The 86,843-nt window shown below is 40.7% G+C and carries 75 protein-coding genes and 2 pseudogenes (1 of these 77 running past the window's edge); 60 read left to right on the forward strand and 17 right to left on the reverse strand.

Annotated features, from left to right (window positions below):
* Nucleotides 1–4,096: the 3' portion of an SGO_0316/SGO_0317 family LPXTG-anchored serine peptidase gene (locus HMPREF2780_RS03920; protein ID WP_105026200.1), read on the forward strand. The gene continues 389 nt to the left of window position 1, outside the view; 4,096 of the gene's 4,485 nt are visible here — the last part of the coding sequence; its start codon lies beyond the left edge, outside the window; it ends in the stop codon at nucleotides 4,094–4,096.
* A gap of 91 nt (nucleotides 4,097–4,187) precedes the next feature.
* On the opposite strand, the gene HMPREF2780_RS03925 is transcribed toward HMPREF2780_RS03920, so the two are convergent.
* From HMPREF2780_RS03925 to def, 4 genes are all read right to left on the reverse strand, one after another.
* The gene (locus HMPREF2780_RS03925) at nucleotides 4,188–4,604 is read right to left on the reverse strand and encodes a hypothetical protein (RefSeq protein ID WP_045634367.1); all 417 of its coding nucleotides are present in this window, start codon (nucleotides 4,602–4,604) and stop codon (nucleotides 4,188–4,190) included.
* Nucleotides 4,585–5,484, reverse strand: coding sequence for a phosphodiester glycosidase family protein (locus HMPREF2780_RS03930; RefSeq protein WP_045634366.1), 900 nt, complete (start codon nucleotides 5,482–5,484; stop codon nucleotides 4,585–4,587). Before HMPREF2780_RS03930 ends, HMPREF2780_RS03925 begins: the two co-directional genes overlap by 20 nt.
* The gene (locus HMPREF2780_RS03935; RefSeq protein ID WP_045634365.1) at nucleotides 5,481–6,524 is read right to left on the reverse strand and encodes a bifunctional glycosyltransferase family 2/GtrA family protein; all 1,044 of its coding nucleotides are present in this window, start codon (nucleotides 6,522–6,524) and stop codon (nucleotides 5,481–5,483) included. Before HMPREF2780_RS03935 ends, HMPREF2780_RS03930 begins: the two co-directional genes overlap by 4 nt.
* A gap of 229 nt (nucleotides 6,525–6,753) precedes the next feature.
* Complete coding sequence (def, locus tag HMPREF2780_RS03940; RefSeq protein ID WP_045634364.1) at nucleotides 6,754–7,368, reverse strand: peptide deformylase; 615 nt, start codon at nucleotides 7,366–7,368, stop codon at nucleotides 6,754–6,756.
* A gap of 155 nt (nucleotides 7,369–7,523) precedes the next feature.
* Between def and HMPREF2780_RS03945 the strand changes: the two genes are divergently transcribed.
* From HMPREF2780_RS03945 to rpsO, 12 genes are all read left to right on the forward strand, one after another.
* Nucleotides 7,524–8,666 carry an MFS transporter gene (locus HMPREF2780_RS03945; protein ID WP_053794176.1) on the forward strand — a complete coding sequence of 381 codons (1,143 nt, stop codon included), beginning with the start codon at nucleotides 7,524–7,526 and terminating at the stop codon, nucleotides 8,664–8,666.
* Between the two features lies 1 nt (nucleotide 8,667).
* On the forward strand, nucleotides 8,668–9,396 hold the full coding sequence (locus tag HMPREF2780_RS03950; protein WP_061593480.1) for a pseudouridine synthase: 729 nt from the start codon (nucleotides 8,668–8,670) through the stop codon (nucleotides 9,394–9,396).
* A 475-nt stretch (nucleotides 9,397–9,871) separates the two neighbouring features.
* Nucleotides 9,872–11,653: a Rossmann-fold NAD(P)-binding domain-containing protein gene (locus HMPREF2780_RS03955; protein WP_061593481.1), complete on the forward strand. Its 1,782-nt coding sequence runs from the start codon at nucleotides 9,872–9,874 to the stop codon at nucleotides 11,651–11,653.
* Between the two features lies 1 nt (nucleotide 11,654).
* Entirely contained in the window at nucleotides 11,655–12,554 is a 900-nt protein-coding gene (locus tag HMPREF2780_RS03960; RefSeq protein ID WP_048774749.1) for a hypothetical protein, read from the forward strand.
* Nucleotides 12,555–12,563: 9 nt separating this feature from the next.
* Entirely contained in the window at nucleotides 12,564–14,393 is a 1,830-nt protein-coding gene (locus HMPREF2780_RS03965; protein WP_105026201.1) for a DUF2194 domain-containing protein, read from the forward strand.
* A 20-nt stretch (nucleotides 14,394–14,413) separates the two neighbouring features.
* The gene (gene pelF, locus HMPREF2780_RS03970) at nucleotides 14,414–15,814 is read left to right on the forward strand and encodes a GT4 family glycosyltransferase PelF (RefSeq protein ID WP_048774753.1); all 1,401 of its coding nucleotides are present in this window, start codon (nucleotides 14,414–14,416) and stop codon (nucleotides 15,812–15,814) included.
* On the forward strand, nucleotides 15,814–17,259 hold the full coding sequence (gene pelG, locus HMPREF2780_RS03975; protein ID WP_061595675.1) for an exopolysaccharide Pel transporter PelG: 1,446 nt from the start codon (nucleotides 15,814–15,816) through the stop codon (nucleotides 17,257–17,259). The genes pelF and pelG overlap by 1 nt, the downstream gene beginning before the upstream one ends.
* The gene (locus tag HMPREF2780_RS03980) at nucleotides 17,252–19,027 is read left to right on the forward strand and encodes a CotH kinase family protein (protein WP_105026202.1); all 1,776 of its coding nucleotides are present in this window, start codon (nucleotides 17,252–17,254) and stop codon (nucleotides 19,025–19,027) included. Before pelG ends, HMPREF2780_RS03980 begins: the two co-directional genes overlap by 8 nt.
* A complete protein-coding gene (locus HMPREF2780_RS03985; protein WP_020992807.1) occupies nucleotides 19,014–19,748 on the forward strand; it encodes a polyphosphate polymerase domain-containing protein in 735 nt (244 codons plus the stop codon). Before HMPREF2780_RS03980 ends, HMPREF2780_RS03985 begins: the two co-directional genes overlap by 14 nt.
* Nucleotides 19,749–19,766: 18 nt before the next feature.
* Complete coding sequence (locus tag HMPREF2780_RS03990) at nucleotides 19,767–20,438, forward strand: DUF4956 domain-containing protein (protein WP_008808350.1); 672 nt, start codon at nucleotides 19,767–19,769, stop codon at nucleotides 20,436–20,438.
* Nucleotides 20,439–20,454: 16 nt separating this feature from the next.
* Nucleotides 20,455–21,840, forward strand: coding sequence for a DUF4832 domain-containing protein (locus HMPREF2780_RS03995; protein ID WP_061583281.1), 1,386 nt, complete (start codon nucleotides 20,455–20,457; stop codon nucleotides 21,838–21,840).
* A 227-nt stretch (nucleotides 21,841–22,067) separates the two neighbouring features.
* Nucleotides 22,068–22,337, forward strand: coding sequence for a 30S ribosomal protein S15 (gene rpsO / locus HMPREF2780_RS04000; protein WP_001018251.1), 270 nt, complete (start codon nucleotides 22,068–22,070; stop codon nucleotides 22,335–22,337).
* A 496-nt stretch (nucleotides 22,338–22,833) separates the two neighbouring features.
* Here the strand turns inward: rpsO and HMPREF2780_RS04005 are convergent, their stop codons facing one another.
* Nucleotides 22,834–23,760 carry an alpha/beta hydrolase family protein gene (locus HMPREF2780_RS04005; RefSeq protein WP_105026203.1) on the reverse strand — a complete coding sequence of 309 codons (927 nt, stop codon included), beginning with the start codon at nucleotides 23,758–23,760 and terminating at the stop codon, nucleotides 22,834–22,836.
* Nucleotides 23,761–24,047: 287 nt separating this feature from the next.
* Between HMPREF2780_RS04005 and HMPREF2780_RS04010 the strand changes: the two genes are divergently transcribed.
* The 3 genes from HMPREF2780_RS04010 to trxA all read left to right on the forward strand — a co-directional run bounded on the left by HMPREF2780_RS04010 (nucleotide 24,048) and on the right by trxA (nucleotide 25,202).
* Nucleotides 24,048–24,461 (forward strand): YjdF family protein, encoded by a 414-nt coding sequence (locus HMPREF2780_RS04010; protein WP_105026204.1) that lies wholly within the window; start codon nucleotides 24,048–24,050, stop codon nucleotides 24,459–24,461.
* Between the two features lie 189 nt (nucleotides 24,462–24,650).
* A complete protein-coding gene (locus HMPREF2780_RS04015; protein ID WP_008808355.1) occupies nucleotides 24,651–24,872 on the forward strand; it encodes a DUF4649 family protein in 222 nt (73 codons plus the stop codon).
* A 15-nt stretch (nucleotides 24,873–24,887) separates the two neighbouring features.
* Nucleotides 24,888–25,202: a thioredoxin gene (trxA, locus tag HMPREF2780_RS04020; protein WP_105026205.1), complete on the forward strand. Its 315-nt coding sequence runs from the start codon at nucleotides 24,888–24,890 to the stop codon at nucleotides 25,200–25,202.
* A gap of 99 nt (nucleotides 25,203–25,301) precedes the next feature.
* Here the strand turns inward: trxA and HMPREF2780_RS04025 are convergent, their stop codons facing one another.
* The 4 genes and pseudogenes from HMPREF2780_RS04025 to HMPREF2780_RS04040 form a co-directional block, all read right to left on the reverse strand.
* Nucleotides 25,302–25,970 carry an MIP/aquaporin family protein gene (locus HMPREF2780_RS04025; protein WP_105026206.1) on the reverse strand — a complete coding sequence of 223 codons (669 nt, stop codon included), beginning with the start codon at nucleotides 25,968–25,970 and terminating at the stop codon, nucleotides 25,302–25,304.
* A 110-nt stretch (nucleotides 25,971–26,080) separates the two neighbouring features.
* The gene (locus HMPREF2780_RS04030) at nucleotides 26,081–26,872 is read right to left on the reverse strand and encodes a DUF2785 domain-containing protein (protein ID WP_048774761.1); all 792 of its coding nucleotides are present in this window, start codon (nucleotides 26,870–26,872) and stop codon (nucleotides 26,081–26,083) included.
* Between the two features lie 217 nt (nucleotides 26,873–27,089).
* Nucleotides 27,090–28,886 (reverse strand): oligoendopeptidase F, encoded by a 1,797-nt coding sequence (gene pepF, locus HMPREF2780_RS04035; protein WP_048774763.1) that lies wholly within the window; start codon nucleotides 28,884–28,886, stop codon nucleotides 27,090–27,092.
* Nucleotides 28,887–29,001: 115 nt separating this feature from the next.
* Nucleotides 29,002–30,362, reverse strand: a pseudogene (locus HMPREF2780_RS04040) (MFS transporter).
* 522 nt (nucleotides 30,363–30,884) lie between these two features.
* Between HMPREF2780_RS04040 and pnp the strand changes: the two are divergent.
* From pnp to HMPREF2780_RS04090, 10 genes are all read left to right on the forward strand, one after another.
* A complete protein-coding gene (gene pnp, locus HMPREF2780_RS04045) occupies nucleotides 30,885–33,083 on the forward strand; it encodes a polyribonucleotide nucleotidyltransferase (protein ID WP_048774766.1) in 2,199 nt (732 codons plus the stop codon).
* Nucleotides 33,084–33,169: 86 nt separating this feature from the next.
* A complete protein-coding gene (gene cysE / locus HMPREF2780_RS04050; protein ID WP_061596147.1) occupies nucleotides 33,170–33,787 on the forward strand; it encodes a serine O-acetyltransferase in 618 nt (205 codons plus the stop codon).
* A gap of 30 nt (nucleotides 33,788–33,817) precedes the next feature.
* Nucleotides 33,818–34,036 (forward strand): YdeI/OmpD-associated family protein, encoded by a 219-nt coding sequence (locus HMPREF2780_RS04055; RefSeq protein ID WP_060976207.1) that lies wholly within the window; start codon nucleotides 33,818–33,820, stop codon nucleotides 34,034–34,036.
* Nucleotides 34,037–34,049: 13 nt separating this feature from the next.
* Nucleotides 34,050–34,814, forward strand: coding sequence for a nucleoside phosphorylase (locus tag HMPREF2780_RS04060; RefSeq protein ID WP_105026207.1), 765 nt, complete (start codon nucleotides 34,050–34,052; stop codon nucleotides 34,812–34,814).
* A gap of 8 nt (nucleotides 34,815–34,822) precedes the next feature.
* Nucleotides 34,823–35,344, forward strand: a complete 522-nt coding sequence (locus HMPREF2780_RS04065) for a dihydrofolate reductase family protein (protein WP_105026208.1) — start codon at nucleotides 34,823–34,825, stop codon at nucleotides 35,342–35,344.
* Between the two features lie 17 nt (nucleotides 35,345–35,361).
* Nucleotides 35,362–36,705: a cysteine--tRNA ligase gene (gene cysS / locus HMPREF2780_RS04070; protein ID WP_105026209.1), complete on the forward strand. Its 1,344-nt coding sequence runs from the start codon at nucleotides 35,362–35,364 to the stop codon at nucleotides 36,703–36,705.
* Nucleotides 36,698–37,102: a Mini-ribonuclease 3 gene (locus tag HMPREF2780_RS04075; protein WP_061594938.1), complete on the forward strand. Its 405-nt coding sequence runs from the start codon at nucleotides 36,698–36,700 to the stop codon at nucleotides 37,100–37,102. Before cysS ends, HMPREF2780_RS04075 begins: the two co-directional genes overlap by 8 nt.
* Nucleotides 37,089–37,964: a helix-turn-helix domain-containing protein gene (locus HMPREF2780_RS04080; RefSeq protein ID WP_105026210.1), complete on the forward strand. Its 876-nt coding sequence runs from the start codon at nucleotides 37,089–37,091 to the stop codon at nucleotides 37,962–37,964. Before HMPREF2780_RS04075 ends, HMPREF2780_RS04080 begins: the two co-directional genes overlap by 14 nt.
* Nucleotides 37,965–38,072: 108 nt before the next feature.
* A complete protein-coding gene (locus HMPREF2780_RS04085) occupies nucleotides 38,073–39,203 on the forward strand; it encodes an ABC transporter ATP-binding protein (protein WP_008808371.1) in 1,131 nt (376 codons plus the stop codon).
* Between the two features lie 354 nt (nucleotides 39,204–39,557).
* On the forward strand, nucleotides 39,558–41,405 hold the full coding sequence (locus HMPREF2780_RS04090; RefSeq protein WP_096754772.1) for an APC family permease: 1,848 nt from the start codon (nucleotides 39,558–39,560) through the stop codon (nucleotides 41,403–41,405).
* Nucleotides 41,406–41,472: 67 nt separating this feature from the next.
* Here the strand turns inward: HMPREF2780_RS04090 and HMPREF2780_RS04095 are convergent, their stop codons facing one another.
* Nucleotides 41,473–42,435, reverse strand: a complete 963-nt coding sequence (locus HMPREF2780_RS04095) for an aromatic acid exporter family protein (RefSeq protein WP_105026211.1) — start codon at nucleotides 42,433–42,435, stop codon at nucleotides 41,473–41,475.
* Nucleotides 42,436–42,582: 147 nt separating this feature from the next.
* Here HMPREF2780_RS04095 and rlmB point away from each other — a divergent pair, with 147 nt between their 5' ends.
* From rlmB to rpsI, 5 genes are all read left to right on the forward strand, one after another.
* Nucleotides 42,583–43,314: a 23S rRNA (guanosine(2251)-2'-O)-methyltransferase RlmB gene (gene rlmB, locus HMPREF2780_RS04100; RefSeq protein WP_048774785.1), complete on the forward strand. Its 732-nt coding sequence runs from the start codon at nucleotides 42,583–42,585 to the stop codon at nucleotides 43,312–43,314.
* Entirely contained in the window at nucleotides 43,314–43,958 is a 645-nt protein-coding gene (locus HMPREF2780_RS04105) for a hypothetical protein (protein ID WP_060553077.1), read from the forward strand. The genes rlmB and HMPREF2780_RS04105 overlap by 1 nt, the downstream gene beginning before the upstream one ends.
* Before the next feature lie 141 nt (nucleotides 43,959–44,099).
* Nucleotides 44,100–44,963, forward strand: coding sequence for a DegV family protein (locus HMPREF2780_RS04110; RefSeq protein ID WP_105026212.1), 864 nt, complete (start codon nucleotides 44,100–44,102; stop codon nucleotides 44,961–44,963).
* A 195-nt stretch (nucleotides 44,964–45,158) separates the two neighbouring features.
* The gene (rplM, locus tag HMPREF2780_RS04115) at nucleotides 45,159–45,605 is read left to right on the forward strand and encodes a 50S ribosomal protein L13 (protein ID WP_003026230.1); all 447 of its coding nucleotides are present in this window, start codon (nucleotides 45,159–45,161) and stop codon (nucleotides 45,603–45,605) included.
* 19 nt (nucleotides 45,606–45,624) lie between these two features.
* Nucleotides 45,625–46,017: a 30S ribosomal protein S9 gene (gene rpsI / locus HMPREF2780_RS04120; protein WP_008808378.1), complete on the forward strand. Its 393-nt coding sequence runs from the start codon at nucleotides 45,625–45,627 to the stop codon at nucleotides 46,015–46,017.
* A gap of 241 nt (nucleotides 46,018–46,258) precedes the next feature.
* Here the strand turns inward: rpsI and HMPREF2780_RS04125 are convergent.
* A pseudogene (locus tag HMPREF2780_RS04125) lies at nucleotides 46,259–46,384 on the reverse strand (tyrosine-type recombinase/integrase); the annotation flags it as partial.
* Between the two features lie 673 nt (nucleotides 46,385–47,057).
* Between HMPREF2780_RS04125 and HMPREF2780_RS04135 the strand changes: the two are divergent.
* The 4 genes from HMPREF2780_RS04135 (at nucleotide 47,058) to HMPREF2780_RS04150 (ending at nucleotide 50,809) form a co-directional block, all read left to right on the forward strand.
* Entirely contained in the window at nucleotides 47,058–47,792 is a 735-nt protein-coding gene (locus tag HMPREF2780_RS04135) for a response regulator transcription factor (RefSeq protein ID WP_105026213.1), read from the forward strand.
* 12 nt (nucleotides 47,793–47,804) lie between these two features.
* Nucleotides 47,805–49,133 carry a sensor histidine kinase gene (locus HMPREF2780_RS04140; protein WP_053794150.1) on the forward strand — a complete coding sequence of 443 codons (1,329 nt, stop codon included), beginning with the start codon at nucleotides 47,805–47,807 and terminating at the stop codon, nucleotides 49,131–49,133.
* A gap of 283 nt (nucleotides 49,134–49,416) precedes the next feature.
* Entirely contained in the window at nucleotides 49,417–50,097 is a 681-nt protein-coding gene (locus tag HMPREF2780_RS04145) for an ATP-binding cassette domain-containing protein (RefSeq protein WP_008808391.1), read from the forward strand.
* Nucleotides 50,090–50,809, forward strand: a complete 720-nt coding sequence (locus HMPREF2780_RS04150) for an ABC transporter (RefSeq protein WP_105026214.1) — start codon at nucleotides 50,090–50,092, stop codon at nucleotides 50,807–50,809. Before HMPREF2780_RS04145 ends, HMPREF2780_RS04150 begins: the two co-directional genes overlap by 8 nt.
* 351 nt (nucleotides 50,810–51,160) lie before the next feature.
* Here HMPREF2780_RS04150 and HMPREF2780_RS04155 read toward each other — a convergent pair whose 3' ends face one another.
* From HMPREF2780_RS04155 to HMPREF2780_RS04165, 3 genes are all read right to left on the reverse strand, one after another.
* Entirely contained in the window at nucleotides 51,161–51,364 is a 204-nt protein-coding gene (locus tag HMPREF2780_RS04155; RefSeq protein ID WP_048778149.1) for a CsbD family protein, read from the reverse strand.
* 117 nt (nucleotides 51,365–51,481) lie between these two features.
* Nucleotides 51,482–52,114 (reverse strand): DUF421 domain-containing protein, encoded by a 633-nt coding sequence (locus HMPREF2780_RS04160; RefSeq protein ID WP_004253997.1) that lies wholly within the window; start codon nucleotides 52,112–52,114, stop codon nucleotides 51,482–51,484.
* Entirely contained in the window at nucleotides 52,111–52,563 is a 453-nt protein-coding gene (locus HMPREF2780_RS04165) for a DUF3290 family protein (RefSeq protein ID WP_008808395.1), read from the reverse strand. The genes HMPREF2780_RS04160 and HMPREF2780_RS04165 overlap by 4 nt, the downstream gene beginning before the upstream one ends.
* A gap of 288 nt (nucleotides 52,564–52,851) precedes the next feature.
* Here HMPREF2780_RS04165 and HMPREF2780_RS04170 point away from each other — a divergent pair, with 288 nt between their 5' ends.
* From HMPREF2780_RS04170 to HMPREF2780_RS04190, 5 genes are all read left to right on the forward strand, one after another.
* Nucleotides 52,852–53,400, forward strand: a complete 549-nt coding sequence (locus tag HMPREF2780_RS04170) for a DUF6609 family protein (protein ID WP_048778155.1) — start codon at nucleotides 52,852–52,854, stop codon at nucleotides 53,398–53,400.
* 128 nt (nucleotides 53,401–53,528) lie between these two features.
* Nucleotides 53,529–54,041 carry a GNAT family N-acetyltransferase gene (locus HMPREF2780_RS04175; protein WP_048778308.1) on the forward strand — a complete coding sequence of 171 codons (513 nt, stop codon included), beginning with the start codon at nucleotides 53,529–53,531 and terminating at the stop codon, nucleotides 54,039–54,041.
* 201 nt (nucleotides 54,042–54,242) lie between these two features.
* On the forward strand, nucleotides 54,243–55,493 hold the full coding sequence (locus HMPREF2780_RS04180) for a dicarboxylate/amino acid:cation symporter (RefSeq protein WP_105026215.1): 1,251 nt from the start codon (nucleotides 54,243–54,245) through the stop codon (nucleotides 55,491–55,493).
* Between the two features lie 14 nt (nucleotides 55,494–55,507).
* On the forward strand, nucleotides 55,508–56,446 hold the full coding sequence (locus HMPREF2780_RS04185; protein WP_105026216.1) for an ATP-grasp domain-containing protein: 939 nt from the start codon (nucleotides 55,508–55,510) through the stop codon (nucleotides 56,444–56,446).
* A 278-nt stretch (nucleotides 56,447–56,724) separates the two neighbouring features.
* Nucleotides 56,725–60,945, forward strand: coding sequence for a GH32 C-terminal domain-containing protein (locus HMPREF2780_RS04190; RefSeq protein ID WP_105026217.1), 4,221 nt, complete (start codon nucleotides 56,725–56,727; stop codon nucleotides 60,943–60,945).
* A 149-nt stretch (nucleotides 60,946–61,094) separates the two neighbouring features.
* Here the strand turns inward: HMPREF2780_RS04190 and HMPREF2780_RS04195 are convergent, their stop codons facing one another.
* Nucleotides 61,095–61,931: a MerR family transcriptional regulator gene (locus HMPREF2780_RS04195; protein ID WP_105026218.1), complete on the reverse strand. Its 837-nt coding sequence runs from the start codon at nucleotides 61,929–61,931 to the stop codon at nucleotides 61,095–61,097.
* 86 nt (nucleotides 61,932–62,017) lie between these two features.
* On the opposite strand from HMPREF2780_RS04195, the gene HMPREF2780_RS04200 reads away from it, so the two are divergent.
* Nucleotides 62,018–63,052 carry an NAD(P)H-dependent amine dehydrogenase family protein gene (locus HMPREF2780_RS04200; protein ID WP_105026219.1) on the forward strand — a complete coding sequence of 345 codons (1,035 nt, stop codon included), beginning with the start codon at nucleotides 62,018–62,020 and terminating at the stop codon, nucleotides 63,050–63,052.
* 58 nt (nucleotides 63,053–63,110) lie between these two features.
* On the opposite strand, the gene HMPREF2780_RS04205 is transcribed toward HMPREF2780_RS04200, so the two are convergent.
* Nucleotides 63,111–66,368: an LPXTG-anchored zinc carboxypeptidase gene (locus tag HMPREF2780_RS04205; protein ID WP_105026220.1), complete on the reverse strand. Its 3,258-nt coding sequence runs from the start codon at nucleotides 66,366–66,368 to the stop codon at nucleotides 63,111–63,113.
* Nucleotides 66,369–66,682: 314 nt separating this feature from the next.
* Here HMPREF2780_RS04205 and HMPREF2780_RS04210 point away from each other — a divergent pair, with 314 nt between their 5' ends.
* The 17 genes from HMPREF2780_RS04210 (at nucleotide 66,683) to strH (ending at nucleotide 83,723) form a co-directional block, all read left to right on the forward strand.
* Complete coding sequence (locus HMPREF2780_RS04210; protein WP_011999901.1) at nucleotides 66,683–66,949, forward strand: ACT domain-containing protein; 267 nt, start codon at nucleotides 66,683–66,685, stop codon at nucleotides 66,947–66,949.
* A 10-nt stretch (nucleotides 66,950–66,959) separates the two neighbouring features.
* The gene (locus HMPREF2780_RS04215) at nucleotides 66,960–68,297 is read left to right on the forward strand and encodes a PFL family protein (RefSeq protein ID WP_053794142.1); all 1,338 of its coding nucleotides are present in this window, start codon (nucleotides 66,960–66,962) and stop codon (nucleotides 68,295–68,297) included.
* A gap of 53 nt (nucleotides 68,298–68,350) precedes the next feature.
* Nucleotides 68,351–69,043 carry a histidine phosphatase family protein gene (locus tag HMPREF2780_RS04220; protein ID WP_082307196.1) on the forward strand — a complete coding sequence of 231 codons (693 nt, stop codon included), beginning with the start codon at nucleotides 68,351–68,353 and terminating at the stop codon, nucleotides 69,041–69,043.
* 64 nt (nucleotides 69,044–69,107) lie between these two features.
* The gene (locus HMPREF2780_RS04225) at nucleotides 69,108–69,794 is read left to right on the forward strand and encodes a histidine phosphatase family protein (protein WP_061597237.1); all 687 of its coding nucleotides are present in this window, start codon (nucleotides 69,108–69,110) and stop codon (nucleotides 69,792–69,794) included.
* 4 nt (nucleotides 69,795–69,798) lie between these two features.
* Nucleotides 69,799–70,596: a M15 family metallopeptidase gene (locus tag HMPREF2780_RS04230; RefSeq protein WP_105026221.1), complete on the forward strand. Its 798-nt coding sequence runs from the start codon at nucleotides 69,799–69,801 to the stop codon at nucleotides 70,594–70,596.
* Nucleotides 70,597–70,714: 118 nt separating this feature from the next.
* A complete protein-coding gene (locus HMPREF2780_RS04235; RefSeq protein ID WP_045772842.1) occupies nucleotides 70,715–71,299 on the forward strand; it encodes a DUF3796 domain-containing protein in 585 nt (194 codons plus the stop codon).
* Nucleotides 71,299–71,511 carry a helix-turn-helix transcriptional regulator gene (locus HMPREF2780_RS04240; RefSeq protein ID WP_041789527.1) on the forward strand — a complete coding sequence of 71 codons (213 nt, stop codon included), beginning with the start codon at nucleotides 71,299–71,301 and terminating at the stop codon, nucleotides 71,509–71,511. The genes HMPREF2780_RS04235 and HMPREF2780_RS04240 overlap by 1 nt, the downstream gene beginning before the upstream one ends.
* 101 nt (nucleotides 71,512–71,612) lie before the next feature.
* Entirely contained in the window at nucleotides 71,613–71,936 is a 324-nt protein-coding gene (locus HMPREF2780_RS04245; protein ID WP_008808411.1) for a PadR family transcriptional regulator, read from the forward strand.
* Nucleotides 71,936–72,508, forward strand: coding sequence for a DUF2812 domain-containing protein (locus HMPREF2780_RS04250; RefSeq protein WP_105026222.1), 573 nt, complete (start codon nucleotides 71,936–71,938; stop codon nucleotides 72,506–72,508). Before HMPREF2780_RS04245 ends, HMPREF2780_RS04250 begins: the two co-directional genes overlap by 1 nt.
* 23 nt (nucleotides 72,509–72,531) lie before the next feature.
* Nucleotides 72,532–73,389 carry an ABC transporter ATP-binding protein gene (locus tag HMPREF2780_RS04255; RefSeq protein WP_045772844.1) on the forward strand — a complete coding sequence of 286 codons (858 nt, stop codon included), beginning with the start codon at nucleotides 72,532–72,534 and terminating at the stop codon, nucleotides 73,387–73,389.
* On the forward strand, nucleotides 73,382–74,110 hold the full coding sequence (locus HMPREF2780_RS04260; protein WP_045772845.1) for an ABC transporter permease: 729 nt from the start codon (nucleotides 73,382–73,384) through the stop codon (nucleotides 74,108–74,110). The genes HMPREF2780_RS04255 and HMPREF2780_RS04260 overlap by 8 nt, the downstream gene beginning before the upstream one ends.
* 163 nt (nucleotides 74,111–74,273) lie before the next feature.
* Nucleotides 74,274–75,308 (forward strand): heat-inducible transcriptional repressor HrcA, encoded by a 1,035-nt coding sequence (hrcA, locus tag HMPREF2780_RS04265; protein ID WP_105026306.1) that lies wholly within the window; start codon nucleotides 74,274–74,276, stop codon nucleotides 75,306–75,308.
* Between the two features lie 35 nt (nucleotides 75,309–75,343).
* Nucleotides 75,344–75,880, forward strand: a complete 537-nt coding sequence (gene grpE / locus HMPREF2780_RS04270; protein ID WP_045772846.1) for a nucleotide exchange factor GrpE — start codon at nucleotides 75,344–75,346, stop codon at nucleotides 75,878–75,880.
* Nucleotides 75,881–76,131: 251 nt separating this feature from the next.
* On the forward strand, nucleotides 76,132–77,955 hold the full coding sequence (gene dnaK / locus HMPREF2780_RS04275) for a molecular chaperone DnaK (protein ID WP_045505634.1): 1,824 nt from the start codon (nucleotides 76,132–76,134) through the stop codon (nucleotides 77,953–77,955).
* A 215-nt stretch (nucleotides 77,956–78,170) separates the two neighbouring features.
* Nucleotides 78,171–78,500, forward strand: coding sequence for a hypothetical protein (locus HMPREF2780_RS04280; RefSeq protein WP_125365686.1), 330 nt, complete (start codon nucleotides 78,171–78,173; stop codon nucleotides 78,498–78,500).
* A 283-nt stretch (nucleotides 78,501–78,783) separates the two neighbouring features.
* The gene (gene dnaJ, locus HMPREF2780_RS04285; protein ID WP_096754757.1) at nucleotides 78,784–79,917 is read left to right on the forward strand and encodes a molecular chaperone DnaJ; all 1,134 of its coding nucleotides are present in this window, start codon (nucleotides 78,784–78,786) and stop codon (nucleotides 79,915–79,917) included.
* A 230-nt stretch (nucleotides 79,918–80,147) separates the two neighbouring features.
* Complete coding sequence (strH, locus tag HMPREF2780_RS04295; RefSeq protein ID WP_045772993.1) at nucleotides 80,148–83,723, forward strand: LPXTG-anchored beta-N-acetylhexosaminidase StrH; 3,576 nt, start codon at nucleotides 80,148–80,150, stop codon at nucleotides 83,721–83,723.
* Nucleotides 83,724–83,882: 159 nt separating this feature from the next.
* Here strH and HMPREF2780_RS04300 read toward each other — a convergent pair whose 3' ends face one another.
* Nucleotides 83,883–84,356, reverse strand: a complete 474-nt coding sequence (locus HMPREF2780_RS04300; protein WP_045772849.1) for an NUDIX hydrolase — start codon at nucleotides 84,354–84,356, stop codon at nucleotides 83,883–83,885.
* Between the two features lie 99 nt (nucleotides 84,357–84,455).
* On the opposite strand from HMPREF2780_RS04300, the gene truA reads away from it, so the two are divergent.
* Both truA and HMPREF2780_RS04310 read left to right on the forward strand, forming a co-directional pair.
* On the forward strand, nucleotides 84,456–85,211 hold the full coding sequence (gene truA / locus HMPREF2780_RS04305; RefSeq protein WP_045772850.1) for a tRNA pseudouridine(38-40) synthase TruA: 756 nt from the start codon (nucleotides 84,456–84,458) through the stop codon (nucleotides 85,209–85,211).
* Nucleotides 85,212–85,579: 368 nt separating this feature from the next.
* On the forward strand, nucleotides 85,580–86,843 hold a 1,264-nt coding region (locus HMPREF2780_RS04310), incomplete at its 3' end, for a YSIRK-type signal peptide-containing protein (protein WP_158672292.1).

Below are 86,843 nucleotides of genomic sequence, written 5' to 3' on the forward strand. Positions count from 1 at the left end.
GCCTGTCCTTGATACCTCAAAGAAAGTAGCTCAGGAAAATATAGAAGAAAAATCCTACAAAGAAGTAGCTGAAGCTCCAAAAAATGAACTGGATGAAGCGACTCCTGTAGAAGCTCTTGTTCGCCTAAAGGAAGAAAAAACACCTGGTGAAAGTCCTCTTACATCTGCTGCAGAAAAGGCTAGACGGATTGAGAAGACAAATCGGGAACACGAGGAATTTTTAAAAGAATTAGAAAAACAGTCTATTCGCTTTAAGAAACTCTATGATATTAATCTTTTGTTTAGTGGACTTGCTTTAGAAACGACTTACGGTGATGCGAAGAAAATTCGAGGTTTGGCGCGTGTCGATGCTGTGGACTACGCTCCGCTTCGTCGGACCAGAGTGGAAGAACCACAACCAGCTGTCGCTTCCCCAACTTCAAGTCCTGCCAAAGTTAGCGAAGAAAACAGTTTAATCAATTTACAACCTCTCTGGGATAAAGGGATTAAAGGTCAGGGTCAGGTTGTAGCTGTGATTGATTCAGGAGTTGATCCTGCCCACGATGCTTTTCGGCTGACGGACATCAGCAAGGCAAAATTCAAAAGTGAAGCTGATATCGAAGCAGCCAAGAAAAAGGCTGGTATTACCTATGGTAAGTGGTACAACAACAAAGTCGTCTATGTTCATAACTATAGTGATATGGATGATAATGTAAAAGAAGAAGATCCGATTTCACATGGTGCCCATGTGGCTGGGACTGCCGTAGGAAATGCTTCTCAACCATCTCCAAACGGGGAAATTTTCCGCGGGGTAGCTCCAGAAGCTCAGCTCATGTTTTTGCGCGTCTTTTCAGATACGAAAGGTGGACAAGTCCAAAACTTTATTTATACCAAGGCTGTGGAAGACGCTGTGAAGCTTGGGGCTGATACTATTAATATGAGTTTAGGAACTGCCTCAGGCTCCATCTATGATGTTGGTGAAATCACCCGTCAAGCCTTCGATGAAGCTCGCAAGGCGGGAGTGACCATTACTGTTGCTTCTACCAATATGGCAACCAATGGTTTTTGGCATAGTAAGCCACTTGCTACAACACCTGATTACGGGATGACAGGGACACCGTCAGTCAATCCAAATGTCATTTCTGTTGCTTCAATCAATAGCTTGACTAAACACGTTTCAACGGAAGCAAGCTTAACCGTTAAGGAGCTAGTCGGTTCTACAGAATTTCCTGATGGTAAAATTCCAATGCATTCTTTTGTTGAACGAGATGGTTTCCGGACGACCATTCCACAAAGTTATATCCATGTGGAAAATGGTGGGCTGGAAAACTATCAAGGAGATCAGATTAATGGCCGTTTGGTTTTGACTGAAAGAGGCGGTCAGGTCTCAGACGTTGAAAAAGTCAAACAGCTGAAAGCAGCTGGAGCGACTGGAGTGGTCTTCTATCAGACAAAAGAGCAAGGAGAAAGGCCTACTCCATTTGATTTAGAAGGTTTAGGGGAGCGTTTCCCTGTTGGTGTAATCGGCCACCGAGCAGGAGAACTTTTATCCCAACACGCCAGTGATTATCAACTGAACATTGCCAACAAGTTTAAGCGTGTACCGTATGAAGCAGCTAAACAGATGTCAGACTTTTCATCCTGGGGCTTATCAGTTGATGGTGACTTGAAGCCAGATGTGACCTTGCCAGGTGGAATGATTTATTCATCTGTTAATAACGGTGAATACTATATGGACAGAGGGACAAGTATGGCATCTCCTCATGCTGCAGGGGTAACAGCTTTGGTCAAGCAGTCTTTGAAAGAGCGCTTCCCTCATCTGACACCTGAACAACTCCAAATCCTCGTCAAGCAAATGACGATGAGTACAGCAGTTCCCCATGTGGATGAAGAAACAAAGGCTTATTCTTCTGTCCGTCAACAGGGGGCTGGAGTCATGGATGTGACAGCGGCTGCTCTAGGTGATTTATATGTCACTGCAAAAGGCGAAAAGAGTAGCTTGACCTTGGGAAATGTCAAGGACACTTTCGAGTTTGATGTGACAGTTCATAATTTATCTGATCAGGAAAAGACGGTCACCTACGAAACAACTCTTCAGACGGACCAAGTTGAAGATGGGAAATTTACGCTCCACCCGCGTCTTTTAGAGACCTTGACTGGTAAAGAAACCGTCACTGTTCCAGCTCATGGTCAACGGACTATTCGTGTCTCAGTTGATGCCAGCAAATATCAATCCGAGCTGAGCAAACAAATGCCAAATGGTTATTTCCTAGAAGGATTTTTCCTTGTTAAAGATGCTAAGAGCAACCAGCATTTGGTCAGTCTTCCTTATGTAGGTTTCCGAGGGGAATACCAAAATCTACGAGGAATTGAAAAACCGATTTATGAATATACTGGCTCTGACAAACCTTTCTATTACTATAAGGACAAAACAGACTATCCAGATGGCAAGATTCCTGATGTGGAAGAGCGACATCCAGATAATCATTTTACATCCTTGATCAGCTATGTGTACGAAAACGGCGAATCTGTAGCTAAAACACTGGGACAGGATGGCGAAAAGTTTGATGGGGATCAACTCTACTTTTCACCAAATAACGATTCTAGTTTTGATAGTGTGAAGGTAAAAGCTGTTATGCTCCGCAATGTCGAAAATGTTCATCTGACAGTTTACAAGAAAGAAGACACAGAGAGAAAACAACCCATTTATGAGATCGGAAATGAAGTTCATAGAAAAACGGACTGGAGCTACCGAAGCGGAAACAGAAGTGAAGAATTCTATGAAATTTCTTGGGAAGGTTTGGATAATGATGGGAATCGGCTTCCAGATGGAGAATATCAATTTGTCATTTCCTACCGTCCATCAGCCTCAGGTGCTAAGAAGCAGGAGTTGAATTTCAAAGTTAAAATTGATAATACAGCTCCAAGCATCGAGACGGGTAGCGCCCACTATGATCCTAAGACAAGAGTTTTCCGTCCTGGAAAGATTATCGAAACAGGAAGTGGAGTCGCAGGTACCTATCTGTCATACACTAAAGATGGAGAAACGCACGCCTTGACTCCAGAAGAAGATGGAAGTTATGTCATTCCTGAGGGAGTGGATCTTTCAACGATTCGTTATTCAGTTTGGGATAAGGTATACAATACAGCTGAACTAGACTTGCAAGGAAATAAAGTAGAGACTAGCGAAGACCTAACAGCTCAGGCAGCGTCGGTCGCTGAAGAGCCAACATCAAGTCCAGAAAACAAAGAGACTCCTGACAAGGGGACCTTGGAGCTTGTCTTTACAGACAGTAGTGGAGAGGTAATTAATTATTATCCATCAATTGTGCGTTACCAAGTCTTTGATGATCAGGGGCGTGCTGTAACTGGTGAGTTTAATTCGTCCTATAATGGTGGCAGCTTCCCAGAGCTTCCATTCGGCACTTATACAGTCAAGATTACCCTTTCTGATTACCATTATGATTGGGGAACTGATCTAGTGAAAAAAGTGACAGTTTCTCCTGAGGATCCTCATCCAAAAGTCACCTTTGCTTCGCGCTACTTATCTGAGAATAAGTTGACAATAGGGTTTGACAAGCCAGTGCCAGAAGGAACTGTTGTGAAGACTATTGATGAGAAAGGGGTTATCCGTACACTTGCTCATAGTATTTATGATCTTCTGAGTTTTGAAAGCATGCTGATGAATGGAAACTATCGTATTCATGTTGAGCTTCCAGCAGGATATCGTGCAACTGAAAATGACTTTATCTATGAAGTCACAAATAAGATTAATCGTTATGTTTTATCCTATCTGAAGGAGATGGTGATTCCGACGCCTGATCCAGATCAAGATAGTGGAATAATTGTAAAACCAGATAGGAAACCAGGAGTCCCGGCTCCTACAAATCCGGATAGTCGTCCTACTTTTGAAACAAATAAAGCTAGTGAAAAAGTTGCAACAGCTATGCCACTAACGATTAACTATAAAACAGCTTCTAGTAAGCAAGAAGAATCTGGTGTCCTTCCGAAGACAGGACAAGAGGACCAAACTTCTCTAGCACTCAGTCTCTTTGGAATAACTTCGCTAGCATTGGCCGGAATGGTCATTCACAAAAAGCGTGAAGAAAGCGAATAATCTATAGGAGAATTAAAAATATTTTAAGTTAGCTTACCTACATAAGAAACAACCGGAGTCATTTTAGACTCCGGTTGTTTTTGTTATATATTTAATCAATAAGATTATTTTCTTCTGTCCAGACGCTTCTAGTAAATAATATTGAGAGTACAGCTAATACAAGAAAGGCGATGCTAGTATAGATATAGGGCTGATCCAGCTTCGTGGAACGTCCAGATAGATTAACAATGCCTCGGAAAAGGACACCCGCCGTGAGAGTAGCAACTGCTGAGTTCCAGAGGTTGAGGCTGAGCCTTGAGAGGTTGGGAATAATCTTGAATAGGATTAATAAGAGGATGCCTCCAACTAAAGGAACTGCATAGAGATAGTGCATATAGGTAGATGTTTCGCCAAAGCTGAAAGATTCATAGATACGGCTAAAGGCAAAGAAGAAAATACTTAAGAGAGTATAGACAAGAGCTGTCTTCTTGAAACGTTTTTTGCTTGGATTAGTAACCGATGTAGACAATGTCGCTCACCGCCCTTTCTGAAATATTTCCATTGGTCGTTGGTTTATTGATTACTTGACCGTTAAAGTAGAGTGTAGAAGATCCGCCACCGTCAAGGTTATAAGCAGTCTTGACGCCATAAGATTTCATAACTTCAGCTAACTCATAGAGGGATAGTCCCTGACTTTCTGAGGTCCGGCCATCTGACACGATAATAATATAGTGGTTTTCGTCGATAATACCGATGGCTGTACGTGGGTTAGAAGACATGGATTGACCAACTTCAGAATTAGTGTCAACAACAATCTCACCGTTTTCTACCAAGGATGGACCAAAGGCTAGGAGGTTAACAACTCCGTCTTTCACCAGTTGTTCTGCAGATGTTTCGTCCTCATAAATGATCTTAAATGAGCCGTCCTTGTAAATCGCCAAATCACCATTGCTGGAGTCTTCTCGGACAGTATCACGGTAGACAACTCCGTTTCGGATTACATAGCCAGTAGAGTTAGCTCCGTAGTAGTCACCGTTGACAGCTAAAATAGCATTGTTGTTGGCAGCAGTGATTGAGGTTTTGGCAGTGACATTGGTTCCATAAGTATTTTGAGCCAAAGCAGTTTTCAGATATTCAGCAGAGCTGACCGTTATATCAGCAATATAAACCTGAGTATTGCTGACTGTTTTTTCCGTCAGTGTAATGGAGATATTGTCATCACTATAGCTAGTATCAGACGTGCTAACATTGGTTGCCGTTGTACTGGCGCTACTACTTGTAGTATTGGCTTTAACAGTTGTGATGGACTCTGATAAGACAAAGGTTTTGAGCATAGAGTAGCTGAAGGATGCAGTCAACAATAAGCCAAAAAGACTAGCATAAACATAAGATTTTTTAAATAATTTCATGATACGGTGTGGGTCCTTTCTTTAAAAATAAACTTCTTTTGGATAAGCCAAGAGAGAGAAAATAGCAGAATGCCGACCAAAATCTTAACGAGTAGAAGGTTGACTCCAAAGACAGCGTAGAAGAGTCTGATTAGAAGGGTGTCTAATATAAACAAACCTAGAGCCAGGCCAAAATAGCCACTTCCTGTTTTTGCAATGCTATCCTCATTTTTAAAGACGAGCTTTTTATTGGCGGAGTAATTAAAAATAGAGCTGGTAACGCGGGCAATCCCATTGGCAAGTAGAATACGCAGAGTTGTCGGCACAGCTACCAGAAAGAGTAGGGCGACAGCGTAGACTAGATAGTCCACAATGAAGCTACTTAGTGAGGATAGAGCAAACTTAAACATATCTTTGTAAATCATTAAGCCATCTTGAATGGGTCTAAAATGGGAAGTTTTATTATCATTGATGTAGACGGTCTCGATCGGAACTTCCACGATTGGATAAGCCTTGCAGGCTTGCAGAAGCATATTCATTTCGTATTCATAGCGTTGACCTTCAATGGAAAGCATAAAAGGAAGCATATTGCTAGTGAAGGCACGAAGGCCAGTCTGAGTATCCGAAACAGCAACGCCAGTTTGTTGCTTAAATAACAGACGGGTCAGACTATTTCCAAATCGACTTCGTAGAGGGACCTTTCCGGTAAATGAGCGTGCCCCTAAGATTAATTTTTGAGGTTGCTCATGGGCGGCATTGGCAACACGCAGGATGTCCCAGAGCTTATGCTGCCCATCTGCATCTGCTGTGACAATGACACCGTAGTGACCTTGAGACTGAATATAGCGAAAAGCTGTTTTCAGAGCTTGTCCCTTGCCTTGGTTAAGAGAATGATGCAGGACCGTAGCATACGTTGCTGCTTGTTCAAAGACACGATTACATGAGGCAGAACTGCCGTCATTGATTACGATTACTTCAAAGTCACTCTTTTCACGAACTTTTTTTATTAAGCGAATGAGATTGTAATCTGGCTCATAAGCTGGAATAACGAGATAATCCATAAGCTGTACCTCTTTCTTAGATGTTTGATAGATAAGATACAGAACAGTATAAAGAGCAGCCCTTAAAGCTAACTGATATCAGTTTTCTTTAAGTTTGGCTTAATATTTGTTTAAGGAAAAATGGTCGAGAGGCAAGAAAAAAGAGGGAGGCCAGACTACTTGTTTAAACAGTTAGTCTGGTCTCACCTCGTTAAGAGACAGAAGTCAGAAATTTTGTACTTTTGATCCATTATTCCAAAATTAACATGCCTTCTTTAATAGCAAATGGATCTGTCTCGTTAATCCGATCGTAGAACATGATACCGTTGATATGGTCAATTTCATGTTGGACAACGATAGCCTTGTAGCCCTTGAGTTTGACCCGATGCTTCTCACCATTTTTATCGAAGTAATCTACAGTGATACGCGCATGTCGAACTACATAGCCAGGGACGTCGCGGTCGACTGATAGGCAACCCTCTCCATCAGCCAAGGCCGCATCTTGGACAGAATGGGCTACGATTTTAGGATTGTACATAACCTCTTTCAGAGCATAAGCTTCTTGGGGTGAATTGCCGTTTTCATCCTCAGGGTTAGGTAAGAGAACAGCGATGATCCGGCGGGAAATATCAAGCTGTGGAGCAGCCAGTCCCACACCACCACGCAATCCAAGTTTTTCAGCCATGACTGGATCTTGTGAGTTGTGTAGAAACTGCATCATTTTTTCACCCAAAAGAATATCTTCGTCCGCTAAGGGAAAAGAAACTTCCTCAGCAACAGCACGTAAGGTTGGATTTCCTTCGCGGATAATATCCCTCATATCAATCAAATGAGCTGGTTTAATAAGTTTTTCAATAACAGACATCTTCTCTTTCCTCGTTCTTTCTATAAGATACTATATCACAAAACAGACTAGAAATAAAGAAGACGACTTGATGATGAATTTTTCTAAATAAACAGATTGCGTCTTTGTGCAAAAAACTGTATGATACTAATAGTGTGTTATTGAAGGGAAAGAAAATGAAAAGAACAATGGAAAAAATCAGTATCTTGAGTCTATCTTTGGTACTGACAACCTCTTTTTCAATCTCCAGTGCCTTGCCGGCCATGTTTGATTTTTATAAGGACTACCCAGCTGATAAGGTTGAGCTTTTGGTGTCCCTGCCCTCTATAGGGATTATGGTCATGCTCTTGTTGAATGGACTGATTGAGCGTTTCTTATCTGAGAGGATCATGATTGTGACTGGCTTGCTGATTATGTCTGCTTGCGCCTTTGTCCCCATTCTGAATCCATCCTATAATCTAGTCTTTCTTTCCCGTTTAATTTTTGGCTTGGGGACAGGCTTGATCAATGCTAAGGCTATTTCAATTATTAGCGAGCGTTACCAAGGTCATGAGCGCATACAGCTCTTAGGCTACAGAGGATCAGCAGAAGTAGTGGGGACAGCCCTTCTGACCCTGGCAGTCGGCCAACTTTTGCGCTTTGGCTGGACAGCAACCTTCCTTGTTTATACCTTCTGCTTTTTGGTTTTGGGACTTTTTCTCCTCTTTGTTCCTTATGAAAAAGGGGAAGTTCATCAACATAAGCAGGCCAAGAAAGAAAAAATGACAGCTGGTCAGTTCCGCTTTACCTTATTATCAGCTTTGGTGGCTGGGGTAATTGTACTCAGTAATACAGCCATCAACTTGCGCGTGCCTAGTCTAGTGTTGTACCATCAAATAGGGACAGCGCAAACAGCCAGTTTGATTTTGAGTGCTATGCAGTTAATTGGAATTGTGGCTGGTGTTAGCTTTGCTCCGATGGTTGGGATTTTTAAGGACCGTTTACTGACGATTATTGGAATTTGTTTTGGCTTGAGCTTGATTTTGATTGGTCTTTCCAGCAATATATGGCTGTTAGCTTTTAGTGCCCTTTTTGCAGGCTTTACCTACAGCATCACTTTGACGACCGTTTTTCATACAGTGTCAGAAAAGATCCCCCCTCATCTAATTAATCAGGCTGTTTCAATTACTGTTTTAGGTTGCAGTGGTGGTGCCTCTGTGACGACATTTATCCTTTCTTTGATTGGTCATCTATCTCAAGCTCCGCTTTTCATTTTCTCTGCTCTAGGGGTCATCATGATGGTCATAGCAATGCTAAGTTACAATATCACAAAGGAATAATATGCGCCTAGATAAATTTTTGGTAGAAAACGGTCTTGGTTCTCGAAGCCAAGTGAAGGAAGTTTTGAAAAAAGGTTTGGTTTTGGTCAATGGCAGAGAGGAAAAATCTCCCAAAACTCAGATTAACGAGATGGCAGATGAGGTTGTTGTTTCTGGTCAAAAGTTGACCTATGAAAAATTTGTTTACTATCTTCTTAACAAACCCAAGGGCTATATCTCAGCAACAGAGGACGAACGGCATAAAACTGTTCTGAATTTGTTGGATGAGACTGCCCGTCAGAAGGAAGTCTTCCCTGTCGGGCGCTTGGATATTGATACCCATGGTCTGCTCCTTCTGACCAATAACGGTAAGCTAGCTCATGCTATGCTGTCACCCAAAAAACACGTAGAGAAAATCTATCGAGCTCAAGTAGTTGGCTTGATGAATCAATCAGATGTGGAGAGGTTTGCTAGAGGGATAGAGTTGAAAGACTTTACCTGTCAACCGGCTCAACTCAAGATTGTAGAGCTGGATGAAGAAAAAGAGACCTCTCTCGTAGAAATTACCCTAGCTGAAGGTAAGTTCCACCAAGTCAAGCGCATGGTGGCTGCCTGTGGAAAAGAAGTTACGGATCTTCAGCGCCTCTCGATGGGACCCCTGCAATTGGATCCTGAGCTTGCCCTCGGAGAATGGCGTCGTTTAACGGAGGAAGAGCTAAAATCTTTGGAGAGATTTCAGCTAGAGCTATAATGAATTTAATTTTATAATATTGTCGCACCTTCGAGGTTGGAATGAAAATCTGACTTCGAGGGTGCTTTTGATTTTTGCAAAATTTTTGCAAAATAGTGGGAAGTTTCCAATTATTTGAAGATGAGAATTTTTTGTAAGATTAAGTCTGGATTTGAGACAGGTGAATAGTGTTCATTGATCGCCTTTTGTGGTATAATGAGGGTGAATCTTTGAGCCCTTCTAATGTTTTTTTATGTTGCATTATAATCCTCGAAGATGTTTTTTTGTATATAGCAAATGTTTGATCTGATTCTTAAATTTATAAAGTCATTGTTCTTTCTATATTTTATGTAAATTATGGGGTGATATACTTGATATTTTTACCAAAAAATTATATGATTTTAAACTGAGTGTGAAATAATACGATATATGAAAGTATTTTCGACCTAGATTTTGTTCTTAAGGAGAACAAAGGATATAAAAAAAGGAGAGAAATGTGAAGACTTTACTATTCGGAAACACAGGTTACATAACTAAAGAGTTCATTGAGGAGGCTTTCCCCAATAGCGACGTCTATATTTTTGGAGAGACCAACTTAACTGGCTTAAAGAGAGTAACAGTTTTTAAGAAGACAGAGGCAATAGGGATTGCTGAAATCCTAAAAAATTATCGCTTCGATCAGATTTTGTATCTTTCAAATTTCTTGACCTATAAAAATCAACAGATTGGGGAATTGGAAAGACTACAGGATTTCTTAAAAAACACTTCTAAATTGACCTGGTCTAAGATTATCTATCTGACCGGACCAGAAATCATCAATCTGCCTCAGGATTTAGAAAGAGCAGCAGAAAATCTTTGCTTGCATTGGGCTCATACCTACAGTGGCTCTCTTAAGATTATTAGAAGTCCTTATGTTTATTCTGCAACACAGCCAGAGGACTACTTCTACGGTTTAATGTCTAACATCCGCCGCAATCAGCCAATTCGTTTCGATGAGCAGCCTGATGAAGTAGCAAACTTTATTAATTCAGAAGACCTAGCAGAACTTGTTTATAAGGTGTTTAATAGTTGGACAGATGAGATTGAAGTTTTAACAATTCCTAGTCCGTTTCAGGATACCTTCCAGCAGTTGGCGACCAAGCTACAAAACTTAGAGCTTTCACACAGTACGATTGGCTTCCAATCATCCAATAAGCTATCGCCTCTCTACCAAACAATGGACAAGAATAATCTGCGTGGTCGGTATGGTTGGTTTATCCATTATTCTATTTTGGATGATTTGTCAGATCTTTATTGCCAATTTGCTTCTGAAAGTAAGCCTTTAAGACGGCTTGAATTCCGCGGTTTGAAGAAAAATATCTATAGACTGCGGGGCCATAATGATTTCCAAAAAACAGCAGAGATTTTACTGGCCTTTCTCTTGTCAGAAGTCCTCAGCTTTGTCGTCGCAAGATTTAATCAGCTGGGAATGATTGATGTGCGCCTCTTGTTTGTAACCTTAATTAGTACTATTTTTGGGACAGTATATGGCGTATTTGCTGGTGTTCTGTCTGTTTTAGGCTTATTTGTAACAAGCATAGCAGCAGGTAATAAGTGGCAATCAATTGTATATAACACTGATAGATGGCTCCCATTTGCCGCCTATATCTTCGTGGCTCTGATTTGTGGTATTATCCAGATGAAATACCAAGATGAGAAGGAATTGCTGGAAAAAGAAAACCAGTTGTTGAATGAGCAAAATGACTTTTTGACTCTTTCATATGAAGACGCGGCTCATGATCGAGATGCACTAGTTCAAAAAGTAGTGAGCAGTAGCAATGGCAACAGTCAACTATATGCTGTTCACAAACGTTTAAATAAGAAAACAGTTGAAGAAGTGATTGCTGAAGCTGAAAAAATCATTGGAGAAGAATTTTCAACTGATGAAGTTCATTTTTATCCTTTGTCTCCTTTTTCTAGCTTTAAGATAGAGCTCTATCCTCAGTTGAAAGAAGGTTTGGAAAAAGAAGCGGTTTGGATTAACAAAAAAATGCTTCCAGACTATCCTGTTTTTGCAGTAGAAATGAAGAGTGCTTCTGGACTTCATTATTTGATATGGGTCGACGAAGTTTCTTATGATCAATTGACTTTTTCAAAACTTCATTTCCTACAGATGGTAAGTGAACTGACAGCGTCTATGGTTGACAAGGCCGGTTACTATCAAGTCTTCTCTAGCATGAATAAAGATTCTGGTCTGACAGCGCATAGCAGTCCCGGCGAAATGAGGCAAGGAAACTAAAATGGAATGGATGATTACTAGTTTTTGTGTCTTTTTAGACCTAGCTTTATGCCTGCATTCGTTTATCTTATTAAAAACAAAACGGATGCAGCTGCCTTTCTTTTACATAGTCTTTCCTATTGCTCTACCCTTTTTAGGTTATATCTTACTTTGGGGCTTGAATCGTTCTATTCGAAAGGATGAATCTGACCTTTCGCTGGTTCAAGGCGATTTCGAAGAATGGTTTGACGTAGATGACACTCAGAAAATGAGTAGGGTTGAAAGTGCCTATGATCACGTTGAAGAAATTATCCCTCTAGAAGAAGCTCTTGTCTTACAAGACAAAGAAGTTTCACGGTGGATGTTGATGGAGATAGTCAGTCGGGCTCCTGCTAAGTTCATTGACTTATTGTTCCTGGCTCGTCAAGATGAGGATACGGAGGTTGTGCATTATGCAACGACCTTGATTGCGGAAATATCTCGACAATATGATATCCGTCTACAGACACTGGATAAAAAGCATCAGGAAAATCCGTCGGACTACCGGACTCTAGCAGAATACTGTGCAGTTTTAGCAGCATACCTGCAAAAGAATCTGGTGACTAAGCGGATGGAAGAGGTCTTGCGGAAAGATTATTCCCATCTCTTAGAAAAGAAACTTCAACAAAAAGAGCAACTTTCTGATTATGTGAAATTGATAGAGAATGAACTCTTGTTGAAGCGATATGAAAGTGTTGAAAAATACTTGAATACTATTTCTCAAAAATGGCCTCAACAAGAAGAGATTTATATGCTCTATCTCAGATATTATTTTGAAACGAGACAGGGAGAAAGGTTAGAAGAATTGGTAGAAGCTATCAAAAATGGTTCTATTTATATTTCTAAAGCGAATCGAGAACGCCTAGCTTTCTGGCAATCGTAGGTTTTTAAGATGACAAAGAAAAAAAGAAAAATCTTATATTCAAAAGAATCCATTATTGTAATTGTAATCTTTCTTTTGTTATCTGCAGTTTTGTGGATTCAAAAGAGTGGCGAACAATATACAGTTAATCCTGAAAAAAACATTTATCTAAAAAATGCTCCTTCGTCTAATGCTGTATTTAACAGCTTAGCTCAGGATAATCTGGTTCTTTATGATGAAAACAATGATACAAGTCGAAGGGCAAAAGAGCAATTTACTCAGATTCTCAAAGATATGAGAATGGGGTACCGCTTGGTTGATATTTCAAAAGAGACGATTCCTAGTTTTTCTGATTATAAAAAAGTCGTTGTGCTTCTGAGCGATTTGGAAGGCTTGGGAGACAAGGCGCTTGAAATGGTGGATTGGGTTGAGCAAGGAGGAAATGTTCTCTTTGCTGTAACCCTCTCCAAGGACAGCAAATTAACAGAAATCGAACAAAAATTAGGCGTTTCAAGTTCTAGTTTTGAAAATGCCTATGTTAAGAAAATTTATATTGATAAAGACTTTATGATTGGTGGTGGGAAAAGCTATGCCATCGACGGCGCTTTCCATTCTGCTTGGTCAGTTACACTATCATCCGATGCCAAAGTTCACGCCTGGACAGATGATGAGGCAAAAACTCCTTTGGTCTGGGAAAAGAAACATGGTCAAGGAAAGTTTGTAGTTGATAATTTTGGCATTTATGAAAGAGCAGTACGTGGCCTCTATGCAGCTTCCTATAGCTTGATGACGTCCGCAACAGCTTATCCAGTTATTAATGGGACAACTTTTTACCTAGATGACTTCCCATCTCCAGTCCCTGCAGGAGATGCGACTTATATTAAACGTGACTATAATATGAGCATCTCGGACTTTTATACCAATATCTGGTGGCCAGATTTGCTGAAGCTGGCTGAAACTTATGGAATTAAGTATACAGGTGGGGTTATCGAAAATTATGAGGATGACACGTCAGGAAATGTTCATAGCCAAAAAGACGTAGACCGATTTAAATATTTTGGTAAATCACTTTTGGCTAATGGAGGCGAGATCAGCTACCATGGTTATAATCACCAGCCTTTAACGCCTAAGGGAGTTGACTATGGCGATGAATTCCCAACCTATAAAACTTGGAAAGATAAGAAAGCTATGGCTTCTGCAATCAGTGAACTGCTTCGCTTTACAAAAGAACTCTTTCCAAAGGGAGAAAAGTCGATTTATATCCCGCCTTCAAACGTTCTATCTAAAGAAGGAAGGGAAGTTCTACGAGAAAAATTCCCAGAAATCAAGAGTATTGCTAGTAATTATTTCCCAGGCAAATTCACCTATTCACAGGAATTTGAAGTGGCAGATGATGGCATGATTGAACAACCCCGGATTGTTTCGGGTGCTTCATGGGATGCCTATTCAAAATTGACCGTATTTTCTGAGTTAAACATGCACTATGTCACTACTCATTTCCTTCATCCTGACGATGTCATGGATGAAGATCGAGGTGCGAAACTAGGCTGGTCCAAACTCTATAAAGATTTCCAAAATGAAATTGAGAGCCTATATAAAGTTGTTCCAAATATTCGACGCCTGACGGGTTCTGAAATGGCTGGAGCAGTCCAACGCTATGCCATCTTAACCATTAATCAGAATCGAACAGATACAGGCCTAGAGCTAGAACTTGGAAACTTCCATAATCAAGCTTACGTAATGATTCGATTAAACGAGGGCGAGCCTGGAAAAGTCAAGGGTGGCAAACTAGAACATTTAACAGGTAATCTCTACCTGCTGGAAGCAACATCAACCAAAGTATCTATTGAGGTCAAATAAACATAGAAGAGAAAAGAAAAATGAGAATTTGTTTGGTTTTAGAAGGTTCTTATCCCTATGTTCACGGAGGTGTATCTACTTGGATGCATCAGTATATCACCGAGATGAAAGAACACGAGTTTATCGTGTGGGTGATAGGGGCGAACGAGGAAAAGAAAGGCCAATTCGTCTACGAATTTCCTCCTAATGTAGTAGAAGTTCGAGAGGTTTTCCTAGATAGTCTAGCCTGTTCAGAAGCGGGAAATAAGGTATCTGAAGAATTAACAGATGCTGAATACGAAGCCCTAAAACAATTAGTTTTTTGCGCAAAACCGGATTGGTCTTTGATTTTTAACTTGCTTCAAGATGGAAAAATCCAGCGGGATAGCTTCTTAGCTAGCGAAGAATTTTTCCAAATGATCCAGCAATTGTGTACGGAAAGATACGCCATGCAGCCAATGTCGGATGTGTTTCATACCATCCGCTCCATGCTTTTTCCGCTTTTGACCCTTTTATCTAGTGATATTCCGATTGCAGATGCATATCATGCAATTTCGACAGGATATGGTGGCATCTTGGCCACACTAGCGAGCGTTCGGACAAAGAAACCCCTTCTTTTGACTGAGCACGGGATTTATACACGGGAGCGTGAGGAAGAGATCATCCGAGCAGATTGGATTTTGCCGTCCATGCGAAAACAATGGATTGATTTTTTCTATACTCTTTCAGATGCTGTCTATTCAAAAGCAGACTGTATTACCAGCCTATTTTCAAAAGCTAGAGAAATTCAGATAGAAATGGGTTGTGATCCAGAAAAGTGTCGAGTCATTTCAAATGGAATTGATTACGAAGCTTTTTCAACAATTCCTCATGAGGGGGATGGCTTTATCAACATTGGTGCAGCGGTCCGAATGGCTCCAATAAAGGATATTAAAACCATGATTTATGCCTTTTATGAAGTGTCTGCCCAAATGCCTAATGTGCGTCTCTATGTTATGGGAGGTGTAGATGATAAAGCGTATGCTAATGAATGTTATGATCTAGTTCGAAAATTGAAGCTAGATAACCTGATTTTTACCGGCCGGGTTGACATCAAAGAATACCTCAAAAGAATGGATTTTATGATTTTAACCAGTATTTCTGAGGGACAACCTCTTTCTGTCCTAGAAGCAATGGCAGCTGGAAAAGCGTGTGTAACGACAGACGTTGGTTGCTGCAGAGAATTGCTGGAGGGAAGAGAAGACGATAATTTGGGACCAGCAGGGTATTGTGTCCCCCCTACTGATCTAAGTGGCCTAGCTGATGCTATGCTACGGATGGCTTCTGTGGAAGAAGAAAGGCTGGTGATGGGGAAAACTGCTAAAAAACGAGCCGAGCTATATTACCAATATGATCAAATGATTGACCAATATAGACAAATGTATAAGGAGTATGTGAAGTAATGGCAGGATTGGGATTTGAACTAAGAAAGGTATATAATAAGGGAAGCTTCCTGGCCAAGCAAAAAGCATATGGCTATGCAGGCATTATTTATGTTGGACCGATGATTCTTGGGATTTTACTGATTCTTGCAGTTGTTTATCTCAGTGTTTTTGGTCGTTTTGGCAACAGCGAACGCGACCATCTGTTGGGGTTGATTTCCTACTCAATCTTAGCTTCCTTAGCCATTACCAATATTTTTTCTATGGTTGTGACCCGCTATGTCTCCGATATGCTCTATGAAGAAAAGTTTGAAAGGGTTCTGCCCTCATACTTTTCTTCTGGTGCCATGATGTTGGGGATTGGCTTTGTGTCTTACGGCTTGTTCTTATTCTTATCAGGCATTCCCTTGCTGGAGATTGTTTTAAATTTGCTACTGTTTAGTGAATTATGCTTGATTTGGCATGCTGTCAATTACCTAACAGCTGTTAAAGACTATCGCAGTATCTTAAAAACATTTGCAATGGCGATCCTGATTACGCTTGGAGCAGGATTCCTCGCTTTATCCTTGTCGATCCCTTATGGTTTGCTTCTGAGTACCTGTATCGCTTATGCATATATCCTAATTCAAATGATTCGCATAATGTATCGGTATTTTCCGAAAAGCTATGAGGCCAATTTCGAGTTTCTGATCTGGTTTGATGAATATTTCAATCTTTTTAAGGTTGGAATCTATCTTTTTATTGGGCTCTTTGCCCATATTGTGATTAACTGGTTCGGACCATTGAGCAAAGGGATTGGAGGGCTTTTTCGTACGGCTCCTGTCTATGATGTGTCAGCTATGTTAGCCTATCTCGTAACCTTGGTGTCAACAGTGAGCTTTGTGGTTTCGGTAGAAGTTGTATTTTATCCGAAATTTAGGAAATATTACCAGCTGTACGATGGGGTCGGAAGTGTTGATAAAATCAACCAGACGGAAGTGGATATGCTTCGGACTCTCCGAAATGAATTGAAATATTTATCTTGGAAGCAACTCTTAGCAACCTTGCTAGCGATGTTTGTGGGGATAGTTTTGTTGGGGGTTCTACCCCTAGGCTTTAATAGTCAGATGAAAGGCTATTTTCAGACCCTTTGTTTGGGCTACGGGCTTTATGCTGTAGGAAATGTTAACTTACTCTTACTTCTTTATTTTGTAGACTATGAGGGTGCTAAGGATTGTGCCAAGTGGTTTGCAGGAATTTCAGTTATCTTTAGTATTCTGACTCAGTTTATGGATACATCTTTTATCGGTTATGGCTTTTTATTAGCTTCATTAATACTTTACTTAACAACAAGTGCTCGTTTGACTGAATATACCAAAGATCTTCCTTATCGTGTTTTAGGAAGTCAGGATGTCGTTTCACGTGAAGAAGTAGGATTCTTTACTAAGCTGTATAATACGTTGGAAGCGAGGAGAAATGATGAATAATAAGTGGGGTAAATTTCTACTAGTCTTTGGATTGATGTCCCTCGCCTTTATTCTTTTAGCAGTTTTTGATAACACAGGAAATACTGGAAAAGACAAAGTGACCCAAAAGGTGAAGAAGGAAAAGGTGCAAAATATTAATGACTTGCATCTTTATGACAAAGAAACCTTGTATAACCAAGGGGATCCGGATGTGATTACCATGTATTTGACTGTTAGACGGGGGAATACAGTCGAAAACACCAATCATTCTTGGAGTGAAGTCAACCAATATTCAGCTTATGACTATGAAAAAATGGGTGTGAAACGCTATCAAGTCGAAGGTCTCCTTCAAGTGGGCAATGAAAAAGGACCTGAGTCAGGACAGTTCGGTTTTGGAGAAGAAGTTCCCAATGCTACGGTTCAGATCCGTGGGCAGAGCTCTAGTAGAGCCAGTCAAAAGAATTATAAGGTTGAGATAAAAAGGAGCAAGGGAAGATGGGAAGGCCAACGGACTATTAACCTGAATAAGCATCCCTATGACTATCTGCGTTTCCGTAATAAGCTGGCTTTTAAGCTAATAGAAGGAATTCCGCAAATTGTAGGACTACGAACCCAATTTATCCATCTCTATGTCAAAGATGAGACTGGAGAAGAATCGAAGGGGTTTGAAGATTATGGAATCTACACGCAAGTTGAACAGTTAAACAAGACGGCTCTTGAAGCTCATGGTCTTGACCAAAGCGGTCACCTTTATAAGATTAATAATTTCGAATTCTACAGAGAGCCTGATGCTATTCGAAAAGAAGATGATCCTAAATTTGATAAGAAAAAATTCGAGTCTCGTTTAGAGGTTAAAGGAGACAAGGACCATACCAAACTGATTGACATGTTGGATAAACTAAACGATGAGTCAGTCTCAAGTGATGAGTTCCTAGAAAAATATTTTGATGCGCAAAATGTCCAGTACTGGATGGCCTTTCAGATCTTGATGGGCAATATTGACAGTCAAAACCGGAATATGTTCCTCTACAGTCCAAAGAATGGAACACGTTGGTATATCTTACCTTGGGACTTGGACGATTCCCTACACAAAAGTGAGTATGCAATTCGTAAGCCAGATGCATTGGGAGAAAATAGTTGGCAATACGGAGTCAGTAACTACTGGGGAAATCACTTATTCCAACGCTTGCTCAAATCAGAAAGATTCAGAACTGGTTTGGAAAGAACAGTTGATGAGTTATATAAAAATCAGCTGAAACCAGAAAATATTGGCGATTTGAGTAAGAATTATGCTAAAATAGTAAAACCATATCTGTCTCGTATGCCAGATTTGGGCCATTTGTATTTTAATGAAGACCAGTATAATCAAGTTTTGGATGCTCTACCAAAAGAAGTAGAGGAAAATTATCATGGTTATAAGAAGAGTCTGCAATCGCCTCAGCCATTCTACATTGACCAACCTAAAGTAGAAGGAAAGAAACTTGTCTTAAGATGGCTACCATCTTATGATTTTAATAATCAAGAGATTACCTATCACGTAGAACTTGCCAAGGATCCAAGCTTCAAAGAAAAAATACTAGATAAGAAGGGGATCAAGGAACTCAGCATTAAGACAGACCGTTTACCTAAGGGGCAATACTTTATCCGAATTTTTGCTACAAATGAAACAGGCAATTCACAAGCGGCCTTTGACTACTATCGGACAGACACTACCAAACAATTTGGTGTCTCAGGCTTCTATGTAATGGAAGATGGGGGAATCAAGGTTGACACTTATGAAAACAGATAAAAAGGAGCAGTTTCGCCATGAAGCGAAATATCTCATCGGTTTAAAAGAAAAAGCCTTACTGACCCAACGGTTTGAGTCTATTCTGAATTTGGATAGACACGCTCAAAACGGAGGGTACACCATTCGCAGTCTTTATTTTGACGATTACTGGAATAGTAGTTATGAGGAAAAGGCTGCAGGGATTTTGATGCGAAAGAAATATCGAATTAGGATTTATAATTTTAGCGATCGTAGCATCAAGTTGGAAAGAAAGAAAAAGTTTGAAAATTATATCTATAAGGAAGCAGCACCTTTAACACGAGAAGAGGTGGAAAAAATTATTGAAGGTGACTATGGATTTCTACTCCATAGTCCCCATCCTCTTTGTCGGGAATTTTATTTTGAATGTGTGACAAATGTTATGCGTCCTCGTGTAATTGTTGACTACGAGCGGGAACCGTGGGTTTACGATGCAGGGACAGTACGCTTGACCTTTGATTCAAATGTTCGAGCAGCTGTTGGTAGCTATGATATATTTGACCCTAACTTACCGACTATTCCAGTTCTTCCGGAAGGCAAGTTGGTTTTTGAGGTGAAATATACAGAGATGCAACCACAGATTATAAAAGATATTATTCCCCCCGGAGCTTCAGAGTTTATCGCGGTATCAAAATACGTTCTTTGCTATGAAAAGACAAGATATTTGCATGATTTTGAGTACTGGTTTGACACAGATTATTAGGAGAGATAGGAGAAAAGAATGAGTGTTCAAGATATGATTAAAAAATCAATATTAAAATCAGAGAATTTTACTTCCCAAAATGCTGTAAAAATTCTTGCCACTCTTTTATTAGCAATCGCATTAGGAGCTTTTATTTACTTTGTTTATCAGCGATTTTTCACTGGAGTTGTCTATTCAAGAAGTTTTGCCATGACCTTGATTGGTATGTCGATCTTAACAGCCATGGTTACTTTGGCAATTAGTACCAACGTTGTTATCTCTTTGGGGATGGTCGGTGCCCTTTCCATTGTACGTTACCGGACGGCTGTAAAAGATCCCATGGACCTGCTTTATTTGTTCTGGGCCATCACCACAGGAATCACAGTTGGCGCAGGTATGTATATCTTAGCCATTGTGACAGCTGTTGTTATTTTTGCAATGCTACTCATTTTTAGTCGGATGCAGCACCAGGGTAAGGTCTTCATTCTCATTATTCATTACCAAGGAGATGAAACAGGAGACCGCATCATCCAATCTTTTGGTAAGATCAAGTACTTTGTGAAATCCAAGACCCTTCGAGGAGATGCTGTTGAAATGGCAGTTGAAGTCCTCTGCAAAAAAGACGATTTCACATTTGTAGAACGCATTCGGAATATTGAACAGGTTTCAGACGTGACCCTTATCCAATATAACGGTGAGTATCACGGATAGCATGATTGGAAATGGAATGAATAAAAAGTTGCGATACAGTTTAATTATTTTAGTAGTAGCCACGATTTTTGGTAGTTTTTTCTTAAGTTCCTTGAATAATAAAAAACAAGTAAACCGTACTTTTACCTACTCTGAAGAGGCAATTCCAAATCCCTTGATGGGCTATGCACCATCCGCAGAGGAATCGGAGCTTTCGGACGATGTTCAACTGGTATATATGGATGTCACTTGGAAAGAATTGGAAGCCCAAAAGGGTGTATATGATTGGGACAAGATAGAAGAAAGCAACCAGATGGAACGCTGGAAAAAGGAAGGAAAGTACATTGTTCTACGCTTTGTCTTAGACTATCCTTCTGATACTTCTCATGAAGATATTCCTTCTTGGCTCATAAAAGAAATGTCTGATCCAGGGGACCGTTACGAGTCTGACTATGGAAAAGGCTTTTCTCCTAATTATTCAGATAAAACCTTGATTTCTTATTATCAAAAAGCTGTTGCTGCTATGGGAGAGCGCTGGGCTAAAAGTGGGCAAATTGCCTTTATTCAGCTTGGGGTTCTCGGCCATTGGGGAGAATGGCACGTTAATGATGAGGTGAACATCAGAAAATTACCAGAAGCAGCAATCCGTGAAAAATTTATCACTCCATGGACTCAAGCTTTTCCCAAAGCCAATATTTTAATGCGTCGCCCTTTTGTTGCTGCTAAGAAGCATGGCTTCGGCCTTTATAATGATATGGTCGGAGAGAAAGAAAGCACAAAGGTTTGGCTCGATTGGATAAAATCTGGTGGTGACTATGACCAGGAAGAAGCGAAGGATGGCCTTGTAGCGATGCCTGACGCCTGGCAAACTGCTCCGATTGGTGGTGAGTTTACTAGTGCAGTGAGCATGAAAAACATTCTCAAGAATAATTTAGAACAAACGATTAAAGAAGTTCAACAGTCGCATACAAGCTTCTTGGGACCTAAGATTGCTGAGGTACTTGATGAGAAGGATGATACGGGCTATAACGAAGTCTTGAAAAACATGGGTTATAGATTCTGGGTTCCTTCAGCGTCCTTGAAGTCACAAGGTGATGAAACCAAGCTTACTCTTACTTTAGCAAACAAAGGAGTAGCTCCTTTTTATCGGAATTGGGACACTAAGATTTATGTTCTTGATAAATCAGGGGAGATTGTAGAAACTAAGAAACTTTCTCTTGATTTGACCAAGCTTCTGCCTGATAAAGAGGAAGAGCTTGAAGTCTCACTTTCAACTTCAGATCTGATGAGTAAGGATAAGGGCTATAAGGTTGCTATAGGAATTATCTCTCCTTTAACAAACCAGCCATCTATTCGTTTTGCAAATGAAGGTCAAGAAGACCAGACTGTTCTGACTCTATATGATGCTGCAACTGATGAATAAAAAAAGAAGTGCTCTGCCTATTGCAGCACTTCTTTTTTAGCTAATTTCCGGGAACTATGTGACTAGGGTTGATTAATCAATTACCAAGACGATTTAAAGTAGGATGATTTGACAAAGCTAGTCCTTCTTGGTAGAATAAGAATGTCGTAAAGACAAATAACTTCTTCTTGGTTGCAGGCCATGCCAAACCTGCCACTCGGATGAAGCGTAAAGAAAAGGAGTATATCATGGCAATCTCAAAAGAGAAAAAAAATGAAATCATTGCACAATATGCGCGTCACGAAGGTGATACAGGTTCAGTAGAGGTTCAAGTTGCTGTCCTTACTTGGGAAATCAACCACCTTAACGAACACATCAAACAACACAAAAAAGACCACGCTACTTACCGTGGATTGATGAAGAAAATCGGTCGCCGTCGTAACTTGCTTGCATACTTGCGTAAAAACGACGTTAACCGTTACCGTGAGTTGATCAACTCTCTTGGACTTCGTCGCTAATTCAAGATACAAAGGCCGTCAAAAGCACAAAGCAAAAATAGGAAAATTGACGAAGGAACTTCAGTTTCTAGGAGATTTTATCTTTTTTGCAAAGTGCTTAGGCCGTGTTCAATTGTGCATATCTTGATAATGAAGCTGCTCTAATTGGGTAGCTTTTTTCATGGATTTTAGCCTGAGCTCAAATTAGCTCTCTGACTTCATGGAGCTTTTTCTGTTCCGTCACCTTACCTTGATATACTCAAGTATTATCTTCGGTTACGGTTCCTAGCACTGTAAGGTAAACTAAACCAGATCTTCTCTCTTCGAGGAGATTTTTTATTTTCACTAGGATTTTAGTCCGAGCTCAAATCAGTTTTCTGGGTTTCGGAGCACGATTATTCGCCTTTCCCCTTAATTCGTTTTAAGATCTTCAAATATCGTTTTCTAAGCTAAATTTTCCAATTCTACAGATAAAAAGTCCTTCTATCCCTTAGAAGAACTTTTTCTATCAGCAAATTTACTCTTTCAAGAATTTTTGGATGGCAGGAACGGCAGTGATAGCAAATCTTTCGTCGATGCGATGTTCTCCGCCTTCTACAGTGACTAGCTCTGCATTTGGAATGGTCTGGCTGGCTTGGACCGCATACTGGTAGGGAACGACTGCATCATCAGTACCATGGATAATCAGAGTCGGAGCTGTAATTTTAGCCAGCTCAGATTGGATATCGATACCTAAAGCATCAATTAGATAAATCTTCCCTAGAGTAACATTGTGGTGTGTCAGGTTATCGGGAAGTTGGTCGAATTCAGGACTCCCTAGCTCACGATAGGTCTCCTTGGCATCGTCAAAAAGAACGAAAGCCGGAAAGATGAGCAGGAGTTTGTGTACGCGGTCCGGATAAGTAGCAGCATAGAGACTGGCAACAACCCCACCTTGACTAGCGCCGAATAAGCTCATTTTGCTCTTGTCTACAAAGGTCTCGGAACGAAGCTTTTCCATGACTTGGGTCAAGTCTGCGAGTTCGGTCTTGACCGACATATTCAGCATATCTTGTCCACCGCTTTTCGATTGGCGACTGCCACCGTAGAAATCAAAGCTGTAAACCAGATAACCTTGCTTTGCCAACAGCTGGCTGTACATTTCATATTGCTCAAGTGTGTTATTTAATCCATGTGCGATAACAATAGTAGGCAATTTTTTACTCTTGTAGTTAGAAGGAGCAGTAATCTTTCCGTAAAGCTGCTTGTCGTCGTATGAAACGTTGTACTCTTCGGACACGATGTCTTCTGTTGGAGTCGGTTGCTTGTCACTCTTCTCACTAGAAGCTGTTTGTGTACTTTCGCGCTTAGGAGGAGTATGAATTGGTTTGGTTTGGGACAAGTAGAAGAAAAGTACAAGTCCGGCTAAGCCCAAGGTTGCTAAGAAAGCCCAAATATACTTCATAGTTCTCTCCTTTCAGTATTTGTAGTATTATAGCGGAAATGAAGTTATTTTACAAGGAGAGAGATTTCTTGTTTTTGATTTTTCTGGATTTCATACAAGAAAATCCAATTCACTTATCTAAGCGAGATTCTGAAAATCTTGAATTTTTTAGAAAATCTTGCTAGACTGTAGCTACTAAGATAAAAACACAGTTCTGGTTGGTAGTCCAGACGCAAAAAAACATTTTTTGTCAGTAACCTTCCTCCTTGGTTGTCCATTCTTAGGGATTTTTTAAAGGAGGTGCTGTCATGGATAAGATTTCAATGACGCAAACAGTTTATTTTGAAGAGGGCTTTTGGCACGGTCTTTTCGAGCAGGAACATGCTCAATCTTATAGAGTTTGCCGAGTCCCCTTTGGTGCAGAGCCTAGCACGCAGGAATTGTTGGATTTTCTAAATCGTTATTATCATCGATTGCAGTTTAGTCCTAGCATCAGGGTGAAGGAGAAGACTAAGTCGGTCAGTCCTAAACGCTTGCAGAGACAGGCTAAAAAGGAGCAGATGGCTTCACGGTCTTCAAAGTCTCGGGAAGCGCTGAAGCTGCAGTTTGAAGAGCAAAAGAAAATCGCTCGAGTCAAGCGCAAGCAGCAGAAAGAACTGGATAAGCAAAGGAAATTCGAACTCAAACAGCAAAAACGATTGGAAAAGCACAAGGGGCATTGAACCTGTTTTTTCTTATTTCTATGGAAAGGTCTTCCGATGGGAGGCTTTTTTTGTTTGTCAGTCAATCGGTGAGTAACTTTAAAAGTGAATGAATTTCTCTGAGTCGTTTTATTTGACAGATGTAATTAAGATGATTACAATATAATCATAAAATAAAAATTACAAGAGTAATTTGAAAAAGGAGAAGTTATGATTGAAATTACTTATTTGGATGCTGTCAAGCAAGAGCGGAAGATGACCTTTGAGTCCTATCAAGCATTTGAACAGTCTCAGCAGGCCTGCTTGATTGGGGTTGCGGATTATTATCCGGTTCAGAAACTGACCTATAATGGGCACGATTTGGATTATCATGGGACTTATGGCGATGTATTCTTTTTCCTGATGAAGCAGGATTTGACAAAGTTTGATTAAAAGGAGATAAAAATAATGGTAAAAGCAATTACAGATGCAACATTTGAGCAAGAAACAAAGAATGGCTTAGTTTTAGTTGATTTTTGGGCAACATGGTGTGGACCTTGTCGAATGCAAGGACCAGTCTTAGATAGACTGTCGGAAGAATTTTCAGAAGATAAACTTAAAATTGTCAAAATAGATGTGGATGAAAATCCACTGACAGCTCGTTCCTTTGGAATTATGTCTATTCCAACACTTCTATTTAAAAAAGATGGCCAAGTAGTTAAACAAGTTGCAGGTGTTCATACTGCAGAACAAATCAAGGCTATCGTTGCTAAATTGAGTTAAAATCAATACACTCCCGTAAGTAAAATGGGAGTGTGTTTTAATGTTTAAAGAAAAAGCCCTGTTCCTCAAGATAAGGAGCAAGGCTCTTTTTATTTTCAATTATTCTTCTGTTCCAAGAAGGTTTTTGGCAACTACTGCTGCAAGAAGGCCACCAACAATTGGTGCTAAGATGAAGATCCAAACTTGTTGCAAGGCTACACCACCTACAAGAAGAGCTGGTGCCAAGCTACGAGCTGGGTTAACTGAAAGGCCTGTGATATTGAGACCAACCAAGATCATCACTACCAAAGTCAAGGCAATTACGAGGCCAGCGATTGAGCTGTTGCCCTTGCTTGAAGAAGTCACGGTCATGATAACCAAGACAAACAAGAAGGTTGCAATAACTTCAAATAAGAAGCCACCAAAGATAGTTACACCATTTGCCAAGGCATTTTCACCTAGGCTGGCAGTTGGCATACCTGAGTTAGCCAAGAGGAAGTATACTGTCGCTGAAGCAATAAAAGCCCCAAGAACTTGTGCAAGGATGTAGTTGACAAGATCCTTAGACGACAAACGCTTGTTTGCAAACATAGCAATAGATACTGCAGGATTAAGGTGAGCTCCGGAAATCGTGCCGATAGAGTAAGCAGCAGCAACGATTGACAAACCAAAGGCAAGGGCAATTCCAAGATGACCAAGGCCCTCTACGCCATTACCAAAAACAACTGCGCCTGTTCCTACAAACACAAGCAAAAATGTACCGATTAATTCAGCAAAAAACTTTTTCATTTTTCATCTCCTTTTTCTAAAACTATGCACTAGTCTATCAAAAGAAGCAACCGGATTCAAGAAAAGTGACTTGAAATCTTTTTGAAAATCATAAAACGACCAGCTTATCCTTAGCATTGAAAAGATTGAATAGTTTTTCTTAACTCGTTTTGTAAAATGTTTCTCTGATCAAGTTGAACATAAACTTCCAACAGACAGGATCTGAAGTTGGAAAATTTATAAAAATCTTCAGTTTCTTCTAACGGAAAATCAATAGCTTTTATCCAAGAAACTACTTGTTTTTGCTCTAACTTTCCTTGTAAAATGGGTTCATAAAGCACTCTTGCTAAACGCCAATCCTCATCGTTTGTAAAACGAATTGAAATTCTTTTAAATAGTTGGTCAAGAATGTCAATTCCTTCATGAACTCTGTTTTTAGGAAATTCTGGATGACAAACTACCTCTGTCAAGAGATCAGCACCATGCGCAAAAGCGTGAATCCAACCATATTGACTTGAAAAACCTGTTGTATCCTTTTCTTTTGAAAGATAGTGCAAGCCTTGATTTAAAATGATATTGCGAATTTCTCCTTTTAATTCCTGATAAAAAATCGATTGTTGATTGGCATCTGCAGACAGGAGATTTGCATAAATAAGTGCCCTAAAAGAACGTTCAAGCGTTGGCAACCCTATCTTATCAATCTCTTTCTCTAGTCCTCCATCAGATAAAATTTCCCCAGCAATGAAATGGAATTGTTTCTCTGTAAATAGTTCTTCTTGAATCCCTCTAGCCAAGCTTATAAAAACGAGGTCATCGCGAATTTCTGACGAGGGATCTCCCAAATGCTTCAGTAACCACTGGATTTCTTCTTGGCTATAGCTTGGTCTTTCTTCTGTCACTTTTCTTTGTAATTCTTGATACATCCTTAGCACCTCTACATTTCTAGTAACTTATCAAAAAGCCATCCGTAGATGACTTTATATTATTTAAACATCAAATTTTTTCAGTAGTAACTAAATAGCAAGTTCAGTTCTAACATCACGAACTTCAACGGCCTTCTTGAGAATGGCTATAGATAAGCCAATTTCAAGAATGATTAATAGCCGAAAAGCATTATGATATAGCGAGCCTACTCTTCATCTATTCCCCCAACTCCTCGCTGTAGGCAATAATCTGATCAACTGTGTCAGACAAGAACTGGATGGTATCGCGGAGTGGTTTATCTGTGGAAATATCTGCTCCGATAATCATAGCTGACTCAAGCGGAGTCTTGCTGCCGCCAGATTTGAGCAGTTCAAGCCAGTCACGTGCACCATTTTCGTCATTTTTCAGATGTAGGTAGCCTGCAGTAGAGATGACCAGACCTGCGGAGTAAGTATAGCTGTAGAGTCCCATGTAGTAGTGGGCTTGGCGCATCCAAGTTAAGGCAGCATCGTCGTCGATTTCAACGGCATCGCCCCAGAATTCTGTCAAGACTTCTTTCATGATAGCGTTGAGTTTGCTTGCACCGAAAGTTCCGCCTTCTTCAATCAAAGTATAGACCTTGCGTTGGAAGGCAGCTTCTAGCAAGTGGGTGATGAAGTTGTGGAAGTAGGTATCCGTCAGACGGTGCGCCAGGGCAAAGCGTTTCTGACGAGGATTATCAAACTGGCGTTCTAGATAGTCACTGAGCAAGAGCTCATTAAAGGTAGACGGTGCTTCCACGTAGTAGGTGGACATATGGGCGTTGAAATAGCTTTGGTGATTGTCAGAGAAGATAAACTGACCAGAGTGGCCAATTTCGTGAATCAGAGTATAGACATCACTCATGCGACCAGTCCAGCTCATGAGGACATAAGGGTGAACCCGATAAGGATCAGCAGCATAGCCTCCAGAGTCCTTTCCAGCATTGGCGGCAAAGTCAACCCAGCGTTCTTCCTTGTAGCGGGCAACTTCTTGACAATACTCTTGTCGGAGTGGTTCGACTGACTTCATGACAAGGTCATAGGCATCATCAATACTGACTTCGGGATTGAGCTCGCTGTCTAAGTCTAGCTTCCAGTCGGCAAAAGTCATTTTTTCAAGTCCGTTTACCTTAGCGACATGCCTGAGGTATTTTTGAGCTACTGGGGCAAATTCGCTCATGATCAAGTCAATCTGCCGGTCAAACATAGAGCGATCAACTTCTTGTTCTGCCAGTAAGTAGTCAAAGACAGAGTCATAGCCCTTCATGTCAGCCAGTAGTTTTTCAGACTTGACCTGAGCCAGATAGGCAGCTGCAGCAGCATTTTGGTGCTTACGAAGGCCTTCAGAGAAAGAGCGGAAAGATTTTTCGCGAATTTCTGCGTTTTCATGGTTTTGGTAGAAATTCTCATAGGTGACAAAGCTATTTTTGTAAACTTTGCCATCCACTTCGAAGTCATCCATAGCAAAGTCGCCAGCCCGCATCTTAGTGTAAATATCCTGTGGACTGTGGAAGACTTCGCCCAGATTAGTCAAGGCTTTTTCGACATCCGCTCCCAGATAGTGGGCTTTTTTGATTTTAGCCTGGCGGATAGCTGAAGTCAGATGGGGCTCTTGGCCCAGTTTTTCTAATACAGCTTCATCCGCACCGACTAGGGCGTCGTCAAAGAAGCTGAGTGCGACATTGGCCTCTGTCTCAAACTCCATAGCTGCTTGGGCAATCTGCGCAAAGCTCTCATCACCGAAGTCAGTGGTCTGTGGCATGAAGCCGTAGTTGCCGATATGGCTGATTTGGATATAAATCTGCTCTAACTCAGCAAATGCTCGCTCAAAATCTTCGAAAGTGCTGAGCTTGCCTTGGTAATCACGGACGAATTTTTTGATATCCTCTCTGGCCTTTTCGATGGCCCGCAGGAAGTCCTCTTGGTCTTGGTAAAGGGCTGTTAGGTCCCAGAGTTCATTTTCCGGAAATTCAGAACGATGTTTTTGTTCCATAGTATACTCCTTTTGTCATATATAGAAATAGTATAGCAAAAAATCCCCCAAAATGTCTTTGGAGGAGAAGGATAAGTCAGTATTTTTTAGATGTTTATCAGGTCAAGGATAAAAGTCAATGTTTCTTTGCAGCAATCTTTTTAAAAAGCAGTAGATAAGACAAGAAGACGAAGATAACCAGGCCCAATAAAAGAGTGAAGACGTTTTGAGTTCCTTTTGTCATATTGGGAGCTTGATTAGCGATGACAGCTGTGACTGCAGTACCTATAGCGCCCGCAAAGGTCTGGGCCAGCTGAAAGAGCGCAGTCGTATCTGCAGTTTTTTCTTTATCAACTTGAGTCGTTGCTAGGGCAAGTGTGTTATTAAAGGCCATGTTTCGACCCAAGGTAAAGCAAATATAAATCGCAATAACAGCTGTTAAGGTGAGTTCTTTTGTGAAGATAAGGAGCAAGAATACAGCAAGGAAAAGAAGAGAATTTCCTGTAAAAAGGGTTGGTTTCGGACCATTTCTATCATAGAGTTTGCCAAAGACAGGAGAGAGGAAGGCTCCGAGCATGGTTCCTGGAAGCAGTGCGAAGCCTGCCTGAGCTGTTGAAATGTCTTTTTCTATGACTAGGAAGTTGGGAATCAGAAAATTAGCTGATAGGTTGATAAACTGGAAAATGAAGAAGGGTAAAATAGCCAATAAGACTGTTAGTTGCTTTAAGATACGAATATCTAAGAATGGATGTTCAATCTTCAAGCTCCGAAAGATAAAGCAAGATAATGGCACTACGCAGAGAACAAGATAGAGCCAATCGATATGTCCTTCTTCTAAGCTAGAGATAGCTACAATGCAAAGACGAGTGAGCTTGCTAAGAGGAAAAATGAGAGAAGATCAAAGGCGCGTTTCCTAGACTTCTCTGAATTTCTTAGAAAGAAAAAGCCAAGAATAAAGGAAATGATTGGGACAGGAAGAATAAAGGTATAAATCATATGCCAGTCAAAACGACTAATCATAAAACCACCGTAAGTCGGCCCAATTGCTGGTGCTAGGCTGACCACCATCCCAGACAAGCCCATGTAGGTTCCAATTTTTTGCTTAGGAACACGCTCAACAATTAAGTTAAAGAGCAAAGGGATAGCTAATCCAGTAGCTCCTCCTTGCAGGATTCTCCCTACCATCAAGATGGGAAAGCTTGAAGCCAACATGGCAATCAGAGTTCCCACGCAAAAGTTGGCCAAAGCGGTAAAGAGGATGGTTCTCTCTTTCCAATTGTGGGCTAGGGTCGCTCCTAAAGTAATTGTAATAGCCACTGCTAACAAATACCCTGTCGTAATCCATTGCAGTGTTCCCAATCCTAACCCAAAGACCTTACTTAGATGCGGGAAGGTTACATTCATACTGGTTTCAGATAAGATGCCTGCAAAGCAGACTAAGGCTGTCGCAAGGAGCGAGAAAAAATCTTTCTTTTCAACTGTTTGATGATTTGGCACGATAGTCTCCTTTACATGTTTGAAATGAATCACTGTATTTATTATAAAGCAAGAAGTTCACTTTGAAAAGTGAATAGTGGCTTTACCGCCATCTTGTTTGACAAATCGAAAGGGGAAAAACGAATTCCAATAGCTAACTATAATCAGCTATAGAAAAGAAAAATAGATTTTCAGTGCTTTTATAGTAAAAAAGCCATTTTCAGTCTTTTTCTTTTGCCTGAAATTGTGGTAAAATAAGGTCTATACGTGCTTGATACAAAGATGAGGATATAATAAGCTACTAAGACCATGATATTAAAGTCACAGTGCTAACTGAACACCTCCTATGAGTTGCCTAAGGGTTTAATATCTTGATGAACTGAATACGCCCTAAAACCTGTGTAAAAAAGATAAACTGTCTTGTCTTCATCGAAGACTTCGTCACTTTCCTATTTTTACTTTGCGTTTGACGGTCTTAGTATCTTGATCTTTGTAGCCAAGGCGTATGAAAAAAATTGAGCATGTGCTCGGCAAGGAGTCTTTATGACAAAACAAGTTTTTAAAACCGTTTTTGCAGGCCGTGAGCTGGTAGTTGAAACCGGACAGGTTGCAAAGCAGGCAAATGGCAGCGCCGTTGTTCGATATGGAGAAAGTACCGTTTTAACTGCGGCAACCATGTCCAAAAAGATGGCTACTGGTGACTTTTTCCCGTTGCAGGTCAACTATGAGGAAAAAATGTATGCGGCTGGGAAATATCCTGGTGGTTTTAACAAGCGCGAAGGCCGTCCGTCAACAGATGCGACTTTGACTGCCCGCTTGATTGACCGCCCGATTCGTCCCATGTTTGCAGAAGGTTTCCGCAATGAAGTTCAGGTTATCAATACAGTTCTTTCTTATGACGAAGATGCTTCGCCTCAAATGGCTGCTATGTTCGGTAGCTCTCTGGCTCTTTCTATCTCAGATATTCCTTTTAATGGCCCTATCGCAGGAGTTCAGGTTGGCTATGTAGATGGTGAATTCATCATAAATCCTAGCAAGGAACAAAAGGAAGTTTCACTTTTGGAATTGACGGTGGCTGGTACCAAAGAGGCTATCAATATGGTAGAATCTGGAGCTAAGGAACTGTCTGAAGATATCATGCTGGAAGCTCTTCTCAAAGGGCACCAAGCGGTCAAAGAATTGATTGCCTTCCAAGAAGAAATTGTCGCAGCAGTCGGCAAGGAAAAAGCAGAAGTAGAATTGCTGCACGTTGATGAAGAGTTGCAGGCAGAGATTATCGCAGCCTATAACAGCGACTTGCAAAAGGCTGTTCAGGTAGAAGAAAAGCTGGCGCGTGAAGCAGCGACTCAGGCTGTCAAAGACCAAGTCACAGCAGTTTATGAAGAGAAATACGCAGACCACGAAGAATTCGACCGTATCATGCGTGATGTGGCTGAAATCTTGGAGCAAATGGAGCATGCTGAAGTGCGCCGTTTGATTACCGAAGATAAGGTCCGTCCTGACGGTCGTAAGGTTGATGAAATCCGTCCGCTGGATGCGGAAGTAGATTATCTGCCGCGCGTGCATGGTTCTGGTCTCTTTACTCGTGGGCAAACCCAAGCCTTGTCTGTTCTGACTCTAGCACCAATGGGCGAAACGCAAATCGTTGACGGTTTGGATCCAGAATACAAGAAACGCTTCATGCACCACTATAATTTCCCGCAATATTCTGTCGGAGAGACAGGCCGTTATGGTGCTCCTGGTCGTCGTGAAATCGGACACGGTGCTCTTGGGGAACGTGCCTTGGAGCAAGTCTTGCCTAGCTTGGAAGAGTTTCCTTATGCTATCCGTCTGGTAGCAGAAGTCTTGGAATCAAACGGTTCTTCCTCCCAAGCCTCTATCTGTGCAGGCACTTTGGCTCTGATGGCTGGTGGTGTGCCGATTAAGGCTCCGGTTGCTGGTATTGCTATGGGCTTGATTTCAGATGGCAGCAACTACACGGTTCTGACGGACATTCAAGGTTTGGAAGACCATTTTGGTGATATGGACTTTAAGGTGGCTGGTACTCGTGACGGGATTACCGCTCTCCAAATGGATATCAAGATTGAAGGAATTACAGCGGAAATCCTGACAGAAGCTCTTGCTCAGGCTAAGAAAGCCCGCTTTGAAATTCTGGACTTGATTGAAGCGACAATTCCAGCTCCACGTCCTGAGTTGGCTCCAACTGCTCCGAAAATCGACACTATCAAGATTGATGTGGACAAGATTAAGATTGTCATCGGTAAAGGCGGTGAAACCATTGATAAGATTATCGCTGAGACTGGTGTTAAGATTGACATTGATGAAGAAGGAAATGTATCCATCTACTCCAGCGACCAAGACGCGATCAATCGTGCTAAGGAAATCATTGCTGGCTTGGTCCGCGAAGCAAAAGTGGATGAAGTTTACCATGCCAAGGTTGTTCGGATTGAGAAATTCGGTGCCTTTGTCAATCTCTTTGACAAGACGGATGCACTGGTTCACATCTCAGAGTTAGCTTGGACTCGGACCAACAACGTCGAAGATGTTGTACAAATCGGTGATGAAGTGGATGTTAAGGTTATCAAGATTGATGCCAAAGGTCGGGTAGATGCTTCCATGAAAGCACTTTTGCCACGTCCGCCTAAACCTGAAAAATCAGACAAGCACCATGATAAGCATCATGGTAAGGGGCATCCTCATAAGAAACATGAAGAAGCACCTCTTGCTCAAACAGAAGAATAAAAGACAAACAAGGAGTAGTAGGGCTCAGTTGCGTTGCAATTCTTGGGCCAGCTCCCTTGTTTTTTACATCATGAAAGGAGAAGAAGATGGGGTGGTGGAAAGAAACCATTGATATTGTAAAAGAAAATGATCCAGCAGCTCGAAATTCTCTGGAAGTCCTCTTGACTTATCCAGGGATTAAAGCCTTGGCAGCTCATCGTCTTTCTCATTTTTTGTGGAGGCGTGGGTTCAAGCTATTAGCAAGAATGCACAGTCAATTCTGGCGCTTTTGGACTCAGATAGAGATTCACCCTGGAGCCCAGATTGAATCAGGTGTCTTTATTGACCATGGCAGTGGCCTAGTGATTGGAGAGACAGCTGTTGTGGAGAAGGGGGCTATGCTATACCACGGTGTTACCTTAGGTGGTACAGGAAAAGATACGGGCAAACGTCATCCGACTGTCCGAAAAGGGGCGCTGATTTCGGCCCACGCTCAGGTGATTGGCCCTATTGAAATTGGAGAGAAAGCCAAAGTTGGGGCGGGTGCAGTGGTTGTATCTGATGTGCCTAGTGATGTGACGGTGGTCGGAGTTCCAGCTAAAATTGTCCGTGTCCACGGTGAGAAAGATGAGCCAACCATTCACGAAGTAGAGGAGAAACGGGAATACTATCTAGACAAGTTAGAGCATGCCCGTGAAGCCAGCCACCATTCGTCAAGTCTCTAGGAAAGGGTAGCAAAGTTATCGAAGTGGAGTATGACAGGAGGAACCGACATGTCAGATTTATCAGATGCAATTTTGAACCAGGCAGTCCTTGAGTTACAAGAACACTTGGATGGTCTTGCTAAGGAGCGCTTTATTAAACTGCCACCTAGCCACCAGCAAGAATGGGCTCATTATATCAGTGAAGCCAAAAAAGATGAGACCAAACTGCGCCGTCTAAATAAAATGAAGGCGGATTTGCTGGAGCCTTAAAGAAAGAGAAGTTATGCTATTAGAGGAATTTGAAGATGTAGCAGCGGTTATTGAGCCAACTGAAAAGCCAGTCCATGACAAGGGTGAGGTATGCGAAACCATCATCCTGTCCTTTAATGGCGAAATTCTGAAACGTTTGGTTGAGTCAGAGGAAGTCTATCAGGGAGGCTATTTGAAAAGCATAAACGGCCAGCATCCATGGTATATTTATGGCCAAGGACCTAGCAAGCTAGCAGTTATGTTGTCTCCAATTGGGGCTCCCATGATAGTTGGCCAACTGGAGGAGTTAGCGGCCAGAGGCTTCACGAATTTCATCATTCTAGCTTCCTGTGGCGTTTTGGACCACTCAATTGAGGCGGATAAGATCATCCTGCCAGCTGCTGCTTTGCGAGATGAAGGGACTAGCTATCACTATGCCCCACCGGGTGATGAAGTAGCCTATGACGAGTCTCTGCTGATCGAGCTGGAAGCCATCTTTGACAAGCACAATATCGAGCATATCCGCACCAAGTCTTGGACGACCGATGCCTTTTATCGGGAAACGCCTGATAAGGTCAAGCGTCGCTTGGCTGCTGGAGCCAAAGTGGTGGACATGGAAGCTTCGGCTATCATGGCTTGGAGTCAATTTCGCAAGAGTAAAGTCTATCAGTTCTTCTACACAGCTGACTATGTGGATCATCATAACCGAACCTGGGATGTCCGCCATGAAGAGCGGACAGCTGATGCCATGACTTTTTTCACTATCGCTTTGACAATAGCAAAGGAACTAGAAAGGTAACTACAAGAATGGCAGTATATTTTTACGGCTGTATCACCATGGATGGCTACTTGGCAGACAGCCAGCACAGGATAGACTGGCTGCATCAGCTTGGTTCTGTAGAGGATACAGGCTATGATGACTTTTACAGGCAAATGGATATCACCATCATGGGCAAGCGGACCTTTGATGAAATCCAAGATTTGCAAGATGTAGAAAGTTTTTATCAAGCTACGGAAAACTATGTCTTTACGCATGATAGGCACCTGCCTGTCAGCAATTACCAGCCAGTAGCTGGGGATGTGGTGGACTTTGTTCACCAGATTGACAAAGGCAAAAATATCTTTGTGATTGGTGGTAATTCCTTGGTAGGACCGCTCTTGGATGCGGATCTTTTCGACCACCTCATTATTCAGATAGCGCCCCTTATCCTAGGAAAGGGGGTTCCCCTCTTTACCCAAGAGGAAGGGCAGCGCTTTTACCAACTGGATAGCCTCAGACAATTTGGCCCTTTTGCAGAGCTGGTTTTCAGCCGAAAAAGTCAGAAATAGAGAAGGGAGTGGACCGCATGATTAAAATTTACGACACCATGACCCGCAGCCTACGTGAATTTGTGCCCATTGAAGAGGGCAAGGTTCGCATGTATGTCTGCGGTCCGACGGTTTATAACTATATCCATGTCGGCAATGCCCGCTCAACAGTAGCTTTTGACACAGTTCGTCGCTATTTTGAGTATCGGGGCTACGAAGTTGCCTACATTTCCAACTTTACAGATGTAGATGATAAGATTATCCATCGCGCCAAGGAAGAAGGCATCACACCAAAAGAAGTGGCTGATAAGTATATCGCAGCTTTTCGCGAGGATGTCTCAGCTCTGGGTGTAAAACCTGCGACTCGTCATCCGCGGGTGGTGGAGTTTATGGCTGACATCATCCGTTTTGTTGAGGACTTGGTTGACAAAGGCTACGCCTATGAGTCAGAGGGCGATGTCTACTTCCGCGTGGAAAAGTCTCACAATTATGCCAAACTAGCCAACAAAACTTTGGCAGACTTGGAGTTGGGTGCTTCTGGTCGGACAGATGAGGAGACTGCTCGTAAGGAAAATCCAGTGGACTTTGCTCTCTGGAAGGCAGCTAAGCCAGGTGAGATTTCTTGGGACAGCCCTTGGGGAGCAGGTCGTCCGGGCTGGCACATTGAGTGTTCGGTTATGTCGACGGAGATCTTGGGCGATACTATTGATATCCACGGTGGAGGAGCAGACCTAGAGTTTCCTCACCATACCAATGAAATCGCCCAGTCAGAGGCCAAGACTGGTCAGACTTTTGCCAACTACTGGATGCATAATGGCTTTGTCAACATTGACGATGTTAAGATGTCTAAATCTTTAGGCAATTTTATCACTGTTCATGATGCCCTCAAGACCATTGATGGACAGGTGCTGCGTTTCTTCTTTGCTACCCAGCATTACCGCAAGCCGATTAATTTCACGGAAAAAGCTGTTCATGATGCAGCGACCAATCTCAAGTATTTGAAGAATACCTATGAGCAACCTTTCACGGGTCAGGCAGATTCTGATCAGCTTCAGGCCTTTCTGGATAAATTCACTGCTGCTATGGACGAAGATTTCAATGCAGCCAATGGTATCACAGTTGTCTTCGAGCTAGCCAAGTGGATCAATTCTGGCAATTACACCGCTGAAGTCAAGGCAGCCTTTGCCGAGCTCTTAGAAGTTTTTGGTATCGTCTTTGTAGAGGAAGTCTTGGACGCGGACATTGAGCGCTTGATTGAGGAACGCCAAGAAGCGCGGGCTAATCGAGACTTTGCAACTGCAGACCGTATTCGGGATGAATTGGCCGCTCAGGGAATCAAGCTTTTGGATACTAAGGACGGAGTGAGGTGGACACGTGACTGATGTCAACCTGATTAACGGCATTGCCCTCGCCTTTGAGGGAGATGCTGTCTACTCCATGTATATCCGGCGTCACTTGATTTTTCAAGGTTTGACCAAGCCCAATCAGCTGCATAGGGAAGCGACCAAGTACGTTTCTGCCAAGGCTCAGGCTAATCTCATCTCTCTCATGCTAGAAGAAGGAATTCTGACGGAGAAGGAAGAGGATATCTACAAACGTGGCCGCAATGCCAACAGCCACACCAAGGCTAAGAATGCGGATATTGTTACCTACCGTATGTCTACAGGATTTGAAGCGGTCATGGGCTACCTGCATATGACGGAAGAAATCGAACGCTTGGAAGGATTAATTGACTGGTGCATCAAACGAGTGGAGGAAGCTACTCATGAAATCAAATGAATTGCTGGCTTTGTTTCCAAAGGCTAGTCTACAAGATAAACCCAGTCAAGATAGCCAGAAAGTCTCGCTTCGTCTTGATCGGCAACATTGGCTAGTTTTGGCGACAGAAGATTTAACAGATCGAGAACAGCAACTGCTTGCTCTGCTGACAGAAAAAGAGTCCGTTTTTTCACAAAATCCCTGGCATAGGTATTTAGTGTCTGAGTCCGAAGAGACGCTCCCCCATGAGGTTGAGGCGCTACAGTTCATTCATTGTCACCTTTTCCATTATGAGGCAGAATCTATTTCATCCTGGCTAGACATGATGCGAACTCTTTTGACCAATAAAGTCGCTTATTTTCAGACCAGCCCGCAAGACTATATTTTTGTTCTTGATCAAGGTCAGCAGTTGGCTGTTAAAGATTTGCTGAGGGATGTCTTATCAGCTGTTGAATATGACTTTAACCTGCGTTTGGCTGTTTTGATTGGACAAGTCTGGCCCAGATCGGTGAAAGACGAGTTGCCACAACTCTATCAAGCTGAGAACAGCCTCTTCACTCAATGGTTGAATCGTTATCAGCAGTCTTTGGTTTTACCTTTCTCACAGCTCTTTTTATGGGGCTTAGACGAGGCTAAAGACACTCTTCTTCCTCTGAAGAAGAAACTGCATCAGCTTATAGAAGGACAAGAGCAATTAACCGAGATTATCTTAGCCTTGTGGGAAAATGGAGCAGTTGTGACCAAGGCAGCTCAGCAACTTTATATTCACCGGAATACTCTTCAATATCGCTTGGATAAGTGGGAGGAGTTGACAGGCTTGCAGTTAAAAGAGTTGACGGATTTATCACTCTGTTACCATATCATTTTGAAAGATTTATTTTGATGTTTTGTGCAGGCTGCACAAAACATTTTTTTTATTTTAGGCAGTTTGCCATAGCATTGTAAAACGCTTTCAAATATAATAAGAGTATAAATTTAAAAGGAGCCTATTATGGTAGAATTAAACCTAAAAAATATTTACAAGAAATATCCAAATAGTGAACACTATTCTGTTGAAGATTTCAACTTGGAAATTCAAGACAAAGAATTTATCGTATTTGTAGGACCTTCAGGATGTGGTAAATCTACAACTCTTCGTATGATTGCTGGACTTGAAGACATCACAGAAGGTGAATGTTCAATCGATGGTCGAGTGGTTAACGATGTGGCACCAAAAGACCGTGATATTGCCATGGTTTTCCAAAACTATGCCCTATATCCTCATATGACTGTATACGACAACATGGCCTTTGGTTTGAAATTGCGTAAATACAGCAAAGATGATATCGACAAACGTGTTCAAGAAGCTGCTGAAATTCTTGGATTGAAAGAATTCTTGGACCGTAAACCAGCTGACCTTTCAGGTGGTCAACGTCAACGTGTTGCCATGGGACGTGCTATTGTCCGTGATGCAAAAGTATTCTTGATGGACGAGCCTTTGTCAAACTTGGATGCAAAACTTCGTGTATCCATGCGTGCTGAAATCGCTAAAATCCACCGTCGTATCGGAGCAACAACTATCTACGTAACACACGACCAAACAGAAGCGATGACTTTGGCTGACCGTATCGTTATCATGTCAGCAACTAAGAATCCATCAGGAACTGGTACAATTGGTCGCGTAGAGCAAGTTGGTACACCACAAGAACTTTACAAACACCCTGTCAATAAATTCGTTGCTGGCTTTATCGGAAGCCCAGCTATGAACTTCATCAATGTGAAGCTTGAAGGCAACGAGATTGTTACTGAAGGTGTGAGATTGAAAGTGCCAGAAGGGATCTTGAAAGTTCTGAAAGAAAAAGGCTACGAAGGTAAAGAATTGATTTTTGGTATCCGTCCAGAAGATATCAATACAGAACCTGCTTTCCTTGAAACTTTCCCTGACTCAGTAGTACACGCAACAATCTCTGTATCAGAGTTGCTTGGTTCAGAATCTCACTTGTACTGCCAAGTTGGTAAAAACGAATTTATCGCAAAAGTAGATGCTCGCGATTACTTGCAAACAGGTGCAGGAATCGATCTTGGATTTGACTTGAACAAGGCGCACTTCTTCGATAAAGAAACTGAAAAGACAGTTTATTAATATTTTCTAAAATGAAGAAAATTTAGTTATCAAAAACGAGCTTGGACATCCATGCTCGTTTTTTTCTATTAAGACTTATCAATCCATACTTGATAGGCCCAAAGGAATCATAGTTGAGGAGGCCCTCCCTATATGTGATGGCTGATGAACTTTGGAGAATATGAGCTTGAATTATTCGCTTTTTATCCTTAGGGATAGGATGAGAGAGCCTTTTTCACAACCTTCTAATTGCTACTAGCTCACATCGTTGAACAAGAAGAGGTTACTTAAAAATAGAAAAAATTTCAGAAAACTGTTGACATGTTTTCTGAAAAAGAGTAGAATAGCCCTTATTTTTTAATTGAGGAGGAACTTATGTTTTCCAAGTTAAAAGGATTTTTTATTGGACGTCCATTAAAATCCGGTAAAGAAGGAGAGGATGGTCATTTATTGACAAAACTACAGGCCTTGGCTATGCTCTCTAGTGACGCCTTATCTTCCATCGCTTATGGACCAGAGCAGGTAGTTCTGGTCTTAACTTCTGTGTCTGTCGGAGCGATTTGGTGGTCACTTCCTATAGGAATTGTTGTATTAGTTTTACTAGCAAGTTTAACCATTTCTTATCGTCAGGTTATCCATGCTTACCCTCAAGGAGGAGGAGCTTATATGGTAACGACAGAAAATCTTTCTCCAACAGCAGGCTTAATTGCGGGTGGAAGTTTACTGGTAGACTATATGTTGACTGTAGCTGTTTCAGTTGCTTCTGGAGCGGATGCCATTACCTCAGCTATTCCTGTCTTACATCCTTACAACTTACACATCTCGGTCTTGTTAGTCCTCTTATTGATGCTAATGAATTTACGAGGGCTAAAAGAATCAGCGACTTCCTTAATGATCCCTGTCTATCTTTTTATTTTAAGTACTTTGCTGTTGATTGCTTTTGGATTTGTGCAAATCATGACAGGAAACTTGGAATATCATGCAACTGCTCATATTGGCACTTCTATTACTGGAGTAAGTTTGATCTTGTTGCTCCGAGCATTTACTAGTGGTTCAGCTTCCTTGACTGGAGTGGAAGCCATATCTAATTCAGTTCCCTTTTTCAAGAAGCCAAAGGCTCACAATGCTGCAACAACCCTATCAATCATGGCTTTAATCCTAGGGATCATGTTTGCAGGAATCACTTTCTTAAACTATTGGATTGGAATCGTGCCTGTCAAAGGTGTAACTACCTTGGCACAGATGGCTCAGGCAATTTTGGGAAGTTCTCCACTTGGTCGTATCTTATTCTATATTTTTCAATTGTCAACAGCTTTGATTTTGGCAGTTGCAGCCAACACAGGTTTCTCGGCTTTTCCTGTACTCTCTTATAATATGGCTAAAAATAAATATATGCCACATATGTACATGGAAAAGGGGGACCGCCTAAGCTATTCTAATGGGATTTTTACATTAGCCTTTGGTGCCATTGCTCTCTTGTGGATTTTTAAGGGGAATACAGAGCGTTTGATCCCACTGTATACCATTGGTGTATTTGTGCCCTTCGCCCTCTCTCAAACTGGTATGGTTGTCCATTGGAAGAAAAAGTTTGGAAAAGATTTCTTGAAGCATTCAATTGCGAATATCCTTGGTGCTGTTATTTGTTACGGGATTGTTCTTATTTTACTTTTATTCCGTCTGCGAGATATTTGGCCTTTCTTTCCAATTATCATTGTCCTGACCTGGCTGTTCTTAGCTATTAAACAGCACTACAACAGGGTCGCAAGACAGCTGAGATTAGAAGAACATATCGAGCGTCAGAATTACACAGGCAATACAGTAATTGTACTAGTCGGAAATGTTACCAGAGTTAGTGTTGGAGCAATGAGCTATGCTCGCAGTATTGGCGACGATGTCGTCGCAATGCACGTCTCAACAACTGAAACTGCTAAAAAGGATGCTGAAGTCGCAGAGGAATTTGCTGACTACTTCCCTGATATTCGATTTGAGACTGTTACGACTAGCTACCGCAATATCATTACTCCAACAGTTCAGTACGTGATCAAGGTAGCAAAGCGGGCTAAAAAAGAAGGAAGGACAGTGACAGTCTTGGTTCCTCAGTTTATCCCGAAAAAGAGCTGGCAAAATATCCTTCATAATCAAATGAGTTTAAAACTGAAATATTATCTAAAGTGGTACGAAGATGTTGTAGTCGCAAGCTATTCTTATCACTTAAAAGAATAAACTACTTTCTTAATGTAAAAAAGGAACCAAATTGTTTTGGTTCCTTCTGTATTTTGTGTAGAAAGAGTTAGTTTCTTTTTTCTTGATAATTTCTATAAAAATCAACCTTTAACTCAATAAAGGTCTCCAAGTCCCGCAGGAGCTGAAGGAGCATAGCGCGTGTTTCAAATTCCTGGCGAGTCTTAGGAAGTGGCCGTTTTCGAAAGACAGCCAGATATTCCTCGATTTCATCCAGCAAATCATGGCCTGGATTTTCTTGACTTAACTGTTTGGCTGTTTTTAAAAAGAGTTTAGCCAATATGAAGCTTTCACTAGCCGCTAGGCGACAAGTATTGATATTACCAGCCATATCCAGCAAGATGCGATTCTGTGCTCTTCGCATTTCAAAATAGTGAATATGGTAGTTGGTTTGATGAAAGAGGTGGTTAGAGTGGTCCAGATAGACCAACTGTAAGGCCTGTTCTAGAGTGGTATCAAGCTCTTTTATTAGGGTCGCTTCGTTTCGGCCGTCCCCTGATTTTAAAAAGTATTCAAAACGAAGGAGAATCTTTTTTAGTTGCTCTTCCACTTGTTCGTAATAGTTGTCAATCTCCTCTTGACGCGAGGGCATGTAGAGATTGGCTAAAAGAGCAAAGCCAGTTCCAATGAGAAATAGAGCAAGCTCATTACCAAGAAGTAGCCAAGAGGTGGATTTTTCTAAGAGCAGATGAGAGACCAGGACAGTGCTGGGGGTAATGCCAATTTCCCATCCAAGTTGAAAAGCTAGCGGAACGTAGATTGCGATATAGAGGGCCCATGCTCCGAGATTAAAGCCTAGAAAGCGAAAGGCTAAGCTTCCAATAGCCAGAGCCAATATGGTCGATAAAAAGCGGTCTCTGGCTAGTCTAGCTGTACTCCGGCGTGTATCGCTAACACTCAAAAGAGCAATAATACCAGCAGAGACTGAATAAGCTAATCCTAAAGTTTTTGCTAGCCAAGCCGCTAGGCAAGTGGCGAGCATCAGTTTGATCGTTCGGTGGAGAAGGGACATATGAGTCAACTTTCTTTTTCTAGAGTCGCTTTATTATATCATGACTAGAGTATAAAGTTGGTTAGGATGATTCCTTCAATTCGGATTTCTTGTTTTGTTCAATAAAAGCTGTCGCAATTTAGGAGGCATTTATGTTATACTGAAAACATGGAAAAAAACGATATTGTCTACGGTGTGCATGCGGTGACAGAAGCGCTCGCTGCCAACACTGGAAATAAACTCTACATTCAAGACGATCTGCGTGGTAAAAAGGTCGATAAAATCAAAGATTTAGCTGCAGAAAAAAAGGTTTCGATCTCCTGGACGCCCAAGAAGACCTTGCAGGAAATGACTGACGGAGCCGTTCACCAGGGCTTTGTTCTGCGAGTGGCTGAGTTCGCCTATACTGACTTTGAGGTACTCTTGAAAAAAGCAGAGCAGGAAGACAATCCTCTCTTATTGATTTTGGACGGGCTGACTGACCCGCACAATTTTGGCTCTATCTTGAGGACGGCTGACGCAACCAATGTGGCTGGAGTCATCATTCCCAAGCACCGGGCAGTCGGTGTGACACCAGTTGTGGCTAAGACCTCAACGGGTGCCATTGAGCATATTCCTATTGCTCGTGTGACCAATCTCAGCCAGACTCTGGACAAGCTCAAGGAAGCTGGTTTCTGGATTTTCGGTACAGATATGCAGGGGACGCCTTCCCATAAATGGAATACGGCAGGCAAGCTAGCCCTCATCATTGGCAATGAAGGCAAGGGTATTTCCAGCAACATCAAGAAGCAGGTGGACGAAATGCTGACGATTCCCATGAATGGCCATGTCCAAAGCCTCAATGCCAGCGTCGCAGCAGCTATTCTCATGTATGAAGTCTTTAGAAATCGGGTGGGCTAATGCAAGTGCTTGGAAGTTATGAGTTAGAAAAATATCAAACAGAAAAGTTTGAACCGATTATTTATGATATCTATCATAATAAAGGAGAAGATAATTATTGCTTTTGCTTTGAAATCACTGAGGAAGCAGATCAGTATCCCTTAGAGGATTTATTGACCCAATATTCCTTGAATTGCACGGATTTATACGGTCAAGGAAGTCAGGTAAATGGTGCTTTGAAATACCTAATTGAGGTCGAAACCTTATCCATTGATAAGGCGGATTTCATCAGCATTCTCAATTTTTCTACAATTTTAAATAAAGAGATTGTGAATTATGTAAAAGGAAAATATGAGTACCTTGCTGAAAAGAGGTGTATGAGTTCCTTTTATATGGGAGCTCAAAAAGTTGAAGTTCCTGTGCTTGCTTACCGAAGTGACAACTCTGGGATGGTTTCTTTTCAAAATAAATATCCAGAAGGACAATTAACAAATTTATTTTTAGAAGATAAAAAATATGATGTTGAGTGTTTAGATGGGGAATGGACCTGTATTGAATTGCTTAATGATAGAGCAAACCTGATTTTAAAAGATTCACAAGATGAATATTTTCAATATATTTTTGATTTGAAAGGCTTTCAAGGTGTCAGTCCTGTTTTAGATTGACCGAGCGAAATAACTTTCCTAAAAAGCAAGAATGTTTAATAGTTAGCCCCAATAAGGTGGTCATTCAAAGCACCACTAATAACCCGCTTATGTCCATGGAGAAGCCTCTCTGTGGGAACTAAAAAATGATGGAGAAATAAGATGACCTTTAAAATTTTAACGGATTCTACAACAGACCTGTCTGAAAAATGGGCAGCTGAACACGATGTTACAATCCTAGGCTTGACCATTCAGCTGGATGGAGTGACCTATGAAACAGTAGGGGAAAACAAACTAACCAGTAAAACCTTACTTGAAAAGATGGAGGCAGGAAGTCAACCAACTACCAGCCAAATTAATGTAGGTCAGTTTGAGGATGTCTTTAGAGAATACGCAAAAGCTGGCACGCCGCTGTTGTATGTAGCTTTTGCTTCCTTGCTATCTGGAACCTATCAAAGTGCAGTTATGGCTCGGGACATAGTCTTGGAAGACTATCCTCAAGCTGTGATTGAGATTCTTGAGAGTCGGGCTGCTTCTATGGGGGAAGGGCTTCTGGTAATGAAGGCTGTCGAAGCACGATCAGAAGGTAAATCACTAGCTGAGACCTTGGATATTTTACTAGCTTTGCGACCAAAAGTTCAAACCTATTTCTTAGTGGATGATCTGAATCACTTGGTGCGGGGCGGAAGGATTTCAAAAACAGCTGCCATGATCGGTAGTCTGGCTAGTATCAAGCCAATTATTGCAGTTCAAGCGGATGGGAGCTTGAAACCAATTGCTAAGGTGAGAGGAAAGAAGAAGGCTCAAGCAGAGTGTGTTCGCATGCTTTTAGAAAATATAGCAGATGATCGGGCAGTGATTGCTCATGCAGATGCTGATCAGGATGCTGAGAATCTGAAGGAACAGCTCTTAGCAGATGGTCGAGTGAAAGAAGTCTTGATTGAGCCGCTTGGACCAGTTATTGCAACCCACGTTGGACCAGGAACCTTAGCCTTATTTGGCTTCGCAAAAAACGACCGAGATTAAGAAACAAACTTGAAAACGAAAACAAGCTAAAAAGTGAAATATTTCCGGCAAAGATATTGACTTTTGGCCTAAAAATTTGGTATGATAGTAGGCGGTATTGTTTACCCCATTTGTAAGGCCCCGGAACCTTTCAAATAACTTGCGGACCGGAACATCCGCCCTGTAAACAAAAACGATATTCAAATAGGAGAAATCATGAACAAAACAACATACATGGCTAAGCCAGGTGAAGTTGAACGCAAATGGTACGTAGTTGACGCTACTGATGTACCTCTTGGACGCCTTTCTGCTGTTGTAGCAAGCGTACTTCGTGGAAAAAACAAACCAACATTCACACCACACACTGATACTGGTGACTTCGTAATCGTTATCAACGCTGAAAAAGTTAAATTGACTGGTAAAAAAGCTACTGATAAAGTTTACTACACTCACTCAATGTACCCAGGTGGATTGAAATCTATCACTGCTGGAGAACTTCGCTCTAAGAACGCTGTTCGTTTGATCGAAAAATCAGTTAAAGGTATGCTTCCACACAATACTCTTGGCCGTGCTCAAGGTATGAAATTGAAAGTATTTGTAGGCGCTGAGCACACTCACGCTGCACAACAACCAGAAGTTCTTGATATTTCAGGACTTATCTAAGGAAAGGAACAAATAAGCTATGTCACAAGCACAATATGCAGGTACTGGACGTCGTAAAAACGCTGTTGCACGCGTTCGCCTTGTTCCAGGAACTGGTAAAATCACTGTAAACAAAAAAGATGTTGAAGAGTACATCCCACACGCTGACCTTCGCTTGGTTATCAACCAACCATTCGCAGTTACTTCAACTGCTGGTCAATACGACGTTTTCGTAAACGTTAATGGTGGTGGTTATGGAGGACAAGCAGGAGCTATCCGTCACGGTATCGCTCGTGCCCTTCTTCAAGTAGACCCAGACTTCCGCGATTCTCTTAAACGCGCTGGACTTCTTACTCGTGATGCTCGTATGGTAGAACGTAAGAAACCAGGTCTTAAGAAAGCTCGTAAAGCTTCACAATTTAGTAAACGTTAATTTGAAAGAATTACTATACTTACAAAGAGCACCTTTCTTGGTGTTCTTTTTTATATTTCTATACTAAATTGGTGCAATTGACACAGTTGTTGCGACTTTAGTTGCTTACAAATGTGGCTGCAAACTGACAGAGTCAGTTGCCTCAAAACGTTAATCAATACGATTATATCAACGTTTCGAAACACTTCATGGTTCACACCATGGAGTGTTTTTTTGATGATTTTTAGCAAAATTCACACCATTACTTCTTAAGATTACGAAAGGCAATTTCTCCAACAGCCATTGGGATTACGTTTGAAGTGTTGACATAAGTCTTAGTTGTAATCGTATCACTATGAGTGAGTGCTTCAGAAATTTCCTCAAGCGAAACTACAGTTCAGGGTATCTTCGTCAGACTGGTTCGATACTATAATTTACGTAGTTCCTAATTACCTTGAAATTCTAACTAAATGGTTAAACCATTATGTATAATAAAAGACTCCATTTATCAGATGAAATCTTAATTAATGGAGTCAAATTTTTTGTTATTTTGATGTTACTTATAAGCTTTTAGTTGTGAATTTTAACCACTCAGTTAGGTATTCGTTAATTTCTTTCATTAATACATCTAGATCTTCTGCTAAATCAATTGCACCATATAATTCTAAATGGCCAGAAAAGAGTTTCTCGTACTTTATTTTCTTGGTAAGAAGAATGATTGATTTATAATCAGTAGTGTTAGTGTTCTTTATTCTACCTATTTTAGTATCCACTGTATTTTGGGAGAGAATTATGATAAAATATAAGCTATTATTTGTATCCTTAAATACTTTAATAGCTTTTTTGTTAGGCAATATTTGATATTTTAATGAATATTTTTTACATAAATTGTTGATTTTAATTATCAATTTGATTATTTTTAGACAGAAAATATCTTTTGCCTCTCATTCTGTTGTTTTATAATTATGATAAAATAAATTAAAAATGAAATATCGTATTGTCATAATTGGTCAGAAAATTGTCATAATATAACTACCCATATATAGTTAGAGGGAATAGAGATGCTAAACATTTATGTTTTGGAAGACGAAATACTACAACAGTCTCGCATGGAGACTATTATTTATAAGGTGCTAAAAGATGAAAATTTAAAAATTAATAAGTTTGAGATTTTTGGAAAGCCATCTCAATTATTAGCAGAGATAACTGAGAGAGGGGATCATCAGTTATTTTTTTTAGATATTGAGATCAAGGATGAAGAGAAAAAAGGATTGGAGCTTGCTTATCAAATTAGAAAGCTCGATCCCAATGCAACTATTGTCTTTGTGACTACCCATTCTGAGTTTATGCCATTAACATTTAGATATAAAGTTAGTGCTTTGGATTTTATTGATAAGGCACTTGGTGATCTTCATTTTTATGAAAGAGTAAAATCAGCGATTGAATATACATTGGAAAAAAATGGAAGTACTGTTGCTCATGATTCTTTTAAATTCGAAACATCACTATCTCGTGTCCAAGTTCCATTTAATAAAATTCTTTATTTTGAAACATCGCCTACTGTGCATAAGGTTATTATGCATACGATAGATGAAAGATTAGAATTTTATGCTGGAATTTCTGAGATTGAAAAAACGGATAATAGGTTATACAGATGTCACAAGTCGTTTGTCGTAAATCCTGAAAACATTAGTAAGATTGATAAGGAAAATAAGCTAATTCTATTTGAAAATGGAGAAAGTTGCTTAGTTTCTAAGACTAAATTAAAGAAAGTCAAGGAAAGGTTAGATTTTTAAAAGGTTTTAACTTTGTATATCAATAATTTTTTGCTTGAAGAAATAACGTTTGTTGTTCATATTATTGTAGTCTTAATGCTATATCAACAAATTACAGGGGACAAGGTACGTTTTTATCTTTATTTTCTATTACCAATCATTTTTAGAGTATTATTTTATATTGTTCCACCAATAGGATATTTTTCTTCATTATTATTTTGGTTATTTTACTCATTATATAAAAATAAATTTAGTAATCGGACATTAGCTGTATTCTTTGGTCTGTATCCAGTGGTTGTCGAGAGTTTATTTAGTAGGGTTATTGCATTTGATTTATTACCGATGTTTGGTGTATCAATAAATATTACAAATAAATTTCCGGTATTATCACTATTAATTGAACTATTAATATTTCCAACATTTTATTATTTGACCAAAACTATCCAGATCGACTTTAAAAATTTGCAAATTGGGTTTTCTAAAAATCAATTAAAATATTATTTGTTAACATTTGATATTTCAATGGCATTTTATTTTATATTGCTTCAAATTTTTTCTATTTTTACAGACGTGATTCCAAATGCACTTAAATTAAGAGAGAATTTAGTAGGGATATACGTTATTTACTTTCTGATTATGCTAATTTTTTTGCATTCTAAGATCACTGATGAGATTGATAGAGAGTTGAAAGAGCAGAAAGATAACCAACTTCAGAACTTAGAAAAATATAGTAGTCACATTGAATCTTTATATGAGGAGATACGATTATTTAGACATGACTATATAAACATTATTACAAGTATAAAATCAGGTATTGAGTTAAACGATATAGCATCTATTCAGAATGTATATGATACAGTTTTATCAAAAACCGTAAAAGATTTTTCGGATAGAAAATACGATATTGCTAATCTTTCCAAAATTGAAAACACTGCCCTAAAAAGTGTCTTATCAGCAAAATTACTTGAGGCTTATAATAAGGGGGTTGAAATTGCTATAGAGGTGGATGGTAGGCAAGATTTATATTCATTTGAATTGCTAGATTTTATTACAATTATTTCAATTCTTTTAGATAATGCCATAGAAGCAACATTATTATCAAAAGATCCGGAAATTAACATTGCTATTTTTTCTCATAATGATAGATTTTATTTTATAGTTGAAAATAAGACAAAGGAGGAAAGTGTAAATAGGAATAATATTTTTAAAAATGGTTTTTCAACAAAAGGTGAAGAACGAGGGATAGGGTTATATAAAGTGACACAAATTTTAGATAAGTATCCTAGTGCATCTATTAGAACTCAAAGTTTTTCATATGTGTTTAGACAGACAATAGAAATACAAAAAAAACTACAGATTTAGTTATCTGCAGTTTTTTTATATTTTTTAGTGATTTACAAAGATTTTCCACCAATTCATGAGCTACACCTCTTTTTTATTTGCTGAAAGTATAAAGTCGGTAATAAGGGAGCGATTGGATTGTTTTTGAGGAGCCAAACCCTAATTTCGATGAAGATTACCTAACTGAATATATTATTGAAAGTAATAATACTGTTTCTGATAAAGTAAGGTCCGATTCTGATAATTGATAAAAATTAATGTTGAATAATGTTATCTTATAGTCATCAAAACAAAGGAGATAGTCATGTTTTCATTGCATAATATTAAGAAAAAATTTGGATCAAAGAATGTGCTTAAGGATATCTCGTTTACTATTAAGGAAGGCGATAAGATAGCTTTGCTTGGATGTAACGGGGCAGGAAAATCCACTTTATTTAAAATTATTGCTGGACAAGTAAAGAGCGATAGTGGACTTATAAAAACTCAATTGGATTTTAAGAATGATATTGGAATGATGCCTCAAGATGATCTTTTGATTAAAGATTTGACAGTAAAAGAACTAGTTTTGCTTAAAGCATATATGAATAAACTAAAGGACTTTGAAGTGGAATCAATGCTTTCTAAGGTAGAACTATCAGATAAGAAAAAAGACTTAGTAGGTGATTTATCGGGAGGGCAACAGAGAAGATTGTCCTTATTATTATCATTATTAAATAACCCTAGATTACTTTTTTTAGATGAACCAACAACTGGTATGGATTTGGCTTCTATAGATAATTTTTGGGAATTATTAAAAGATAGTAGTTGTACATCTGTAATTGTAACTCATGATTTCAATCAGATTGACCAGTTTTTTTCAAGGGTGTTGATTTTAAAAAATGGATATATTTTAGCGGATGAATCTGTCGCTGAAATTCATAAGACAGGAAAAACAATTGAACAATATTATCGAGATTTGAGTAATTTGGAGGAAAAACATGATTAGTCTTATTCAATTTAAACAAGTATTGAGAAATAAACGTTTTATTCTTTTTACTTTATTTATTCCAGTTACATGGTATATGATTTTGAATAATCTTCAAGGGGATATGATGCCAAATATCTTATTGAGTATTGCGGTATTTATCGGTGTAATTGGGAACAGTTTGGCGACATTTAGTAAAAGGATTTCTTCGGAAATAGAGTTTTATAAATTAGAATCAAGTTTTTCAAATTATAGCATAGTTAATTATCTTTTGAGTCAAAGTTTAGTTCAGGTCTTGTTGAACGGATTGATTTTTGCGGTAGTAACTTTAGTTGCAACTATATTTTTTAGATTGCCATTTAGCAATTTGTTAATCTATCAGTTTATTTTATTAATGTTTATGGGAATGTACTTTAGTTTTATTGGTTTTGTAATTGGAGTTCGTATTGATTCTAAAGTTATTGATACTATTAGCTTTCCTATTATTGTACTTGCTTCAATTACCATTATTCCTTTCTCTCACCTAGCTGTCGAAAGTGATTTTGTAAACACAGTAAGTACAATTCAAAAGATATTTCCAGGATATTATTATAGTCAGATAGTTAATTCTTTAGTAACGTCAAAAGAAATTCAAATTACGGATGTATTGCTATTTGTACTCACAATTGTTATTAATTTACTGCCATTATATTTATTAATACCAGATAAAAAATCTCTGAAAATGAATAAATAAATTTTAAATAGATGACAATCGTATTTATAGTTGTAGATTGTTAATTTCTGAATTGGTCTTTAAAATTACTTTTGGGAGATCAGTTTCATCATAATGGACAACTAATTTTTGAACAATCTAGTGTATGAGTTTTACAATCAGCTATATTTGCTCAATGTTGTTTGATTGGATGGCAACCACAGCACTCAAAACGTTAAAATTTATTTACGTATATTCCAAGCATCTCCTTATTGGGATGCTTTTCTTATATTCTAAAATCAAATGCCTTAGCAATACTTAAAAACACCCTCATCCATAGTTTTACTAAAACTGTAGGATAAGAGTGTTTTTTATAAGAACGACAGACGATGATTATTTATCGTCTTTTTTGATAATGTTTTTAACGCCTTCGATAGCCCCTTCAACTGCACCTTTAGCATCTTCTGCAACTTCTTTTGCTTTTGAAGCAACTTTTTCAGCAACGCCTTCAGCTTGTGTTTTTGTATCGCCAGTTAATTTACCGACTCCTTCTTTAACAGAACCTTTAGCTTGGTTGAATTTTTCTTCGATTGACATGGGGGATACCTCCGTTAATTTTTTGTATTATCTAAATTACATTAGATATTAATTTAAGTATATACCCTTTTATGCTAAAAAGCAAAAAACTGATACGAAAGGCATCAGTTTATTTTTTTAATAGGTTACAACATTCAATTGACCTTTATCATATTCAGCAATAAAGATATTTGAGACTTCTTCGAAACCTTCTTCTTTCAATTTCTCAGTTAGCCACTCCTCTGATTTACCGATGGTCTCTAAGATTTCTACTTGGACTACACCATCTGTAATGATTGGGTATTTGGGATTTTCATCTCCCATTCGAACGATTATGAGTTGGCCATTTTGTTCGATGACGGCTCTTTTGACTTCTTTCAATTGGAAGACCCCTTGAGAGCGCAACTTAAGAGCGACGTCAGAAGCAGAAAGGCCTTTTGAGCGACAAGCTTCTGGATCTAATTTTCCGTTTTTTATGATAATAGTTGGTTTTCCATCAATCAGATGTTTGATGAAGTAAACATTGGTATTAAGCCATTTGAGTGACAGAATCAAAATCGTCCAGATGATGAGGATGACGACATATTGAAGGATGGTAATCGAGCTATTGTAGATGACCCCGCCGATAATACCCCCGAGAACAAAGTTCTGTATTTGGTCTACTGCAGAACTTGGCGCTAAATTTCCTTTTCCTGTTACGTTAATAACAAAAACAAGAGAAAGAAGCCCCCAGGCCAATTTAATTGCAATTGTAGCAAAAAAGCTTATCATTTTTCAACCTCCACCAGTTCTACATCTGTTTTATATAAGTCCATTTTTTCAAGTAAATAGCTATCTTGGTCAGTCCCGCTAATGGCGCGATAAAAATTGTCGCCAACCTTAATAATAGCTCCATCAGTAGTAGCTGAAGTATTGACATAAATATCTTTTTTATCAACACCTAACTCTTTTGATACAATCTCGATGAAGTGTAAGGAACTACGAAATTGATTATCATTGGATTGGCTGTTTTGAAAATTCGTAATGCTAATCAATACAAAAGCAATTAACGTCAAAATAGAAATGAGCGATAATTCACGGAACTTACTCCCTCTTTTATCTTTGAAAGCCTTAAATGCAAAGAATCCAGTCACAATCACTAAGAATGTCGACACAATAATCATGGTCCAATTCTGTTGACTAATCTGACTGAGAACATAGTCATATGAATAGAATTTCATAAACATCACTCCTAATTTTGAATTCAAACTATTATAAAACAATTTGTTGCTTCTATCAATATATTTATTTGAAAAAGTAACTTGCTTCATCAAGGGATTGTATTACTTTTCGAAATTCATCTTCTGTCCAAAAATCAACATGATTTTTATGATTGAAATATTGGTGTTTTGAATTGTTAATTGTTACGATGTCATAATACCCTCACTCTATCACAAAAATTTTTAAATAAATAATAATCTAGTGGTATAATAAGAGAAATAATTTATTTGAGGTTGCTGGGGGTATTTATGGCTTTTTTAAATTACAATAAAGATGAAAAGTTAGAATTTAATTATAAGAGAGCATGTGGACTATGGTTAATTGTAGTAGCAGTGATTATTTCAGTAGCTACCTTAACAGGAGGAAAACAAATAATAAATATGCCAGTGTTTAGTATTGGGTATGTTATTAGTTTTATCTCAATCAATATGAATAAAAAAGTATTGAATAGATTATCCAACGGTTATTCAAATACATTTCAAAATAAAGTATCTTTATATGCTATTTTTTTACTATTTATTTTAATGTTTTTACTAGGTGGTCCTTTTTTTGCGACTGAAAATTGGAGATTAATTTGGTTGGGTGCATTAATGGCAACCGCACTACATTTTTTTCCCTATTATTTTGTACATGGAAAATCAATGATATTTTTAGGTCTTATTTGTGTCATTAATATCTCTGTAGGATATATTTTTACGGATATTCCATTAGAGGTGATCGCATATATTGACTCAGCAATTAAGTTTGTATTTGGAATATATTTACTATTTTTTTCAAAGCCATCAAAACAGAGGTAAGGCATAGTTCATAGTGTACTGTTGCAAAATTATTTGAGATATATGAAGAATTAGCAAAATAATAGGGGTACTATTTTGGGTAAACATCAGAAAATATGGATGTAGATAATGATGGGAGGTGCTTTACATTGATAAGTTTAGAGCTACTTTCTGAAGAAAATAGTATAGATGTCTATTCTTTTGAAAAAGAAAATCGGGAGTATTTTGAGCAGAGTTTGCCTCCTAGACCAGCTAACTATTTTGATTTAGAAGGTTTTAAAGAAATTACAAGGGAATTGTTAACGGAACAAACGAATCGGGATGTCTACATGCATCTTATTAGAGATTCGCAAGGTGCTTTGGTCGGAAGGATCAATTTAAGTGTCTTAGAGAATGATCAAAAAACAGCAGAACTTGGATATAGGATTGGAGAAAATTACACTAATTTAGGCTATGCAAGCGAAGCGGTTAAACTTGTTTTAGACAAGGCATTTCATGCTTATGGTTTAAATAAGATCATTGCGGGAACGGCAACGGATAATCTAGCCTCTAAGAGAGTACTTTTAAAAAATGGTTTTACATTTAGTAAGATTATAGAAAATGACTTACAAATTCATAATGAGTGGATTCATACAGCAGTATTTGAGATAACGATACCGTAATATCATCATTTCCAGTTTACTGACAGAACCAATGGAGTTATCGATCTATACAGACATTCAAGAATTTTCTCTTGGGTGTCTTTTTTAAGTTTTTTCAACTCCCCCATAAAATTCTTCTATTACTTTCATAGAAAATATATATTAGCCAGGTTGGGAGAATCATAGTAGAATAGCTATCAAAATAGAAAAAGGAGTTTGGGGATGAAAATTTTTTCTTTATGGTCAAAGGTTTCTTTGGGGTTGCAACTCTTGATTGCTTTGGTTTTGGGTGTTCTTGTTGCTCTTGTATGGCCGCAATTTTCGGCTTTCTATCAATTTTTGGGACAAGCTTTTATCAGTCTGATTAATATGGTGATTATTCCGCTGGTATTTCCGGTTGTGGTCGTAGCAGTGGCTGGTGTGATTGGTAAGAAATCTTTTGGGAAGCTCTTGACAAAGAGTTTGCTCTATTTCTTTGGGGTCACGACAGTGATTACCTTGATCTTTGTCTTTGCTGCTTATTATCTAGGCTTTGGTCAAGGGGTCAATATCGGTCAGACTGGAGGAAATATTGATGGGATTGCTAAGAGCATCCAGTTAAATGAGTTCTTTCTCAGTTTCATTCCGGCTAATATTGTTAAGTCTCTTTCTGAAGGGGCTTTGCTTCCTATCATCGTCTTTGCGATATTCTTGGGTTATGGTCTTGGAAGTCTTAAGGAAGACAAGTCACAGAAGTTTATTGATTTATTGCAAATTTGGATTGAGGCGATTTACAAAATTGTCAGTGTGATTGTGAAACTGTCTCCGATTGGCATTTTTGGCTTTATTGCTAAAGATGTAGCCACAACAGGAGTTGACAAGTTGGTTGGTTTGGGTCAATTTGTTGCAGGAACTTATCTGGCGTACGCTGCTTTAGCTTTAGTGATTTTTCCTTTGATTGCATTGGTTTTCGGAGTTCCTTATCTGACAAGTATTCGTCAGAATTGGAGTCTCTTGACTTTGGCTTTTGTTTCTGGTAGCTCCAGTGTTGTTCTGCCACCTCTTTTGAAAGATCTAAAGAAGCAGGGGCATGATGAGCATGTCATCGACCTGGTTGTGCCTTTGGGGTATACTTTTAACCTCGAAGGAGCTGCTGTTTATTTCTCAGTAGCTACTATCTTTATCGCCCATGCTTATGGAATTGCATTTTCTATTTCTGGTCTATTCTTTACCATCTTACTATTAACCTTGGTTGGAAAGACTGCTGCAACAGTGCCTTCTGGAGCGATTGTTGTCTTGCTGGCTGCAGCACCTCAATTGGGATTGCCGGTGGAAGGAGTTGCCTTGATTTTTGCGGTTGATTTCTTTGTTAATGCTGGTCGTACTGCCCTCAATGTTCTAGGCCAGGCTTTGGCTGTGAGTGTGATTGAAAAAACAGAAGGTCACGTAGTGGAAGAATCAAAAAGTAGCGAACTGGCTGTTCGGTATTCTTAAAGGAGAGAAGACTTATGAGTCAAGCAAAAGTATACGTTATTCATGAAAATTTGGAGTGGACGCAGCACTTGGTCAAATGGCTAGAGGAAAAAGATGTGTCCTATGAGCTGTGGGATTTGTCAAGTGGGATCTTAGATCTGCAGAGTCCACCTCCAACAGGAATTTTCTATAATCGGATGTCAGCCTCTTCTCATACTCGGGGACACCGCTACGCACCAGAATTTACAGAGCAGGTTCTGGCTTGGCTGGAAGCTCATGGCCGTAAGGTCGTCAATGGTACTGGAGCTATCAATCTAGAAATTAGCAAAATTAAGCAATATTTGAAGCTTTCTGAAGCTGGGATTGCTTCTCCAGAGACTGTAGCTGTTTTGGGGCAGGACAATATTCTGGAAGCAGCTAGAAAACTCAATATTTATCCTCTGATTACCAAGCATAATCGCGCTGGGAAAGGTTTGGGAGTGCAACTCTTTAACAGTGAGGCAGAGTTAGAAGCTTATGTAAACAGTCCTGCTTTTGAGCCTTCTGTGGATGGGATTACCCTGCTTCAGGCTTATATCAAGCCAGCGGATGGTCGTATTCGTCGTTCGGAGTTTATCAACCAGAAGTTTCTTTATACAGTGTCGATTGATTCATCAGAAGGTTTTCAGCTTTGTCCGGCAGATGGGTGTCAGATTGGACAACGGCCTGCTCAGTTGGAAACATCGGATAAGTTTCAGATCACAGATCCGCTACCTGCTAGTCAAAGACAGGCTTACGAGACATTTCTAGCTCAGGCTGGTATTGATGTGGCGGCTATTGAGTGGGTAGAGTCGGAGGCGGGTCAGATCTATGTCTATGATGTGAACACCAATACCAACTATAATCCGACAGCCGAAGAAAAAGCAGGAATTTTTGCTCATCAGCACTTGGCAGAATATCTAAAGAACGAGCTGGTAGCATCCTATTCAGAATAAATTTAAAACAAACAAAAGCTTTCCGTTTTGGAGGCTTTTTGTTTTTTCTTCATTTCTAAAATATGACATCTGTCATTTTGTTTTTGTGACAAACGTTAGGTGAAGCGCTTACAAAGATTTGTTATATTTAGATTATTGAGATTGCTTCTTTTTTATAAAGGAGTTAGGTGCTAAACAAGGTGTTCATTTTGAACAAGAAAAGGCGAAAGGAGTGCGTTATGTAGCAGTAATTTGGTTGTGAGGAGTCTGACTTTATTTTTAGAATATTGAGGTGCGTCATGAAAAATCATCAGGAAAAAGTGTGTAAAAATTGGTTTATGAGAAAAAGCGGTAAGCGTTGGGTTTTTGGGTGTGCCCTGCTGGCTTTTGGAGCTTTCTTATTAGATGGCGGTGGAGTGGTTTATGCAGATGAGGGTAAGGCTAATCCAGCCCCTGCTCAGGTCTTGCAGGCTGATTCATCAGCTGTCTCGGAGCCTGAAAGCGGGCAAACAGCTACTCCTACAAGTAATGCCGATAAGACAGAAAACTCTGTTGCTGGAGAGACTGATGCGACGGAAGCGAGTGGTCAGGATGCAGCAGTAGAGTCAGCCAATCAAAAGACTGATAAGGAAAATCAAGCCACAGCAAATGCTAAAGAGACCAAACAGGAAGAAGACGAACAGCCAGCAGCGAAGGAAGTTGCTTCGGAAAAACTCCCTGCCTTAGAGACTGTAGATAAGCAGCCAGGCTTCAATACTAATTTGGCAGAAGCCAAGGGAGACAAAAATGGAGTTTGGGAAGTCCGGGAGCAAGGACTTTATAGTGATGCCAGAGGCAAAGGTGATAGTTTCCTTTACTCTCAAAGTCAGGGCAAGGATTTTGTTTACTCAACGGATGTAACCTTCCTCAGTAAGGAAGGGGCGGCAGCCCTCATTTTCCGCAGTAATAATAATTCGGATGACAAGAGCAGCTATGCGGTTAATATTGATGGTGGCAGCAACAATGTGAAGTTTTGGCGTTGGCAAGGCGGTCGGGACTATCAGTTTATCAATGAAAAACATATCGAGCCAACGGATGATAATAAATATCGGCTCAAGGTTGTTTCTATCGGCTCTTGGGTATCCTACTATGTCAATGATATCCTAGTGGCCAGCTCAGGAGATTACACGCTTCAGAGGGATGATAAGGGGCAGAATACTTATCTGTCAGAAGGCTATTTTGGCTTACTTAACTGGAACAGTGAGCTGCTTTTTCAAAATACCTTTTATAAAGAAATCACTCCTCAGTCTAATCCCGAGTTGGAGGATATAAGGGTGACTTCTTCGGTTGGGAAAGTGGAACAGAAAGGTCAGTTTACTGCTCCTATTACCATCCAGTATGTCAAACATGATGCTGAGACTGTAGACTTGACTGTCGTAGCGAAAAATCCTGCTGCTAAGGTAAGCGTGACGGATGCTGCAGGTAGGGTTTATAGTGATTTGAAGAATATTCCGCTGGCAGTGGGGGCAAACTATCTGACTGTAACCAGCACTGTGACGGATGCGGATGGGCAGGAGGTCAGCCTGACTTACCGGCTCAATGTCCATCGTCGGCAGGCAGATGAGGTATACTACAATGAGCTCTATCGCGGTCAGTACCACTATTCGGTCAAGGACGGTTGGGCCAATGATCCCAACGGGCTGGTTTATTATAAGGGAGTCTATCATTTCTTCTATCAGTTTTACGACGATACCAAGTGGGGACCTATGCACTGGGGTCATGCGACCAGCAAGGATTTGATTCATTGGGAAGAACAGCCGATTGCCTTTTATCCGGATGCTAATGGGGCTATGTTCTCAGGCTCTATCGTAGCAGATACTACCAATTCCTCTGGTTTATTTGACAATGACCAGGGCGGTTTAGTCGCACTGATTACTGCCGACGGAAACGGTCAGCGCATCAAGTTGGCCTATAGTAAAGATGAGGGCCGGACTTGGACGAAGCTTGATCAAATTGCAGCTGACTGGACGGATGATCCATTGCAGTCTCAGGATTTTCGTGATCCCAAGGTCTTCCGTTGGGAGGGCAAATGGTTTATGGTCGTTGCAGGCGGACCGCTGAGAATTTATTCGTCTGATAATCTGCGTAATTGGAAGGTCGAGTCAACTTATGCGGATCTCCATACGGAGTGCCCAGATCTCTATCCTCTACTGGCAGATGATGGTAGTCTAAAATGGGTCCTGTCTCGTGGCGGGCGCTCCTATAAGGTCGGTGATTTTAGACAGATGGAGGGCAAGTGGACCTTTGTCCCAGATGCTGAGTTTGCTCAGGCTGATCAGGTCATGAACTTTGGTAAAGATTCTTATGCGGCCATGACTTACTACGTTCAGGACTTTGGTAGTAAGGCTAATCCAACCCTACCCGACATTATCGAGTCTAACTGGATGAATACCTGGGAAGATTACTGTAATCTGGTAGCTGATACCGTCGGTCAGAAGTTCAACGGGACCTTCAATCTTAACCTCAAACTAGGCCTTATCAAGCAAGACGGCAGCTATCGGCTGACTCAGACGCCAATTACAGCTTATCAGTCTCTGCGTCAGGAAGACAAGGCTGTGTTGTATAAAGACGTGGAAGTTAGTGAGAAGAATGGGCTGTTGAAAGATTTTTCCGGTGATCAGTATGAAATTGTCTCTACTTTCCGTCCGAGTGAAACGACCAAGAAAGTCGGTTTTAACCTGCGGGTTGGAGATGGAGAAGTGACTAGAGTTACCTATGATTTAGAAAAGGAAACACTCTCTATTGACCGCAGTCAGTCCGGCATTCTTCTCAGTAATAAATTTGCTCAGGTGGATAGTCAGTCTGTCAAGCGCAATGCGGATGGCAGCATAGATCTGCATCTCTATGTGGATCGTTCCAGTCTAGAAGTCTTTGCCAAAGGGTATACTGTAGCGGGTGCCAATCAGATTTTCCCTGCACCAAATAGCCTTGCGGCTAGTGTTTTTGTAGAAGGTGGTGCTGCTAAGGCTGACATTGCTCTTTATCCGCTGAAGGGAGTCTGGAAAGACAAGCAGGCAGTGACCAAACCACTGGAACTAGTGCAGGCTTCTCCTGTAACAAATAATATTTATGTCGGTGATAGTTTAGATTTGAAAGCATATGTCATGCCAGCAAGTGTCTCTCAAGCGGTCAGTTGGAGTGTGGATCAGCCAGACCTAGTCTCTGTCACGGAAGATGGCAACAAGCTACGAGTGACTGCTCTGCAAAGGGGTGTGGTCAAGGTAACGGCAACCTCTAAGGAAAATCCAAGCCTTTCCAAGGTCTTCACCATCAATATTAGCCGTAATGACTTTAAGACCAATGTTCCAGATCTAAAGGCTGTTTCCGGTAAGTGGTATGTCGACGGTGAAAGTCTCTATAATCAGAATACCAGCGCCAATGATTATTATATGGGAGGTCAGAAGATTCCTTTCCCTGAGTATAACTTGGATGTGGACCTCAAGTATCAAAAAGGCTTGATTAATATTTTCTATGCGTCTGAAAATGTTGACCCTCGCAATGCCTATTCTATTCAATTTGGCGATAATGATAAGATTAGACTTTACCGCTTTATGGGGGAGACGATTGCAGAAAATAGCATGAATGGCAAGCATCTTAATGAAGGCCAGTTCCACCATGTTAAGCTAGTGAAAACTAAAAATGGTGTCAGTGTATCTGTGGACGGTGTAGAATACCTGAACCACCAATTTGATGCGGTTGAGCCTTATTATAATGATGCCTACGTCGGTCTGGGACTCTGGGATGGGGATTTGGAAGCTCGCAATTTCTTTGTGACCAATCTTCATGCCCCAGCAGTTAATAAGGCTTCTCTGCAGAAAGTGGTAGACAGTACGGCTAGTCTAGATCCAAGCCTCTACACAGATGAGACAGTTCAGGCTTACCAGTCAGCCTTGGCTCGAGCCCAGTCTCTCTTGGCAGATGAAAAAGCGGAGCAGGCAGATTTAGATAGAGCAGAACAGGATCTGAAGACAGCTCTTGCTACTCTGGCTGTGAAACCAAGTCATCAGGTCACTCCAGAAGAAGGGATAAAGGATCTAGTGGAAGAAAAGCCTTTCTTAGAAATCGTAATGGAAGAGATTGCATATCAGACCCGAGAACAGGAAAATCCAGAACTGGAACAAGGGCAGCGGCGGATACTTGTAGCCGGCCAAAAGGGTCAAAAGCGAGTCTTTGTAGAAGTCTTGAAGGGTCAGAGAACCATCCTCGGTCAGGAAGTGCTCTCTCTAGCAGTTGACGAACTAGTAGAAGTTGGCAGCAAGGTGGTGGTGGCTGAAAGTACTAAACAGCCTTTGACAAGGACCCAGCCTCAAGCTCTGAAGCAAGGTGAGGAAGGAAAAGTTATTCCGACGTCGAGATTGCAGTCAGCTCCCGACTCAGCTCTGCCTAAGACTGGCACTCAAGAAGATAAGTTTCTGCCTCTGGCTGGTTTAGCTTTTCTGGGAATGGGTCTTCTAGCTGGAAGGAAGAAACAAGGAGACTAAGGTGCTAAGCAATGGTTATTTGCACATAAAAAGGATGGGTGTTTTCCCGTCCTTTTTTGATATAATTACGGCTTGTGAAGTGATTCGTTTTTGGCTGAGCATGCTCCAGTATCTGGCAAGAAATTCCGCTACATCCATCTGCTTGCTTTTTAATTCTCTATCCGAACTTGCATCCGGATGAACATATCGCGGTGCTGCTCCTGGAGTTGTGGCTGTTCATGAATGACCTCGCAGATATAATCGCCCACAGGAGTATGTCCAGCTTGGGTCAGAGCCTGGTAAAAATGCGGCAGAACTTTAAGTTCATCTGCAAAGGAAGAGCAGTAAGCAACAGCATAATTTCCTGCCGGTAGCAACATTCGATTTAAGTGAGGGAGTTCATTGGGAGTATGATGGAAGAGACAGAGTTGCTTGGAAATCCATCTTTCTTTTTGGAAATCTTCTTGTTTCATAATGGAACCAACACGGCTGAAATGAGTGAAAAAAGGACTGTAACGCAGGATTTCTTGCTTGAAGCAGCGGAGAGCAAGTTCGTATTCTTCACTTTTCATTTGATAAATATTTTGAGCAATTTCAAAAATAAGCAGCTGCCGTTCAGGAAAAGTTTGGATTTCCAGTTCTTGCTCGCTCTGTTTTTCGCCATAGATACGGGCACCAGACCGAAAGATTTCGATTTCTTGGATTTGTTTTTCTAAATTCTCTTTTTCCTCTAGAAGGCGCTGATAGCGCTCTTCGATAAGCTGATGCAGTTGAAAATGGTCCTTGTCAGATAGAATTTCTTTGATGTCTTCTAGAGAAAAATTCAGTTGACGCAGGTACTGGATGGAGTCAACCAGAGAAGATTGATTGATGTGGTAGTAGCGATAGTTGGTTTCTGGATCGACTTTATAGGGTTTTAAAAGACCGATTTGGTCATAGAATCGTAGAGTTTGGATGGAAATCTGATTTATTTGGGAAAATTCTCCGATACGCAAAATTTTTTTCATTTTTTAAAACCCTCTATTGACTCTCTAGTTACTAGAGATATTATACTATAATTGTGAAAATAATAACAATTAATGGAGGGTTTGCCATGAGAAATACAAAAATTCGTGCTGTCCAGTATGGCTGCGGCAAGATGTCTAAAGTGATTTTCAAGTACCTACTGGATCACGGTGTAGAAATTGTCGGAGCTATTGATAACAATCCTGCTGTAGTAGGACAGGATGTTGGTGATTTTGCAGAGCTAGGCTATAAGACTGGTGTCCTGATTTCTGATAATGCTGAACGTGTCTTTGAAGAGTGTGACGCAGACATTGCCATTGTCACCATTGCTTCCTATATGCCGGAAATGTATGATTTTTTTGAAACAGCCATCAAGCATGGAGTTAATATCATCACGACCTGTGAGGAAGCGATCTATCCTTGGACGACGTCGCCATCCGAAACAAACCGCTTGGACAAGCTGGCTAAAAAATATGGTGTCACTGTAATGGGTTCAGGTATGCAGGATATTTACTGGATTAATATGCCTTGCTTGGCTATGTCTGGCCTTAATCACATTCAAAAGGTGAAAGGGATTGTCAGTTATAATGTGGAAGATTATGGTCTGGCTTTGGCAGAAGCGCATGGTGCTGGTTACGATTCAGAGCGATTTGAAAAGGAAATTGCCAGTGCTGAGAGTCTGCCGTCCTATATGTGGAATGCTGCTGAAGCTATTTGCTCTAAGATGAACTGGACCATTCAGGATATTTCACAAAAGAGTGTTCCTTACATTTTGGACGAAGATGTTTATTCTGAAACGCTGGGACGTACAGTTCCGGCGGGGCAAGTAACGGGTATGTCAGCTGTGACAACCATTCATACCCATCAGGGAATTGAGTTAGAAGTAGAGTGTATTGGCAAGGTCTATCGTGAAAATGACGGAGATATGTGTGATTGGGAAATTACTGGTGAGCCAAATCTAGTCTTCTCAGTCAGCAAGCCTGATACTGTAGCCTTGACCTGTGCCACTATCGTCAATCGAATCCCTTCTGTGTTAGATGCACCGGCAGGTTATGTGACTTCAGAGTTGGCGCGTGAGTTGGCCTATCCGACATATCCGCTTCATACCTATGTGGAAAAATAACAAAGCTTATAACTAAAAATACACCTCCCGCATCAATTTGGAGGTGTGTTTTTAAGTATTAGTCTTCCTTTTTCTTCAAAAGGAAGAGTCCAGCAGAGCAAGCGATTAAAATACTTGCTAGCTTGAAGCCTTCAGTCATTTCCTGTGTTCCAGTTTTTGGAAGAGAGTCTCTGCTATAGGTCAAAGGAATCTCTTGAACAGGCTCAACTTTAGTTGCGGGTTTAAAATCAAGTCTTGTTTGATTTGGAGCTTGATAAGTCTTGCTTGGAGCCTGGTAAGTAGGAGGTGTTAATGGCTGAGGTTTAGGAATTGGATTTGGAGTTGGACTTGGCAAAATATAATCTGTCAAGTTTGCCAACTGACTACCAAAAACAGCATTGGATATCCAACGGTAGAAGTGAATTGTATGCAAGCGGTTGGTAGGATTTCCAGCATATACAAATAATGGATTTTCATTGTATTTCCCAGAGATAGCTACAATTTTGTTAGCCAGTTTTTCGTTGCCTGGCCACCATCCAGCTATATAGTAATCACTGCCAGCGATTGTTGCCAAAGTTTTGAAGTTAGCTGGAGCCTTGGCAATCCAGTTTCCTGAGTTAGAATAGAAGAGGTCGTTCTTATTATAGCCACTAGTCAGCGGGTCTTGATCATCTATAATTGCTTTCATGAGGCCTTCAAAATCACTGCCACCAGAGAATTTTTCAGCGTTAAATCCGTCGATAAGACCCAGTTTTTCTAATCTTTGCATAGCAGAACCACCAACGACGATGGTTGGCTTGAGACCGACCAGAGATTTGTCAAAATTATTGCTTTCTAAAACAACAACATCAGCTTCCTCTGGGGTATCGACAAGATCAAAGCCTAGATTTTTTAGTGCAAGAGCTGTATGTGTAGGCGAATCAACACCTGCCCAATAAAATTGATGAGGAGGTGAATAGACTTTCAGGGCTTTCAGGCTTGGGCCGTTAGGAACCTTATAGAGTGCATCCCCGTAGATGGCATAATCTCCCAGCAGGTTTTCGAATGTCGGCGTATCAACGATATAGCCATCGTCTGTTAGATAGACTTTCTTTCCTTGGCGAATAGCTTGGTTAACAGCTTTTACGGCACTGTCGGATGTATTTGCGATCACGTAGTAAGGAGCCGAGTGGTTAATTTCGCTTGTACGAGTAGCACGAAGAGCTGTTACGTCTCCTAATTTTCCGTCAAAGAGTTTATCTTTGAAGACCGCTTCCGCTTTAAAGCCACGCATGTCTGGGAAATTCACTAAAAGTTCGGCATACATAGCTGACCAAGCGGATTCATTAGAACCTTTATAAAGGATATGGTTGGCATAGCCTCGTTTAGCTTGGGCCATATCAACAACCAGGTCCCCTTTCTTATAGTTGCCTACATCTTCCTTCAATTCTTTAAGAGTGACACCATTTCTCTTGAAGTATTCAATCATATTGAAGGCTTGTTGGGAATCGTTGTTTTTATCAAGTCCCATCGGAATGACATAATAGTCAGGGAAGAATTTCTTTTGGCCATTCTTGATCCGTCCAACGACCTTACCATCAGGTCCTACTAATTCATTCTCTGCTTTAGGGTCTTCTACCTTATTGATACCTCTGAGATAGAAGTTGAGGCGCATTTCCATTAATTTATCAGGGTTTTGAGATAAGTAAGAAATACCGCCCAATACTGCGTGGTATCCAGCTTTATAGGACTCTTGATTTCCTTCAGGTATTTCGATTGTATGTCCTAAGATACCATGGTACATAGCGTAAACTCCAGTATAGCCTGAGAAGGAATCGTCCCAGCCATCACCCCAGTCTAGTTTAGGGATAATATAGCTGTCATACTTAGAGTTAGCAACGCCGGCACGTCCCATGTGGTGGGCGTTTTCCAGCATATTTTCTGACAAGAGGTCATATTCGAAGTTGGGATCATGAGGTGGTGTTGCTGGTTCGATCAAGAATTCTTTAATGAATCCATGGATGTCATAAAGAGCAATAGGATTCCATTTATTGATGAGACCAGCGACAGTTCGAGTTTCAGGGTTGGCCTGATAACTTGTGTCCCGGTTTGGGTCAATTCCATTAGCGAGTGCACGAGTATTGGCAACATCTCCGTCCGGATTTTCTGTGAAGTCAAATAAGAAAATAAATTTCTTGAGGAGTTCCTTGACACTAAGAGTAACATTTTTGGCAAGGCCATTGGCATCAGTTGTCTGGAAAGAAATGGTATCTTTAGTGGCAAAAGTATTGAAAAGTCCGGTGATGATGTCGATGGCGGGCTGTTCATCAGCATGGGTATTGTTGATCAGGACTGGGAGCTTATAATCCAGTGTACCGTTCTTTAAGGCAGCCAGCATTTCGGCAGGTTTTGTGAGGGCTTTTGGATTGGTTGTATTGAGGTAGTCATCGATGCTCTTTTGATCGGAGCTAATGATGCCCAGTTTGACATCTCGTCCTTGCGCGCTCTTGCCAATCGTTTCGATTTGGACCAAACGATCATCTTTAGCTTCTTGCCGACTTTTTTCGATAGAGGCCAGCATTTCGTCGTGGGTATGGAAGTCTTCATATGGTCTTAGGACAATGTTTTTGCGAATAGTAAGTCCTAAATCTTCACTGACCCCGACTAATTCATGATTTCCCATAAAATTGCGGTAGGTTCTGCGAATATTGTTGGGTGTTCGTAAACTCAGATCTTGGCCAAATAGTTCGTTAAATTTCAGAGATAGCTTGAGGTCGTTTCCTTCGGCTTTTTCTTCTATGGTAACAAAAGGATCTCCGGAGAAGGTACCGTCTTCCATTTTCCATGTTTTCCACTCGCTAATTGGCTTATTATCAAGTGTCCAGTTAATTTTGTTGGCTTTGGCACCTTGTTCTTGAACGGTTTCCTCAATGCTTGCTTTTTCAGACATATAAACCTTACTGTCCGCAAGCTGAACTTTTGAGTCTTCGCTACTTGCTGCACGTGTTTCAGACTTATCAGGTGCAGTAGTGTTTTCAGAGCTAGTTTCCTTTTTGTTTTCTGCTCCTGTGGCTGGGCTAGTAGCCGTTTCGCTTGTAGTCTTATCCGATTCGGCTACAGGCTGAGTTTCCTTATTAGCAGTATCTGCCTGAGGTTGATCAGAATGATCTTCTGTTTTCTCGGCACTGACCGGAGTAGGATTTTCGACAAGACTACTTACAGGACTTGCTTCTTGTGGCGCTTCAGTCGGATTTAGCGTATCGGCAGCTACGTTTCCTTGGGCTAGAACAGCTAGAAGGGTTGCGGCTGACAGGCTAAGAACCTGAGTATATAAGCGTTTCTTATAGGTGTCTTTCATAAGAGACCTCCTTTGTAATGTGTTCTTTAATCTTACTATATCAATTTTTGTAATCGTTTTCAAGAAAAAGCATAGATAAAAAATATGCTTTCAATAGACAAATCTGAGAATCTTGTCTTGCAATTCCATCTATGAGCCTTGTCGAACAAGAAATGACGGGCTTATTTTATATGGATGAATTATGGATTCCTGCCTAAAATAGAAGAGTGAGAAGAAAGCATGTATAAGCTCGTCTGAGGAATTTCTACAATTCCATGCAAAATCACATCTTTTATGCTACAATAATACAAACAAAAAATGGATTGGAGTCGACAATGAAAGCAATTATTACGGTTGTTGGGAAAGATAGATCAGGGATTGTTGCGGGAGTCTCAACTAAGATTGCAGAGTTGGGATTGAATATAGATGATATTTCACAGACAGTTTTGGATGAATTTTTTACGATGATGGCTGTTGTTTCAAGTGAAGAAAAACAAGATTTTGCAGCTCTTCGTAGTGAATTTGAAAGCTTTGGTCAGACTCTTAACGTCAAAATCAATATTCAAAGTGCAGCTATTTTTGATGCCATGTACAATATCTAAGGAGTGAAGGATGGATATTAGACAAGTTACAGAAACCATTGCCATGATTGAGGAGCAGAATTTCGACATTCGGACTATCACCATGGGTATTTCACTCTTGGACTGCATCGATACAGACATTGATCTGGCTGCTGAGAAGATTTACCAAAAAATCACGACCAAGGCTAAAAATTTGGTGGCAGTTGGGGACGAAATTGCTGCAGAGCTCGGGATTCCTATCGTCAACAAGCGGGTCTCAGTGACTCCGATTTCTCTGATCGGAGCGGCTACGGATGCTACAGATTATATTCCTTTGGCTAAGGCTCTGGATCGAGCGGCTAAGGAAATCGGAGTAGACTTTATCGGTGGTTTCTCTGCCTTGGTCCAAAAGGGCTATCAAAAAGGCGATGAAATTCTCATTAATTCTATTCCACGAGCTTTAGCGGAGACGGACAAGGTCTGTTCTTCTGTCAATATCGGTTCAACAAAAACTGGTATTAATATGACGGCAGTTGCAGATATGGGACGGATTATTAAGGAAACAGCCCAACTGTCTGACATGGGTGCAGCTAAATTGGTCGTCTTTGCCAATGCGGTAGAGGACAATCCTTTCATGGCGGGTGCCTTTCATGGTGTCGGTGAAGCAGATGTGGTCATCAACGTCGGTGTTTCAGGACCTGGTGTTGTCAAGCGGGCTTTGGAAAAGGTTCGTGGTGAGAGCTTTGATGTGGTGGCTGAAACAGTCAAGAAAACGGCCTTCAAGATTACGCGTATCGGTCAGTTGGTTGGTCAGATGGCTAGCGAGCGTCTGGGCGTTAAGTTTGGGATTGTTGACTTGAGTTTGGCTCCAACGCCAGCAGTCGGAGACTCAGTGGCCCGTGTTTTGGAAGAAATGGGCTTAGAAACAGTAGGTACCCATGGCACAACAGCAGCGCTTGCCCTGCTCAATGACCAAGTCAAAAAAGGTGGTGTTATGGCCTGCAATCAGGTTGGCGGACTATCTGGTGCTTTCATCCCTGTGTCAGAAGACGAGGGCATGATTGCGGCTGTACAAAATGGCTCGCTCAATCTAGAAAAGTTAGAAGCTATGACAGCCATCTGCTCAGTAGGTTTGGATATGATTGCCATCCCTGAGGCGACACCGGCTGAAACTATCGCAGCCATGATTGCCGATGAAGCAGCGATTGGTGTCATCAATCAGAAGACAACAGCTGTGCGGATTATTCCAAAAGGCAAGGAAGGCGATATGATCGAATTTGGCGGGCTCTTGGGAACAGCTCCGGTTATGAAGGTCAACCAAGCTTCGTCAGCTGCCTTTATTGCGCGTGGTGGACAGATTCCAGCGCCCATTCACAGTTTTAAAAATTAATAAGAAAATCAGGTCTGTGCAGACAGGCCTTTTCGATTGAACAAGGAGAAGAGATGACAAAAACGAGATTATTTATCATTCGGCATGGGAAGACAATGTTTAATACCATTGGTAGAGCTCAAGGTTGGTCCGATACTCCTCTGACAGCTGAAGGGGAACGTGGTATTCGAGCGTTGGGGATTGGATTAAGAAAATCAGGCCTTTCTTTTGTAAAAGCTTACTCAAGTGACTCGGGTCGAACCATTCAGACTATGGGGATTGTGTTGGAGGAACTTGGCTTAACTGGGCAAATCCCTTATACCTTTGATAAAAGAATCCGAGAGTGGTGTTTTGGCAGTTTTGATGGTGCTTATGGTGGAGAACTTTTCCACGGTGTCATTCCTCGTGTTTTGAAGACAGATAACTACAAGGAACTTAGCCTACCGGACTTAGCGAATGGCTTGGTTGAAGTAGATACTGCAGGTTGGGCGGAACCATGGGATAAACTCAGTGGTCGAATTTTAGAAGGTTTTGAAGCTATTGCAAAAGATGTTGAGGCTTCAGGTGGTGGTAACGCTTTGGTAGTCAGTCATAGTATGACAATCGGTACACTTGCTTATTTAATTGACGAAGAGATTAAGAAAAATCCTGGTGTTGAAAATGGAAGTGTGACGGTTGTCGAATGTGCTAATGGAAAGCTATCCATTGAAAGTTTGGGAGATGTGTCCTATCGTCAAACTGGTGCAGAGGTTTTAAATAGTCGCTGACAGGAATGGTCTTGATTTTTTCCTAAAAGTGGTATAATAAAGGAAGAATAAGGGAGGCAAGTAAATGTCAAAAACAAGATTGTATATCGTCCGTCACGGTAAAACCATGTTTAATACAATTGGTCGAGCTCAAGGTTGGTCGGATACCCCTCTGACAGATGAAGGTGAACGAGGAATTCGAGAGCTAGGATTGGGACTAAAAGATGCTGGTATAGACTTTAAGCGGGCTTATTCAAGCGATAGTGGTCGGACTATTCAAACTATGGGAATCATTTTAGAAGAGCTGGGTTTGAGAGATAAGATCCCTTACCGTACAGACAAACGCATTCGTGAATGGTGCTTTGGTAGCTTTGATGGGGCCTATGACGGTGAACTCTTTATGGGTGTTATGCCCCGTGTCTTTCATGTCGAACATGTTCATCAACTTAGCTATCCGGAATTAGCAGAAGGATTGGTAGAAGTGGACACAGCGGGCTGGGCAGAATCTTGGCCTAAACTCAGTGGCCGTATTTTAGATGGTTTTGAGAGTATTGCTAAAGAAGTTGAGGCGCTAGGAGGAGGAAATGCTCTGATTGTCAGTCATGGTATGACGATTGGAACCTTCGCTTGGTTGATTGACCACGCAACGCCTCGAGGTTTAGGCCTGCACAACGGCAGTGTAACTGTAGTAGACTACGAAGATGGTAAGTTTACGATTGACCGGATTGGTGATATGTCTTATCGTGAAGTGGGCGCCAAAGTAATGGAGTAATAAGTTGAAACACGCTAAACATCTAAGAGTAAAAAGGAAATCCAAGGCTAAGAAGGTTGGCTTGACTATCTTACTATTACTTATCTCGACCTTAGTCATAGGTGGAACGGTTATTTATTTCCGCCCCTCCTTACTGAAGAATCTTCTCAGCTATGTTCAGGTTTCGAGTCAAGGGAGTAGTGCTACTAAGCTAAGTAGCTCTAAATCTTCAGAGTTAACAAGTTCGGATTCTGATTTACCCAAGGTATCCTCGGCGGATTGGAATTTAGTCTTGGTTAACCGTGATAACCTACAGGAGGAAAAGATGCCATCTTTGACTCGGGTTGGAGAAATTCGGGTGGATAGTCGTATTGCTGAAAATACTCGGCAGTTTCTTGCTGCAGCTCAGACCGTAGCTCCAGGAGAAATATTAATTTCTGGTTATCGGAGTCGTGCAGAGCAAGAAGAGCTCTTTAATGAGAATGTTGCAGCAGAAGAGTCTAAGGGCCTGTCACATGAAGAGGCTGTCAGTGCTGTCCAGAAACAGATTCAGATTCCAGGAGCTAGTGAACATCAAACAGGTTTGGCTATTGATATGAGTGTTCCTGAAGGGCTGGAGGATGAACTAGCAGCTAAGATAGCTCAACTAGCACCTCAATATGGCTTTGTCCTTCGCTATCCCGAAGGCAAGAGTAATATTACTGGGGTTGATTTTGAACACTGGCATTACCGCTATGTCGGCGTAGAGAACGCCCAGTATATGCAAAAGCACAATCTAGTTCTGGAAGAGTACATCGCACTGCTAAAGGCAACAGAAAAATAAATCAAGTAAGTCAGGTGTTCCTGGCTTTTTTTATCGAGAAATTTGCATTATGATGACTAATGTGATATATTTATAACATAAGATGTGATATATTTATAACACAGAAGGAGGATCTATCATGAAAATAAGTCAAAAGTTAGCCTTGTTACTACCTTTGTGGATTCTGGTCTTATGGGGAGATTGGGCGGTTTTATCTGGGGCTGTTCGATTTAGCTTGCTGGAAAAGTTGATATTAATTGGTGGGACAGGAATTGGTCTATTTTTTGCTACTTGGGGTGCTTTAAAAAGCAAACAAAATGAAGTTAGGGAGAGGAAGATTTTCTCTATTAAAGAAAAATTAAATGGTATCCTCGTTTTATCTGCTTCGTCTATCTATACACTAGGCATTTGGCTCAGTACACCACCTGCTGGTCTTTTAAAAGAAATCGTGATGGCAGTAGGTCTCCTAGTGCAGCTGGTTTTTCTTGGTTACTTTATCTTAAGAAAAGCAGATGAAGAAGCAGATGAGCGTTTTTATGCAAATCTATCTAAGGCTGCCATGACAGCATTTGCTAGCAGCATAGTTGTTCTGTTAACCTTAGCCTTGCTGTTAACGATCGTGAAGGGGCTGTATATTCCAGGAGGTATCTTTTTTATAGTGGCAGGGGTGCTGGTCTTACTTTTCAATTTTGTATTCATGTATTTGGAAAGTAGAGGGGCATGATGGGTAAAGCAAGCAACCTTATTACAAGTTTGAAGTCAACTCGAGAATCTCGTGGCATGACCCAGCAAGAGTTGGCAGAGCGTATCGGTGTCAGGCGAGAGACCATTTTGCATTTAGAAAATAATCGTTACAATCCTTCTCTCGAAATGGCTCTAAAAATTGCACGAGTCTTTGATTTGAAAATAGAGGATCTATTTGAGCTAAAAGAATAATTTAAGCAAGATTCCTATATAAACTCTTGACAACTATATCGGACTACGATATAATGAATATATCAAGATTCGATATATCGAAGTAAAAGGGAGAAGCAAAGATGAGTGGATTGACAGAAAAACTCAGGCGAGTCTATGTACCGATGACAGAGACAGGATTCTATATTCTCTTTTGTCTCCAGAAAGAAAGGCATGGCTACAGTATTACTCAAAAAGTCAAGGAATTGACAGATGGGCAACTATCTATCAGTCCCGGAACCATGTATGGAACCTTGTCCAAAATGGAAAAGGATGGTCTGATTGCCTTTGTTCGCGAGGAAGAAAAGAGGAAACTCTACCAGATTACAGATCTTGGGCAGAAGATTTTGAACTTGGAAATTCAGCGGATTGAGCGCCTTTACCGGAATAGTAAGGAGGATGTTTGATGGGAAAGAAAGTCGTCTACAGGATCTTTACCATTGCAGACTACGATAGAGAAGCGTCCTATTTTAAAAAGATGCATGGCCAGGGCTGGAAGTTGAAAAAAGTAAACTATTCCCCTTTTATAATTGCAGTTCGTTATACTTTTGAAAAAACTTCACCTCAGGAAATGGCTTATCAATTAGATTTTCGTCCTATAAAGATGGCGGAGCGAGACTCCTATTATCAACTATTCAAAGATTGTGGTTGGGAGCATATTACAAATTTTAATCAATTTTCCTATTTCCGCAAGCCAGCTTCTCAGCTTGATGCGGAAAGTGACCTTGAGATCTATAATGATGCCTGGTCTAAGCTAGAAATGGTTAAGCGTTTGCTTATATGGCGGTTTTTGCCAGCCCTTGTAGCTTTGTTTTTTGCTACTTATTTAGTTTTAAGTTTAGCTCAAAAAGGTTCAGATGTAGATTGGCTAGTAAAATGTATCTTGCTAATAGATACGGTATTGTTATTTATTTTATTTGGTCAACTGGTTCATATCGGCTTGAGTTTCTGGAGAAAGAAGCAGGAGCTCAAAGACTGATAAGCTTTTTATCGATTGTTTTTATGAAAGCGAGGATAATGATGAAAAAAATGATTATTGAAGTTCAAGGCTTAAAAAAGAAGTTCAAAGAACAAGAAGCCTTGGCAGGAATTGATTTTTCCATTCAAGAAGGAGAAATTTTTGGCTTCCTAGGACCATCTGGATCAGGAAAAACAACGACCATTAATATCTTGACTGGGCAGCTTAAGGCAGATGCTGGAACAGCTCATGTGCTGTCTGAAACGGTTGAGGATTTAAAGGTAGAAGTCCTGGAGCAGATAGGGATTGTCAGTGATACGAGTGGCTTTTATGAGAAGATGTCACTCTATAACAATCTCAAGGCCTATGCTATGATCTTTGGTGTTGATATGAAGAAAGTTGATGAGCTTCTTCAAAAAGTGGGGCTCTATGATAGTCGCAACAAGGTGGCTGAAAAACTATCTACAGGTATGAAGCAACGGATGCTATTGGTCCGTGCCTTGATTAATCAGCCTAAATTGCTCTTTTTGGATGAGCCGACCAGTGGTTTGGACCCGTCAACTTCCCGAACAATCCATGACTTGCTACTGGAACTAAAAGCTCAGGGAACAACTATTTTTCTGACAACTCATGATATGCAGGAAGCTACACTTTTGTGCGATCGTTTGGCTTTATTGCATAAGGGTAAGTTGGTCGAAGTAGGCAGTCCGCATGAGATTATCCAAAAGTACAATACAGATAAGAAAGTTCGTTTAGAATATGTAGATTTGACAACGAAGACGGTGGCCTTTGAGGAATTGCAAGGAGGCATGGATCTGTCAACTGTTATCAGTATTCATTCTTGCGAACCAACTTTAGAAGATGTTTTCATCACTTTGACAGGAGGTACCTTAAATGTCTAATAAATTAAAAGGGATGATTTGGCTGAGAGGTCAAGTGACATTAGCAAATAAAAGTATTCTATTACAAGTTCTCATGCCAGTTTTCTTCGTTTTTCTTTATAAATTTATTTTTTCACTGAATGGAGCGGGTCAAGAACTGGGAGCAGACAGACTAGCTACCTTGTTAATGAATATTTCTTTGCCCTTCTCTTTAGCCATGTCTGTTGGGACACCCATTATTATCATCTTAGCTGAGGAAAGGGAAAAACATAATTTGCAAAGTTTGCGCTTGGCTGGTGTGACAGCGGGTCAATACATTCTTTCCGCTTTAATCTGGCCGGCGATTATTGGGATTTTTTATATCGTCGTTACCCCGATTTTGATAGGAGCCAAGCTTTCTAATCAGGTATTCAGCTATGGTTTGGTTCTCTTGTTAACCTTGCTAGTCTTAATTTTCTTCTTCTTAATGGTTGGTCTGTTTTGTAAAAATCAGGTTATGGCCCAATCCCTTAGTGTTCCGGCTATGCTCTTGGTAGCTTTTATTCCTATGTTTTCAAATATGAATGAGGATTTATTTAAGGTTCTGCGTTATAGCTTTTTGGGCCTCTTTACTATTTTTATGAAAGATTGGTCTAACTTCCAATTTTGGAGTGGAGAACTTTTGGCTCTCGTTCTCTGGCTACTTCTTTTTGCAGGACTTTCCTTCTACTTAATGAGTCACATGAAATCCTTGGATGATTAAACTAGGTCTTTAGACTGATTTTTAGCACTCTTGTAAAAAGAGTGCTAATTTTTTGAGTTTTTATCTTGACATTGTTTCGGAAGAGTGTATAATAGAATCATGAGTTAGCACTCAAAGTGATCGAGTGCTAATAAAGAAGGAAATCTTGAATGGAGGTGGTGTCGTGGTAACGGAGCGTCAAAATGAGATTTTAAATTTGATTATTGATATCTTTACCAAGACTCACGAGCCAGTAGGATCTAAAGCTTTACAGGATTCTATCAATTCGAGTAGTGCTACTATCCGAAATGATATGGCTGCTCTGGAAAAACAGGGACTTCTGGAAAAGGCTCATACATCTAGTGGCCGTAAACCCAGTGTTGCTGGTTTTCAGTACTTCGTCAAGCATTCGCTATCGTTTGATCGTCTCGCTGAGAATGAACTCTATGAGGTTATCAAGGCCTTTGACCATGAGTTTTTCAACTTGGAGGACATTCTTCAACAGGCAGCGGACCTTCTAGCTAAGCTGAGTGGTTGCACAGTTGTTACCTTGGATGTCGAACCCAGTCGGCAGCGTTTGACAGCATTTGATATCGTAGTACTCAGTCAGCATACGGCTCTAGCAGTCTTCACTCTAGATGAGTCCAATACTATCACCAGTCAGTTTATGATTCCGCGTAACTTCCTAAAAGAAGACTTGGATAGGCTTAAAGCCTTGGTGCAGGAGCGTTTTTTGGGACAGACAGTCTTGGATATTCACTACAAGATTCGGACGGAAATTCCCCAGATTATCCAGCGCTATTTCACTACGACTGATAATGTCATTCATCTTTTTGAGCATATCTTCGGTGATATTTTTAAAGAGAATGTTATTGTGTCCGGCAAGGTTGGTTTGTTGAATTTTTCAGATTTGAAGGCCTATCAATTCTTGGATGATTCACAGAAGGTGGCCTTTGAGATTAGAGATAGTCTAGCCGAGGATCAGATGCAAAGTGTGCGCGTGGCAGATAGCCGAGAAAGTTGCTTGGCTGACTTGACCATTATTTCTAGCAAATTCCTGATTCCTTACCGAGGATTTGGAGTTCTAGCAGTTATTGGGCCAGTCAATCTCGACTATCAGCGAGTGGTTAGTCAGGTTAATGTGATTAATCGTGTCTTGACTATGAAACTGACGGACTTCTATCGCTACCTCAGTAGTAATCACTATGAAGTCCACTAATTACAGTATAATCATTCCTAAAAAGGAGGTGCCTTGTGGCAAAACATAAACATAAAGAACATCCAGAAGATGTAGAAGTAAAAGAGGAAGCAGTAGAAACATCTGAGCAAGCTGAATCTGCAAGCCCCGAAAAATCAGAATTAGAACTAGCAAATGAGCGGGCAGATGATTTTGAAAACAAATATCTTCGTGCCCATGCAGAAATGCAGAACATTCAACGCCGTGCCAATGAAGAACGTCAGCTCTTGCAACGCTATCGTAGTCAAGATCTAGCAAAAGCGATTCTACCTTCTTTGGACAACCTTGAGCGTGCTCTTGCCGTTGAAGGATTGACAGATGATGTCAAAAAAGGATTGGAAATGGTGCAAGAAAGCTTGGTTCATGCTCTCAAAGAAGAGGGCATCGAAGAAATTCCGGCCGATGGAGAATTTGACCATAACTATCACATGGCTATTCAAACAGTTCCAGCTGATGACGAACATCCAGCGGATACCATCGCACAAGTCTTCCAAAAAGGCTACAAACTCCATGACCGCATCCTAAGACCGGCTATGGTGGTAGTATATAACTAGGCTAGAGAACTTAAAAACTTGTCCGAAATGACAATAAACTATGAAGAAAGATAAGAAGAAATTGTTCAGCTTTGTAATAGTGAGCGAAGCGAACAAAAGACGATACTCTTCGCCGTGGTGTTATTTGCGCAAACTTTGAGACCTTAGGCTCAAAGTTTAGTCAAAGAGATTGACGAAGTCAAGCTCTGACGGCGTCGCCACCTAAGAAGAGTATCAAAAAGAAAGAATGTAAAATTTAAGGAGAAAAACACATGTCTAAAATTATCGGTATTGACTTAGGTACAACAAACTCAGCAGTTGCAGTTCTTGAAGGAACTGAAAGTAAAATCATCGCAAACCCAGAAGGAAATCGTACGACTCCATCTGTAGTATCATTTAAAAACGGCGAAATCATCGTTGGTGATGCTGCAAAACGTCAAGCAGTAACAAACCCAGATACTGTTATCTCTATCAAATCTAAGATGGGTACTTCTGAAAAAGTTTCTGCCAACGGTAAAGAATACACTCCACAAGAAATCTCAGCTATGATTCTTCAATACTTGAAAGGCTACGCTGAAGAATATCTTGGTGAAAAAGTAACTAAGGCTGTTATCACAGTTCCAGCTTACTTTAACGATGCGCAACGTCAAGCGACTAAAGACGCTGGTAAAATCGCTGGTCTTGAGGTAGAACGTATCGTTAACGAACCAACTGCAGCAGCTCTTGCTTATGGTTTAGACAAGACTGACAAAGAAGAAAAAATCTTGGTATTTGACCTTGGTGGTGGTACATTTGACGTATCTATTCTTGAATTGGGTGACGGTGTCTTCGATGTATTGGCAACTGCAGGAGACAACAAACTTGGTGGTGACGACTTTGACCAAAAGATTATCGACCACATGGTTGCAGAATTTAAGAAGGAAAATGGCATCGACTTGTCAACTGACAAGATGGCTCTTCAACGTTTGAAAGATGCAGCTGAAAAAGCTAAGAAAGACCTTTCAGGTGTGACTTCAACTCAAATCAGCTTGCCGTTCATCACAGCAGGAGCTGCAGGTCCTCTTCACTTGGAAATGACTCTGACTCGTGCGAAATTTGATGATTTGACTCGTGATCTTGTAGAACGTACAAAAACTCCAGTTCGTCAAGCACTTTCTGATGCAGGCTTGAGCTTGTCAGAAATCGACGAAGTCATCCTTGTTGGTGGATCAACTCGTATCCCAGCTGTTGTAGAAGCTGTTAAGGCTGAAACTGGTAAAGAACCAAATAAATCAGTAAACCCTGATGAAGTGGTTGCCATGGGTGCAGCCATCCAAGGTGGTGTGATCACTGGTGATGTCAAAGACGTTGTCCTTCTTGACGTAACGCCATTGTCACTTGGTATCGAAACAATGGGTGGCGTCTTCACAAAACTCATCGACCGTAACACTACTATTCCAACATCTAAATCACAAGTCTTCTCAACTGCAGCAGACAACCAACCAGCCGTTGATATCCATGTTCTTCAAGGTGAACGCCCAATGGCAGCAGATAACAAGACTCTTGGACGTTTCCAATTGACAGATATCCCAGCTGCACCTCGTGGAATTCCTCAAATCGAAGTAACATTTGATATTGACAAGAACGGTATCGTGTCTGTTAAGGCCAAAGACCTTGGAACTCAAAAAGAACAAACAATTGTTATCCAATCAAACTCAGGTTTGACTGATGAAGAAATTGATCGCATGATGAAAGATGCAGAAGCTAACGCTGAAGCAGATAAGAAACGTAAAGAAGAAGTAGACCTTCGTAACGAAGTTGACCAAGCAATCTTTGCGACTGAAAAGACAATCAAGGAAACTGAAGGTAAAGGCTTCGATGCAGAACGTGATGCTGCCCAAGCTGCCCTTGATGACCTTAAGAAAGCGCAAGAAGACAACAACTTGGACGAAATGAAAGCAAAACTTGAAGCATTGAACGAAAAAGCTCAAGGACTTGCTGTTAAACTCTACGAACAAGCCGCAGCAGCCCAACAAGCTCAAGCAGGAGCAGAAGGCGCACAAGCAACAGGAAACGCAGGCGATGACGTCGTAGACGGAGAGTTTACGGAGAAGTAGGCGGTAAGACAGAACTAAAAATTGAAAGTTTTTAGTTCGTAGTCGAACCCCCGCGAGGATGATTAGGATTTTTGGGAGTCTGAAAGACGAACCCAAAATCCAATCAGCTACCGCGTTAAAAGTGTTTTGAAAATTAGATGAGGCGGAGGCCGAAACGCTTATGCTTTATCCTCGTTCTATTATTGAAAATGAAAGATGAGGACCTACCAAAACTGATGGCTACTAAGGAAGAACGTGAATATCTTTCGCGATATGTTGATATTTCCAATTCGCGTTTAAATGATAATGATGTAAGTTTGTTGTTAGAATTTGAGGGTTGCGTTGGAAATAGTTCCATGAAGGAATGTAGTGATGATAAGTGGTGTTCTGACGGTAAATATACTAGAAAAGAAATTAATGAGTATATTGTTGAGGATGACCATACAATCACTCATAATTATAGTTACTGCGATGATGATGGAACAAGTGGCTCTTATTCTAAGAGGTATTCGAGAGCTAGAGATATTATCAATATACTTAGAGAGGTTCCAGAATTACTTAAGTAGTAAATATATGAAATCCAGAGGTTGCAACCCAGCCTCTGTTTTTCGGTAAAAAGGGGCTAAACCTGATTTATTGGGTTTTGTCTCATCAATATAAAAGAAAGGAACTGAACCCGACCTAAATCGAGGCTTGGTTTCGAAAACATTATAGAAAGGAACAAGAGTGTTCGCAACTGAACACGGGCTACGGGCTGTGCCAAAAAGATAGTTTTTCCTAGGACACTGGTGTCCGTTGTCAAAACTCCTATTTTGGCTGTGCCCGCTAACGCCCTTTGTATCTTAGATCATGAACAATACAGAATATTATGACCGTCTAGGTGTCTCAAAGAATGCTTCACAGGATGAAATAAAGAGAGCCTATCGGAAATTATCAAAAAAATATCACCCAGATATTAATAAAGATCCTGGGGCAGAAGATAAGTACAAAGAGGTCCAAGAGGCTTATGAGACTTTAAGTGACGAGCAGAAAAGAGCGGCCTATGATCAGTATGGTGCTGCTGGAGCCAATGGTGGTTTTGGCGGTGGCGCAGGTGGCTTTGGAGGCTTTGATGGAGCTGGCTTTGGTGGTTTCGAAGATATCTTCTCAAGTTTCTTTGGTGGCGGTGCTTCGCGAAATCCAAATGCTCCTCGTCAAGGTGATGATCTCCAATATCGCGTAAATCTCAAGTTTGAAGAGGCTATTTTTGGTACTGAAAAGGAAATTAAGTACAATCGGGAAGCGTCTTGTCGTACATGTAGCGGATCAGGTGCTAAGCCAGGGACAAGTCCAGTGACTTGTGGACGCTGTCATGGCTCAGGTGTCATCAATGTAGATACGCAAACTCCTCTGGGCATGATGCGTCGTCAAGTGACCTGTGATGTCTGTCATGGACGCGGAAAAGAAATTAAGGAACCTTGTACGACCTGTCATGGAACAGGACATGAAAAACAAGCCCACAGTGTCCATGTTAAAATTCCAGCAGGTGTGGAAACTGGCCAGCAAGTTCGCTTAGCAGGTCAAGGAGAAGCAGGTTTCAATGGTGGCCCTTATGGAGACTTATATGTAGTCGTCAATGTCGAACCAAGTGATAAGTTTGAGCGAGATGGATCTACTATTTACTACAAGCTCAATCTAAACTTTGTTCAGGCTGCTCTTGGAGATAGTGTGGAGGTTCCAACCGTTCACGGTGATGTTGAGCTCAATATCCCAGAAGGAACTCAGACTGGCAAACGATTCCGCTTGCGTGGCAAGGGAGCTCCTAGTCTTCGTGGTGGAGGTATGGGCGACCAGTATGTTACTGTTAATGTTGTGACCCCAACGGGACTGAATGATAAGCAAAAAGCAGCGCTCAAGGACTTTGCGGCTGCAGGGAATATCAGTGTAAATCCTAAGAAAAAAGGCTTCTTTGACCATATTAAAGATGCTTTTGATGGGGAATAAAAGAAAGGCAGAGAGTGGACTGAAGTTATAGTTCACTCTCTCTTTTTTTGGATTTGAGATTTTTTGAAATCTTGCTTTAAAATATAGGTATCTGAATTAAATCTCTTTATCATTAAATTATAGAATCTTGCTGAAGGCTCATTGCAGAAAAGGAGGTAATAGCCTATAATGAAGAAAAAGAAACCGTTTACATAATCGGTTTTTCTATTTATAAAAAAGGAGATTTTATGATGGTCTTTCATAGAGAACAGCGTTTTTCTATTCGTAAATTTTCAGTTGGAGCGGCTTCTGTTCTAATTGGAATCACTATGGCTGGACAGGTTGTTTCGGCAGAAGAGCTTCCAACTACGCAGTCAAATGTTGTCGCTCCAGCAGATTCTACTGAACCCAAAGCTACAGAAGAAGTGGCAACCTCTAGTCCCGCACAAGATAAGTCTACAGCTGAGGAAGCGTCCGGAGCAAATCCTGTAAACAATAGTGAAGCAACTCCATCAACTTCTGCTCCAGCAGAATCTAATACAGATACTCCTAAGCAAGACAAGGCCCCTGAAAAAGATGCTACTGGAGAAGCAGAAAAAAGAAATGATTCTGAGGAGAAAGCAGGCCTACCTACTGATGCACCTAAGGGTCAAGAGTCAGACCGTGTTGATGAAAAGCTTGCCATGCGCAAAATGATTTCAGTTGATGCAGGTCGTAAATATTTTAGCCCAGAACAATTGAAAGAAATTGTAGACAAGGCTAAGCGTTATGGTTTTACAGACATGCATTTACTGTTAGGAAATGATGGATTGCGTTTCCAATTGGATGACATGTCATTGACTGTAGGCGGTAAGACCTATTCTAGTGAAGATGTAAAAAAAGCCATTGAAAAAGGGACCAACGATTATTATAATGATCCAAATGGCAATCACTTAACACAAGCTGAAATGACGGACTTGATCGATTATGCTAAACGACAAGGAATCGGTCTTGTTCCGACAATCAATAGCCCAGGGCATATGGATGCGATCCTGAATGCCATGAAGGAGCTGGGAATTGAAAAACCTAATTTTGACTACTTTGGCAAGGAATCTGCTCGAACAGTTGATTTAAATAATCAGCATGCTGTTGATTTCACAAAAGCCTTGATTGAGAAATATGCTGCATATTTTGCTGGTAAGACGGATATTTTCAATATTGGTTTAGATGAATATGCTAATGATGCGACCAATGCTAAGGGCTGGCAGGTTCTACAAGCAGACAAGTATTATCCAGGAGAAGGTTACCCAGAAAAGGGCTATGAAAAATTCATCGCTTATGCTAATGATCTAGCTAAAATTGTTAAGCGAAATGGCCTGAAACCAATGGCCTTCAATGATGGTATTTACTATAATTCTGATCAGAGTTTTGGTGAATTTGATAAGGACATTATTGTGTCTTATTGGACTGGTGGCTGGGGAGGCTATGATGTTGCTTCTTCTAAACTTTTGTCTGAAAAAGGGCATAAGATTCTAAATACCAATGATGCTTGGTATTATGTTCTAGGTCGGAATGCAGACGGCCAAGGTTGGTATAATCTGGACCAAGGATTGAAGGGAATTGCTTCTACACCGATCACAAGTGTTCCTAAGTCTGAGGGAGCAGATATTCCAATTATTGGTGGTATGGTGGCTGCATGGGCTGATGAGCCTTCAGCGCGTTTTTCCCCATCTCGTCTTTATAAGTTGATGCGTCGCTTTGCTGATCAAAATGCTGAGTATTTTGCTGCTAATTATCAAGATGCAGAAAAAGAATTGGCAGCAGTCCCAAGTGACTTAGCTTCTAAATATACACCAGAAAGTATCGCTCGTCTTAAGGAAGCAGAAAATGCTGTTAAAGAATTAGACAGCCATCTTAGCCGGAGCAAGCAAGAAGAGATTGATCTTGCGGTTGCTCGCTTAAAAGAAGCTCGTGAGCATCTCCAGCCAACCCCTGATTATCAAAAGGTACTAGATGCTCAAGCTGAACGAGAAAAATTAGCTAAGAGCAAGGTGATTTCTATTGACGCTGGTCGGAAATATTTCTCATTGGATCAGCTAAAGAGAATCATTGACAAGGCTAGTGAATTGGGATATTCAGATTTGCATCTGCTAGTTGGAAATGACGGTGTGCGCTTCATGTTGGATGACATGACCGTTGAAGCCAATGGTAAAACCTACACAAGTGATGAAGTGAAAGAAGCAATCTTGGCTGGTACCAAGGCTTACTACGATGATCCAAATGGAAATGCCCTCAGCCAAAAAGAGATGGATGAGCTGATTGCTTATGCCAAAGGAAAGGGTATAGGCCTTATTCCGGCACTCAATAGCCCAGGCCATATGGATGCTCTTTTGTTCGCTATGGAAAAACTAGGTATTCAAAATCCTCAGGCTTATTTTGATACACTATCCAAAACAACCCTTGATTTGGAAAATGAAGAAGCCAAGTCCTTTACCAAAGCTTTGATTGGCAAGTATATGGATTACTTTGCAGGTAAAACCAAAATTTTCAACTATGGAACGGATGAATATGCCAACGATGCTACCAATGCTCAGGGTTGGTATTATCTGAAATACTACAACCTCTATGGTAAGTTCGCAGAATATGCCAACTCTCTAGCTGCTATGGCAAAAGAGAGAGGTTTGAAGCCAATGGCCTTCAACGATGGCTTCTACTACGAAGACAAAGACGACGTTGAGTTTGATAAGGATGTCTTAATCTCCTATTGGTCTAAAGGATGGTGGGGCTATAACCTGGCATCGCCACAGTATCTGGCAAGCAAGGGTTACAAATTCCTCAATACCAATGGGGATTGGTATTACATTTTGGGGCAAAAACCAGAAGATGGCGGTGGTTTCTTACAGAAAGCACTTGATAATACTGAAAAGACACCATTTAATCAACTAGCTTCTACCAAGTACCCAGAAGTAGATCTTCCAACAGTCGGTAGCATGATTGCCATCTGGGCTGATAGACCGCAAGCTGAATACAAGGAAGAAGAGATTTTCCGATTAATGACTGCTTTTGCTGATCATAATAAAGACTATTTCAAGGCTAATTATGGCCCTATTCGGGAAGAAATTGCTAAAATCCCAACCGATTTAACCATCTATACACCAGAATCTGTTGCAGCTCTAAAAGCAGCTCAAGATGAGATTGATTGGGAATTAAGCCGGATGAAGCAAGAAGAGGTAGACAAACTAGCAGCTAAACTAAAAGTTGCTCGCGAAAATCTCAAGCCAATCACCTACAATGGCAGTGCTGATGATGAAGAAGTTCGCGCTCTTGTGGAATATAAACCATATCTTGATATTCAAACAGAAGAGATTGCCTTTGAGACAAAAGAAGTAGCAAATCCAAACCTTGAAAAAGGGCAACGCAAGATTTTGCAAGTGGGAATCAAAGGTGAAAAAACGAATTTGGTTGAAATATCTGCCCAGGACGGTAGTAGCAAGCTTGTGGAAAGTTTCGTTTCTAAGGATGCTGTAGCTGAAATTGTGGAAATTGGGACAAAAGAAGCAGGTTCACCAAAAATGGGTGGAAGGCAGGTTCAACCAGCCCTGTTGGTTACTCCTTCTGTTAAGGGATCATCAGCGCTTAGCCAAGTAAGTAAGCAAGAAGAGGGTCTAAGACCGACTCAAACTAAGCAGCCAATAGCTGAACAAAAATTATCTCAACCATCTGCCCAAGCAGTGGCTAAGGACAATAAACTTCCGCAAACTGGAACAACTTCAGCTTGGCCTATAACCCTTCTTGGGACAGCTTTAGCTATGATTGGTTTGGGTGGACGCAAGAAAAGGAAAGGATGATTTATTATCGTTCTAAAAATCGAGTGTAAACCTAGGCTTAAATAATTATTTGGACAAGAATAAAGACGAGGTCAAAGAAAATAGCTTGGCCTCGTCTTTTTGTTTATGACATTATGGGGAATAGGTCCATAAGGGAATGCTAGCTTAGGTTCTTTTTCTTTACTCGCTTGATTTTCCAGTTATGATGTGTTGAATTCCTTGATGAATATGAGGGAGCAGTTCAGGTAGAAAATTAGGATAGGCTGTTTGGTGTTGGAGTTCTTCCAAAGGGATCCATTCGACAGTTTCATTTTCTGAAAGACTAGGGAATTGTTGCCCTTTTGGTTTCATCAAGTAATAAAAGCAAATTTCGTGACAGTCTAGTCCTGCCAATCGTCCTGTTTCCTGCTGGAAGAAGTTTTCATGGATAAATACTAACCGATCAATCTCGTATTCTTGACCAGTTTCTTCCTGGATTTCCCTTTTGACGGCTTCCTGGGAGGATTCTCCCAACTGAACAGCACCTCCAAGCGGATAGAAGTAGCTTTCGTCAGGGTTGGTCATGAAAGCCACGGCTCCTTCTTCTATGATAAGTGCTGCGGCTTTGTATCTGAAACGTCTATGTTCTTCTTGAAAGCTGATATCTGCTAACATTCTTCCCTCCTTTTTAGAATTAGTATATCATTTTTTAAGTAATATTGTCATAACGAGAATTATCTTGCTACTCCTGTCTTTTCCTGCTACAATAGGTCTATGACAAGATATAAAGCGATTATTTCCTATGATGGACATGACTTTGCTGGTTTCCAAAGACAGCCTCATGCTAGAAGTGTCCAAGAAGAGATTGAAAAAACCTTGACTCGAATTAACAAAGGCCAGCCTGTGGTCATTCATGGTGCAGGTCGAACAGACAGTGGTGTTCACGCTCTGGGACAAGTTCTACATTTTGATTTACCAGAAGAGCGGGATGAAGAGAAATTGCGTTTTGCCTTGGATACACAGACGCCAGAAGATATTGATTTCATCAGTGTGGAGCGGGTGTCGGATGATTTTCACGCTCGCTACAATAAGCACAGCAAGACCTATGAATTTTTGGTGGACATCGGCAGACCCAAGAATCCTATGATGCGCTATTATGCCACACATTATCCTTATCCTCTGGAGCTGAGCCTGATAGAAGAAGCGATTACTCAGCTAGAGGGGACGCATGATTTTACAGGCTTTACTGCTTCGGGGACCAGTGTGGAAGACAAGGTTCGGACCATTACTGAGGCCAAGGTCCGCTATGATGCAGAGCGTAATTTTCTGGTCTTTACTTTTTCGGGCAATGGCTTTCTGTATAAGCAGATTCGAAATATGGTTGGCACACTTCTCAAAATCGGCAACAAGCGCATGCCAATAGAGCAGATCCAGAGGATTTTAGCGGAGAAAGACCGTCATCTAGCAGGGCCAACTGCCGGTCCCAATGGCCTTTATTTGAAAGAAATTAGATATGAAGAAAGAAGCTGAGATAATGGTATCTTGGCTTTATTTGATTGTGAGTAGCTTTCTAGAAAAGAGACTAAAAGATTCTTCTCTGATACATTTTTATTTCTATCTGGGAAGTCTCTTTAAAATGCCATATGGAATAGGTGGGAAGTGACTATTTGGAGCGATTTTTAGCGTTCCTACAAAAAAAGCTGAATATTTCTCCATTTTTTAGTAGTTTTTGAAGAAATAAATAGTTTTTTCAGGAAAAATCTATTGTAAAAAACATCTAAAAGAATTATGATAATACTATGTGTATAAATGCTGTCTTTTAAAGGCTAATTGGGAGTTAGCTAGTGAAGACTTAGGGAGAAAATTTATACATCCAAACAAATAATGGGAGTTATGAAGTGAAGGATTTTAGAAAAGTACAGGAGAAAATTCAGAAATTTTCGATTAGAAAATTATCTGTTGGTGTAGGCTCCGTTGCAATTGCTGCCTTGATCTTTGGGAGTTTTTTGACTAGCCCAGCTGTTGCTGCTGATGAAGTTGGAAAGACTGGTCAGGCTCATTACACTTATGTTGAAGAGCAAGAGTTAACTGAGCAGGAGAAGGAACTGATTAAGCATGAGCTTCCTTCCGATTTGCAATCAGGTGAGAATTATTACCTGATTTATCGTAAGCAGGGGAAACCAACAGTTTTGCCTCAAACAGGAAATAATGGCCAACCGCTTCTTGGCATAATAGCTGGGACGGCTATTTTGGCTGTCTTGGTGTTTTCTCGTAAGAAGGCTGGCAAGTTGGTGGGAGTGCTTTTGATTGGAGCGTTCGGACAGAGCCTTTTGCTTTCGCCTCAAGTTTTTGCACTAGAAAATAAAGAGTTGGCTTCTTATAACCGTCAAGTTCTAATTTCTTCAGGTGTTTCTGAGGCTGATTTAGCCATTGAAGGATACGACTATATCGGTTACTTTACTGCTTCTGATTTGCGGGCTTTGACAGGAACCTCGCCTGCCTCTCTGACTGAAGAAATTAGTCTTAAAGATCAACTAGCAGTACCAGAAAATTCAAAATCTGGACGGGATGCTAGGGGTCAAGAAAAGCAAACAGAGCTTATGGAAGAGGAAAAACCAGATCAAGATATTTCAAGTCAGGTTGGAAGTATCTCTGATTCCACTCCTAACCCATCTTCTCAAGGATTAGCTCCAAATAAGGAAACATCAAAAGAAGAAAATAAAACGAATCCGAATCAATCTGAAAAAAACAGCAGTAGTAAGGGAGAACCAGAAGTTCAACCAGAGAAACCAACCTATACAGAGCCGGTTGGTACAGCGGGAGATACAGCCCCAGTCGAGCCTGCACTTCCAGCATACACAGGGTCAGTGAATGGTGAACCAGAAGTTCAACCGGAGAAACCAGCCTATACCGGACCGGTTGGTACAGCGGGAGAAACAGCCCCAGTCGAGCCTGCGCTTCCAGCATACACAGGGTCAGTAAATGGCGAACCAGAAGTTCAACCGGAGAAACCAGCCTATACTGGACCGGTTGGTACAGCAGGAGAAACAGCCCCAGTTGAGCCCGCTCTTCCAGCATACACAGGATCTGTGAATGGAGAACCAGAAGTTCAACCAGAGAAACCAGCTTATACCGGACCGGTTGGTACAGCGGGAGAAACAG

Origin of the sequence: Streptococcus sp. HMSC062B01 (genome assembly GCF_001811085.1) — a bacterium.
Classification (GTDB): Bacteria; Bacillota; Bacilli; order Lactobacillales; family Streptococcaceae; genus Streptococcus; species Streptococcus gordonii.

Bases quoted from the DNA above. Each gene is read 5' to 3' on its own strand.
- HMPREF2780_RS04255 (WP_045772844.1), top strand. From the start codon at position 72,532: ATGAAAGCGAGGATAATGATGAAAAAAATGATTATTGAAGTTCAAGGC.
- HMPREF2780_RS04135 (WP_105026213.1), top strand. From the start codon at position 47,058: ATGCTAAACATTTATGTTTTGGAAGACGAAATACTACAACAGTCTCGC.
- HMPREF2780_RS04150 (WP_105026214.1), top strand. From the start codon at position 50,090: ATGATTAGTCTTATTCAATTTAAACAAGTATTGAGAAATAAACGTTTT.
- dnaK (WP_045505634.1), top strand. From the start codon at position 76,132: ATGTCTAAAATTATCGGTATTGACTTAGGTACAACAAACTCAGCAGTT.
- HMPREF2780_RS04090 (WP_096754772.1), top strand. From the start codon at position 39,558: ATGTTTTCCAAGTTAAAAGGATTTTTTATTGGACGTCCATTAAAATCC.
- HMPREF2780_RS03930 (WP_045634366.1), bottom strand. From the start codon at position 5,484: ATGAAATTATTTAAAAAATCTTATGTTTATGCTAGTCTTTTTGGCTTA.
- HMPREF2780_RS03935 (WP_045634365.1), bottom strand. From the start codon at position 6,524: ATGGATTATCTCGTTATTCCAGCTTATGAGCCAGATTACAATCTCATT.
- HMPREF2780_RS04015 (WP_008808355.1), top strand. From the start codon at position 24,651: ATGATTGAAATTACTTATTTGGATGCTGTCAAGCAAGAGCGGAAGATG.
- pepF (WP_048774763.1), bottom strand. From the start codon at position 28,886: ATGGAACAAAAACATCGTTCTGAATTTCCGGAAAATGAACTCTGGGAC.
- pelG (WP_061595675.1), top strand. From the start codon at position 15,814: ATGGCAGGATTGGGATTTGAACTAAGAAAGGTATATAATAAGGGAAGC.
- HMPREF2780_RS03950 (WP_061593480.1), top strand. From the start codon at position 8,668: ATGCGCCTAGATAAATTTTTGGTAGAAAACGGTCTTGGTTCTCGAAGC.
- HMPREF2780_RS04190 (WP_105026217.1), top strand. From the start codon at position 56,725: ATGAAAAATCATCAGGAAAAAGTGTGTAAAAATTGGTTTATGAGAAAA.
- HMPREF2780_RS04095 (WP_105026211.1), bottom strand. From the start codon at position 42,435: ATGTCCCTTCTCCACCGAACGATCAAACTGATGCTCGCCACTTGCCTA.
- HMPREF2780_RS04110 (WP_105026212.1), top strand. From the start codon at position 44,100: ATGACCTTTAAAATTTTAACGGATTCTACAACAGACCTGTCTGAAAAA.
- HMPREF2780_RS04210 (WP_011999901.1), top strand. From the start codon at position 66,683: ATGAAAGCAATTATTACGGTTGTTGGGAAAGATAGATCAGGGATTGTT.
- pnp (WP_048774766.1), top strand. From the start codon at position 30,885: ATGACAAAACAAGTTTTTAAAACCGTTTTTGCAGGCCGTGAGCTGGTA.
- HMPREF2780_RS04055 (WP_060976207.1), top strand. From the start codon at position 33,818: ATGACAGGAGGAACCGACATGTCAGATTTATCAGATGCAATTTTGAAC.
- HMPREF2780_RS04205 (WP_105026220.1), bottom strand. From the start codon at position 66,368: ATGAAAGACACCTATAAGAAACGCTTATATACTCAGGTTCTTAGCCTG.
- rpsI (WP_008808378.1), top strand. From the start codon at position 45,625: ATGTCACAAGCACAATATGCAGGTACTGGACGTCGTAAAAACGCTGTT.
- HMPREF2780_RS04010 (WP_105026204.1), top strand. From the start codon at position 24,048: ATGGATAAGATTTCAATGACGCAAACAGTTTATTTTGAAGAGGGCTTT.
- HMPREF2780_RS04235 (WP_045772842.1), top strand. From the start codon at position 70,715: ATGAAAATAAGTCAAAAGTTAGCCTTGTTACTACCTTTGTGGATTCTG.
- HMPREF2780_RS04025 (WP_105026206.1), bottom strand. From the start codon at position 25,970: ATGAAAAAGTTTTTTGCTGAATTAATCGGTACATTTTTGCTTGTGTTT.
- HMPREF2780_RS04195 (WP_105026218.1), bottom strand. From the start codon at position 61,931: ATGAAAAAAATTTTGCGTATCGGAGAATTTTCCCAAATAAATCAGATT.
- HMPREF2780_RS03945 (WP_053794176.1), top strand. From the start codon at position 7,524: ATGAAAAGAACAATGGAAAAAATCAGTATCTTGAGTCTATCTTTGGTA.
- HMPREF2780_RS04300 (WP_045772849.1), bottom strand. From the start codon at position 84,356: ATGTTAGCAGATATCAGCTTTCAAGAAGAACATAGACGTTTCAGATAC.
- HMPREF2780_RS04155 (WP_048778149.1), bottom strand. From the start codon at position 51,364: ATGTCAATCGAAGAAAAATTCAACCAAGCTAAAGGTTCTGTTAAAGAA.
- HMPREF2780_RS04225 (WP_061597237.1), top strand. From the start codon at position 69,108: ATGTCAAAAACAAGATTGTATATCGTCCGTCACGGTAAAACCATGTTT.
- HMPREF2780_RS04060 (WP_105026207.1), top strand. From the start codon at position 34,050: ATGCTATTAGAGGAATTTGAAGATGTAGCAGCGGTTATTGAGCCAACT.
- HMPREF2780_RS04180 (WP_105026215.1), top strand. From the start codon at position 54,243: ATGAAAATTTTTTCTTTATGGTCAAAGGTTTCTTTGGGGTTGCAACTC.
- HMPREF2780_RS04005 (WP_105026203.1), bottom strand. From the start codon at position 23,760: ATGAAGTATATTTGGGCTTTCTTAGCAACCTTGGGCTTAGCCGGACTT.
- HMPREF2780_RS03960 (WP_048774749.1), top strand. From the start codon at position 11,655: ATGGAATGGATGATTACTAGTTTTTGTGTCTTTTTAGACCTAGCTTTA.
- rlmB (WP_048774785.1), top strand. From the start codon at position 42,583: ATGGAAAAAAACGATATTGTCTACGGTGTGCATGCGGTGACAGAAGCG.
- HMPREF2780_RS04215 (WP_053794142.1), top strand. From the start codon at position 66,960: ATGGATATTAGACAAGTTACAGAAACCATTGCCATGATTGAGGAGCAG.
- HMPREF2780_RS04250 (WP_105026222.1), top strand. From the start codon at position 71,936: ATGGGAAAGAAAGTCGTCTACAGGATCTTTACCATTGCAGACTACGAT.
- HMPREF2780_RS03965 (WP_105026201.1), top strand. From the start codon at position 12,564: ATGACAAAGAAAAAAAGAAAAATCTTATATTCAAAAGAATCCATTATT.
- HMPREF2780_RS04170 (WP_048778155.1), top strand. From the start codon at position 52,852: ATGGCTTTTTTAAATTACAATAAAGATGAAAAGTTAGAATTTAATTAT.
- HMPREF2780_RS03995 (WP_061583281.1), top strand. From the start codon at position 20,455: ATGAATAAAAAGTTGCGATACAGTTTAATTATTTTAGTAGTAGCCACG.
- HMPREF2780_RS03990 (WP_008808350.1), top strand. From the start codon at position 19,767: ATGAGTGTTCAAGATATGATTAAAAAATCAATATTAAAATCAGAGAAT.
- strH (WP_045772993.1), top strand. From the start codon at position 80,148: ATGGTCTTTCATAGAGAACAGCGTTTTTCTATTCGTAAATTTTCAGTT.
- cysE (WP_061596147.1), top strand. From the start codon at position 33,170: ATGGGGTGGTGGAAAGAAACCATTGATATTGTAAAAGAAAATGATCCA.
- rplM (WP_003026230.1), top strand. From the start codon at position 45,159: ATGAACAAAACAACATACATGGCTAAGCCAGGTGAAGTTGAACGCAAA.
- HMPREF2780_RS03980 (WP_105026202.1), top strand. From the start codon at position 17,252: ATGAATAATAAGTGGGGTAAATTTCTACTAGTCTTTGGATTGATGTCC.
- pelF (WP_048774753.1), top strand. From the start codon at position 14,414: ATGAGAATTTGTTTGGTTTTAGAAGGTTCTTATCCCTATGTTCACGGA.
- HMPREF2780_RS04065 (WP_105026208.1), top strand. From the start codon at position 34,823: ATGGCAGTATATTTTTACGGCTGTATCACCATGGATGGCTACTTGGCA.
- trxA (WP_105026205.1), top strand. From the start codon at position 24,888: ATGGTAAAAGCAATTACAGATGCAACATTTGAGCAAGAAACAAAGAAT.
- HMPREF2780_RS04145 (WP_008808391.1), top strand. From the start codon at position 49,417: ATGTTTTCATTGCATAATATTAAGAAAAAATTTGGATCAAAGAATGTG.
- dnaJ (WP_096754757.1), top strand. From the start codon at position 78,784: ATGAACAATACAGAATATTATGACCGTCTAGGTGTCTCAAAGAATGCT.
- HMPREF2780_RS04220 (WP_082307196.1), top strand. From the start codon at position 68,351: ATGACAAAAACGAGATTATTTATCATTCGGCATGGGAAGACAATGTTT.
- HMPREF2780_RS04245 (WP_008808411.1), top strand. From the start codon at position 71,613: ATGAGTGGATTGACAGAAAAACTCAGGCGAGTCTATGTACCGATGACA.
- def (WP_045634364.1), bottom strand. From the start codon at position 7,368: ATGTCTGTTATTGAAAAACTTATTAAACCAGCTCATTTGATTGATATG.
- HMPREF2780_RS04160 (WP_004253997.1), bottom strand. From the start codon at position 52,114: ATGATAAGCTTTTTTGCTACAATTGCAATTAAATTGGCCTGGGGGCTT.
- HMPREF2780_RS04240 (WP_041789527.1), top strand. From the start codon at position 71,299: ATGGGTAAAGCAAGCAACCTTATTACAAGTTTGAAGTCAACTCGAGAA.
- HMPREF2780_RS04260 (WP_045772845.1), top strand. From the start codon at position 73,382: ATGTCTAATAAATTAAAAGGGATGATTTGGCTGAGAGGTCAAGTGACA.
- HMPREF2780_RS04030 (WP_048774761.1), bottom strand. From the start codon at position 26,872: ATGTATCAAGAATTACAAAGAAAAGTGACAGAAGAAAGACCAAGCTAT.
- HMPREF2780_RS04280 (WP_125365686.1), top strand. From the start codon at position 78,171: ATGGCTACTAAGGAAGAACGTGAATATCTTTCGCGATATGTTGATATT.
- HMPREF2780_RS04080 (WP_105026210.1), top strand. From the start codon at position 37,089: ATGAAATCAAATGAATTGCTGGCTTTGTTTCCAAAGGCTAGTCTACAA.
- HMPREF2780_RS04085 (WP_008808371.1), top strand. From the start codon at position 38,073: ATGGTAGAATTAAACCTAAAAAATATTTACAAGAAATATCCAAATAGT.
- HMPREF2780_RS03985 (WP_020992807.1), top strand. From the start codon at position 19,014: ATGAAAACAGATAAAAAGGAGCAGTTTCGCCATGAAGCGAAATATCTC.
- HMPREF2780_RS04200 (WP_105026219.1), top strand. From the start codon at position 62,018: ATGAGAAATACAAAAATTCGTGCTGTCCAGTATGGCTGCGGCAAGATG.
- HMPREF2780_RS04185 (WP_105026216.1), top strand. From the start codon at position 55,508: ATGAGTCAAGCAAAAGTATACGTTATTCATGAAAATTTGGAGTGGACG.
- rpsO (WP_001018251.1), top strand. From the start codon at position 22,068: ATGGCAATCTCAAAAGAGAAAAAAAATGAAATCATTGCACAATATGCG.
- truA (WP_045772850.1), top strand. From the start codon at position 84,456: ATGACAAGATATAAAGCGATTATTTCCTATGATGGACATGACTTTGCT.
- HMPREF2780_RS04105 (WP_060553077.1), top strand. From the start codon at position 43,314: ATGCAAGTGCTTGGAAGTTATGAGTTAGAAAAATATCAAACAGAAAAG.
- cysS (WP_105026209.1), top strand. From the start codon at position 35,362: ATGATTAAAATTTACGACACCATGACCCGCAGCCTACGTGAATTTGTG.
- HMPREF2780_RS04165 (WP_008808395.1), bottom strand. From the start codon at position 52,563: ATGAAATTCTATTCATATGACTATGTTCTCAGTCAGATTAGTCAACAG.